The sequence below is a fragment of the Streptomyces sp. CRN 30 genome, assembly GCF_034105845.1.
This window is the reverse complement of sequence record NZ_JAVRHI010000400.1, coordinates 1-115343: the sequence shown is the minus strand read 5'-3', so window position 1 is coordinate 115343 and position 115343 is coordinate 1. Positions and strand designations below refer to the sequence as shown.

97 protein-coding genes and 1 riboswitch (1 of these 98 running past the window's edge) are annotated in these 115343 nt (G+C 72.1%); of the genes, 60 read left to right on the top strand and 37 right to left on the bottom strand.

The genetic code is table 11. The features are described 5' to 3' along the window. From rimO to UW392_RS44135, 6 genes are all read left to right on the top strand, one after another. A protein-coding gene (rimO, locus tag UW392_RS44160; protein ID WP_320780961.1) for a 30S ribosomal protein S12 methylthiotransferase RimO crosses the window boundary here: on the top strand, nt 1–940 show its 3' portion. The gene continues 590 nt to the left of window position 1, outside the view; the window shows 940 of its 1530 coding nt (coding positions 591–1530); its start codon lies off the left edge, out of view; it ends in the stop codon at nt 938–940. 389 nt (nt 941–1329) lie between these two features. Then, on the top strand, nt 1330–2052 hold the full coding sequence (gene pgsA / locus UW392_RS44155) for a CDP-diacylglycerol--glycerol-3-phosphate 3-phosphatidyltransferase (protein WP_320780960.1): 723 nt from the start codon (nt 1330–1332) through the stop codon (nt 2050–2052). After that, a complete protein-coding gene (locus UW392_RS44150) occupies nt 2049–2594 on the top strand; it encodes a CinA family protein (protein ID WP_320780959.1) in 546 nt (181 codons plus the stop codon). The genes pgsA and UW392_RS44150 overlap by 4 nt, the downstream gene beginning before the upstream one ends. 109 nt (nt 2595–2703) lie before the next feature. Then, entirely contained in the window at nt 2704–3084 is a 381-nt protein-coding gene (locus UW392_RS44145; RefSeq protein ID WP_320780958.1) for a helix-turn-helix transcriptional regulator, read from the top strand. A gap of 184 nt (nt 3085–3268) precedes the next feature. Continuing rightward, nucleotides 3269–3739: a DNA starvation/stationary phase protection protein gene (locus tag UW392_RS44140; RefSeq protein WP_320780957.1), complete on the top strand. Its 471-nt coding sequence runs from the start codon at nt 3269–3271 to the stop codon at nt 3737–3739. A 46-nt stretch (nt 3740–3785) separates the two neighbouring features. After that, nucleotides 3786–4127 carry a hypothetical protein gene (locus UW392_RS44135; protein WP_320780956.1) on the top strand — a complete coding sequence of 114 codons (342 nt, stop codon included), beginning with the start codon at nt 3786–3788 and terminating at the stop codon, nt 4125–4127. 3 nt (nt 4128–4130) lie between these two features. Here the strand turns inward: UW392_RS44135 and UW392_RS44130 are convergent, their stop codons facing one another. Both UW392_RS44130 and UW392_RS44125 read right to left on the bottom strand, forming a co-directional pair. Then, nucleotides 4131–4979 carry an Fpg/Nei family DNA glycosylase gene (locus tag UW392_RS44130; protein WP_320780955.1) on the bottom strand — a complete coding sequence of 283 codons (849 nt, stop codon included), beginning with the start codon at nt 4977–4979 and terminating at the stop codon, nt 4131–4133. Nucleotides 4980–5379: 400 nt separating this feature from the next. Then, nucleotides 5380–10434: an ATP-dependent helicase gene (locus tag UW392_RS44125; RefSeq protein WP_320780954.1), complete on the bottom strand. Its 5055-nt coding sequence runs from the start codon at nt 10432–10434 to the stop codon at nt 5380–5382. Between the two features lie 242 nt (nt 10435–10676). Between UW392_RS44125 and UW392_RS44120 the strand changes: the two genes are divergently transcribed. The 3 genes from UW392_RS44120 to UW392_RS44110 all read left to right on the top strand — a co-directional run bounded on the left by UW392_RS44120 (nt 10677) and on the right by UW392_RS44110 (nt 12666). Further along, the gene (locus UW392_RS44120) at nt 10677–11555 is read left to right on the top strand and encodes an AraC family transcriptional regulator (protein ID WP_320780953.1); all 879 of its coding nucleotides are present in this window, start codon (nt 10677–10679) and stop codon (nt 11553–11555) included. Nucleotides 11556–11650: 95 nt separating this feature from the next. After that, the gene (locus UW392_RS44115; protein WP_320780973.1) at nt 11651–12361 is read left to right on the top strand and encodes an AzlC family ABC transporter permease; all 711 of its coding nucleotides are present in this window, start codon (nt 11651–11653) and stop codon (nt 12359–12361) included. Continuing rightward, nucleotides 12358–12666 carry an AzlD domain-containing protein gene (locus tag UW392_RS44110; RefSeq protein ID WP_320780952.1) on the top strand — a complete coding sequence of 103 codons (309 nt, stop codon included), beginning with the start codon at nt 12358–12360 and terminating at the stop codon, nt 12664–12666. The genes UW392_RS44115 and UW392_RS44110 overlap by 4 nt, the downstream gene beginning before the upstream one ends. Before the next feature lie 71 nt (nt 12667–12737). Here UW392_RS44110 and UW392_RS44105 read toward each other — a convergent pair whose 3' ends face one another. Then, nucleotides 12738–13646: a hypothetical protein gene (locus UW392_RS44105; RefSeq protein WP_320780951.1), complete on the bottom strand. Its 909-nt coding sequence runs from the start codon at nt 13644–13646 to the stop codon at nt 12738–12740. Between the two features lie 78 nt (nt 13647–13724). Between UW392_RS44105 and UW392_RS44100 the strand changes: the two genes are divergently transcribed. The 5 genes from UW392_RS44100 to UW392_RS44080 all read left to right on the top strand — a co-directional run bounded on the left by UW392_RS44100 (nt 13725) and on the right by UW392_RS44080 (nt 18712). Next, a complete protein-coding gene (locus UW392_RS44100; RefSeq protein ID WP_320780950.1) occupies nt 13725–13919 on the top strand; it encodes a DUF3046 domain-containing protein in 195 nt (64 codons plus the stop codon). A gap of 165 nt (nt 13920–14084) precedes the next feature. Continuing rightward, nucleotides 14085–15224, top strand: a complete 1140-nt coding sequence (locus UW392_RS44095; RefSeq protein ID WP_414497298.1) for an AI-2E family transporter — start codon at nt 14085–14087, stop codon at nt 15222–15224. Between the two features lie 350 nt (nt 15225–15574). Continuing rightward, nucleotides 15575–16699 (top strand): recombinase RecA, encoded by a 1125-nt coding sequence (recA, locus tag UW392_RS44090; protein WP_320780948.1) that lies wholly within the window; start codon nt 15575–15577, stop codon nt 16697–16699. A gap of 3 nt (nt 16700–16702) precedes the next feature. Continuing rightward, nucleotides 16703–17503 (top strand): recombination regulator RecX, encoded by an 801-nt coding sequence (gene recX / locus UW392_RS44085; protein WP_320780947.1) that lies wholly within the window; start codon nt 16703–16705, stop codon nt 17501–17503. Between the two features lie 243 nt (nt 17504–17746). After that, nucleotides 17747–18712 carry a sugar ABC transporter substrate-binding protein gene (locus UW392_RS44080; protein WP_320780946.1) on the top strand — a complete coding sequence of 322 codons (966 nt, stop codon included), beginning with the start codon at nt 17747–17749 and terminating at the stop codon, nt 18710–18712. Here UW392_RS44080 and UW392_RS44075 read toward each other — a convergent pair. From UW392_RS44075 to UW392_RS44040, 8 genes are all read right to left on the bottom strand, one after another. Beyond that, nucleotides 18691–19167: a rhodanese-like domain-containing protein gene (locus UW392_RS44075; RefSeq protein WP_320780972.1), complete on the bottom strand. Its 477-nt coding sequence runs from the start codon at nt 19165–19167 to the stop codon at nt 18691–18693. The two genes, UW392_RS44080 and UW392_RS44075, sit on opposite strands and share 22 nt — an antisense overlap. Before the next feature lie 29 nt (nt 19168–19196). After that, nucleotides 19197–19787, bottom strand: coding sequence for a cysteine dioxygenase (locus UW392_RS44070; protein WP_320780945.1), 591 nt, complete (start codon nt 19785–19787; stop codon nt 19197–19199). A 92-nt stretch (nt 19788–19879) separates the two neighbouring features. Beyond that, nucleotides 19880–19966, bottom strand: a complete 87-nt coding sequence (locus UW392_RS44065) for a putative leader peptide (protein ID WP_311605579.1) — start codon at nt 19964–19966, stop codon at nt 19880–19882. Nucleotides 19967–20056: 90 nt separating this feature from the next. Beyond that, a complete protein-coding gene (locus UW392_RS44060; protein WP_320780944.1) occupies nt 20057–21709 on the bottom strand; it encodes an FAD-dependent monooxygenase in 1653 nt (550 codons plus the stop codon). Between the two features lie 177 nt (nt 21710–21886). Next, on the bottom strand, nt 21887–22759 hold the full coding sequence (locus UW392_RS44055) for an amino acid ABC transporter permease (RefSeq protein ID WP_320780943.1): 873 nt from the start codon (nt 22757–22759) through the stop codon (nt 21887–21889). Then, on the bottom strand, nt 22756–23424 hold the full coding sequence (locus UW392_RS44050; protein WP_320780942.1) for an amino acid ABC transporter permease: 669 nt from the start codon (nt 23422–23424) through the stop codon (nt 22756–22758). The genes UW392_RS44055 and UW392_RS44050 overlap by 4 nt, the downstream gene beginning before the upstream one ends. A gap of 84 nt (nt 23425–23508) precedes the next feature. Then, complete coding sequence (locus UW392_RS44045) at nt 23509–24345, bottom strand: glutamate ABC transporter substrate-binding protein (protein WP_320780941.1); 837 nt, start codon at nt 24343–24345, stop codon at nt 23509–23511. Nucleotides 24346–24456: 111 nt separating this feature from the next. Further along, nucleotides 24457–25233, bottom strand: coding sequence for an amino acid ABC transporter ATP-binding protein (locus UW392_RS44040; RefSeq protein WP_320780940.1), 777 nt, complete (start codon nt 25231–25233; stop codon nt 24457–24459). A 288-nt stretch (nt 25234–25521) separates the two neighbouring features. Between UW392_RS44040 and UW392_RS44035 the strand changes: the two genes are divergently transcribed. Together UW392_RS44035 and UW392_RS44030 are read left to right on the top strand one after the other, a co-directional pair. Beyond that, nucleotides 25522–26205, top strand: coding sequence for a response regulator transcription factor (locus tag UW392_RS44035; RefSeq protein ID WP_320780939.1), 684 nt, complete (start codon nt 25522–25524; stop codon nt 26203–26205). Nucleotides 26206–26215: 10 nt separating this feature from the next. Beyond that, on the top strand, nt 26216–27613 hold the full coding sequence (locus tag UW392_RS44030; protein WP_320780938.1) for a HAMP domain-containing sensor histidine kinase: 1398 nt from the start codon (nt 26216–26218) through the stop codon (nt 27611–27613). Between the two features lie 30 nt (nt 27614–27643). Here the strand turns inward: UW392_RS44030 and UW392_RS44025 are convergent, their stop codons facing one another. Further along, complete coding sequence (locus tag UW392_RS44025; protein WP_320780937.1) at nt 27644–28639, bottom strand: TAXI family TRAP transporter solute-binding subunit; 996 nt, start codon at nt 28637–28639, stop codon at nt 27644–27646. An 88-nt stretch (nt 28640–28727) separates the two neighbouring features. On the opposite strand from UW392_RS44025, the gene UW392_RS44020 reads away from it, so the two are divergent. Further along, on the top strand, nt 28728–29144 hold the full coding sequence (locus UW392_RS44020) for a MazG nucleotide pyrophosphohydrolase domain-containing protein (RefSeq protein WP_320780936.1): 417 nt from the start codon (nt 28728–28730) through the stop codon (nt 29142–29144). 159 nt (nt 29145–29303) lie between these two features. On the opposite strand, the gene UW392_RS44015 is transcribed toward UW392_RS44020, so the two are convergent. Both UW392_RS44015 and UW392_RS44010 read right to left on the bottom strand, forming a co-directional pair. Next, the gene (locus tag UW392_RS44015; RefSeq protein ID WP_320780935.1) at nt 29304–30539 is read right to left on the bottom strand and encodes a cation:proton antiporter; all 1236 of its coding nucleotides are present in this window, start codon (nt 30537–30539) and stop codon (nt 29304–29306) included. 4 nt (nt 30540–30543) lie between these two features. Beyond that, nucleotides 30544–31029, bottom strand: a complete 486-nt coding sequence (locus UW392_RS44010; RefSeq protein WP_320780934.1) for a cation:proton antiporter regulatory subunit — start codon at nt 31027–31029, stop codon at nt 30544–30546. A gap of 197 nt (nt 31030–31226) precedes the next feature. Between UW392_RS44010 and UW392_RS44005 the strand changes: the two genes are divergently transcribed. The 4 genes from UW392_RS44005 to UW392_RS43990 all read left to right on the top strand — a co-directional run bounded on the left by UW392_RS44005 (nt 31227) and on the right by UW392_RS43990 (nt 35335). After that, nucleotides 31227–32252, top strand: a complete 1026-nt coding sequence (locus tag UW392_RS44005) for a sensor histidine kinase (protein WP_320780933.1) — start codon at nt 31227–31229, stop codon at nt 32250–32252. Continuing rightward, entirely contained in the window at nt 32252–32920 is a 669-nt protein-coding gene (locus UW392_RS44000) for a response regulator transcription factor (RefSeq protein ID WP_320780932.1), read from the top strand. The genes UW392_RS44005 and UW392_RS44000 overlap by 1 nt, the downstream gene beginning before the upstream one ends. Nucleotides 32921–32997: 77 nt before the next feature. Next, entirely contained in the window at nt 32998–34515 is a 1518-nt protein-coding gene (miaB, locus tag UW392_RS43995) for a tRNA (N6-isopentenyl adenosine(37)-C2)-methylthiotransferase MiaB (RefSeq protein ID WP_320780931.1), read from the top strand. 67 nt (nt 34516–34582) lie between these two features. Next, nucleotides 34583–35335, top strand: coding sequence for a class III extradiol dioxygenase subunit B-like domain-containing protein (locus tag UW392_RS43990; protein WP_320780930.1), 753 nt, complete (start codon nt 34583–34585; stop codon nt 35333–35335). Between the two features lie 105 nt (nt 35336–35440). On the opposite strand, the gene UW392_RS43985 is transcribed toward UW392_RS43990, so the two are convergent. Both UW392_RS43985 and UW392_RS43980 read right to left on the bottom strand, forming a co-directional pair. Next, nucleotides 35441–35707 (bottom strand): antitoxin, encoded by a 267-nt coding sequence (locus UW392_RS43985; RefSeq protein WP_320780929.1) that lies wholly within the window; start codon nt 35705–35707, stop codon nt 35441–35443. 43 nt (nt 35708–35750) lie between these two features. Beyond that, the gene (locus tag UW392_RS43980) at nt 35751–36050 is read right to left on the bottom strand and encodes a hypothetical protein (protein WP_320780928.1); all 300 of its coding nucleotides are present in this window, start codon (nt 36048–36050) and stop codon (nt 35751–35753) included. A 181-nt stretch (nt 36051–36231) separates the two neighbouring features. On the opposite strand from UW392_RS43980, the gene miaA reads away from it, so the two are divergent. From miaA to hflX, 6 genes are all read left to right on the top strand, one after another. Then, complete coding sequence (gene miaA, locus UW392_RS43975; RefSeq protein WP_320780927.1) at nt 36232–37170, top strand: tRNA (adenosine(37)-N6)-dimethylallyltransferase MiaA; 939 nt, start codon at nt 36232–36234, stop codon at nt 37168–37170. A 109-nt stretch (nt 37171–37279) separates the two neighbouring features. Continuing rightward, complete coding sequence (locus tag UW392_RS43970) at nt 37280–37786, top strand: hypothetical protein (RefSeq protein WP_320780971.1); 507 nt, start codon at nt 37280–37282, stop codon at nt 37784–37786. A gap of 70 nt (nt 37787–37856) precedes the next feature. Continuing rightward, the gene (dapF, locus tag UW392_RS43965; RefSeq protein WP_320780926.1) at nt 37857–38774 is read left to right on the top strand and encodes a diaminopimelate epimerase; all 918 of its coding nucleotides are present in this window, start codon (nt 37857–37859) and stop codon (nt 38772–38774) included. Nucleotides 38775–38990: 216 nt separating this feature from the next. Then, nucleotides 38991–41213 (top strand): RelA/SpoT family protein, encoded by a 2223-nt coding sequence (locus tag UW392_RS43960; protein WP_320780925.1) that lies wholly within the window; start codon nt 38991–38993, stop codon nt 41211–41213. Between the two features lie 175 nt (nt 41214–41388). After that, nucleotides 41389–42963, top strand: coding sequence for a M1 family metallopeptidase (locus UW392_RS43955; protein WP_320780924.1), 1575 nt, complete (start codon nt 41389–41391; stop codon nt 42961–42963). A 245-nt stretch (nt 42964–43208) separates the two neighbouring features. After that, nucleotides 43209–44702, top strand: coding sequence for a GTPase HflX (gene hflX, locus UW392_RS43950; protein ID WP_320780923.1), 1494 nt, complete (start codon nt 43209–43211; stop codon nt 44700–44702). Nucleotides 44703–44825: 123 nt separating this feature from the next. Here the strand turns inward: hflX and UW392_RS43945 are convergent, their stop codons facing one another. Continuing rightward, entirely contained in the window at nt 44826–46052 is a 1227-nt protein-coding gene (locus UW392_RS43945; RefSeq protein WP_320780922.1) for a hypothetical protein, read from the bottom strand. A gap of 949 nt (nt 46053–47001) precedes the next feature. On the opposite strand from UW392_RS43945, the gene UW392_RS43940 reads away from it, so the two are divergent. From UW392_RS43940 to UW392_RS43930, 3 genes are all read left to right on the top strand, one after another. Next, on the top strand, nt 47002–48873 hold the full coding sequence (locus UW392_RS43940) for an IucA/IucC family protein (protein WP_320780921.1): 1872 nt from the start codon (nt 47002–47004) through the stop codon (nt 48871–48873). A gap of 26 nt (nt 48874–48899) precedes the next feature. Next, the gene (locus UW392_RS43935) at nt 48900–49574 is read left to right on the top strand and encodes a GNAT family N-acetyltransferase (protein WP_414497283.1); all 675 of its coding nucleotides are present in this window, start codon (nt 48900–48902) and stop codon (nt 49572–49574) included. 93 nt (nt 49575–49667) lie between these two features. Beyond that, nucleotides 49668–51644, top strand: a complete 1977-nt coding sequence (locus UW392_RS43930; RefSeq protein WP_320780920.1) for an ATP-dependent DNA helicase — start codon at nt 49668–49670, stop codon at nt 51642–51644. A gap of 215 nt (nt 51645–51859) precedes the next feature. Here UW392_RS43930 and lexA read toward each other — a convergent pair whose 3' ends face one another. Continuing rightward, nucleotides 51860–52639, bottom strand: coding sequence for a transcriptional repressor LexA (gene lexA / locus UW392_RS43925; RefSeq protein WP_320780919.1), 780 nt, complete (start codon nt 52637–52639; stop codon nt 51860–51862). Nucleotides 52640–53295: 656 nt separating this feature from the next. Between lexA and nrdR the strand changes: the two genes are divergently transcribed. Together nrdR and UW392_RS43915 are read left to right on the top strand one after the other, a co-directional pair. Continuing rightward, a complete protein-coding gene (gene nrdR, locus UW392_RS43920; protein ID WP_320780918.1) occupies nt 53296–53847 on the top strand; it encodes a transcriptional regulator NrdR in 552 nt (183 codons plus the stop codon). Nucleotides 53848–54010: 163 nt separating this feature from the next. Continuing rightward, nucleotides 54011–56905, top strand: a complete 2895-nt coding sequence (locus UW392_RS43915) for a vitamin B12-dependent ribonucleotide reductase (protein WP_320780917.1) — start codon at nt 54011–54013, stop codon at nt 56903–56905. Nucleotides 56906–56976: 71 nt separating this feature from the next. Here the strand turns inward: UW392_RS43915 and UW392_RS43910 are convergent, their stop codons facing one another. Beyond that, nucleotides 56977–57507, bottom strand: coding sequence for a TerD family protein (locus tag UW392_RS43910; RefSeq protein ID WP_320780916.1), 531 nt, complete (start codon nt 57505–57507; stop codon nt 56977–56979). A gap of 155 nt (nt 57508–57662) precedes the next feature. Between UW392_RS43910 and UW392_RS43905 the strand changes: the two genes are divergently transcribed. From UW392_RS43905 to UW392_RS43895, 3 genes are all read left to right on the top strand, one after another. Further along, nucleotides 57663–58268, top strand: coding sequence for a YdbC family protein (locus tag UW392_RS43905; protein ID WP_320780915.1), 606 nt, complete (start codon nt 57663–57665; stop codon nt 58266–58268). Between the two features lie 102 nt (nt 58269–58370). Further along, nucleotides 58371–59030 carry a phosphoglycerate mutase family protein gene (locus UW392_RS43900; protein ID WP_320780914.1) on the top strand — a complete coding sequence of 220 codons (660 nt, stop codon included), beginning with the start codon at nt 58371–58373 and terminating at the stop codon, nt 59028–59030. Between the two features lie 12 nt (nt 59031–59042). Then, nucleotides 59043–59987, top strand: coding sequence for an ADP-ribosylglycohydrolase family protein (locus UW392_RS43895; protein ID WP_320780913.1), 945 nt, complete (start codon nt 59043–59045; stop codon nt 59985–59987). A gap of 19 nt (nt 59988–60006) precedes the next feature. On the opposite strand, the gene UW392_RS43890 is transcribed toward UW392_RS43895, so the two are convergent. Continuing rightward, nucleotides 60007–61698: an MFS transporter gene (locus UW392_RS43890; RefSeq protein WP_320780912.1), complete on the bottom strand. Its 1692-nt coding sequence runs from the start codon at nt 61696–61698 to the stop codon at nt 60007–60009. A gap of 183 nt (nt 61699–61881) precedes the next feature. Between UW392_RS43890 and UW392_RS43885 the strand changes: the two genes are divergently transcribed. The 3 genes from UW392_RS43885 to UW392_RS43875 all read left to right on the top strand — a co-directional run bounded on the left by UW392_RS43885 (nt 61882) and on the right by UW392_RS43875 (nt 63991). Then, entirely contained in the window at nt 61882–62502 is a 621-nt protein-coding gene (locus UW392_RS43885; RefSeq protein WP_320780911.1) for a TetR/AcrR family transcriptional regulator, read from the top strand. 71 nt (nt 62503–62573) lie between these two features. After that, nucleotides 62574–63275, top strand: coding sequence for a ribonuclease HII (locus UW392_RS43880; protein ID WP_320780910.1), 702 nt, complete (start codon nt 62574–62576; stop codon nt 63273–63275). Between the two features lie 77 nt (nt 63276–63352). Beyond that, nucleotides 63353–63991 (top strand): hypothetical protein, encoded by a 639-nt coding sequence (locus UW392_RS43875; RefSeq protein ID WP_320780909.1) that lies wholly within the window; start codon nt 63353–63355, stop codon nt 63989–63991. Nucleotides 63992–64565: 574 nt separating this feature from the next. Here the strand turns inward: UW392_RS43875 and UW392_RS43870 are convergent. Continuing rightward, entirely contained in the window at nt 64566–65180 is a 615-nt protein-coding gene (locus UW392_RS43870) for a hypothetical protein (protein WP_320780908.1), read from the bottom strand. Between the two features lie 326 nt (nt 65181–65506). Further along, nucleotides 65507–67672: a RecQ family ATP-dependent DNA helicase gene (locus tag UW392_RS43865; RefSeq protein ID WP_320780907.1), complete on the bottom strand. Its 2166-nt coding sequence runs from the start codon at nt 67670–67672 to the stop codon at nt 65507–65509. A gap of 141 nt (nt 67673–67813) precedes the next feature. Here UW392_RS43865 and UW392_RS43860 point away from each other — a divergent pair, with 141 nt between their 5' ends. The 7 genes from UW392_RS43860 (at nt 67814) to UW392_RS43830 (ending at nt 79085) form a co-directional block, all read left to right on the top strand. Next, nucleotides 67814–69424 (top strand): DUF4192 domain-containing protein, encoded by a 1611-nt coding sequence (locus tag UW392_RS43860; RefSeq protein WP_320780906.1) that lies wholly within the window; start codon nt 67814–67816, stop codon nt 69422–69424. 611 nt (nt 69425–70035) lie between these two features. After that, a complete protein-coding gene (locus UW392_RS43855; RefSeq protein WP_320780969.1) occupies nt 70036–71952 on the top strand; it encodes a glycogen debranching N-terminal domain-containing protein in 1917 nt (638 codons plus the stop codon). A 200-nt stretch (nt 71953–72152) separates the two neighbouring features. Continuing rightward, a complete protein-coding gene (locus tag UW392_RS43850) occupies nt 72153–72911 on the top strand; it encodes an NUDIX hydrolase (protein ID WP_320780905.1) in 759 nt (252 codons plus the stop codon). Between the two features lie 135 nt (nt 72912–73046). Next, the gene (locus UW392_RS43845) at nt 73047–74927 is read left to right on the top strand and encodes an ABC transporter ATP-binding protein (protein WP_320780904.1); all 1881 of its coding nucleotides are present in this window, start codon (nt 73047–73049) and stop codon (nt 74925–74927) included. 218 nt (nt 74928–75145) lie between these two features. Then, on the top strand, nt 75146–76033 hold the full coding sequence (locus UW392_RS43840; RefSeq protein ID WP_320780903.1) for a FadR/GntR family transcriptional regulator: 888 nt from the start codon (nt 75146–75148) through the stop codon (nt 76031–76033). A 421-nt stretch (nt 76034–76454) separates the two neighbouring features. After that, complete coding sequence (locus UW392_RS43835; protein WP_320780902.1) at nt 76455–77993, top strand: RNA polymerase sigma factor; 1539 nt, start codon at nt 76455–76457, stop codon at nt 77991–77993. 213 nt (nt 77994–78206) lie between these two features. Then, nucleotides 78207–79085 carry a serine protease gene (locus UW392_RS43830; RefSeq protein ID WP_320780901.1) on the top strand — a complete coding sequence of 293 codons (879 nt, stop codon included), beginning with the start codon at nt 78207–78209 and terminating at the stop codon, nt 79083–79085. Nucleotides 79086–79352: 267 nt separating this feature from the next. Here the strand turns inward: UW392_RS43830 and UW392_RS43825 are convergent, their stop codons facing one another. Continuing rightward, nucleotides 79353–79583 carry a hypothetical protein gene (locus tag UW392_RS43825; RefSeq protein WP_320780900.1) on the bottom strand — a complete coding sequence of 77 codons (231 nt, stop codon included), beginning with the start codon at nt 79581–79583 and terminating at the stop codon, nt 79353–79355. A gap of 441 nt (nt 79584–80024) precedes the next feature. On the opposite strand from UW392_RS43825, the gene UW392_RS43820 reads away from it, so the two are divergent. The 3 genes from UW392_RS43820 to UW392_RS43810 all read left to right on the top strand — a co-directional run bounded on the left by UW392_RS43820 (nt 80025) and on the right by UW392_RS43810 (nt 84431). Then, nucleotides 80025–82148 carry a DNA topoisomerase IV subunit B gene (locus tag UW392_RS43820; RefSeq protein WP_320780899.1) on the top strand — a complete coding sequence of 708 codons (2124 nt, stop codon included), beginning with the start codon at nt 80025–80027 and terminating at the stop codon, nt 82146–82148. Nucleotides 82149–82266: 118 nt separating this feature from the next. Further along, the gene (locus UW392_RS43815; RefSeq protein WP_320780898.1) at nt 82267–82842 is read left to right on the top strand and encodes a DUF485 domain-containing protein; all 576 of its coding nucleotides are present in this window, start codon (nt 82267–82269) and stop codon (nt 82840–82842) included. Next, nucleotides 82839–84431, top strand: coding sequence for a cation acetate symporter (locus UW392_RS43810; RefSeq protein WP_320780897.1), 1593 nt, complete (start codon nt 82839–82841; stop codon nt 84429–84431). Before UW392_RS43815 ends, UW392_RS43810 begins: the two co-directional genes overlap by 4 nt. Nucleotides 84432–84492: 61 nt before the next feature. Here UW392_RS43810 and UW392_RS43805 read toward each other — a convergent pair whose 3' ends face one another. The 4 genes from UW392_RS43805 to UW392_RS43790 form a co-directional block, all read right to left on the bottom strand. Further along, nucleotides 84493–85173: a response regulator gene (locus UW392_RS43805; protein WP_320780896.1), complete on the bottom strand. Its 681-nt coding sequence runs from the start codon at nt 85171–85173 to the stop codon at nt 84493–84495. Next, entirely contained in the window at nt 85170–86810 is a 1641-nt protein-coding gene (locus tag UW392_RS43800; protein WP_320780895.1) for a sensor histidine kinase, read from the bottom strand. Before UW392_RS43800 ends, UW392_RS43805 begins: the two co-directional genes overlap by 4 nt. A gap of 377 nt (nt 86811–87187) precedes the next feature. Then, nucleotides 87188–88129, bottom strand: a complete 942-nt coding sequence (locus UW392_RS43795) for a sucrase ferredoxin (RefSeq protein ID WP_320780894.1) — start codon at nt 88127–88129, stop codon at nt 87188–87190. 110 nt (nt 88130–88239) lie between these two features. Further along, the gene (locus UW392_RS43790) at nt 88240–89481 is read right to left on the bottom strand and encodes a citrate synthase (protein ID WP_320780893.1); all 1242 of its coding nucleotides are present in this window, start codon (nt 89479–89481) and stop codon (nt 88240–88242) included. Nucleotides 89482–89632: 151 nt separating this feature from the next. On the opposite strand from UW392_RS43790, the gene UW392_RS43785 reads away from it, so the two are divergent. Next, nucleotides 89633–90787 carry a citrate synthase/methylcitrate synthase gene (locus tag UW392_RS43785; RefSeq protein WP_320780892.1) on the top strand — a complete coding sequence of 385 codons (1155 nt, stop codon included), beginning with the start codon at nt 89633–89635 and terminating at the stop codon, nt 90785–90787. Nucleotides 90788–90829: 42 nt separating this feature from the next. Here UW392_RS43785 and UW392_RS43780 read toward each other — a convergent pair whose 3' ends face one another. The 4 genes from UW392_RS43780 to UW392_RS43765 form a co-directional block, all read right to left on the bottom strand. Further along, nucleotides 90830–91528, bottom strand: coding sequence for a DUF6082 family protein (locus tag UW392_RS43780; protein WP_320780891.1), 699 nt, complete (start codon nt 91526–91528; stop codon nt 90830–90832). 94 nt (nt 91529–91622) lie between these two features. Continuing rightward, complete coding sequence (locus tag UW392_RS43775) at nt 91623–91745, bottom strand: hypothetical protein (protein WP_320780890.1); 123 nt, start codon at nt 91743–91745, stop codon at nt 91623–91625. A 505-nt stretch (nt 91746–92250) separates the two neighbouring features. Then, nucleotides 92251–92487, bottom strand: a complete 237-nt coding sequence (locus UW392_RS43770) for a hypothetical protein (protein WP_320780889.1) — start codon at nt 92485–92487, stop codon at nt 92251–92253. 156 nt (nt 92488–92643) lie between these two features. After that, entirely contained in the window at nt 92644–93195 is a 552-nt protein-coding gene (locus UW392_RS43765) for a DUF6082 family protein (RefSeq protein ID WP_320780888.1), read from the bottom strand. Between the two features lie 415 nt (nt 93196–93610). On the opposite strand from UW392_RS43765, the gene UW392_RS43760 reads away from it, so the two are divergent. Next, a complete protein-coding gene (locus tag UW392_RS43760) occupies nt 93611–94699 on the top strand; it encodes a GTP-binding protein (RefSeq protein ID WP_320780968.1) in 1089 nt (362 codons plus the stop codon). Here the strand turns inward: UW392_RS43760 and UW392_RS43755 are convergent. Next, nucleotides 94696–97152 carry a DNA topoisomerase IV subunit A gene (locus UW392_RS43755; protein WP_320780887.1) on the bottom strand — a complete coding sequence of 819 codons (2457 nt, stop codon included), beginning with the start codon at nt 97150–97152 and terminating at the stop codon, nt 94696–94698. The two genes, UW392_RS43760 and UW392_RS43755, sit on opposite strands and share 4 nt — an antisense overlap. A 395-nt stretch (nt 97153–97547) precedes the next feature. On the opposite strand from UW392_RS43755, the gene UW392_RS43750 reads away from it, so the two are divergent. From UW392_RS43750 to UW392_RS43735, 4 genes are all read left to right on the top strand, one after another. After that, the gene (locus tag UW392_RS43750; RefSeq protein WP_320780886.1) at nt 97548–98924 is read left to right on the top strand and encodes a pitrilysin family protein; all 1377 of its coding nucleotides are present in this window, start codon (nt 97548–97550) and stop codon (nt 98922–98924) included. Then, nucleotides 98921–100309 (top strand): pitrilysin family protein, encoded by a 1389-nt coding sequence (locus UW392_RS43745; protein WP_320780885.1) that lies wholly within the window; start codon nt 98921–98923, stop codon nt 100307–100309. The genes UW392_RS43750 and UW392_RS43745 overlap by 4 nt, the downstream gene beginning before the upstream one ends. A 191-nt stretch (nt 100310–100500) precedes the next feature. Beyond that, a riboswitch (cyclic di-AMP (ydaO/yuaA leader) is annotated at nt 100501–100664 on the top strand. A 12-nt stretch (nt 100665–100676) separates the two neighbouring features. After that, nucleotides 100677–101441, top strand: coding sequence for a M23 family metallopeptidase (locus tag UW392_RS43740; RefSeq protein ID WP_320780884.1), 765 nt, complete (start codon nt 100677–100679; stop codon nt 101439–101441). A 201-nt stretch (nt 101442–101642) separates the two neighbouring features. Further along, the gene (locus UW392_RS43735; RefSeq protein ID WP_320780883.1) at nt 101643–102341 is read left to right on the top strand and encodes a GntR family transcriptional regulator; all 699 of its coding nucleotides are present in this window, start codon (nt 101643–101645) and stop codon (nt 102339–102341) included. 173 nt (nt 102342–102514) lie between these two features. Here the strand turns inward: UW392_RS43735 and UW392_RS43730 are convergent, their stop codons facing one another. Then, nucleotides 102515–102805 (bottom strand): HPr family phosphocarrier protein, encoded by a 291-nt coding sequence (locus tag UW392_RS43730; RefSeq protein WP_320780882.1) that lies wholly within the window; start codon nt 102803–102805, stop codon nt 102515–102517. A gap of 173 nt (nt 102806–102978) precedes the next feature. Between UW392_RS43730 and UW392_RS43725 the strand changes: the two genes are divergently transcribed. From UW392_RS43725 to UW392_RS43710, 4 genes are all read left to right on the top strand, one after another. Then, nucleotides 102979–105789: a GNAT family N-acetyltransferase gene (locus tag UW392_RS43725; RefSeq protein ID WP_320780881.1), complete on the top strand. Its 2811-nt coding sequence runs from the start codon at nt 102979–102981 to the stop codon at nt 105787–105789. Nucleotides 105790–105867: 78 nt separating this feature from the next. Further along, nucleotides 105868–106464, top strand: a complete 597-nt coding sequence (locus tag UW392_RS43720) for a DUF5998 family protein (RefSeq protein WP_320780967.1) — start codon at nt 105868–105870, stop codon at nt 106462–106464. Next, nucleotides 106464–107702, top strand: coding sequence for an alkaline phosphatase family protein (locus tag UW392_RS43715; RefSeq protein WP_320780880.1), 1239 nt, complete (start codon nt 106464–106466; stop codon nt 107700–107702). The genes UW392_RS43720 and UW392_RS43715 overlap by 1 nt, the downstream gene beginning before the upstream one ends. 39 nt (nt 107703–107741) lie before the next feature. Next, nucleotides 107742–108392, top strand: coding sequence for a thymidine kinase (locus UW392_RS43710; RefSeq protein ID WP_320780879.1), 651 nt, complete (start codon nt 107742–107744; stop codon nt 108390–108392). 41 nt (nt 108393–108433) lie between these two features. Here UW392_RS43710 and UW392_RS43705 read toward each other — a convergent pair whose 3' ends face one another. After that, on the bottom strand, nt 108434–109243 hold the full coding sequence (locus tag UW392_RS43705; RefSeq protein WP_320780878.1) for a VOC family protein: 810 nt from the start codon (nt 109241–109243) through the stop codon (nt 108434–108436). A gap of 147 nt (nt 109244–109390) precedes the next feature. On the opposite strand from UW392_RS43705, the gene UW392_RS43700 reads away from it, so the two are divergent. Beyond that, complete coding sequence (locus tag UW392_RS43700; protein ID WP_320780877.1) at nt 109391–110233, top strand: sulfurtransferase; 843 nt, start codon at nt 109391–109393, stop codon at nt 110231–110233. A gap of 31 nt (nt 110234–110264) precedes the next feature. Here the strand turns inward: UW392_RS43700 and sepH are convergent, their stop codons facing one another. Beyond that, nucleotides 110265–111311, bottom strand: coding sequence for a septation protein SepH (gene sepH, locus UW392_RS43695; protein ID WP_320780876.1), 1047 nt, complete (start codon nt 111309–111311; stop codon nt 110265–110267). A gap of 471 nt (nt 111312–111782) precedes the next feature. On the opposite strand from sepH, the gene UW392_RS43690 reads away from it, so the two are divergent. Further along, the gene (locus UW392_RS43690) at nt 111783–112637 is read left to right on the top strand and encodes a hypothetical protein (RefSeq protein ID WP_320780875.1); all 855 of its coding nucleotides are present in this window, start codon (nt 111783–111785) and stop codon (nt 112635–112637) included. Here UW392_RS43690 and UW392_RS43685 read toward each other — a convergent pair. Together UW392_RS43685 and UW392_RS43680 are read right to left on the bottom strand one after the other, a co-directional pair. Continuing rightward, nucleotides 112561–113880, bottom strand: a complete 1320-nt coding sequence (locus UW392_RS43685) for a D-arabinono-1,4-lactone oxidase (protein WP_320780874.1) — start codon at nt 113878–113880, stop codon at nt 112561–112563. The two genes, UW392_RS43690 and UW392_RS43685, sit on opposite strands and share 77 nt — an antisense overlap. After that, entirely contained in the window at nt 113840–115078 is a 1239-nt protein-coding gene (locus UW392_RS43680) for an MFS transporter (RefSeq protein WP_320780873.1), read from the bottom strand. The genes UW392_RS43685 and UW392_RS43680 overlap by 41 nt, the downstream gene beginning before the upstream one ends. Nucleotides 115079–115343: the final 265 nt, after the last annotated feature.

Below are 115343 nucleotides of genomic sequence, written 5' to 3'. Positions count from 1 at the left end.
CGCCTCCGGCTGTGACCGCCGCTGCTCCTTCTGCGCCATCCCCTCCTTCCGCGGCTCCTTCATCTCGCGCCGCCCCAGCGACGTGCTGAACGAGACGCGCTGGCTGGCCGAACAGGGCGTGAAGGAGATCATGCTGGTCTCCGAGAACAACACCTCCTACGGCAAGGACCTCGGCGACATCCGCCTGCTGGAGTCCCTGCTGCCCGAGCTGGCCGGCGTCGACGGCATCGAGCGCGTCCGCGTCAGCTACCTCCAGCCGGCCGAGATGCGTCCGGGCCTGATCGACGTGCTCACCGGCACCGACAAGGTCGTCCCGTACTTCGACCTCTCCTTCCAGCACTCCGCGCCGGACGTGCTGCGCGCGATGCGCCGCTTCGGCGACACCGACCGCTTCCTGGAGCTGCTCGACACCATCCGGAGCAAGGCACCCGAAGCGGGTGTCCGCTCCAACTTCATCGTCGGCTTCCCCGGTGAGTCCGAAGCCGACCTGGCCGAGCTGGAGCGGTTCCTGAACCACGCGCGGCTGGACGCCATCGGCGTCTTCGGCTACTCCGACGAGGAGGGCACCGAGGCCGCCGGTTACGACCGCAAGCTGGACGAGGACGTCGTCGCCGAGCGGCTGGCACGGGTCTCCCGGCTCGCCGAGGAACTCGTCTCGCAGCGCGCCGAGGAGCGGCTGGGCGAGACCGTCCGGGTGCTCGTGGAGTCGGTCGACGAAGCGGAGGGCGTGTACGGCCGCGGCGCCCACCAGGCCCCCGAGACGGACGGCCAGGTGCTGCTCACGAGCGGCGAAGGCCTCAGGGTCGGTCGTATGGTCGAGGCGAAGGTGATCGGCACGGAGGGTGTCGACCTGGTGGCCGAGCCGCTGGCCGGATCGATCGATGGCGTCCCCGCCGGTTCCGGCAGTTCTTCCGCGTGTAATGAGGAGGCGGGCAGATGACCGGAGTACCGGCGTCCGCGGCGGGCGGCCCCTCCGGCGCGCGGAGGGTGAGCCAGCGTACGGCACCGGGCGCGGTGGAACGTATGGCACCGGGAGCGGTGGAACGTAGGGTGCCGATCGCGGCGGACCGTACGGCGCCGGAAGCGGCTGAGCGCACGGCACCGGGCGCGGGGGAGCGTGCGGCACTGGGCGCGGGGGAGCGTGCGGACCAAGGGGCGGTGGGGCATGGGCCTCAGGGGCCTCACGGGTCTCATGGGTCTCACGGGCCGGTGGGTGGTGGCGCGGGTCGCTCCGAGGTGGAGCCTGCGGAGCGTGTCGCGGGCCGGGCCGAGGTGGAGCACGACCGGGCGGGTCGGGCCGGCGCGGATCACGGCGTTGGGCGCGAAGGCGTGGAGCGGGGCTCGGGGCGTGAGGAGCGTGGCACGGGCGCCGACGCCGTTCGGGGCGCCCGCCCGGCGCGCGAGGACGGCGGTGCCACGCGGGGCGCCGCTCCGCGGGCCAAGATCGCGGCAGCCGCCGTCGACCAGGCCAGCGTCTGGAACGTCGCCAACCTGCTGACGATGCTCCGACTGGTCCTGGTCCCGGCCTTCGTGGCGCTGATGCTCGGCAACGGCGGGTACGACCCGGCCTGGCGCTCGTTCGCCTGGGCCGCGTTCGCCATCGCCATGATCACGGACCTGTTCGACGGCCACCTCGCCCGCACGTACAACCTCGTCACCGACTTCGGGAAGATCGCCGACCCCATCGCCGACAAGGCGATCATGGGGGCGGCGCTGATCTGTCTCTCCGCCCTGGATGATCTGCCGTGGTGGGTCACGGCCGTGATCCTCGGCCGGGAACTCGGCATTACCCTGCTGCGTTTCCTGGTCATCCGGTACGGCGTCATCCCCGCCAGCCGGGGCGGCAAGCTCAAGACCCTGACCCAGGGCGTCGCCGTCGGCATGTACGTGCTGGCACTGACGGGCCCCCTGGCGACCCTGAGGTTCTGGGTGATGGCCGTGGCGGTCGTCCTGACCGTCGTGACCGGGCTGGACTATGTGAGACAGGCCATTGTGCTGCGCAGGAGAGGAATCGCCGAGCGCCGGGCGGCGTTGAAGGGGACGGAAGCTTGAGTTCCGAGGCCGCCGACGTGGTGCGACTACTGACAGTGAGGGGCGAGACCCTCGCGGTCGCCGAGTCGCTCACGGGTGGTCTGGTGGCCGCGGAGATCACTTCGGTCCCCGGCGCCTCCAAGGTGTTCCGGGGGTCGGTCACCGCCTACGCCACCGACCTGAAGCACCGGCTGCTCGGTGTCGACGCCGACCTGCTGCGGGCGCGAGGCGCGGTGGATCCGCAGGTCGCCGCCCAGATGGCGGCGGGAGTGCGGCAGGCTCTGGGTGCCGACTGGGGCGTCGCGACGACGGGCGTCGCCGGTCCGGACCCGCAGGACGGCCAGGAAGTCGGGACCGTTTTCGTCGCCGTCCACGGACCGGACGGGGCTACCACCGGTTCCGCCTCTGGCGGAAAAGTGGAGGCGCTGCGGTTGAACGGCGACCGCGCGGAAATTCGTATGGAGAGTGTACGGAGCGTACTCGCCCTGCTCCTGAGGCAGCCGGCGGGCGAACAGACCGGGAATGAGCGGGCACAGGATACGGAACAGAACGGGGGGTATTGATGTTTGCAGCCCTGAGTGAACACCACATCGCTCCCCGCACGGCCGCGGCGCGAGGCGGTACGGTGGGGCGAGAAGGATGCGGCTACGCGGTCCGAGGAGGGAGCCACCGATGATTCTGCTCCGTCGCCTGCTGGGTGACGTGCTGCGTCGGCAGCGCCAGCGCCAGGGCCGTACTCTGCGCGAAGTCTCCTCGTCCGCCCGAGTCTCACTCGGCTATCTCTCCGAGGTGGAGCGGGGGCAGAAGGAGGCATCCTCCGAACTGCTCGCCGCCATCTGCGACGCGCTCGACGTACGGTTGTCCGAGCTCATGCGGGAAGTGAGCGACGAGTTCGCCCTCGCCGAGCTGGCCCAGTCCGCTGCGGCCACTCCCAGCGAAACCGTTCCCACGCCGGTGCGCCCCATGCTGGGTTCCGTCTCGGTGACCGGTGTGCCACCGGAACGGGTGACGATCAAGGCCCCCGCCGAAGCGGTGGACGTCGTCGCCGCCTGAGCGGTGCGGTGCGGTGTCCTGCGGGGCGCCGCAGGCAAAGGTGTACGAAGCCCCGGCCGGGGCTTCTCCGGGTTGATCCGGAGGAGTGCGGTCGGGGCTTTCCCGTGTCCGGGTCCGTTTGCCGGTGGGCGGTGCTGCGGTCATCGTTGAGGGACATGTCGGGGGGCAGCCGACGGAGGTGCGGATGTACGTCGTGAAGAGCCCGTTGTCCGACGAGAACCTGAAGACCGTCTCCGAGGCGCTGCAAGGTGCCCTCGTCGACCTGGTCGATCTGTCCCTCGTCGCCAAGCAGATCCACTGGAACGTGGTCGGGCCGCGGTTCCGCTCTGTCCACCTCCAGCTCGACGAGGTCGTCAGCACCGCCCGCACGCACTCCGACACGGTCGCCGAGCGCGCCGCCGCGCTGGGCGTGCCCCCGGACGGACGGGCCGCGACCGTCGCCGTCGGCAGCGGGATCGGCGTGACGCCGGAGGGCTGGGTCGACGACTCGGCGGCGGTCGGAGCGATCGTGGAGGCACTCGGCGCGGTCATCGCACGGATGCGGGAGCGGATCGCCGCCAGCGGAGACCCCGATCCCGTCACCCAGGACATCTTCATCCAGGTCACGGCCGACCTGGAGAAGCAGCACTGGATGTTCCAGGCCGAGAACGGGTGAGGCCGGTCCTCCCACGGCGTACGCGGGGCGCTGGAGGTGATGGGGCATGCCGGGTCGAATAGTGCGCCGGGGGGCAGCGCTGGGGCTGGGCGCGGTGTGGTGGTGGGCCGTGCTGCGGTTGACGCTGTCGTCCGACGCCGGGGTGGTGGAGGGGGCGGTCGCGGCGAGCGGATGGGGGTTGAGCCTGCTGCCGGTGCATTGTGTGCCGAAGGGGCGGAGCGGGGTGCGGGAGCGGGAGCGGGAGCGGGAGCGGGACCGGAGGGTAGCGCGGGTGCGCAGTGGGGCGTGGGTGCGTGATGAAACGCGGGTGAGAAGCGGGGCGCGGGTGCGGGACGGGGCGAGGCCGGGCGCTGAGGAGGACGCGGCTGTGCGGAAGCGAGCGTCCTGAGCGTCAGTCGGGTACGGCGGGACGGGCGCGGTGGCGGTGGGCTGCGGCGGACGCGGGGAGCGGGGCCGGGCCCGGTTGGCAGGTGGGGCACCAGTAGGTCGGGCGTTCGCGGGAACCGTCGCCCTGGTCGGCCACGCGGATCGGCGTACCGCAGCGCAGGCACGGGCGGCGCGCCCGGCCGTACACGAACATGTCGGGGCTCCGGCGGCCGGTGGTGTTGCGGACCGGACGGTCGCGGTTCGCCTCCAGGAGCCGGGCGGAGAGCGCGGGCAGGGCCGCCGCGCGGTCGGCGGGCAGATCGCCAACGGGCAGCCAGGGCGTGACGCCCAGCAGGAAGCACAGCTCGCTCTTGTACACATTGCCGATGCCGGCGAGGTTGCGCTGGTCGAGCAGGGCCTCGCCGAGGGGGCGGGCGGGGTCGGCGAGGAGATTCGCCAGGGCCAGCTCCGGGTCCCAGTCGGGACCGAGCAGGTCGGGGCCGAGGTGTCCGACGGCCCGGTCCTCGTCGGCGGTGCGGAGGAGTTCGACGACCGGCAGCCGGTAGCCGACCGCCGTGCGGTCCTCGGTGCCGAGGACGACGCGGATCTGGTGGGCGGGTCCGCCGTTCCACCGACTGCCGGGCCGGAACACCTTCCAGGCACCGTCCATCCGGAGGTGGGAGTGGAGTGTCACGCCGCCTTCGATGCGGGTGAGCAGGTGCTTTCCGCGCGGCGTGACGTCCAGGACCCGGCGGCCGGTGAGGTCGGCCGTGGCGTACCGGGGCACGCGGAAGTCGGTGAGGGTGAGTACCTTGCCCGCGAGGGCGTCGTGCAGCCGACGGGTGGCCTGCCAGACCGTGTCTCCTTCGGGCATGAACCAAGGGTGGCACGACGAGGCGGTGGACGGGGTGTCCGTCGGCCCCCGTGTGGTCATGGCCGCTGTTGGCGAGGTGCTGTCGGTGAAGCGTGGTCGGCGAGGCGTTGTCGGCCAGGGGGTATCCGGCAGGTGTTGTCGGCGAGGCGCTGTCGGCGAGGCGCTCTCGGCAAGGGGGCATCGGGTTCGTGTCGGCGGTGGGTCTGTCGTGGCTTGTCGCGCAGTTCCCCGCGCCCCTGGGGCGGCTGCCGCTCCCGGCGGTGTCCTGCCGTCCCGCCGGGTGCGGCTCACGCGGTCGGCTCGGCCGCGAAATGCCGGCGATCCGCTGGTCGGCCGTCGGCTCCCGGCGCTGTGCTTCGGGAGGGGGCGGTGGCTCCGGGTGGGCAGGGTCGCCGTCGTCTCATGCTCGGATGCGCAAGCCACGCGGTGTCGCGACGAAGCCCGCTCCTTCCAGTAGAGGGCCGATCGGGGCGGTCAGCGCCGCGGTGCCGTTGATCCGCTCCACGGTGACCGTGCCCACGGAGCCGGCGCGGGCGGCGGCCGCGAGCGCCTCCGTGGCGGCCCGTAGCCGGGCGTCGTCGGTCATCGGCGCCTCGGGGTCGGAGGGCCAGGCCAGCAGGGTCTTGCCGCCGCGCTCCATGTAGAGGGCCAGGTCGCCGTCGACGAGCACCACCAGCGAACCCGCCTTGCGGCCCGGCTTGTGTCCGGCGCCGGTCGGTGGCTCGGGCCAGGGGAGGGCCGCGCCGTAGGCGTTGGCCGGGTCGGCGGCGGCGAGGACGACGGCTCGCGAGGCGGGGGTGGCGGCACGGTCGCGGCGGCCCGGGTGGGTGGAACGGCCGGATGCGCCGGAGCCGTAGGAGCCGGAGCCGTATGGACTGGAGCCGTATGGATCAGAGCCGTAAGGGCCGGAGCCGTAAGGGCCGGAGCTGTATGGGCCGCGGGCGAACGTGTCGCTGTAAGGACCGGCGCCGCGGGGACCGCCGGCGCCCGGTCGGCCTTGGGCTCCCGGGCTCGGTGCCGCGTGGCCTCCGGCGGGGGCGGGCGCGGCGAAGTCGGTGTCGAGGGCAGGGAAGGGTGCGTCGGACCAGTCTGGTTCACCGGCGCCTGCCGGGCTCGCGTACGGGGCGCCGGCCGCCGCGTCCTGACCGCTGTGGCGGCCGTCGTGACGCTCGCCGGTGCCGGTGCCGGTCGTGGGGGGTGGCAGGCCGTCGCCGCGCTCTCTCGCGTTGGCCACCGCGCGGAGCCGGTCCACGGCGCCGTCCATCGCGAACTGGGCGGCGCCGAGCCCCTCCACCACGTAGCCGCGTCTGGCCTGCCCGCTCTCCTCGAAGACCGACAGGACGCGGTACGTCGCGGAGAAACCACCTTCGACGCCCTCCGCCGAGACGGCCCCGCGGGTCACCACCCCGTGCCGGTCGAGCAGTGTCCTGGCCAGGGCATGGGCCCGCACGGTGGTGTCCGTGTCGAGGGCGGGCAGCAGCGACCAACGGCCCGCGACGGTCGGTGGGCCCGTACGGGAAGCGGGGCGGGCGGCGGCCGTCAGGGAGCCGTAGCGTCCGCGCGGCACCCTGCGTTTGGCACGGTGGGCGGTGGAACCGGCCGTGCGGCCCGAGCCCAGGAAGGACCGCAGCGGCGCGAGCGTGTCGTTGGTCAGCAGGCCGGACCAGACCAGCTCCCACAGGGCGTCCGCCAGCTGTGGGTCGGTCACGTCGGGGTGGGTCGTCGCCCGGACCTGGTCGGCGATCTGGCGGAAGAACAGTCCGTAGCCGCCGGAGAGGGTGTCCAGGACGGACTGGTGCAGGGCTGTCGTCTCCAGAGGGTGCGGCGGCGGGGCGAGCAGGGGGGCCGTGTCCGCGAGGTAGAGGGAGAGCCAGCCGTCCTTGCCGGGGAGGGAACCGGCGCCCGCCCACACCACCTCACCGGCGGCGGTGAGCTCGTCGAGCATCGCCGGGGCGTAGTCCGCCACCCGGGAGGGCAGCACCAGCTTCTCCAGAGCGGAGGCGGGGACCGACGCACCCTGCAACTGCTCCACGGCGCGGACCAGGCCGTCGATACCGCGGAGGGTGTGCCCCTTGCCGATGTGCTGCCACTGGGGGAGGAACTGGGCGAGAGCCGCCGGCGGCACGGGCTCCAGCTCCTGCCGCAGCGCCGCCAGGGAACGCCGGCGCAACCGCCGCAGCACCGCGGCGTCGCACCACTCCTGACCGATCCCGGCCGGATGGAACTCTCCCTGGACGACCCGGCCCGCAGCCATCAGCCGTTGCAGCCCGCCCTCGGTGACGGCCACACCGAGACCGAAACGGGCGGCGGCCGTGGCCGACGTGAACGGGCCGTGGGTGCGGGCGTAGCGCGCCAGCAGGTCGCCGAGCGGGTCCTTGACCGGCTCGGTGAAGGCTTCCGGGACACCGACCGGCAGCGCCGTGCCCAGGGCGTCGCGGAGCCGGCCCGCGTCCTCGATCGCCGCCCAGTGGTCGCAGCCCGCGATACGGACCTTGATGGCGCGGCGGGCGGTGGCCAGCTCCTGGGCCCACTGGGGTTCCGCGCCGCGTTCGGCCAGCTCCGCGTCGGTCAGCGGGCCGAGCAGCCGCAGGAGGTCCGCGACGCCCTCGACGTCCTTGATCCGGCGGTCCTCGGTGAGCCACTGCAGCTCGCTCTCCAGTTCCGTCAGCACCTCGGCGTCGAGCAGCTCGCGCAGCTCTGCCTGGCCGAGCAGCTCGGCCAGCAGCCGGGAGTCGAGGGAGAGCGCGGCGGCACGGCGCTCGGCGAGGGGAGAGTCACCCTCGTAGAGGAACTGGGCGACGTAGCCGAAGAGGAGGGAGCGGGCGAAGGGGGAGGGCTCCGGGGTGGTGACCTCCACCAGGCGGACCTTGCGGGCCTCCAGGTCGCCCATCAGCTCGACGAGTCCGGGGACGTCGAAGACGTCCTGGAGGCACTCGCGGACCGCTTCCAGCACGATCGGGAACGAGCCGAACTCGCTCGCCACCTCCAGCAGCTGCGAGGCGCGCTGGCGCTGCTGCCACAGCGGGGTGCGGCGGCCGGGGCTGCGGCGAGGCAGCAGCAGCGCACGGGCCGCGCACTCCCGGAACCGGGACGCGAACAGCGCCGAGCCGCCGACCTGGTCGGTGACGACCTGATCGACCTCGCCCTTGTCGAAGACGACATCTGCCGCGCCGACGGGGGCCTGGTCCGCGTCGTACTCGCCGCCCGCCTTCGACGGCTCCTGGTCGAGCAGGTCCAGGCCCATCAGGTCGGCATCGGGCAGCCGCAGCACGATGCCGTCGTCGGCGTGCATCACCTGCGCGTCCATGCCGTACCGCTCGGAGAGACGGGCGCCGAGGGCCAGCGCCCACGGGGCGTGGACCTGCGCGCCGAACGGGGAGTGCACCACGACCCGCCAGTCGCCCAGCTCGTCGCGGAAGCGCTCCACCACGATGGTGCGGTCGTCCGGGATGTGTCCGCACGCCTCGCGCTGCTCGGTGAGGTACGTCAGGACGTTGGTCGTGGCGCGGTCGTCCAGGCCGGCCGCGACCAGCCGCAGCCGGGCGTCGTCCTCGGCGAGGGAGCCGACCTCGCGCAGGAAGGCGCCCAGGGCCCGGCCCAGCTCCAAGGGGCGGCCTAGCTGGTCGCCCTTCCAGAACGGCAGCCTGCCCGGCACGCCCGGCGCCGGGGAGACCAGTACCCGGTCGCGGGTGATGTCCTCGATCCGCCAGGAGCTGGTGCCCAGCGTGAAGACGTCCCCGACCCGGGACTCGTACACCATCTCCTCGTCCAGCTCACCGACCCGGCCGCCGCCCTTCTTGGGGTCGGCACCGGCGAGGAAGACGCCGAACAGACCGCGGTCGGGAATGGTGCCGCCCGAGGTGACGGCGAGGCGCTGGGCACCGGGACGGCCGGTGACGGTGCCCGCGACGCGGTCCCACACCACGCGGGGGCGGAGTTCGGCGAAGGCGTCCGACGGGTAGCGGCCCGCGAGCATGTCGAGGACCGCGGTGAAGGCGGACTCCGGGAGCGAGGCGAAGGGGGCCGCCCGGCGGACCGTCGTGAGCAGGTCGTCGACCTGCCAGGTGTCCAGGGCCGTCATCGCCACGAGCTGCTGCGCCAGTACGTCCAGTGGGTTGGCGGGGATGCGCAGGGACTCGATCGCGCCGGTGCGCATCCGCTCGGTGACCACGGCGGCCTGGACGAGGTCGCCGCGGTACTTGGGGAAGACCACGCCCGTGGAGACCGCGCCGACCTGGTGGCCCGCGCGGCCGACGCGTTGCAGGCCGGAGGCGACGGACGGCGGCGACTCGACCTGGATGACGAGGTCGACCGCGCCCATGTCGATGCCCAGCTCCAGACTGGAGGTGGCGACCACGGCGGGCAGGCGGCCCGCCTTGAGGTCCTCCTCGACCTGGGCGCGCTGCTCCTTGGAGACCGAACCGTGGTGGGCGCGGGCGATGACCGGCGGGGCGCCCTGGGCGGCACCGGAGCCGCCCATCAGCTCGGCGGGGGAGTGGTGCTCCTCCAGGGACTCGCCGGTCGCGCGCTCGTACGCGATCTCGTTGAGCCGGTTGCAGAGGCGCTCCGCCAGACGGCGGGAGTTGGCGAAGACGATTGTCGAGCGGTGGGACTGGACCAGGTCGGTGATCCGCTCCTCGACGTGCGGCCAGATGGAGGGGCGCTCCGCGCCGTCGTTCGCGTCGGCGACCGGGGAGCCGCCCAGCTCGCCGAGGTCGTCGACGGGGACGACGACGGAGAGGTCGAACTCCTTGCCCGACGGTGGCTGGACCACTTCCGCCTTGCGCTGCGGGGAGAGGAAACGGGCGACCTCGTCGACCGGGCGGACCGTCGCGGAGAGGCCGATGCGGCGGGCGGGGCGGGGCAGTAGCTCGTCGAGGCGCTCCAGGGAGAGCGCGAGGTGGGCGCCGCGCTTGGTGCCGGCGACCGCGTGCACCTCGTCGAGGATCACCGTCTCCACGCCGGTCAGCGCCTCGCGTGTGGCCGACGTCAGCATCAGGAAGAGCGACTCGGGTGTGGTGATGAGGATGTCCGGCGGGCGGGTCGAGAGCGCGCGGCGCTCGGCGGCAGGAGTGTCGCCGGAACGGATGCCGACCTTGACCTCGGGCTCGGGCAGCCCCAGGCGCACGGACTCCTGACGGATGCCGGTCAGCGGACTGCGGAGATTGCGCTCCACGTCCACCGCCAGGGCCTTGAGGGGGGAGATGTAGAGGACGCGGCAGCGCTTCTTGGGGTCGGCGGGCGGGGGCGCCGAGGCCAGCTGGTCCAGGGCGGCGAGGAACGCGGCCAGGGTCTTACCCGAGCCGGTGGGGGCGACGACCAGCACGTCCGAGCCCGCGCCGATGGCCTTCCACGCACCGGCCTGGGCGGCCGTGGGCGCGGAGAAGGCACCCGTGAACCAGCCGCGGGTGGCGGGGGAGAAGCCGTCGAGGGCTCGGTGTGCGGAGCTGACCATGCGTCCATCGTGCACCCGGGCACTGACAATCGGGGCGATCCAGGGCCCCGGGCGGGCGATCTCCGGGTCGGAACCAGGGCCGCGTGCGGGCGGTCTCAGGGTCGACCCGGGGTTCCCTGACAAGGTTCCTTGACGGGGTTCCGCACAGGGGCCTTGACGGGGTTCCGCACGAGGTCCTTGATGGGGTTCCGCAAGGGGGTCCTCGATGGGGTTCCTCGACTCGCCTCCCCGACAATGAGCGCATGCGACACGGTGAGCGGGCGCGGCACTGGCGGTTCGCCGCCCTGCCCGGCGTCGACCTGCTGCGGGCCCGGTACATACGGCAGACGTTCGTCCGGCACACCCACGAGCAGTTCGTGATCGCGGCGATCTACGACGGGGTGGAGGTCTTCCACCACGGTGGGGGTGACGTGTCCGCGGCGGCCGGGGAGCTGGCGCTGGTCAATCCCGACACCCCGCACACCGGGCGGGCGGGCGTGCCGCAGGGATGGCGGTACGGGGCCGTCTATCCCTCGCCGGAGGTGGTGGCCGGGATCGCCGCCGAGACGACGACGCTGCGCGGGACACCGGGGTTCGTCCGGCCCGTGATGGGTGATCCGTACGCGGTCGAACTGGTGCGACGGGTGCTGCGGGCCGCCGACGACGGCGACGCGCTGGCCGCCGACACACTGCTGCGGGTGGCCGTGACCCGGCTGCTGCGGCTGAACGGCGGGACGCTGCCGCGGCGGGAGGTGCGCTCCGCCGGGTCGAAGGTCGCGGCACGCGCGCGTGAGGTGCTGGAGGACCGGATGGCCGACCCGCCGTCCCTCGAAGCGCTGGCGGAGTCTCTGGCGAGCAGCCCGTTCGCCCTGCTGCGGGCCTTCCGGGACGCCTACGGCCTGCCGCCGCACGCCTGGCTGACGGACGCCCGGGTGCGCCGGGCGCGCCTGCTGCTGGATGCCGGGACGGCGCCGGCGGAAGCGGCCGCAGCGGTGGGGTTCACCGACCAGCCGCACCTCAACCGGCACTTCACCCGCATCGTGGGCGTCCCTCCGGGCGCCTACCAGCGCGAGCGCAAGAACGTACAAGACGCGCGGCGGCGACTGCTCCTACCGTCCGGGGCGTGGCAGAACAACCTGTAGGTACGCACTCACTCGCGCCGCCCGAGGGGAAGCCCGACGGCGCGCGTGAGCCTGACGCCGCGCGCAAGCCCGACGGCGCGGTCGTACGGGACGCCCTGGGGGTCGGCGTCGCCGTGGGGCTCTCCGGCTTCGCCTTCGGCGTGACCTCGGCGGGCGGCGGGCTCACGGTGGCCCAGACCTGCGCGCTCAGCCTCCTGGTGTTCACCGGGGCGTCGCAGTTCGCGCTGGTGGGGGCGCTCGCGGCGGGTGGCAGTCCCTTCACGGCCGCCGCCGGGGCCTTCTTCCTGGGGGTGCGCAACGCGTTCTACGGACTGCGGCTGTCGCAGTTGCTGGCCCTCCCGCGCGCGGTGCGGCCGTTCGCGGCGCAGTGGGTCATCGACGAGACGGCCGCGGTGGCGCTGGCCCAGCCGACGCGGCGCGCCGCCCGGCTCGGTTTCACCGTCACCGGCCTCAGCCTCTATCTGCTGTGGAACCTGACCACGCTGCTGGGCGCGCTCGGAGCGGAGGCGATCGGCGACACCGACACCTGGGGCCTCGACGCGGCCGGCCCCGCGGTCTTCCTCGCGCTGCTCGCGCCGATGCTGAAGAGCACCGTCGAACGGGCGGTCGCCGGCGTCGCCGTGGTGCTGGGACTCGGCCTGCTGCCGTTCCTGCCCGCCGGTACACCGGTCCTCGTCGCGGCGCTGGCCGCGCCCACCGTCCTGTGGGCGCACGGACGCGCAGGACGCGTAGGAGGCGCAGAACGCGCAGGACGTACCGAACTCGACGGACGTACCGAACGCACCGGGCAGGAGGAGGACAAGTGAACGTCTGGACAGCCGTCGTCCTGACCGCGCTCGGCTGCTACGCGGTCAAGCTGGCCGGGCTGCTGGTGCCCGCCGGGGTCCTGGAACGCCCCATGGTGCGGCGGTTGGCGGCCCTGCTCCCCGTCGCCCTGCTCGCCGCTCTCACAGCGCAGCAGACCTTCGCCGACGGGCACGCGCTCGTGCTGGACGCCCGCGCCGCGGGGCTCGCGGCGGCAGCCGTGGCACTGCTGCTGCGAGCCCCGTTCCTGCTGGTCGTCGGGGTCGCCGTCGTGGTGACCGCCGGGGTGCGCGCCCTGGCCGGGTGAGCGGTGAGGCCGCCGCCTGCGAGGACGCGGCCCGTCCGCGTCGGCAGAGCCCGCGGGTGCGGCCCGGTGGCTCAGTCGATGGGGCGGCCGTAGGCGCGCAGGGTGCGCAGGGCGCTGATGGCCGTTCCGGGCCGGGCCTCCAGGAGTGCGACCTCCGTCTCCGGCCGCGGCCGCACGGGCCAGCCGCCGTCCTCCTCCTGGGTGCCCGCGAGGAAGTCCAGGGAGCGTGCCATCTCGGTGTCCGTGAACCACGCGCGCGCGAGGGAGCGCGGCGACCGCGCGTAGTCGTGGGGGAGGTAATGCCGCTCGTCCCCGGCGGGCGGGCCGGCGGGGAGGTCGTCTGGGTCCAGTACGGCCAGGTGCCGCTCGCGGAGCAGACGGCCCAGCCGCGCGGCGGCCTCCTCCGCGCGCGGACGGTCGGGAACGGAGTCGAGGAAGGCCACCGCCGCGTGGATCTCCCGCGGGTCGGAGGTGTACAGCGACTCGACCTTCCGCCAGCAGAATTCGGTGGCCCGGAAGAGCCAGGCGTGCCACACCCCGTTGCGGTGCAGCAGACCGACGACGGGTCCCGTGGCGGCCAGCGTGCCGGGACGGGCCTTCGCGGCGGGACGGTCGGTGAGGGGCGCGGGCAGGGCGCCGTCCGCGGCGGAGACGGAGGTCAGGTACCGGCAGGTGTGCTCGATGTGCCGCCCGCCGCAGCGGCCCACGGCGTCCAGGACCCGCAGAGCGTGCGCGGTGTGCGGCTGACGGCTGTGCGGGCCGCGCAGCACCGGCTCCAGCGCGTGGCCGTAGCCGCCGTCCGGATTGCGGTAGGCGTCGAGCGCCGTCATCACCGGGGCCGCGTCGCCGCCCCGGAAGAGGTAGGCGAACAGGCGCTGTTCCAGCACGCGCGCGGTGAGCCACACGAAGTGCTCGGCACGGGCCAGCACGGAGCGCGCCGGGGGCATCGGAGGGAGCGCGGGCGCTCCGGTTTCGGCCATGGGTCAGACCGTAGGGCGGAAAGCGGTCTCCCAGGCGGCCCGTCCCCGGGCCACACCCGGGGGCGGGATACTGGGGACATGCGGTTGACGGTTTTCTGGCAGCGGATGACAGAACACTTCGGTTCCGGTTACGCCGACACCTTCGCGCGCGACCACGTGATGGCGGAACTGGGCGGACGTACGGTGAACGAGGCGCTGGACGCCGGCTGGCACGCCAGGGACGTGTGGCGTGTGGTGTGCACGGTGATGAACGTTCCCCAGGAACAGCGCTGAACCGCCACGGAGATCGCCGGACGGCATCCGGCTGTCGGCGGCGTGGGCGAGACTAAGACCGTGCCATCCTCTGACGAGACCGGGCGGGCGACTCCGCACCCATCACCGTCCGGCCCCGTGCCGCCCGCCGGACCCCCGGCCGCGGGCACCGGGCCGGCCGGACGCATGCCGCGCTGGCTGCCCCGCGCCCTGGTCCTCGCCCTCGCGCTGTACGCCGTCTTCCAGCTGGGCAGCTGGGCCTTCCACCAGCTCACCGGCCTTTTGATCAACGTACTGATCGCGTTCTTCCTGGCCCTGGCCGTCGAGCCGGCCGTGAGCTGGATGGCGGCGCGCGGGATGCGCCGAGGGCTGGCCACCTTCCTGGTCTTCATCGGGGTGCTGATCGCCACCGCCGGGTTCGTCACGCTGCTCGGCTCCATGCTCGCGGGCCAGATAGTGAAGATGGTCGAGGACTTCCCGGAGTACCTCGACTCCGTGATCAACTGGATCAACACCCACTTCCGCACCGAGCTGCGGCGCGTGGACATCCAGGAGGGGCTGCTGCGCTCCGACTGGCTGCGCAACTACGTCCAGAACAGCGCCACCGGGGTTCTGGACGTGTCCGCCCAGGTGCTCGGCGGCCTCTTCCAGCTGCTGACGATCGGGCTGTTCTCGTTCTACTTCGCCGCCGACGGGCCCCGGCTGCGCCGCGCGCTCTGCTCCGTCCTGCCGCCCGCGCGGCAGGCCGAGGTGCTGCGCGCCTGGGAGATCGCCGTGGACAAGACCGGCGGTTATCTGTACTCGCGCGGCCTGATGGCGCTGATCTCCGGCATCGCCCACTACATCCTGCTGGAGATCCTGGAGGTGCCCTACGCGCCCGCGCTCGCCGTGTGGGTGGGCCTGGTGTCGCAGTTCATCCCCACCATCGGCACCTATCTCGCGGGCGCCCTGCCGATGCTGATCGCCTTCACCGTCGACCCCTGGTACGCGCTGTGGGTGCTGGGCTTCGTGGTGATCTACCAGCAGTTCGAGAACTATGTGCTGCAGCCCAAGCTGACGTCGAAGACCGTGGACATCCACCCCGCGGTCGCGTTCGGCTCGGTCATCGCCGGCACCGCGCTCCTCGGCGCGGTCGGCGCCCTGATCGCCATCCCGGCGGTCGCCACGCTCCAGGCGTTCCTCGGCGCGTACGTCAAGCGGTACGACGTGACGGACGACCCCCGGGTCCAGGGACGCCGGGACCGTGGCCCCGGCCCGGGACTGCGCACGCGCGTGCGGCATCTTCGGGACCGGTGGCGCACGGGGTCGGAAGAAGGCTCGTCCTAGGGCGCCCGGACGACTCCCGGAGAGTCCGGACGACTCCTGCGGCATCCGGACGACCGCGGTCCCGCCGTCCAGGTCCACCGTCGTCCGGTGCGGCGGTGCCCCGTCGTCCCGGCCCGCCCCGCGCGCAGCAGCAACTGGGGTCGGAGCGCGTGTGGTGCGCTTGACACTAAAATCGAACATCCATTCTTATGGAGGCTCCAGCGACGCTCGCGACGGGCGATTCGACTGGCTATGGACGGAGATGCACCCGAGTTATCCACAGGTGGGACCTGCGTCGGGGCGCATTGTCAGTGGCAGGCGTTAGCGTCTTTGACGTGAAGCGATCGACTCAAGCAAACCGGGTGGAACCCATGGCAGGCACCGACCGCGAGAAGGCGCTGGACGCCGCTCTCGCACAGATTGAACGGCAATTCGGCAAGGGCGCGGTCATGCGCATGGGCGAGCGGTCGATGGAGCCCATCGAGGTCATCCCGACCGGCTCGACCGCCCTGGACGTCGCCCTCGGCGTCGGCGGTCTCCCGCGCGGCCGGGTCGTGGAGATCTACGGCCCCGAGTCCTCGGGCAAGACGACCCTGACCCTGCACGCCGTGGCGAACGCGCAGAAGGCCGGCGGCCAGGTCGCGTTCGTGGACGCGGAGCACGCCCTCGACCCCGAGTACGCGAAGAAGCTCGGCGTCGACATCGACAACCTGATCCTCTCCCAGCCGGACAACGGCGAGCAGGCCCTGGAGATCGTGGACATGCTGGTCCGCTCCGGCGCCCTCGACCTCATCGTCATCGACTCCGTCGCGGCGCTCGTCCCCCGCGCGGAGATCGAGGGCGAGATGGGTGACAGCCACGTCGGCCTCCAGGCCCGGCTGATGAGCCAGGCCCTGCGGAAGATCACCAGCGCGCTCAACCAGTCGAAGACCACCGCGATCTTCATCAACCAGCTCCGCGAGAAGATCGGCGTGATGTTCGGCTCTCCGGAGACCACGACCGGTGGCCGGGCCCTGAAGTTCTACGCCTCCGTGCGCATCGACATCCGGCGCATCGAGACGCTGAAGGACGGCACGGAGGCGGTCGGCAACCGCACCCGCTGCAAGGTCGTCAAGAACAAGGTCGCGCCGCCCTTCAAGCAGGCCGAGTTCGACATCCTCTACGGCCAGGGCATCAGCCGCGAGGGCGGCCTGATCGACATGGGCGTGGAGCACGGCTTCGTCCGCAAGGCCGGTGCCTGGTACACGTACGAGGGCGACCAGCTCGGCCAGGGCAAGGAGAACGCCCGTAACTTCCTGAAGGACAACCCCGACCTCGCCAACGAGATCGAGAAGAAGATCAAGGTGAAGCTGGGCGTCGGCGTACGTCCCGAGGAGCCCGCCGCCGAGCCGGGCGCGGACGCCGCGGTCTCCGCCGCTCCGGCCGACGCGGCCGCGACGGTTCCGGCTCCCGCGGCCAAGGCAGCCAAGTCCAAGGCCGCGGCCGCCAAGAGCTGACCCGTGACACGACGAACCGACTGGGCCGAGTACGCCACCCCGGTCCCCCCGCCGCACACGCGCGAACGGGGCGGACCGGGCGACGAGGGCTCCGCCGGGACGGACGGTGACGGACACGACGGCTCCTTCGCCGAGGCCGAGGCCGGTACGCCTCACGGGGAGTACGACGGGGGGCCACGCGGCGGTGGCCGGCCCCGGGGCGCCGGCGGACGCCGGGGACGCCGGTCGCGGGACCGCGGGAGCGGACCCGCGGCGGACGGGGGCTCCCCCTCCTCGTCGAGGGCCGAGGAACCGGAGCCTCCGCGGGACCCGGTCGAGCAGGCACGGGCGATCTGCCTGCGCCTGCTCACCGGGACTCCGCGCACGCGCAAGCAGCTCGCCGACGCCCTGCGGAAGCGGGAGATTCCGGAGGACGCCGCGGAGGAGGTGCTGTCCCGCTTCGAGGAGGTCGGGCTGATCAACGACAGCGCCTTCGCGGACGCCTGGGTGGAGTCCCGGCACCACGGCCGGGGGCTGGCGCGGCGCGCGCTCGCCCGGGAGCTGCGGACCAAGGGGGTCGACTCCACCCTCATCGACGCGGCGGTCTCCCAGCTCGACTCCGAGCAGGAAGAGGCGACCGCGCGTGAGCTGGTCGACCGGAAGCTGCGCGCCACCCGCGGGCTCGACCGGGACAAGCGGCTGCGCAGGCTCGCGGGGATGCTCGCCCGCAAGGGTTACCCCGAGGGCATGGCCCTGAGAGTGGTCCGGCAGGCGCTGGAGGAGGAGGGCGAGGACACGGAACACCTGGAGGACGGGTCGTTCTGAACCGGGCGTAGGCAGAACGGTGCGCGCGTCACATACGCCACGCGCGTCACGTACCGCACACCACGCGCACGATTACCTTGCGTTCCCGGAAGGGTCACCTCCTCCGGCGCGGCTGTACCGTCTGCTGCCGTCGCGCGGGTGCCCGAGCCGTGACATCGCGCATGCGCCGCCCCCCTGGAGTTCCGGTCGGTGGGCTGAACCCGCACGGATCTCCCTGCCGTGTGCCAGAAAGGCGGCCCCGCCATGTCCTTCTCCGTCCACTTCCGCACCGTGCCACCGGCCCTGTTGCTCTGCTGCGGGCTGCTGCTCAGTGGCTGCGGCGCCTTCTCCGACGCGGACGCGGGGACCACGGTCGACGGCCGCCTCACGCTCGGCTTCGTCAACGGGGGCGACAGCGAGTTCCACCAGTGCCTGCAAAGGACCGTGGAGGTCACCGCCCGGATCAACTTCGCCACCCTGGTGACGGCCGACTCCCGGCAGGACGCCGGGACCGAACTGGCCAACATCGAGAAGATGATCGCGCGCAAGGTCGACGCGATCATTCTTCAGACCGTCAGCACGGACGCGCTGAAGCGCGGCATCGACAAGGCCCGGAGCGCGGACATCCCCGTCTTCCTGACCTCCGTCAGCACCGACCGGTCCGAGATCCTCGGGGCCGTCGTCGTCGACCTGGAGGCGGTGGGACGGCTCGACGCCCAGTGGATCGACCGTGACGCGGACGGCCTGCCCGCGCGGGCCGGGGTGATCACCGGAGCGCCCGGTGCCGCCTCCGACCTGCTCGTCGGCGGTTTCACCAAGGCGCTGCCCGACAACGTCCAGGTCGTCGCCGAAGAGCCGGGCATGTACGAAGCGGACACGGCACGGGACGTCGCCACGGCCATGATCCGGGAACATCCGGACCTCGACTACGCCTTCGTCGCCAACGAGCAGATGGCCTTCGCCGCCCGCGAGGCGTTCGACGCGGCCGGCGCCGGCCACGTGCGGATCGTGACGGTCAACGGCACGGATCGGGGCCTGGCCGCGCTGAAGGACGGACGGTTCTCCGCGACGGTCTCGAACTCGGCCGGAGAGACGGGCGAACTGGCCGTCCGGAACACCATCGCGCTGCTGCGCGGCAGGGTGGCGGAGAAGATCGCGAAGACACCGATCAGGCTGATCACGAAAGGCACCGCGGACACGGCGCCGTTCTACTGCGAGTCCGACACCTGACCCGTCCCGGCGGGTGCCACGGGTGCTACGGGCGCCACGGGTGCTACGGGCGCTACGGGCAGCCCCGCTCCCCGCCACGCCTGGAAGCCGCCCGTCAGGTCGGTGGCGCGGTGCAGGCCCAGACGGTGCAGGGACTCCACCGCCAGGCTCGACGCGTACCCCTCGTTGCAGATCACGACGATCCGCAGATCATGTCCGGTGGCCTCGGGAAGGCGGTGGCTGCCCCGCGGGTCGAGCCGCCACTCCAGTTCGTTGCGCTCGACCACCACGGCACCGGGTATCAGCCCGTCCCGCTCGCGCAGGGCGGCGTACCGGATGTCCACCAGGAGGGCCGAACCGGCCTCGTGCGCCGCGTACGCCTCCCGCGGCCCGGTCCGCTCGTACCCCTGGCGCACCCGCTCCAGCAGTTCGTCGATCCCGGTGGCCCGGTCGGTGGGACCGGACCCGCCGCGCACCGGGCCGCCGCCGTGCCCCTCGGAGCCGCTCACTGCCAGTCCTCCGGGCGCTCCACCTGCTCCAGGCGGAGAACCGGGCCGCTGCGGCTGTAGCGGCGCATCAGCGGCAGCGGCGGGTAGTAGGCGTGGACGGAGACGGCGTGCCGGTCCGCGGACTCGTTGAGCACCTCGTGCACGTGGTGCCGGCCGAAGGCGCGGCCCTGTCCGGCGGAGAGCCGGCGCTCCCGGTCCACGCCGTCGGCGAGTTCCAGGGTGCGCCAGGCGTGGGTGGGCAGCCGGGCGGCGAGCGAGTTCTCCTTCAGTTCGCCGGCGGCGGTGACGAAGGCGCCCACGGAGTCGGCGTGGTCGTGCCAGCCGGTGCCCGTGCCGGGCGGCCAGCCGATCAGCCACGCCTCGCTGCCGCCCGGCCCCTCCAGCCGTACCCAGGTGCGGCCCTGGGGGTCGAGGGGGAGCGAGGCGACGAGTTCGGCGTCGGCGGCGGTGCGCCGTACGAAGGCGAGCAGCTCCGCCTGGGTGGGCCCGGACGCACGGCCGGAGGTCCTGCCCGAGGACGAGGACGAGGACGAGGGCGAGGGCGAGGACGAGGTCGTGGGCGTGGCTGGAGAGGTCGAGACAGACATGGCTACCGTCCTGATGAAAGAAGTTCGCGGAAGCGCGCGCGGCGGAGCGGAGAAGCCCGGAAAGGCACGCGCGAGGAAGAAGGAAGGCGAATTCAGCAGGACGGTCGACACACGCAGCCCGCATAGCGGACGAGGTCCATATGGACTCTCCGCCACAGGCGCACATCGGTGTCGGTCATGGTCCGGAGTACACCATGGCGGCGGGCACCGGTCAACTGACCGTCACCGTACGGACGGTGCGGTCACGGAGGGTGGCTCGGAGGGTCGTCTCAGTCGGAGGCCGCCGGTGATCCGGAGGGCGCGGAGGCGTCCGACACGGCGTCATCCGTCGCAGCGTCACCGTCCTGACCAGGCGGAACGCTCCTTCCCAGCGCCGCCTCGGCCGCCGCGTACAGGTCGGCCGGCCGTACGCCGCCCAGCGCCGTGACCAAGTGGCCGTCGGGCCGCACCAGGAGCACGGTGTGGGCGCCGGCGCCCGGGTAGCTCTCGGCGACCAGCAGTTCGGCGCGGTGCGGCAGCGCGGTCACCGCGGCGGCCAGCCGGGGCATGATGCCGGCGGTCACCCAGTGCCTGCGCTCCCACACTCCCGTGCCGGGCGCGACCAGGACGACCAGCAGCGTTCCCCGGCCGAGCCGGTCGCGCAGGCGGACGAACGCGCCGTCCTCCGCGGTCACCCGCACATCGCTGACCTGCGCACCGGGCGCCGTGCCGACCTCCGTCTCGCCGTCCAGCGGCAGGGGTGTGAGCGACGAATCGGCGTACGCCCCCGGCGCACCGAGCGTCCCGCGCCCCAGGTGACCGTCCGTGAGCAGAGTGTCGTGGCTCCGGGTCGACCCGGGGACGTAGCCGCGCAGGCCCCCGCCGCCGCGCACCAGCGGCAGCGCCTGGTCGGCGGCGCGCAGCCGGGCGGCGACGGCGCCGCGCCGTTCCTCCTGGTAGCTGTCGAGGAGTGCCTCGTGCCCTCCGTGATGCCAGGCCAGCGCCAGCTTCCAGGCCAGGTTGTCGGCGTCCCGCAGGCCCTCGTCGAGGCCCTGGGTGCCGAGCGCGCCGAGCAGGTGTGCCGCGTCCCCGGCGAGCAGGACGCGGCCGACCCGCCAGCGGCGGGCGAGCCGGTGGTGGACGGTGTGGACGCCGGTGTCGAGGAGTTCGTAGGAGGGCGCGGAGCCCTCGTTCCAGCCGGTGAGGGTCTCGCGGATGCGGTTGACCAGCAGTTCGGGGGTGATCAGGTCCTTGCCGGGCGGCAGCAGCCAGTCCAGGCGCCACACGCCGTCGGGGAGGGGGCGGCCGGTGATCTCCCCGGCCGACGGGCCCGCCGTCCGCCACGGCGGTGAGCGGTGGAGCAACGCTTCTTCACTCCAGGGCAGCTCTGTGCGCAGGGCGGCGACGGCGTGCCGTTCCACCGCCGTACGGCCGGGGAAGCGGATGTCCTGGAGCTTGCGCACGGTCGAGCGGGGGCCGTCGCAGCCGACCAGCCAGCTGCCCCGCCACCAGGTGCCGGCCGGACCCCTGGTGTGGGCGGTGACGCCGGCGCGTTCCTGTTCGATGGCGTCCAGCCGGCTGTCGACGGCGATCTTCACCCGGGGCTCGCGGGCCAGGGCCGCGCGCAGCGCGCCGGTCAGCACGTGCTGGGCGATGTGCAGCGGCGCGGGTCCGGCGGCGTCGAACATGATCTCGCGCGTCACCTGCTTGCGCCGGATAGACCGCCATCCGGCCCAGTGGAGACCGCCCTGGGCGAGCGGGGTGCCCGTGAGCCGTTCGAGCAGGGCGACGGTGTCCTCGGGCAGGACGACGGTGCGCGCGGGGCGGGGCTCTTCCTTGCCCGGTCCCTCGTCGAGGACGACGCAGGGCACTTCCTGACGGGCCAGGGCGAGGGCGAGCGTGAGTCCGACGGGCCCCGCGCCGACGATGATCACCGGGTCCACGGCGTGGCGCCCCCTGCCCGAAGCGGTGTCCTGGGGGACGCAGACGAACAGGACGTCGGAGCGGGGTGCACGATCACAGAATGTATGCAACCCATTGCCGCTGCCCTCGTCAAGCGACGGAGGCAGTGGCGATCACGCCACTGCCTCCGGGCTGGTCCTACCGGGTGACTCGCGGGGTCAGGCCGCCACCGCTTCGGCGTTGTCGTCGGCGCCCAGAACCGCGCCGGTCGACTTCTTGCCCTGCCGCAGCCGGCGCTCCAGCCAGCTGGCGAAGCTCGTGAGGGCGAAGTTGATGGCGATGTAGATGACCGCCACCACCGTGAAGCTGGCGATGGTGTTGGCGCCGTAGTAACCGCTCATCGTGTTGGCGGAGGACAGCAGCTCCGGGAAGGTGAGGACGGCACCGCCGAGAGCGGTGTCCTTCACGATCACGACGAGCTGGCTGACGATGGCCGGGAGCATCGCGGTGACCGCCTGCGGCAGCAGGATCAGCCGCATGACCTGTCCCTTGCGCAGACCGATCGCCTGCGCCGCCTCGGACTGGCCCTTGGGCAGGGTCAGGATGCCCGCCCGGACGATCTCGGCGAGGACCGAGGCGTTGTACAGCACCAGACCCGTGACGACCGCGTACAGCGGACGGTCGTCGGAGCTGACGCTGCTGTACTCGGCGAACACGGCGAGACCGAAGATCATCAGGACCAGGACGGGGATGGCCCGGAAGAACTCGACCACGATGCCGGCCGGGACGCGCACCCAGGCGTGATCCGACAGCCGGGCGATGCCGAACACCGCACCGAGCGGCAGCGCGATGATCACCGAGAGGACGGCCGCCTTCAGGGTGTTCTCCAGGCCCGGCCAGATGTACGTCGACCAGGCCTCGGTGCCCGTGAAGAACATCTCCCACTTCGCCCACTCCAGCTGGCCCTTGTCCTGGAGGGTCGTGTAGACCCACCACAGGACGGCGGCGAGGGCGACCACGAAGACCGCGGTGAGGACGACGTTGCGCCGCTTGGCGCGGGGCCCCTGTGCGTCGTAGAGAACGGAGCTCATCGCTTAACCGCCACCTTCTTGCCCACCCAGCCCAGGATCAGACCGGTCGGCAGCGTCAGGATCACGAAACCGAACGCGATGATCGCGGAGATCAGCAGCAGCTGGGCCTCGTTCTCGATCATCTCCTTCATCAGCAGCGCCGCCTCGGCGACACCGATCGCGGCGGCCACCGTGGTGTTCTTGGTGAGCGCGATCAGCACGTTAGCCAGGGGCGTCACCGAGGAGCGGAACGCCTGGGGCAGTACCACCAGGGACAGCACCTGGCTGAAGCTGAGGCCGATGGCCCGCGCCGCCTCGGCCTGCCCGACGGGCACCGTGTTGATGCCGGAGCGCAGCGCCTCACAGACGAAGGCCGAGGTGTAGAGGATCAGGCCCAAGACGGCGAGCCGGAAGTTCAGCGACTCGAAGTTGCCCTCGGCACCGAGGTAGATACCCAGGGTCTGGCTGAGGCCCAGGGACGAGAACAGAATGATGACGGTGAGCGGGATGTTCCGCACCACGTTCACGTACGCGGTCCCGAAACCGCGCATCAGCGGGACCGGGCTGACGCGCATGGCGGCCAGCAGCGTGCCCCAGATCAAGGAGCCGACGGCCGACAGCAGAGTGAGCTGCACCGTCGTCCAGAAGGCTCCCAGCAAGTCATAGTCTTCCAAGAAGTCGAACACGATCTCCCGCGCTTCCGCGTGTAGGGGTGCCCGCACCGGGTGCGCCGCCCCCACCCGGAGCGGCGCACCCGGTCAGACGCTGCCTCAGCTCTTGATGTCGCCGATCGCCGGCGCGGGCTCGTTCTTGTAGTCCGCCGGGCCGAAGTTGTCGGAGACGGCCTTGTCCCAGGACTTGTCGGAGACCATGGCCTCTAGGGCGTCGTTGATCTTCGCCTTGAGGTCGCTGCCCTTCTTGACGCCGATGCCGTAGTTCTCGTTGGTCATCTTGAAGCCGCCGAGCTTGAACTTGCCCTCGAACTGCGACTGCGAGGCGTAGCCGGCGAGGATCGAGTCATCCGTGGTCAGCGCGTCGATGGCGCCGTTCTGGAGACCGGTCAGGCAGGCGGAGTACGTCGGGTAGTTCTGCAGCTGCGCCTTGGGCGCCAGCTTGTCCTTGACGTTCTGCGCCGAGGTGGAGCCGGTGACCGAACAGAGCTTGGCGTTGTTCAGGTCCTCCGGCGCCTTGATGTCCTTGTCGTCGGCGCGAACCAGCACATCCTGGTGGGCGAGGAGGTACGGGCCGGCGAAGTCGACCTTCTCGGCGCGCTCGTCGGTGATCGAGTAGGTCGCGGCGATGAAGTCGACGTCACCGCGCTGGAGCATGGTCTCGCGGTCGGCGCTCTTCGACTCCTTCCACTCGATCTGGTCCTCGCTGTACCCGAGCTTCTTGGCGACGTACGTGGCGACGTCCACGTCGAAGCCGGCGTAGCCCTGCGGGGTCTTCTGGCCCAGACCCGGCTGGTCGAACTTGATGCCGATGGTGATCTTCTTGCTGCCCCCGGAGGAGCCGCTGTCCTCGTCGTCGCCGGAGCCGCACGCGGTGGCGGAGAGGGCGAGGGCGAGCACGGTGGCCGAGGCGGCGGTGACCTTGCGGAGCTTCATGGTGAACATCCTTTGGCTGTGTTCAGACGAGCAGTGGCCGTCGAGCGCGGGTGACGTGGGCCGGCGCGGTGCGGACCGGCGGTGATGGTGCGGGTTACCGGTACCGGTTGCTCAGTGGTGCAGGATCTTCGACAGGAAGTCCTTGGCACGGTCGCTGCGCGGGTTGCTGAAGAACTGGTCCGGCGTGGCCTCCTCGACGATCCGGCCGTCCGCCATGAAGACGACCCGGTTCGCCGCCGACCTGGCGAAGCCCATCTCGTGCGTGACGACGATCATCGTCATGCCGTCCCGGGCCAGCTGCTGCATGACCTCCAGGACCTCGTTGATCATCTCCGGGTCGAGGGCCGAGGTCGGCTCGTCGAACAGCATGACCTTCGGGTCCATGGCCAGGGCCCGAGCGATCGCGACGCGCTGCTGCTGACCGCCGGAGAGCTGCGCGGGGTACTTCTCCGCCTGCGCGCCCACCCCGACCCGGTCGAGCAGGGCGCGTGCCTTCTCCGCGGCCTTCGCCTTGTCGGCCTTGCGGACCTTGACCTGGCCCAGGATGACGTTGTCGAGCACCGTCTTGTGGGCGAAGAGGTTGAAGGACTGGAAGACCATGCCGACGTCGGCCCGCAGCCGCGCCAGCTCCCTGCCCTCCTGGGGCAGCGGCTTGCCGTCGATGGTGATCGCGCCGGAGTCGATCGTCTCCAGGCGGTTGATGGTGCGGCACAGGGTGGACTTGCCGGACCCGGACGGCCCGATGACCACGACGACCTCGCCACGGCCGATCGTCAGGTCGATGTCCTGAAGCACGTGCAACGCGCCGAAATGCTTGTTGACATTCTTCACTACGACCAGGTCGTCGGTCGCGGCCACGTTGTCCTTGGCCACCGATACATCGGTCATCGCTCTGAGGCTCCGTCCTCCTCGGTTTTGGAGGACAGTAGTGACGCGGCACGACCTGCGTCATTACATCTGAGGGGAATCTGAGCATCACGATCCGATAGCAACCGGACACGTGTCGTAGCAGTTGAGAGCAGGGCGCATATCGGCCGGATAACTTCGGGCGCTCCGCAACCGGAACCCCCTTGACGCCGTCCCTGTCCATCAGCGTGACTGCACGGGTACGCGCGCGTGCTCCAGCGTCGTTGTACCCGTGCCGAGCATACGGCGGATGAACCGAAGGGGGACCGGATGAGACTGCTGCTCGTCGAGGACGACAACCACGTCGCCGCCGCCCTGTCCGCGATCCTGGCGCGCCACGGCTTCGACGTCACCCACGCGCGCAGCGGCGAGGAGGCGCTGCGTGCGCTGGTGCCCGAGAGCGACGGCTTCGGGGTCGTCCTGCTCGACCTCGGCCTGCCCGACCAGGACGGCTACGAGGTCTGCGGCAAGATCCGCAAGCGCACCGCCACTCCGGTGATCATGGTGACGGCACGCTCCGACGTCCGCTCCCGCATCCACGGCCTCAACCTCGGCGCCGACGACTACGTGGTCAAGCCCTACGACACCGGGGAACTGCTCGCCCGTATCCACGCCGTCAGCCGGCGCACCACCCACGAGGACACACCCGGCACGGACGGCGAGGTCTGGCTCGGGTCCGTGCACATCGAGCTGCCCACGCGCCAGGTGCGGGTCGACGGCTCGGTCGTCCAGCTCACCCGCAAGGAGTTCGACCTGCTCGCCCTGCTCGCCCAGCGTCCCGGGGTGGTCTTCCGCCGGGAGCAGATCATCAGCGAGGTCTGGCGCACCAGCTGGGAGGGGACCGGCCGCACCCTGGAGGTGCACGTGGCCTCCCTGCGCTCCAAACTGCGCATGCCCGCGCTGATCGAGACCGTGCGCGGCGTCGGCTACCGCCTCGTCGCCCCCACCGCGTAGCGGGTCACGGGTGCGCGCACGTCTGCTTCCGCTGCTGATCGTCCTGATGGCGGCCGTACTGCTCGCCTTCGGTGTGCCGCTCGCCGTCAGCGTGGCACGAGCCGAGCAGCAGAAGACGGTCGTCGACCGTATCGACGACACCGCGCGGTTCGCGGCGCTCGCCCAGTTCGTCGGCGACGCGCCGTCCGGGTCCCGCACCACCCCGACCGAGCGCCTGGAGACCCTGCAGTCCGAGCTGATCAGCTACTACGAGGTCTACGGCATCCGCGCGGCGGTCTTCTACACCAGCCACATCCCCATGGCCAACGCCCCGACGACCTGGTTCCTCCCTCAGCGGGGCGAGGTGCGCGACGCCTTCGACGAGGCGCTGCTCAGCCGCCGCAGCCACGACCCCGAGCAGGTGTGGCCCTGGGAGGACGGCCGGCTCGTCGTCGCCTCGCCCGTCATCCGGGACGGCGACGTCGTCGCGGTCGTCGTCACCGACTCGCCCACCGGATCGATGCGGTCCCGCACGCTGGACGGCTGGCTCGTCATCGCCGCCGGGGAACTCGCCGCGATGGCGCTGGCCGTCGCCGCCGCGCTGCGGCTCACCGGCTGGGTCCTGCGCCCCGTACGCGTCCTGGACGCCACCACGCACGACATCGCCACCGGACGCCTCAAGTCCCGCGTCGCGCCCTCCGGGGGCCCGCCGGAGCTGCGCCGCCTGGCCCACTCGTTCAACGAGATGGCCGACAACGTCGAGGACGTACTGGAGCAGCAGCGGGCCTTCGTCGCCGACGCCTCCCACCAACTGCGCAACCCGCTGGCCGCGCTGCTCCTGCGGATCGAGCTGCTCGCCTTCGAGCTGCCCGAGGGCAACCAGGAGATCGCCTCCGTGCAGACCGAGGGCAGACGCCTGGCCCACGTCCTGGACGACCTCCTCGACCTGGCGCTGGCCGAGCACACCGCGGCCGACCTGAAGGTCACCGACATCGGCGCGCTGGCCTCCGAGCGGGTCGCGGCCTGGTCACCGACGGCCGAGGCCAAGGGCGTGGTGCTCGCGGGGGACTGCCCGCCGACGACCGCCTGGGCCGACCCGGTGGCGCTCTCCAGCGCCCTGGACGCGGTCATCGACAACGCGCTGAAGTTCACCCCCGAGGGAAAGAACGTGCAGGTCACGGTCGCGTCCGACGGCACTTCCTGCACCGTCGTCGTCGCCGACCGCGGCCCCGGCCTGACCGACGACGAACTGGCCCGCGTCGGCGACCGCTTCTGGCGCAGCGGCCGGCACCAGAACATCAAGGGCTCCGGCCTCGGCCTCTCCATCTGCCGCGCGCTGCTCGCCGCGGGCGGCGGCACCATCGGCTACGACCACCATCCGCCGCAGGGGCTGAAGGTGACGGTCACGGTGCCGAGGACGGGGCCGTGAGACGGCCCGCCTGTTCATCCCCGTACAGGTTTACAGCTTGACCGACGCGTAATAGCGCCGCGCGCCCTCGTGCAGTTGCAGCGGGTCGGTGTAGATCGCGGTACGCAGGTCGACCAACTGCGCCGAGTGGACGTGCGCACCGATGCCGTCCCGGCTCTCCAGAACCGTCCGGGTCAGCCACTCAGTGATCCGCGGATCGGTGTCCTCGCGCGTGATCAGTACGTTGGACACCGCCATCGTCGGGACCGCGTAGCCGTTCTGGACGGTGGGGTACGCGGACTCCGGCATGTTGGTGGCCCGGTAGTAGCGCGTCGGAGCGGCCATCTCGTGCAACTTGGCGACCAGGTCCTCCTCGATCGGCACGAACCGGAACGACGACGTCTTGGCGATCCGCTCCAGTCCGTCCGTCGGCAGCCCACCGGACCAGAAGAACGCGTCGATACCGTGCCCCAGCCGCTTCGGACCGGTGTCGATGCCCGCGTACCGGGGGACGATGTCCTCTTCCGGATCGATGCCCGCGGCCTTCAGCAGCCGGGTGGCGATCAGCCGCACCCCTGAGTCGGGCAGCCCGATGGAGACCCGCTTGCCGCGCAGGTCGGCGACCGACTGCACGGTCGAGTCGACCGGAACGACGAGCTGCACGTAGTCGTCGTACAGCCGCGCCACCCCGCGCAGCCGGTCGGCCCCGGGACGGTCCTCGAACTCGTACGTCTCCACCGCGTCCGCCGCGGCGACCGCGAAGTCCACCTCGCCGCTCGCCACCTTCTGCACGTTCTCCTGGGAACCCGCGCTGGTCCGCAGCGACACCTTCAGCCCCGGCATGTCCTTGCGCAGCTCGGTGCGCAGCAGCTCGCCGTACTTCTGGTAGACCCCCGCGCGCGTGCCGGTGCTGAACGTGATCGTCCCTGTGGGCGGCTTCTCGCCCAGCGGCAGCAGCCACCACAGCAGCAGTCCGAGCGCGACGGCGGCGGCCCCGGCGCCCTGGAGGGCCCGGCGGCGGCCGATACGGGAGAACAGGGTGGACATGGCGCGATCCTGCCAGTCCGCATCCCCGCTGGCCAGGGCCGGTGGACGGGGGACGTGATTGTCACAGGCGGTCGTTACAGTCGGGCGCATGAGTTCTTCGCCCGCCTCACCCGCCGACCTGGTCCGCGCCTTCCACCACGCCTTCGGGCTGGACGCCCGCTCCACCCCGGCCCGGGTACCGCCGAAGCTGGCGGCGCACCGCGGCGAGCTGCTCGCGGAGGAGGCCGCGGAGGTCGCCGAGGTCTCCGTCGAGGGTTCGCTCGACCGGCTCGCGCACGAACTGGCCGACGTGGTCTACGTCGCGTACGGCACCGCCCTGGTCCACGGCATCGACCTGGACGAGGTGATCGCCGAGATCCACCGGTCCAACATGACCAAGCTGGGCCCCGACGGCCGGGTCAGCCGCCGGGCCGACGGCAAGGTCCTCAAGGGCGAGCACTACGCGGCGCCGGACGTGGCGGGGGTGCTGCGGCGGCAGGGGTGGAGCCCCGAGCAGGACGGATGAGGGACGCCCCCGTGCACGGCCGGGGCCGTGCACGGGGGCGTCTTCCCGCAGGGTCACCGCGTTGCCGCCCGGCCGGTGACCGTGACGTGGCCCGGTCGGCGACCGACGTGTGGTTCGGTCGGCGACCGAGTGTGGTTCAGTCGGCGGTGGACGGGTGGTTCAGTCGGCGACCGACGCCTCGGCGTCCGCCGGCCGCGGGACCTCCTCGACGGCCTTCGCAGGACGGTCCGGATCGCCGCGGCGATGGGCGAACCAGGTCGCGATGGACTCCGTGTACCGCGCGGTGAGCGGGCCGAGGATCACCAGGATCAGCACGTACGCGGTCGCCAGCGGGCCGAGGTCCGGCTCGATACCGGCCGACACCGCCAGCCCGGCGATGACGATCGAGAACTCGCCGCGGGCCACCAGCGCGCCACCGGCCCGCCAGCGTCCCTTCACCGAGATACCGGCCCGCCGTGCCGCCCAGTAACCCGTGGCGATCTTCGTCAGGGCGGTGAGGGCGGCCAGCGCGAGCGCGGGCAGCAGCACCGGCGGGATGCTCGCCGGGTCGGTGTGCAGTCCGAAGAAGACGAAGAAAATGGCGGCGAACAGGTCGCGCAGCGGGCTCAGCAGCGTGTGCGCGCCCTCCGCGACCTCTCCCGACAGGGCGATGCCCACCAGGAACGCGCCGACCGCGGCCGACACCTGGACCTCCTGCGCGACGCCCGCGACCAGGATGGTGAGCCCCAGGACGACGAGGAGCAGCTTCTCCGGGTCGTCGCTGGAGACGAACCGGGAGATGAGACGGCCGTAGCGCAGGGCCACGAACAGCACGACGCCGGCCGCCCCGAGCGCGACCGCGAGCGTGATGCTTCCCGTCATCAGACCGGCACCGGCCACCAGCGCCGTGACGATCGGCAGATACACCGCCATCGCCAGGTCCTCCAGGACCAGCACGCTGAGGATGACGGGGGTCTCGCGGTTGCCGACCCGGCCCAGATCCCCGAGCACCTTGGCGATGACACCGGACGACGAGATCCAGGTGACGCCGGCCAGGACGACCGCCGCGACCGGGCCCCAGCCCATCAGCAGGGCCGCGATCGCACCCGGCAGGGCGTTGAACGCACAGTCGACGAGACCCGCCGGATAGTGCGACTTGAGGTTGGTGACCAGGTCACCGGCCGTGTACTCAAGGCCCAGCATGAGCAGCAGCAGGATGACGCCGATCTCGGCGCCCGTGGCGACGAACTCCTCGCTCGCGTCCAGCGGCAGCAGTCCGCCCTGGCCGAACGCCAGACCGGCCAGCAGGTACAGCGGGATGGGGGAGAGGCCGAACCGCCCGGCGAACCGCCCGAGCAGGCCCAGGCCGAGGATGATGGCGCCGAATTCGACCAACAGGATTCCGGAAGAGTGCACCAGATCACTCCCGACCGAGTATCGCCGCGGCGGCGTCGACGCCTTCTCGGGTGCCGATGACGATCACCATGTCGCCGCCCACCAGGCGGAAGTCCGGCGTCGGGGACGGAATGGCCTCGGCGTGCCGCAGCACGGCCACGATCGACGCGCCCGTCTCGGTGCGCATCTTGGTGTCGCCGAGCACCCGCCCGTTCCAGTAGGACGTCGCGGACACCTCGATCCGCTCGGCCACCAGGCCGAGCGCCGAGGTGTGCAGCAGGCTGGCGCTGTTGTGCGACGGCTTCAGCGCGTCGATCAGCGCACCGGCCTCCGAGCCGGTCAGCTTCAGGGACTGGGCGCAGGAATCGGGGTCGTCGGCCCGGTACACGTTGACCGTGCGGGCGCCGTCGCGGTGCGCCACCACCGAAAGCTGGCGGTGTTCCCGGGTCACCAGGTCGTACTGGACCCCGATACCCGGCAGTGGCGTCGCCCTCAGGCGTGGAGCGGACACGTGTCTTCCCCTCGTTCGTCTCTCTTGCTGTGCTTGCGTCCGCGGCATATGGGTGTCCGGTGACGCCGCGCCATGCTTTCATCCGCACGTACCGTGGCGATATGGGTGTCGTGACGGATATACGCAACCGGCCGGGAGTGCGGAGACTGCTCCCGGCGGTGTCGCGCGCGAGATCCGGGAGGAGCGGTAAGAGGACCGTGTCGCTGTTCTGGCGGATCTTCTCGCTCAACGCCACGGGCCTGGTGCTCGCCACCGCGCTGCTGCTCGGACCGGTCACCGTCTCCACCCCCGTCCTGCCGCACGAGGCGCTGATCCTCCTCGGGGGCCTCGCCGCGCTGCTGGTCGGCAACGCGGTCGTGCTCCGGGTCGGACTCACCCCGCTGCAACGGCTCGGCCGCGCCATGTCCACCGCGGACCTGCTGCGGCCCGGCGCCCGCGAGGAGGTCTCCGGCCCCGCCGAGGCCGCCGTGCTGATCGCCACGTACAACACCATGCTCGACCGCCTCCAGGCCGAACGCGCCGCGGGCGCCGCCCGCGCACTGCACGCGCAGGAACGCGAGCGCCACCGCATCGCCCGCGAACTGCACGACGAGGTCGGCCAGACCCTCACCGCCGTCCTGCTGCAACTGAAAAGGGTCGCCGACCGGGTGCCCGCGGAGCTGAGCGACGAGGTGAGCCTCACCCAGGAGGCGACCCGGGCGGGCCTGGACGAGATCCGCCGCATCGCCCGCCGGCTCCGTCCCGGCGTCCTGGAGGAACTGGGCCTGGCCAGCGCCCTGCGCTCGCTCGCGGCCGAGTTCACCCACCACGGCCTCACCGTCCGCCACCAGGTCCCCGGCGACCTGCCCCCACTCACCCCGGAGTCGGAACTCGTGATCTACCGGGTCGCCCAGGAGGGCCTGACCAACACCGCGCGGCACTCCGGTGCCGACCGCGCGGAGATCAGCCTGCGCCGCCTCCCGGACGCCGTGGAACTCCTCGTCCGCGACAACGGCAGCGGCATCGGCGACGCCCCGGAGGGCACCGGCCTCAGCGGCATGCGGGAACGCGCCCTGCTGGTGGGAGCCGCTCTCTCCGTGGTACCCGGGCCGGGCTCGGGAACCGACGTACGTCTGCGCGTGCCCGTCACGCCCGAGGGGACCGACCCCTACGCGCGCGTGACGGACGCGACCCCAGGAACCGACCCCCACGCGCGCGTGCCCGACGCGACCGGAGACCACTGATGACCGCCCAGCCCCCGCCACCCCCGATACGCGTCCTGCTCGCCGACGACCACACCCTCGTACGCCGCGGAGTGCGGCTGATACTCGACGGCGAACCCGACCTGACGGTGGTCGCGGAGGCCGGGGACGGCGCCGAGGCGGTCGCCGCGGCCCGCGCCGGCGACGTCGACCTCGCCGTCCTCGACGTCGCCATGCCCCGTATGACCGGACTCCAGGCCGCCCGCGAGCTCTCCCGCCGCCTGCCGGAACTGCGCATCCTCATCCTGACCATGTACGACAACGAGCAGTACTTCTTCGAGGCCCTGAAGGCGGGCGCCTGCGGCTACGTCCTGAAGTCGGTCGCCGACCGCGACCTCGTGGAGGCGTGCCGGGCCGCCGTACGCGACGAACCCTTCATCTACCCCGGTGCCGAGCGCGCCCTGGTCCGTGCCTATCTCGACCGCCTCCACCGGGGCGACGGCCTGCCCGCCCGGCCGATCACCGAACGCGAGGAGGAGATCCTCAAGCTCGTCGCCGAAGGACACACCTCCAAGGAGATCGGCGAACTGCTCTTCATCAGCGCCAAGACCGTCGAACGGCACCGCGCCAACCTGCTCCAGAAACTCGGCGTCCGGGACCGCCTGGAACTCACCCGCTACGCGATACGGGCGGGCCTCATCGAGCCCTGACCAGCCCTGACCAGCGCGTCCGGGAGTTATCCACAGGCCGACCGGGCCATGGCCGGGAACCGCCTACCCTTACTGTCATGACCAGCATCGACCGGAGCCAGACCGTGGGCGCCCCCCGCACTTACGAGGTACGCACCTACGGGTGCCAGATGAACGTCCACGACTCCGAGCGATTGTCCGGCCTGCTGGAGGACGCGGGATACGTCCGCGCCCCGGAGAGCGCCGACGGCGAGGCCGACGTCGTCGTCTTCAACACCTGCGCCGTCCGCGAGAACGCCGACAACAAGCTGTACGGCAACCTCGGTCACCTCGCCCCGAAGAAGGCGAGCCGCCCCGGCATGCAGATCGCGGTCGGCGGCTGCCTCGCCCAGAAGGACCGCGACACCATCGTGAAGCGGGCCCCCTGGGTCGACGTCGTCTTCGGCACGCACAACATCGGCAAGCTGCCCGTCCTGCTGGAGCGCGCCCGTGTGCAGGAGGAGGCGCAGGTCGAGATCGCCGAGTCCCTGGAGGCGTTCCCGTCCACCCTGCCCACCCGCCGCGAGAGCGCCTACGCGGCCTGGGTCTCCATCTCCGTCGGCTGCAACAACACCTGCACCTTCTGTATCGTCCCGGCCCTGCGCGGCAAGGAGAAGGACCGCCGCCCCGGCGACATCCTCGCCGAGGTCGAGGCCCTGGTCGCCGAGGGCGTCTCCGAGATCACCCTGCTCGGCCAGAACGTCAACGCCTACGGCTCCGACATCGGCGACCGCGAGGCGTTCAGCAAGCTGCTGCGGGCCTGCGGGACCATCGACGGCCTGGAGCGCGTCCGCTTCACCTCCCCGCACCCGCGCGACTTCACCGACGACGTGATCGCCGCCATGGCCGAGACGCCGAACGTGATGCCGCAGCTGCACATGCCGCTCCAGTCCGGCTCCGACCCGGTCCTGAAGGCCATGCGCCGCTCCTACCGCCAGGAGCGCTACCTCGGCATCATCGAGAAGGTCCGCGCCGCCATCCCGCACGCCGCGATCACCACCGACATCATCGTGGGCTTCCCCGGCGAGACCGAGGAGGACTTCCAGCAGACCCTGCGCGTGATCCGCGAGGCCCGCTTCGCGCAGGCGTACACCTTCCAGTACTCCAAGCGCCCCGGCACGCCGGCCGCCGACATGGACGGCCAGATCCCGAAGGCGGTCGTCCAGGAGCGCTACGAGCGGCTCGTCGCCCTCCAGGAGGAGATCTCCTGGGAGGAGAACAAGAAGCAGGTGGGCCGCACCCTGGAGCTGATGGTCGCCGAGGGCGAGGGCCGCAAGGACGGCACCACCCACCGCCTGTCCGGCCGCGCCCCCGACAACCGCCTGGTCCACTTCACCAAGCCGGACCAGGAGGTCCGCCCCGGCGACGTGGTCACGGTCGAGATCACCTACGCCGCCCCGCACCACCTCCTCGCCGAGGGCGCGGTCCTCGACGTGCGCCGCACCCGCGCGGGCGACGCCTGGGAGAAGCGCACCACCGCGGTACAGGCCAAGCCCGCGGGCGTCCTGCTCGGCCTGCCGAAGATCGGCGTCCCGGAGCCCCTGCCGGTCGCGGCGAGCGGCTGCGGCTGCGACTGAGCGGCCTGCGGACCACTGGGCCGGGGGAGGGGCCGTCCGAGCCCGGCCGGGGGATACGCTGCCGATCATGCTTGTCGCCGCCGCAGTCTGTCCCTGTCCGCCCCTGCTGGTCCCCGAGGTCGCCGCGGGCGCCGCGCCGGAACTCGACGCGGCCCGCACGGCGTGCGCGGACGCCCTGGGCGTTCTCGCCGCCGCCCGGCCCGGACTGCTCGTCGTGGTCGGACCCGGGGAGGACGCCGGGCCGCGGACGTATCCGCAGGGGACGCCGGGTTCTTTCCGGGGCTTCGGAGTGGACGCGGACGTGCGCCTGGGAGCCGCCGGGGACGCCCGTACGGACGCTGCCGGCGATGACCCGCTCACCGGTGCGGAGGCGGGTCCGGAACTGCCGTACGGGCTGGCCGTGGGGGCCTGGCTGCTTGAGCGGGCCGCTTGGGCCGACGCTCCCGTCGAAGGGATCGGCGTCGGGCCTGCGCTGGACGCCGGGCGGTGCGCCGCCCTCGGGCGGGATCTCGCCGCGCGCGCCGGGCGGGTGGCGATGCTCGTGCTCGGCGACGCCAGCGCCTGCCGCACGCTCAAGGCGCCCGGATACCTCGACGAGCGGGCGGCACCCTTCGACGCGTCGGTGGCCCGCGCGCTCGGCAGGGCCGACCTGACGGCCCTCGCCGCCCTGGACACGGATCTGGCACGTGAGCTGAGGGTGTCGGGCCGGGCCCCCTGGCAGCTCCTCGCCGCCGCGGCCGAGGACGCCGCCCTCGACGGGACGCTGCTGTACGAGGACGCCCCCTACGGCGTCGGCTACGTGGTGGCGGCCTGGTCGTAGCCCGGCCGTGTGGGCGAAGGCCACGACGGCGGACGGCGGCGGAGCCGATGCGCTCCGCCGCCGTCCGCCGTCGTGCGCACGATCCCGTCGACGCGCGGCCGGTACTCAGCCGGCCGGGGGAGTGGGACCGGCCGGAGGCGTGCCGCCGCCGGAGCCGGGGTCCTCCTTGTCCGCGAGACGGTCCACGGCGTCCTTGGCCTTGCCCGTACCGGACCGGATCTGGTCGCTGTACTTGCCCTTGGTCTTCTCGTCGACGGTCTTCGCCGCCTTGTCGAGCCCTTGCTGGATCTTGTCCCCGTGCTGCTGCGCGAGGCCGGAGACCTTGCCCTTCGCCGGGCCCAGCTTGGCCTTCAAGTTGTCCAGGAGACCCATGGTCCGCCTTCTCTCGCGGTGGTGCGGTCGGATGGTGGTGCGGTCAGGAGCGGGCGCTCTCGCCGGCCTCGTTGTCGACGGCCTCCTCGGCGGACTGCTGCTTGGGGATCTCGACCCCGTCGGCCCCGGCCGCGTCCTTCGCGGCGGGCTCGGGGGTCTCGGCGGCCGGGGAGCCGGCGGCGGCTCCGGCCGTACCCTCGGCCGCGCCCGCCTCCTCGCCCCCGTCCTTCCGGGCCTCGGCCCCGGCCCCGCCCTCGTCGGCGGACGAAGCGGCCCGTGCCTCGGTGACCGCTGCCTCCTCCGTGGTCTTCGACCTCCGAAGAAGTCGTGCAAAAACGCCCATATCAACTCCATACGGTACTCGTGCGGGCGAATTCCCGCGTCGCCCGGTGCGTCCGTTTGCGCGGTCCGGGCCTCCGCCCCCGTGCTCCGGGACGGGAACCTCGCAACGGGCAACGATCCCGGAGGCGTGACGTCACCTAACTCGTTCGAGGCCGCAGCGGGAGGTTTGCGAGACTGGACCGGTGAGCAGCGCATCCTCCGCCCCCCGCGTCATCGCCGTCGTCGGACCGACCGCGGCCGGAAAGTCCGATCTGGGAGTCTTCCTGGCCCAACGGCTCGGCGGTGAGGTCGTCAACGCCGACTCGATGCAGCTGTACCGGGGGATGGACATCGGCACCGCCAAGCTGACGGCCGAGGAACGCGCGGGGGTCCCGCACCACCTCCTCGACATCTGGGACGTGACCGTCACCGCCTCTGTCGCCGAGTACCAGCGGCTCGCCCGGGAGCGCGTCGACGCCCTGCTCGCGGCGGGCCGCGTGCCGATCCTCGTCGGCGGCTCCGGCCTGTACGTCCGCGGGGCCGTCGACAAGATGGACTTCCCCGGCACCGACCCCGACGTCAGGGCGCGGCTGGAGGAGGAACTGACCCTGCGCGGCACCGGCGCGCTCCACGCCCGCCTGGCCGCCGTCGACCCGGAGGCGGCGCGGGCGATCCTGCCCGGCAACGGCCGCCGGATCGTCCGGGCCCTGGAGGTGATCGAGATCACCGGCCGGCCCTTCACCGCCAACCTCCCCGGCCACGAGTCCTTCTACGACACCGTGCAGATCGGCGTCGACGTGGCCCGCCCGGAGCTGGACGCCCGCATCGCCCGCCGGGTCGACCGGATGTGGGAGGCCGGGCTGGTCGAGGAAGTGAGCGCACTGGAGGCGCGGGGGTTGCGCGAAGGGCGTACGGCGTCGCGCGCCCTCGGCTACCAGCAGGTGCTCACCGCGCTCGCCGGTGAGTGCACGATGCAGGAGGCCCGGGACGAGACCGTACGGGCCACCAAACGCTTCGCGCGCCGTCAGGATTCATGGTTCAGGCGCGACCCGCGGGTGCATTGGCTGAGTGGGGCCGCGGCGGACCTCGGGAAACTTCCGCAGCTCGCGTTGTCGTTGGTCGAACGACCGGTTACAGCCTGATCACGTCATGGCATCGGGACGCCCCGGCCGTCATCCCGGCCTCCGGTGGCGTGCCATCATCAAGCTTCGATCGACCAAAGTGGAGTCCTAGTTGGGAGGGCGCGTGGCGATGGAGGCCGGCCCTCGTGACACCGCACCGAGCACCGAGCACGTCACCGTCGACACCGGGGAACCGGAGCCGGACGGAGGCCGTCTGAGCCCGGACGGGCCCGACGAGATCCGGGGCGGTGTGGCGGACGACGGCCCGGAGCCCGGCGAGATGTACGCGGGCGGCGAAGAGGTCGAGGTCGAGCTGCGTCCGCAGCGGCGACTGCGGCTCTGGCAGCTCGCGCCCATCGTGTGCCTGGCCGCGGTCGGGTCCCTGATGTTCGCCTTCCCGCTCGCCTTCGACTTCGGCGACAGCGGCGCGATGATCGCGATGCTGGGGCTGCTGATCTGCTCCTGCGCGGCCGGCTGGGGCATGATGGCCGCCCGCCGGGTGGGCTACACCTGGCCGGGCCTGCCCCCGCGCGGCTCGGGCCGCCGCCCCGACTGGCGCGTGGTCCTCGGCTACGTGGTCGTGGTCGCCGCGGTGGTCGTGCTGGCGGTCTGGCGCGTCGCCCGCCTCAGAGGCTGACCTGGCGGCCCCCGTGCCGTCGGAGGCCGACCCGCGCGGCTCTGCCGTAGTGACCCCGTACGATCGAGGAATGAGCACGCGGATCGCCTTCCTCAAGGGTCACGGGACGGAGAACGACTTCGTGATCGTGCCCGACCCGGAGAACACCGTCGACCTGCCTCCGGCCGCCGTCGCCGCCCTGTGCGACCGCCGCGCGGGCATCGGCGGAGACGGGCTGCTGCACGTGGTGCGGTCCGCCGCGCACCCCGAGGCCCGGCACCTGGCGTCCGAGGCCGAGTGGTTCATGGACTACCGCAACGGCGACGGTTCGGTCGCGGAGATGTGCGGCAACGGCGTGCGGGTCTTCGCGCGCTACCTCCAGCGCGCGGGGCACGTCACCGAGGGGGACCTCGCCGTCGCCACGCGCGGGGGCGTGAAGACCGTGCACCTCGCGAAGGCCGCAGCCGACGGCGGCTCCGCGGGCGACGTGACCGTCGGCATGGGCCGCGCGCTGCTCCCGGAGCCGGACGTCACGGTCAGCGTCGGCACCCGCACCTGGCCCGCCCGGAACGTGAATATGGGCAACCCGCACGCGGTCGCCTTCGTGGACGACCTGGCGCACGCCGGGGACCTGCATACCCCGCCGCCGTTCGAGCCCGCCTCGGCCTACCCGGACGGCGTCAACGTCGAGTTCGTGGTCGACCGGGGCCCCGGGCACGTCGCGATGCGCGTGCACGAGCGCGGCTCCGGCGAGACCCGCTCGTGCGGCACGGGCGCGTGCGCCGTCGCCGTCGCCACCGCCCGCAGGGACGGCGTCGACCCGGCCGTCACCGGCACCCCGGTGACGTACACGGTCGACGTGCCCGGCGGCACGCTCGTGATCACCGAGCGGCCCGACGGCGAGATCGAGATGACCGGCCCCGCCGTGATCGTCGCGGAAGGCGAGATCGACGCCCGGTGGCTGGAGCGGCGGACGGCGGCGGAGCCCGCGGCAGGAGCCGCCGTGTGAGCACCAGAGCGAGCGTCGACGCCCCGGACGGAAACGTAAACCCGATATCGGTCGCTCGAATGGGTGATCCGTTTCACGCTCGGCGAGAGGCGGTCGGCCGTACGTGATGGGCTCGATAGCATCAAGCACCGGCCCGGACGGGGAACCCACGCCGTCCCCTGAGCCCTGGCCGTCCCGGGGCTGCCCGCCCGCCGGTCGACGCAGCCGGAGGTGCCCATGAACGCGGAGGCCGCGAAACCAGCGAGCCCAGGCCCAGTGACGCCCGCGACCGCCGGCGCCACCACGCCGACGGCCGCCCGCCGGAAGGCCCGCCCCCGGCTCGATCTGCGGCGCCTCGGCCGCGCCGCACTGCTGGGGAACACCACCCGCGGCCGGCTCCCCGACGCCATCGGGCACGTCGTCGAGGCCCACCGCGCCCACCACCCCGACGCGGCCATCGACGCGCTGCGCCGCGCCTATCTGCTCGCCGAGTCCTCGCACCGCGGCCAGATGCGCAAGAGCGGCGAGCCGTACATCACCCACCCGCTCGCCGTCACCCTCATCCTCGCCGAGCTCGGCGCCGAGACGACGACGCTGACCGCCTCTCTCCTCCACGACACCGTCGAGGACACCGACGTGACGCTGGACCAGGTGGGCAAGGAGTTCGGCGAAGAGGTCCGCTATCTCGTCGACGGCGTCACCAAGCTGGAGAAGGTCGACTACGGCGCCGCCGCCGAGCCCGAGACCTTCCGCAAGATGCTCGTCGCCACCGGCAACGACGTCCGCGTGATGTCGATCAAGCTCGCCGACCGGCTGCACAACATGCGCACCCTCGGCGTCATGCGCCAGGAGAAGCAGGAACGCATCGCCAAGGTCACCCGCGATGTCCTCATCCCGCTCGCCGAGCGCCTCGGCGTCCAGGCGCTCAAGACCGAGCTGGAGGACCTCGTCTTCGCGGTCCTGCACCCCGAGGAGTACCGGCACACCAAGGAGCGCATCGCCGAGAACGCGGCCCGCGAGGACGACCCCCTCGCCCGTACGGCCGACGAGGTGCGCGCCGTGCTGCGCGAGGCGGACATCCCGGCCGAGGTACTGATCAGGCCGCGCCACTTCGTCTCCCTGCACCGCACGGCCCGTAAACGCGGACGGCTGGGCGGCGCCGACTTCGGCCGTCTGCTGGTCCTCGTCAACGAGGACGCCGACTGCTACGCCGTCCTGGGTGAGCTGCACACCTGTATGACGCCGGTGGTCTCGGAGTTCAAGGACTTCATCGCCGTCCCGAAGTTCAACCTGTACCAGTCGCTGCACACCGCCGTGGCCCGCGAATCCGACGGGCAGGTCGTCGAAGTCCTCATCCGCACCCACCAGATGCACAAGGTCGCCGAGGCCGGGGTCGTCGCCCTCGGCAACCCCTACACGGCACCCCCCGAGGAGCAGGCCGCAGGCGACGGCGAGCGCGTCGACCCCACCCGCCCCGGCTGGCTCTCCCGCCTCCTGGACTGGCAGCGCGCGGCCCCCGACCCCGACACCTTCTGGTCCACCCTGCGCGAGGACCTCGCCCAGGACCGCGAGATCACCGTCTTCCGGCCGGACGGCCGCAGCCTGGGGCTGCCCGAGGGCGCGACCTGCGTGGACGCCGCGTACGCCCAGTACGGGGAGGACGCGCACGCGTGTATCGGCGCCCGCGTCAACGGCCGGCTCGCGACCCTCAGCACCGTCCTGCGCGACGGCGACGCGGTGCAGCTCCTGATGGGGCAGGACCCGGCCTCCGAACCCTCCAGGGAGTGGCTGGAGCACGCCCACACCCCCGCCGCCCGCATCGCGATCCAGCGGTGGCTCACGGCCCACCCGGGGCACGGTGACGACGCCGGCGACGACGAGGCGGGACGGCGGGGCGCGGACCGGCCCACCGAGGAGGACCGCGCCGAGGGCCGGGAACCCGCCGTACGCCGCAGCGCGGACACGTTGCCCGAGCTGACGTCCGACGCGGCGTCCGACGGGCCGGACGCCCCGGCCGTCCTGGTCGACCTGCCGGACGCGACCGTGCGGCTGGCCGGCTGCTGCACCCCCGTACCGCCCGACGAGGTCACCGGCTTCGCCGTGCGCGGAGGAGTGGTGACCGTGCACCGCGCGGAGTGCGCCGTGGTGGCGCGCATGAAGAGCGGAGGGCGCGCGGAGGTCGGCGTGCGCTGGGGCGACACCGCCGGCGGGCGGGTCACGCTGCTCGCCGAATCGTTCGTCCGTCCCCACCTCCTCGCCGACCTGACCGAGGCGATGGCCCAGGAAGGCGCGGAGATCGTCTCGGCGACCGTCGAACCTCCGGACCGGCAGCGCGTCCGCCACACGTACACCGTCCGCCTCCCGGACGCCGCCCACCTGCCCGCCCTCATGCGCGCGATGCGCAACGTGGCCGGTGTGTACGACGTCAGCAGGGCGCAGCCGCAGGCGACGGGCGGCTGAACACGGCAGCCGGCTCCGGAACCGCCGGGCCGTTGCTCGGTCGCGGTCGTCAAGTGGTGGGTACCGCTTGACGCAGCAGGGGGCGCGCGGCCGTTCGCCGGGGCGCGGGGCCCGTTCGGGTGCGCGGGGCGCGCGTCATCGCTGCCATACCCGCGCGCGCTGATAGCCGTACTTCATGCCCCGCACTCCCCGCACTCCCCACATCCCGGACGCCCGTACATCCCGCTTCCCCGCATCCCGCTTCGGCGCGTCCCGTCCCCGTACGAGGAACCGGCGGCGGGTCCGCGCGGCGGCGCTGCTCGCCCCGGCCGTCTGCGTCTGCCTGGTCGCCGCGAGCGCGCCGCCCGCCCCGCTCGGCATCGGCGACCGCCTCTTCCCGCACCTGGGCAACCCCGGCTACGACGTCGTCTCCTACGACCTGTCCTTCGCCTACTCCGGGGACAACACCGCGCCCCTGGCGGCCGTCACCACGATCGACGCCCGGCTGACGGCCGACCTGGACCGGATCAACCTCGACTTCGCCCACGGCACGGTCGACTCCGTGCGGGTGGACGGCGAATTCGCCCGGTTCGCCACCGCCGGCGAGGACCTGGTGATCACGCCCGAGGACCCCCTGGACGAGGGCGACCGGACCCGGATCACCGTGCGGCACACCAGTGACCCGCAGTCGCCCGAGGAGCGCCAGGGCGGCTGGGTGCGCACGTCGGACGGCCTCGCCATGGCCAACCAGGCCGACGCCGCGCACCTGGTCTTCCCCTGCAACGACCACCCCTCCGACAAGGCGTTCTTCACCATCAGGGTCACCGCCCCGGACGGGCACACCGCCGTCGCCAACGGACTCCCGGCCGACCGGCCCCGCGCGGGGGACGGTGCCACCACGTGGACGTACCGCACCCGGCACCCCATGGCCACCGAACTGGCGCAGGTCTCCGTCGGCCGCTCCACGGTGCTGCACCGCACCGGCCCGAACGGCCTCCCCGTACGCGATGTCGTCCCGACCGCGCACCGCGCGGCGCTCGAACCGTGGCTGGAGAAGACGCCCGGCCAGATCGCCTGGATGGAGAGCAAGGTCGGGCGCTACCCGTTCGAGACCTACGGACTGCTCATGGCCGACGCGTCGACCGGGTTCGAACTGGAGACGCAGACGCTCTCCCTCTTCGAGCGTGAGCTGTTCACCGAGGACGCCTACCCCCGGTGGTACATCGAGTCGATCATGGTGCACGAGCTGGCCCACCAGTGGTTCGGCGACAGCGTCAGCCCACGCGCCTGGTCCGACCTGTGGCTCAGTGAGGGGCACGCCACCTGGTACGAGGCGCTCTACGCGGACGAGCGGGAAGGCAGAACGCTCACCGCGCGGATGAAGGCCGCCTACGGCGCCTCCGACAGCTGGCGGGCGGCAGGCGGACCGCCGGCCGAGCCGAAGGCACCCAAGCCCGGCCGCAAGACGAGCATCTTCCGCCCCAGCGTCTACGACGGCTCCGCCCTCGTCCTGTACGCCCTGCGCCAGGAGATCGGCCCCCCGGCCTTCGAGCGGCTCGAACGGAGCTGGGTCGAGCGCCACCGGGACGCCTCGGTGACCACCGCCGACTTCGTACGGCTCGCCGCCGAGGTGTCCGGACGCGACCTGGACGGCTTCTTCCGCGCCTGGCTGTACGGCGAGAAGACGCCCCCGATGCCCGGCCACCCGGACTGGAAGCCGGTGGAGCGACAGGACGCGAAGCCCGGCACCACCCGTCGGGGAGGCCGGTGACGGCTCGCGCCCATGGCGGCGACCGCCCGCGCGTGCGGCGGTGACAGCCCGCGAACAAAGGCGGTGACGGTCCGCGAATAAGGCGGTGACGAGACGCCCCGTGCCGTGCGACCATTTTCGGGACGGCGCGGCACGGGTCGCGGGAATCTCCCCGCCGCCCCGTGCGTTGTGACGAATGACGCCAGTGGCGTGATGTACGACGCCAGAAGCGCCGCAGTATCCGTTCCCGGACACGTAAGGATCCAATGACCTCCTCTTCTTCCCCTTCCCAGGACACCAAGCGCCTCGCGCACACCTATCCCGAGGGTCTTCGGGCCGATGCCCTGATGGAAGAGGACGTCGCCGGGAGCCACGAGATCGACGCCGCCGAGTGGGACGGCGACCAGTTCGACCGCTCCGAGCGCGCGGCTCTGCGCCGTGTGGTGGGTCTCTCCACCGAGCTGGAGGACGTCACCGAGGTCGAGTACCGCCAGCTCCGTCTGGAGCGGGTCGTCCTCGTCGGCGTGTGGACCTCGGGGACGGCGCAGGACGCGGAGAACTCCCTCGCCGAGCTGGCGGCCCTCGCCGAGACCGCGGGCGCGCTCGTGCTCGACGGCGTGATCCAGCGCCGTGACAAGCCCGACGCGGCCACGTACATCGGCTCCGGCAAGGCGCAGGAGCTGCGCGACATCGTGCAGGAGACGGGCGCGGACACCGTCATCTGCGACGGTGAGCTGAGCCCCGGCCAGCTGATCCAGCTGGAGGACGTCGCCAAGGTCAAGGTCATCGACCGGACCGCCCTGATCCTCGACATCTTCGCCCAGCACGCCAAGTCCCGGGAGGGCAAGGCGCAGGTGGCGCTCGCGCAGATGCAGTACATGCTGCCGCGACTGCGCGGCTGGGGTCAGTCGCTGTCCCGGCAGATGGGTGGTGGCCGCGGCGGCCTCGCGACCCGCGGCCCCGGTGAGACCAAGATCGAGACGGACCGGCGCCGGATCCGCGAGAAGATGGCGAAGATGCGCCGTGAGATCGCGGAGATGAAGACCGGCCGTGAGGTCAAGCGCCAGGAACGTCGGCGCAACAAGGTCCCGTCGGTCGCCATCGCCGGTTACACCAACGCCGGCAAGTCCTCCCTGCTCAACCGCCTCACCGGCGCGGGCGTCCTGGTCGAGAACGCGCTGTTCGCGACCCTGGACCCGACCGTGCGCCGGGCCGAGACGCCGAGCGGGCGGCTGTACACGCTGGTGGACACCGTCGGCTTCGTCCGGCACCTTCCGCACCACCTGGTCGAGGCGTTCCGCTCCACCATGGAGGAGGTCGGCGACTCCGACCTGATCCTGCACGTGGTGGACGGCTCGCACCCGGTCCCGGAGGAGCAGCTCGCCGCGGTGCGCGAGGTGATCAGGGACGTCGGCGCCATCGACGTACCCGAGATCGTCGTGATCAACAAGGCCGACCTGGCCGACCCGCTGGTACTCCAGCGGCTGCTCCGGGTCGAGAAGCACTCCATCGCGGTCTCCGCCCGGACGGGCGCGGGCATCGAGGAGCTGCTGGCCCTGGTCGACAGCGAGCTGCCGCACCCGTCGGTGGAGATCGAGGCGCTGGTGCCGTACACCCACGGCAAGCTGGTCGCCCGCGCCCACGACGAGGGCGAGGTGATCTCCGAGGAGCACACCCCGGAGGGCACCCTGCTCAAGGTGCGGGTGCACGAGGAACTGGCGGCGGAACTGACGCCGTACGTCCCGGCGCCGCTCGCCTGAGTCCGTTCCTTCTGTTCCTGAGGGCGCCTTCCTCGCCGTATGCGGCGGGGGAGGCGCCCTCAGGCGTACGGTCACTGACCGGCGAAGGTGGGTGCGCTCACTGATCGGCGAAGGTGCGTGCGGTCACTGACCGGCGAACTTGTCGCTGACCGAGGTGTACACGTCCTCGGCCTCCGGGCCCAGGCGCGGACCCGCCAGCCATCCCGCGGACACCGGGCCGATCGAGGTGTTGGAGACGAGGGCCGGCTCGCCGTCGGCCCCCTGCGCGATCCAGCCGCCGCCGGACGAACCGCCGGTCATGGTGCAGCCGATCCGGTACATGGTCGGGTCCGACGCGTCGATCGACAACCGGCTCGGCCGGTCCGCGCAGCTGTACATCGCCTGCCCGTCGAACGGCTCCGCGGCCGGATAGCCGATCGCCGTGATCTCCTCGACGTCCGACACGGCGGGGGCGTCGAAGTCCACCGGCAGCGCCGAGCCGACCGTCTCCTCCAGCGACTTGCCGTCACCGCCCTCCTCGGGCGTCACATGGATGACGGCGAAGTCGTACGAGGCACCGTTGCCGTTGGTGGGCCCGCCCCGCTCGATCCACTGGTCGGAGGTCTGGGCCCAGTCGCCCCACCACACGCCGTACGGGGCCATCTCGTCCTCGGTGGCGTTCAGCAACTCCCGCGCCGACAGACCCGCGTCGTTGTACGACGGGACGAACGCGATGTTGCGGTACCAGCCGCCCTTCGCGCCGGCGTGCACGCAGTGGCCCGCGGTCCAGACGAGGTTGGACCTGCCGGGGTTGGCCGGGTCCGCCACGACCGTCGCCGAGCAGACCATCTGCCCCTCGGGGGCGTCGAAGAAGACCTTGCCCGCCGTGGCGGCGTTGTCGTGGTACTTCGGGGCCACGGCCGCCGCCGGGACGGGGGCCGGCTCCGGATCGGTGACCCCCTCGTCGACGGAGAGGTCGCCCGCGTCGACCTCCTGGTCCGGCTCCTCCGCGTCCCGCATCCGGTCCGGGTCCCACAGGTCCTCGATGATCGGGTTGACGAAGTCCTGCGCCTCGCGCAGCCAGTCCTCCCGGTCCCAGTCCTTCCAGGCGCCGTCCTTCCACTGGTCGACGTCGATCCCGTGTTCCTTCAGCTTGTCCTTGAGGTCGTCCGGGATCGTGAACCCGCTGCTGCCGTCGTCGGCGGCAGCGGAGGGGGCGTCACCGCCGTCACCGCCGGAGTCGCATGCGGTGACGGTGAGAGCCAGCACCGACGCGAGTGCGACGACGGCCGGCCCCGTGAGGGCACGGCTCCGCCCGCCCCTCGGCCCGCGACCGGTGAACGACGGCCGTTTGGATCGCGTGGATCGCATGCTCTGACTCCCCCTGCCGAGAAAACTGTGTGGCACCGGCGGTGCCGCGGCCTCCCCGGCCGAGTGCCGTGCCGGGCACGGCCGGCCCCGCGGCGCGTTCGGGCGGCACAAAGACACTATGCGCTCGCTGTGGGGGACTTCCGACGGAACGGCAACGGTTGCGTCACGGCAAAGATCTTGCGGCAGGAGAGCCGTAACCCGGAGGCCGGCCGGGTGTTATGCGCGATGAGGGGTGGGCTGCTGAGTCACCTCTGAGCGGTGGGAGGACAGGGAGCCGTGGCCGAATCCTGGTGCGGGGGGAGCTGGCCGGGGTGTCCGGGACCCGTGGGGCGTGAGACGTACGTCCGCACCGCCCTGCCGGTCGTGCCCCTCCAGCCGTTCGGTCAGTCGATCGGTCAGCCGGTCGGTCGGCCGATCAGTCAGCCGGTCGGTCAGCCGCTCGTCCGACTGGGCAGTCAGTCGGCCGGCCTGGTGTCGCGGATCGCGGACGCCTTCGTCGACGAGTTACTGCGGTGTTCGCCGCCGGCTCTCACGCGGCACGCGCGCGTGCGGTTATGCGACTCCCCGGGGGCTGACGCGGTGGACACCGCCGTCGCGCTCGTGCGTGCCGTGACCGGGCGGGGATCGCCACCTCCGCCGACGACCGCGACGCCGATGACCGCGACGCCTACGACCGCGACGCCGACGACCGCGATGCCAACGACCGCGATGCCAACGATCGCGGCGCGGCGATTGCGACGCCGCAGACGCCGACCGCAGGGTCTGTCGTCTGCGGGAACTGGCCGCTGACCGACGCCGTGCGGATGGTGGCCCGGGATCGCCAGGCCCACGAACGTCTCTGGCGTGTCCCTCGTACGACCCCGTACGTCCGCAGTACCTCCCTGCGTACGTCCCTAAGTACGCCCCTAAGTACGCCTCTATGAAAAAACGTTCGCCCCAAGGAACCGCCATGTCTTCCCTCCCCCTACCCGACGTCAGCTCCCTCCCTCAGCAGTCCGACCTCGCGGACATCGTTGACGCTGCTGACATCGCCGACCCCGAGCCCCGCCCCCTTCTCGACCCCGACCCCAACCCCCTCGCCGAAGCCCAAGCCGCCACCGTCGAGAACCTTCTGCGCTGCTGGGCCCGCGAGACCGACGCCCTCGCTCCCGAGGACGGATTCCTCCGCGTCCCCCTGCCCGCCAGCGGCACCGCCCTGCTCGTGCCCGTCCACTACTGGTCGCCGACGGGCCTGCACCGCTTCGGCGCCGCTGAGCTGACCGGTGTGCCCCGGCCGGGCAGTCCCGTGGACGCCGTGACGCTCGCCGTGCTGCTCGCCAGGGAGTCATCCACGGCGGGTACGGACGCCGCCCTCGACCTCGTGTCCCGGGTCGCCGACTCTGTTCGCCGTACCGCCGTCTTCCTCGCCGACCGCCGCGAACGGCCCGCCGGCACCGGCCCGTACGACGGACACGACCGTTTCCTCGCCGCCGAGCAGTCCCTCGTCCACGGCCACCCCCTGCACCCGACCCCGAAGAGCCGCGAGGGGCTGTCGGAGAGCGAGGCGCGGCGCTACTCGCCCGAACTGCGCGGCTCCTTCCCCCTGCACTGGCTGGCGGTCGCCCCGTCCGTGCTCGCCACCGACTCCGCCTGGACCGAGCGGGGCCGCCCCGTCACCGCCGTCCGGCTCACCGCGCGACTGGCACCGGACCTGGATCTGCCGCAGGGGTACACGGCCCTGCCCCTGCACCCCTGGCAGGCCGCGGAGATCCGGCGCAGACCCGAGGCCGAGGCACTGCTGGACGCCGGGCTGCTGCGCGACCTCGGTCCCCAGGGGGCGGCCTGGTACCCGACCTCGTCCGTGCGTACCGTTCACCGCACCGGCGCGCCCGCCATGCTGAAACTCTCCCTGGGCCTGCACATCACCAACTCACGGCGCGAGAACCTCCGTAAGGAACTCCATCGGGGTGTCGAGGTCCACCGTCTCCTGCGCGGCGGGCTCGCCGGCCGGTGGCAGGCCGCGCACCCGCACTTCGACATCGTGCGCGATCCGGCGTGGATCGCCGTGGACGGGCCGGACGGCTCGCCCGTCCCCGGACTCGATGTGATCATCCGGCACAACCCCTTCGCCCCCGCGGACGACGTCTCCTGCGTCGCCGCCCTCACCGCGCTCCGCCCTCACCCCTCCTCCCCGTCCTCTCTCTCCTCCCCTTCCTCCTCCCCGTCCTCCCGGTTGGCCGAGGTCATCGGCCGGCTGGCCGCCCGGACGGGCCGTCCCCGTGGCGCCGTCGCCGCCGAGTGGTTCCTGCGCTACCTCGAACACGTCGCACGCCCCCTCCTCCGGCTGGACGGCGAGGCGGGCATCGCCCTGGAGGCGCACCAGCAGAACACGCTGCTCCTCCTGGACGCCGACGGCTGGCCGGCGGGCGGCCGCTACCGCGACAACCAGGGCTACTACTTCCGTGAGTCGCACCGCGCGGCGCTCGATTCCCTGCTGCCCGGCATCGGCGGACGGAGCGACACCTTCGTCTCCGACGAGGTCGCGGACGAGCGGTTCGCGTACTACCTGGGGATCAACAACGTGTTCGGTCTGATCGGGGCCTTCGGCTCACAGCGGCTCGCCGACGAGGACCTGCTCCTGGGGGCGTTCCGCCGCTTCCTCGGCGAAGCCGCCGCGGGGCCGCACCGGATGCGTGGCTCGCTGCCCGGTCTCCTTCTCGACTCGCCCGTACTGCACTGCAAAGCCAATCTGCTGACGCGTCTGCACGGACTCGACGAACTCGTCGGTCCGGTCGACACCCAGTCCGTCTACGTGCCCGTGACCAATCCCCTGCACCGCTGAACCGAGTCCCGGAGAGGAGCGACACCGTGCTGCCCACCGAGGCGAGACCCCGGACCGCCGATACCCGCGATACCCGCTTTCCCCGTGACACTCGCGCGCGGGAGACCGGTCCCGCGCCCCGCACCGGCCCCCTGCCGCGCGACGACGTCGCCGATTGGGGCCCCACCCCCACGCCCGCCGGACCGTTCCACCTGCTCCCCGTGCGCGTCGGGCGCGACCTTCCGCTCGTCAGCCGCTGGATGAACGACCCTGTTGTGGCCGAGTTCTGGGAACTCACCGGACCGCCGAGCGTGACCGAGGCGCACCTGCGCGCCCAGCTCACCGGAAGCGGCCACAGCGTGCCGTGCCTCGGTGTCCTCGACGGCCGTCCGATGAGCTACTGGGAGATCTACCGTGCCGATCTCGACCCGCTGGCCCGGCACTGTCCGGCCCGCCCCCACGACATCGGCGTGCACCTGCTGATCGGTGACGACGCCGACCGGGGCCGAGGGCTCGGCACCACTCTGATCCGGGCCGTGGCCGACCTCGTCTGGGACCGGCGGCCCGCCTGCACGCGCGTGCTCGCCGAACCGGATCTCCGCAACACGCCTTCCATCGCCGCCTTCCTCGGCGCGGGCTTCCGGTTCGCCGCCGAGATCGACCTGCCGGCCAAGCGCGCGGCCCTCATGGTCAGGGACCGGTCCCTGCGGCATCTGCTGTAGCCGTCGGCAGTGCGTCGGCGCGGTCCCCCGCAGGGCTCGTGCTCCCCTGTTGCCCACCCGTTTGTCAGTCCCGGGCCGTAGGGTGGTCGCGCTATGACGAAGCCCTCACTCCCCGAACTCCTGCATGCCGCCGTCACTGCCGTCGGCGGCACGGAGCGTCCCGGCCAGGTGACCATGGCCGAAGCGGTCGCCGAGGCGATCGACGACGGTTCCCATCTGCTGGTCCAGGCCGGCACCGGCACCGGAAAGTCGCTCGGTTACCTGGTGCCGGCCCTCGCCCACGGAGACCGGGTGATCGTGGCGACCGCGACCCTGGCCCTGCAGCGCCAGCTCGTCGAGCGGGACCTGCCGCGCACGGTGGACGCGCTCCACCCGCTGCTGCGCCGCCGGCCGGAGTTCGCGATGCTCAAGGGCCGGTCGAACTACCTGTGCCTGCACCGGCTGCACGAGGGGATGCCGCAGGACGAGGAGGAGGGCCTCTTCGACCAGTTCGAGGCCGCCGCGCCGACCAGCAAGCTGGGCCAGGACCTGCTGCGGATGCGGGACTGGGCGGACGAGACCGAGACCGGCGACCGCGACGACCTCACGCCGGGCGTCTCGGACCGGGCGTGGGCCCAGGTGTCGGTGTCGTCCCGGGAGTGCCTGGGCGCCACGAAGTGCGCGTACGGCGCCGAGTGCTTCGCCGAGATGGCCCGGGAGCGGGCCAAGCTCTCCGAGGTGATCGTCACCAACCACGCGCTGCTCGCCATCGACGCCATCGAGGGCGCACCGGTCCTCCCGCAGCACGAGGTGCTCATCGTCGACGAGGCGCACGAGCTGGTCTCCCGGGTCACCGGCGTCGCCACCGGCGAGCTCACGCCCGGCCAGGTCAGCCGCGCGGTGCGGCGGGCCGCGAAGCTCGTCAACGAGAAGGCCGCAGACCAGCTCCAGACCGCCTCCGAGGGGTTCGAGCGGCTCATGGAGCTGGCCCTGCCGGGCCGCCTGGAGGAGATCCCGGAAGACCTCGGCTACGCGCTGGCGGCCCTGCGCGACGCCTGCCGCACGGTGATCTCCGCCCTCGGCTCCACCCGTGACAAGTCCGTGCAGGACGAGGACGCGGTCCGCAAACAGGCACTGGCCTCCGTGGAGAACGTGCACGACGTGGCGGAGCGCATCGTCAACGGCTCCGAGTGGGACGTCGTCTGGTACGAGCGCCACGACCGCTTCGGCGCGTCCCTCAGGGTCGCCCCGATGTCCGTCTCCGGTCTGCTGCGGGAGAAGCTCTTCACCGATCGTTCGGTGGTGCTCACCTCGGCGACGCTGAAGCTCGGCGGTGACTTCAACGGCGTCGGCGCCTCCCTCGGCCTCGCCCCCGAAGGCACGCAGGGCGACGACGTCCCGCAGTGGAAGGGCGTCGACGTCGGCTCGCCCTTCGACTACCCCCGGCAGGGAATCCTGTACGTCGCCAAGCACCTGGCACGCCCGGCACGCGACGGCGACCGCGCCGACATGCTGGACGAGCTGACGGAGCTGATCCAGGCCGCCGGCGGCCGCACCCTGGGGCTGTTCTCGTCGATGCGGGCGGCGCAGCTGGCGGCGGAGGAGCTGCGGTCGCGGATCCCCGAGTACCCGATCCTCCTCCAGGGCGAGGAGACCCTCGGCGAGCTGATCAAGAACTTCGCGGCCGACGCGAAGACCTGCCTGTTCGGGACGCTCTCCCTCTGGCAGGGCGTCGACGTCCCCGGCCCCAGCTGCCAGCTGGTCGTCATGGACAAGATCCCGTTCCCGCGTCCGGACGACCCGCTGATGAGCGCCCGCCAGAAGGCGGTGGAGGAGGCGGGCGGCAACGGCTTCATGGCCGTGGCCGCGACCCACGCGGCGCTGCTCATGGCCCAGGGCGCGGGTCGCCTCGTACGGGCCTCCGGTGACCGGGGAGTCGTCGCCGTCCTGGACCAGCGGCTGGCCACGGCCCGGTACGGCAGCTATCTCAAGGCGTCACTGCCTGATTTCTGGTACACCACGGACCGTAATCAGGCACGGAAGTCGCTGGCCGCCATCGACGCGGCGGCGAAGCAGACGGAAGGCGCATGATCGGTGGGTAGCCTGACGCGGCACCGCGTCAGGCTACCCACCGAGCGAAACCGCCCGGTCAGCGGGGCCCGGTGACCGGGAAAACCGGACAGTCGGCCGGGCGGACCGCACAGCCGACCGGGAGAACCGGACAGCGCAGGGCCCCGGAACCGGCGCAGAGGTTCCGGGGCCCGGTCGTGACGGCGGGGCCCGGCCGGGCCCGCGCACCGTGACGCTCAGACGCGGCGCAGTACGGCCACCACCTTGCCGAGGATGGTCGCGTCGTCGCCGGGGATCGGCTCGTAGGCCGAGTTGTGCGGGAGGAGCCAGACGTGGCCGTCCTCGCGCTTGAAGCGCTTGACGGTGGCCTCGCCGTCGAGCATGGCGGCGACGATGTCGCCGTTCTCGGCGACCGGCTGGCGGCGGACCGTGACCCAGTCGCCGTCACAGATGGCGGCCTCGATCATCGAGTCGCCGACGACCTTGAGGACGAACAGCTCGCCGTCGCCGACCAACTGCCGGGGCAGGGGGAAGACGTCCTCGACGGACTCCTCGGCGAGGATCGGCCCACCGGCGGCGATACGGCCGACCAGCGGGACGTAGGAGGCGGCCGGCTTGCCCGCGGTGTCCGTGGGCTGCACGGAGGCGGCCTGGTCGGAGCCGCGCACCTCGTACGCGCGGGGGCGGTGCGGGTCGCGCCGCAGGAAGCCCTTGCGCTCCAGTGCCATCAGCTGGTGGGCGACGGAGGAGGTGCTGGAGAGGCCGACCGCCTGGCCGATCTCCCGCATCGACGGCGGGTAGCCTCGACGCTGGACGGAGTCGCGGATGACCTCGATCACCCGGCGTTGGCGATCGGTGAGTCCCGAGCTGTCCGCCCGGATTCCTGGAGGTCGGCCAGGTAGGGAGCGCTTGGCTCCCTCGGGATTCGTGGCTTCGTTCATCGCATGTACTGGCTCGATCCGGCCCGTGGAGCGGTCCTGGGCAGTGATGGCGGCACTGTCTGCGGTGGTGGTCACGTCGGCCCCTCTCGATGGTCTCCCTGCTGGACAACGGTAGTTGCTTTCGAAAGGTTGCGCCAAACACACGTTCGAGTGAAAAAACGCGTTTTGCCTGACGTGATCATGTGTCCAGGTGTATCGCTGCCGCGGTGATCAGCGGACATAAGGGTTCATTGCTGTACCCTTCACCGCCGGGGTGGTCGCCCGCGGGTTGTGGCCCCAGTCTGCCATTCGGCGTTCCGTGCGAAGGGGAGTGGTCCCCATCTGTGCGGGAGTCCCACTCCGCCTCCCCGCGGCGCCCACGGTATCTCCGTATCCGTCGCGCCCGTCCGACCGCGTCACGCGCGCGTGCCCACGTGGGCCGCGTAATGTGCCCCCGCGCGGGCCGGGACCCGCCCGCCCGGCGGCCGTCCGTGTGCGGTCCGGCGACCGTCCGTGTGCGGTCCGGCGCGCCCGGTGCCGCCGCCCGCCCGCCGGTGCGGGCGCGACACGCGTGACAGCGTGGATGTATGAGCCAATCCCCACATCTAGTGGTTGGATTGGATCAGTGGCCCACAAGTTGTGGTCCCCCCGGTCTTCGAGCCGGTGGCGATCGCCTATGCTGGGGGTCGCTTCGAGGGGCCAGAAGGCCCTCATGAGGCTATTGAGTCTGCTGTGAGGAGGGTTGGAGTCCCATGCACTGCCCCTTCTGCAGGCACCCCGACAGCCGGGTCGTCGACAGCCGTACGACCGACGACGGCACGTCGATCCGCAGGCGCCGCCAGTGCCCCGACTGCTCCCGTCGCTTCACCACCGTGGAGACCTGCTCGCTGATGGTGGTCAAACGGTCCGGGGTCACCGAACCGTTCAGCCGCACCAAGATCATCAACGGCGTGCGGAAGGCGTGTCAGGGGCGGCCCGTCACCGAGGACGCGCTCGCCCAGCTCGGCCAGCGGGTCGAGGAGGCGGTACGGGCCACCGGCAGCGCCGAGCTGACCAGTCATGACGTGGGGCTGGCCATCCTCGGTCCGCTGCAGGAACTGGACCTCGTCGCCTATCTGCGGTTCGCCTCGATCTACCGGGCGTTCGATTCGCTCGAGGACTTCGACGCGGCGATCGCGGAGCTCAGGGTGCAGACGGGGCGGCCCGGCGGGGACGGCGGAGAGACCGGCGCGGGGAGCCAGGAAGACGGCCACGGGCCCGGAGGGACCGCGCAGGTCCCCGAGCCCGCAGGCGCCTCCGACTGACCGGCGGACCGGGCCCGGACGGAGGAACCGGGACCGGCTGTCCGGTGGCGGAGACAGAGACCTGTTGCGGGCGGAGCGAGAAGCCCGCAACACCAGACAGAACACCGTGCCACGGGAACATCGAGGCACTTCAGGGCGTTTTCGCCCGTATCAGGGAGGCGGCATGACAGAGACGGCGAGCGGTCCGGCACGGAGTTCCCGCGCCAAGGGCACCAAGGCGAGCAAGGGACTCCGCGTCGAGCGCATCCACACCACCCCCGGGGTCCACCCCTACGACGAGGTGGCCTGGGAGCGTCGTGACGTCGTCATGACCAACTGGCGCGACGGCTCGGTCAACTTCGAGCAGCGCGGCGTGGAGTTCCCCGACTTCTGGTCGGTGAACGCGGTCAACATCGTCACCAGCAAGTACTTCCGGGGTGCCGTCGGCACCCCGCAGCGCGAGACCAGCCTCAAGCAGCTGATCGACCGCATCGTGAAGACGTACCGGAAGGCCGGCGAGGACTACAAGTACTTCGCCTCGCCCGCCGACGCGGAGATCTTCGAGCACGAGCTGGCCTACGCACTCCTGCACCAGATCTTCAGCTTCAACAGCCCCGTCTGGTTCAACGTGGGCACCCCCCAGCCGCAGCAGGTCTCCGCCTGCTTCATCCTGTCCGTCGACGACTCCATGGAGTCGATCCTCGACTGGTACAAGGAAGAGGGGATGATCTTCAAGGGCGGTTCCGGCGCCGGCCTGAACCTCTCCCGTATCCGCTCCTCCAAGGAGCTGCTCTCCTCCGGCGGCAACGCCTCCGGTCCCGTCTCCTTCATGCGGGGCGCCGACGCCTCCGCCGGAACGATCAAGTCCGGTGGCGCCACCCGCCGTGCGGCGAAGATGGTCATCCTGGACGTCGACCACCCCGACGTCGAGGACTTCATCAAGACCAAGGTCACGGAAGAGGAGAAGATCCGCGCCCTGCGCGACGCGGGCTTCGACATGGACCTGGGCGGCGACGACATCACGTCCGTCCAGTACCAGAACGCCAACAACTCGGTCCGTGTCAACGACGAGTTCATGAAGGCGGTCGAGCAGGGCGGCAAGTTCGGCCTGCGCTCCCGGATGACCGGCGAGGTCATCGAGGAGATCGAGGCCAAGGGCCTGTTCCGCAAGATGGCCGAGGCCGCCTGGGCCTGTGCCGACCCCGGCATCCAGTACGACGACCAGATCAACCACTGGCACACCTGCCCGGAGTCCGGCCGCATCAACGGCTCGAACCCCTGCAGCGAGTACATGCACCTGGACAACACGTCCTGCAACCTCGCCTCGCTGAACCTGATGAAGTTCCTCAAGGACGACGGCCTGGGCCACCAGTCCTTCGAGACCGAGCGCTTCCAGAAGGTCGTCGAGCTGGTCATCACCGCGATGGACATCTCGATCTGCTTCGCGGACTTCCCGACCCAGAAGATCGGCGAGAACACCCGCGCCTTCCGTCAGCTCGGCATCGGCTACGCCAACCTCGGCGCCCTGCTGATGGCCACCGGCCACGCCTACGACTCCGACGGCGGCCGCGCGCTCGCCGGTGCCATCACCTCCCTGATGACCGGCACCGCCTACCGTCGCTCCTCCGAGCTGGCCTCGGTCGTCGGCCCGTACGACGGCTACGCCCGCAACGCCGACGCCCACCAGCGCGTCATGAAGCAGCACTCCGACGCCAACGGCACCGCCGTCCGCATGGACGACCTGGACACCCCGGTGTGGGCCGCTGCGACGGAGGCCTGGCAGGACGTCCTGCGCCTCGGCGAGAAGAACGGTTTCCGTAACTCGCAGGCGTCCGTCCTCGCCCCGACCGGCACCATCGGTCTGGCGATGTCCTGCGACACCACCGGTGTCGAGCCCGACCTGGCGCTGGTCAAGTTCAAGAAGCTCGTCGGCGGCGGCTCGATGCAGATCGTCAACGGCACCGTCCCGCAGGCCCTGCGCCGCCTGGGCTACCAGGAGGAGCAGATCGAGGCGATCGTCGCCCACATCGCCGACAACGGCAACGTGATCGACGCCCCCGGCCTCAAGCCCGAGCACTACGAGGTCTTCGACTGCGCCATGGGCGAGCGGGCCATCTCCCCGATGGGCCACGTCCGCATGATGGCCGCGATCCAGCCCTGGATCTCCGGCGCCATCTCCAAGACGGTCAACATGCCGGAGTCGGCGACCGTCGAAGAGGTCGAGGAGATCTACTTCGAGGCGTGGAAGCTCGGCGTCAAGGCGCTGGCGATCTACCGCGACAACTGCAAGGTCGGCCAGCCGCTCTCCGCCAAGACCAAGGAGAAGGAGAAGGCGGAGGTCACCGAGAAGACCGAGGCGGCCATCCGGGAGACGGTCGAGAAGGTCGTCGAGTACCGCCCGGTCCGCAAGCGCCTCCCGAAGGGACGTCCCGGCATCACCACGTCCTTCACCGTCGGCGGCGCCGAGGGTTACATGACGGCGAACTCCTACCCGGACGACGGTCTGGGCGAGGTCTTCCTGAAGATGTCCAAGCAGGGTTCCACCCTCGCGGGCATGATGGACGCCTTCTCCATCGCGGTCTCCGTGGGGCTCCAGTACGGCGTGCCGCTGGAGACGTACGTCTCGAAGTTCACCAACATGCGCTTCGAGCCGGCCGGTATGACGGACGACCCGGACGTGCGGATGGCGCAGTCGATCGTCGACTACATCTTCCGCCGCCTGGCGCTGGACTTCCTGCCCTTCGAGACGCGCTCCGCGCTCGGCATCCACTCCGCCGAGGAGCGCCAGCGCCACCTGGAGACGGGTTCGTACGAGCCGTCCGAGGACGAGGTCGACGTCGAGGGCCTGGCCCAGTCGGCGCCGCTCGCCCAGGAGCTGAAGGCGGTCGCCACGCCGAAGGCCGAGGTCGAGGCGGCGAAGCCCGCTCCGAAGCAGGCGCACACCAGCGCCGAGCTGGTGGAGATGCAGCTGGGCATCCAGGCCGACGCCCCGCTGTGCTTCTCCTGCGGCACCAAGATGCAGCGGGCCGGTTCCTGCTACATCTGCGAGGGCTGCGGCTCGACCAGCGGCTGCAGCTGATCGGTAGCGTCTGATTGATGAGTAAGGGGCGGTGACCATGGTCACCGCCCCTTACTCATGCGCTGTGCGGCTCAGGAGCGGCGTGCTCCCATGGTCGCGGTGAACTCCGCGGGGTCGCCGTCGTGGCCGTGGACGCCGGCCCGGAACTCCCATGCTCCCGTCTCGTCCCGTACGAACTCCGCGACCGTCGCCGCCGTCGCCCCCGGTACGTCCCCGAAGTCCGAGGTGGCGAGGTCGGTGTGGCCCTCCCGGATCCGCAGGCCCGGGTGGTACACGCCCACGAAGGTCCGGCGTTCGTCACGCTGCTGTATGACCACACCGACCACCACGCGCGCGTACCGCTCGCTGAGCCGTTCGAGTTCCAGCGTCATGACCTCGTCGAAACCGAAGCCCTTGCCGTCCTGGCTGTCCCGGTTGAGATAGATGGTGCCGTCGGGGGAGCGGCTGTCGAAGTGCACCACGTAGGCGGGATCACCGTACGGGGCGTCCGCCAGGTAGGTCGCGGCGACCACGTCCAGATCGGCGGGTGTCTCGCCCGCAGGATTCGGGTCCCACCGCAGCGCGACCTCGACTTTCCGGATGCCCTTGCTGAGGCCGTTCACTCAGTTCCCCTTCCCGGTAGCCCGTCCTGTCCGTCCACCCCAACTGCCGAACAGTGACGGCCGGTTGTCCATCCTGCCACGCATACGGGCGCGGGAACGGAAAGCAGACCACGCAAGGGCGGCCGGGCCGCCTTTCCTGGCCTTACCATGGCGCGGTGCTGGTCAAGTGGATTCGCTGCACCGTGGTCGACCGCCGCGGTTTCGAACGGGGGCAGCGAAAGTGGGCGGGGCTTCCGGGGGAGCCGGGTTTTCGGGGACAGGGCGGTGGCTGGAGCCGGCTGCGGCCCGAAGTGGCGCACGTCTTCGCCTTCTGGGAGAGCCGCACCTTCTACGACTCCTTCATGGCGCGTTCCCACGACCGGCTGGCCGCGGCGCAGTCGGGCACCTTCAAGAATGCCCGCACCAGGCTTTTCGACTACCGCTTCGATGTGAAGACCGGTTTCGAACCGCGATTCACGGACGCCGATCTGGTGCGCGTGGCCCTCTGCCGCGCGCACGAGGAGCGTGCCGAGCATTTCGTCCTCATGCAGGAGAAGGTGTGGAACCCCGCCATGGCCGGTTCGCCGGGCATGGTCCGCGGTCTTTTCGGCGAGGCGCCCGGGAACGAATACCTCATCCTGTCGATGTGGCGGGCCGCTGCCGAGCACGGCAAATACCGCGCGGACCGGGTGGAGCGGCTCGCGCTGCGCGCCCAGACGGAGGCCGACGTCTCCGCCCTCACCGGGGACATCGTGGAGCTGGAACCCTCCTGGACCGTGTGACCTGGGGCCGAGCCCCGTGCCCCGGTCCCGGACCGGGTGACCTACGCCGTATGGAGCCCGCCCGGGTGCTCGGCGGGCCGCGGCGCGATCTAGGGTTTTGGCATGGCACGACCACGGCGCATCGTCCTTGTCCGGCACGGCGAGTCAACGGGCAACCTTGACGACTCCGTGTACGAACGCGAACCCGACCACGCCCTCGGCCTGACGGAGCAGGGCTGGCGGGAGGCCGCCGACACCGGAGAGAGAGTGCGCGAGCTCTTCGGCCGCGACCGGATCAGCGTGTACGTCTCGCCGTACCGGCGCACGCACGAGACCCTGCGCGCCTTCCGCCTCGACCCCGAGCTCATACGGGTGCGGGAGGAACCCCGGCTGCGGGAGCAGGACTGGGGCAACTGGCAGGACCGCGAGGACGTACGCCTGCAGAAGGCGTACCGGGACGCGTACGGACACTTCTTCTACCGCTTCGCGCAGGGCGAGTCCGGCGCGGACGTGTACGACCGGGTGGGCGGATTCCTGGAGAGCCTGTTCCGCAGCTTCGAGGCCCCCGACCACCCGCCGAACGTTCTCCTGGTGACGCACGGACTGGCCATGCGGCTGTTCTGCATGCGGTGGTTCCACTGGACGGTGGCGGAATTCGAGTCGCTGTCCAATCCGGGGAACGGTGAAATGCGGATGCTCGTTCTCGGCGACGACGGAAAATACCGGCTGGACCGTCCGTTCGACCGCTGGCGGGACCCGGAACCGTACTGGATGACCGGATAAGGTGGCAGGGTCATGACCGCACATTCCTCTGGCGGCGAGCGCTTGGGTGAACGCCCGGACGAACGCCTGGACGAGCGCCTGGAACGGGCCCTGGCGAGTCTGCGCGGACTGTCGGTGGGTGACGCGCTGGGCTCCCAGTACTTCGTGCCCGTCAACCACCCGCTGCTGAAGCGGCGCGAAGTACCGGCCGGGCCGTGGCAGTGGACGGACGACACGGAGATGGCCTGCTCCGTGGTGGCCGAACTCCGGGCCCACCGGCGCGTCGACCAGGACAGCCTGGCCCGCTCCTTCGCCGAGCACCACGACTTCGACCGCGGCTACGGGCCCGCGGTCAACCGGCTCCTCCGGCTGGTCCGGGAAGGCGGCGACTGGCGGGAGCTGGCCGCCGACCTCTTCGACGGCCAGGGCTCCTGGGGGAACGGCGCCGCGATGCGCATCGCCCCGCTGGGCGCCTGGTACGCGGACGACCCCGAGCAGGCCACGCACCAGGCGGAGATCTCCGCCTACCCCACTCACCAGCACCGTGAGGCGGTGGTCGGCGCCATGGCCGTAGCCGCCGCGGCAGCGCTCGCCGCCGCGGACGACGGCCCGCCGGACGCCGGGGCGCTCCTCGACGGCGTCATCGCACTGGTGCCGAAGAAGAGCGCGGTCGGTGCGGGGCTGCGCCGGGCCCGGGACATGCTCGACTTCGGCGACGCGGCCACGGTGGCGGCGGTCCTGGGCTGCGGCCGGCGCACCACGGCGCACGACACGGTTCCGTTCGCGCTCTGGTCGGCGGCCCGCGCCCTCGGTGACTATGAGCGGGGTTTCTGGACGACCGCGCAGGTCGGCGGGGATGTCGACACGAACTGCGCCATCGTCGGCGGTGTGCTCGCCGGGGCGGAGGCCGGGGCTCCGCCGCCGGCTTGGGTGGAGCGGACGGAGGGGCTGCCGGGGTGGCTCACGGCAGCGCTGTAGTACGGCGTACGGTGTCGCGTCAGCCGGTGCGGGTGCCGGGGCTGGTGCCCGAGCCCGTGCCCGAGCCCGTGCCCGTATCTGTGCCGGCACCGGTGCCCGGCCCCGAGCCTGTGCCGGCACCGGTGCCCGACCCTGAGCCTGGGCCGGTGTCGGCGCTGGTGCCGGTGCCCCCGCCCCCGCCCGCCGTACCGGAGAGGGCCTCCAGGTCGCTCCTGCGGACCCTGATCACCAGCCAGGCCGTGGCCAGTGCGAGGACGGCCATCGCGGCGGCCGGGACGAACGCCGCGGAGATGCCCTGTGCCAGCACCTCGTGTCCCCAGGGCGCCGGAAGCTGATGCGTCGAGGCGAACACGGCCTTCTGCTCGGGCGACCCGTTCGCGAGGAAGTCCGGCAGCTGTTCCTTCGCCTCGTTCCTGCTCGCCGTGCCGAACACGGTGGTCAGGATGGACAGACCGAGGGCGCCGCCGACCTGCTGCGTCGCGTTGAGCAGTCCGGACGCGGCGCCCGCCTCGTGCCGGGCGACGCCGGAGACCGCGGTGAGCGTCAGGGTGACGAAGTTCAGCCCCATGCCGAAACCGAAGACGAGCATGGGCCCCAGTACTCCGCCCGCGTAGGAGCTGTCGGAGGTGATCAGCGCCTGCCAGGCCAGGCCGATCGCCGCGAGCGCGGAACCGACGAGCATGAACGGCTTGGGACCGAACACCGGAAGGAACCGCTGCGACAGTCCCGCGCCGAGCGCGATCACGACGGTGACCGGCAGGAAGGCGAGCCCGGCCTCGATGGGGCTGTAGCCGAGGACGTTCTGCACGAACAGCACGATGTAGAAGAACATCCCGAACATCGCCGCTGCCAGGCTCAGCATGATCACGTACGTGCCGGAGCGGTTGCGGTCGGCGAACATCCGCAACGGGGTGATCGGCTCCCGGGCCCGGGACTCGACGACGGCGAAGGCGAGCAGCAGCACCACGGCCGCACCGAAGGAGGCGATGGTCAGACTGTCCCGCCACCCCTCGTCCGCGGCCCTGATGAAGCCGTACACGAGCGTGGCCATACCCGCCGTCGAGGTCACCGCGCCCGCGATGTCGAAGCGGCCGGAGTGCCGTTCGGACTCGTTGATGTAGAGCGGGGTGACGGCGGCGATCAGCAGGCCGATCGGCACGTTGACGAAGAGGACCCACCGCCAGTCCAGCCATTCGGTGAGCATGCCGCCCGCCAGCAGGCCGATCGCCCCGCCGCCCGCGGAGACGGCGGCGAAGACACCGAAGGCGCGGTTCCGTTCGGGACCCTCGGGGAAGGTCGTCGTGATCAGCGCCAGGGAGGTGGGCGACGCGATCGCACCTCCCATCCCCTGGAGGACCCGCGCGGCCAGCAACTGCCAGGGCTCCTGGGCAAATCCACCGATCAGCGAGGCGAGAGTGAAGATCAGGATGCCGGTGATGAAGACCCGGCGGCGGCCCAGGATGTCACCGGCCCGGCCCCCGAGCAGCAGCAGGCCGCCGAAGGTGAGCGTGTAGGAGCTGACGACCCAGGTGAGGTCTGTGGTGCTGAAACGCAGAGCGTCCTGAATGTGTGGAAGGGCGATGTTCACAATCGTCGCGTCGAGTACCACCATGAGTTGGCAGGCCGCGATGACGGCGAGTGCGATACCGGGGTGCCCGTTCCTTCGGGCGGTGCCCGGCTTCGGAGATCGGATCGACGGAGAGGTTGTCACTGTGAATCCCCCACGACTGCCATAGTGAACGCTTGCGTTCACTGTCTCGACAACGGTAGTGACCCCCGAACAGTGAACGCAAGCGTTCACTGTCCCCCGCGTCGTGCGCGCCGTCCCCCCACCGCGGCCGCGCGGCCGCGTTCCCCCTGAGCCTCCGCTCCGCTCGTCCCTGGAGATACCTGCATGACTACTTCGTCCTGGGAGGCCGCCTCCGCTCAGACGGCCTCCCGCCGCCGCGGCGCGGTACTGGAACGCGCGATCCTCGACGCGGCCCTGGATCAGCTCGGCACGGTCGGCTGGAACGGGCTCACGATGGAGGGGGTGGCCGCCGGGGCCCAGACCGGCAAGGCCGCGGTCTACCGGCGGTGGTCGTCCAAGGAGGACCTCGTCGCGGACGCGCTACGGGCCGGCCTGCCGCGTTTCGACACCGCGCCGGACCTGGGCAGCGTGCGCGACGATCTGCTCGCCCTGTGCCGTCGCGCTCGGGACGCCATGTTCTCCCGGCCCGGATTCGCCCTGCGCTCGGTCATTCACGAATGCGACACGCTGCAGGCCGAGCGCTTTCACGCCGTGATCGCGGAAGGCGTGATCGAACCGACCATAAGGCTGCTGCGTGAGGTCATCACGCGCGGAATCGAACGGAATGAGGTGCGCGCTGACGCTGCCAACGGTTACGTCTTCGACGCCGTCCCCGCGATGATGATGTACCGCTCCAAGGTGTGCGGATGCGAATGGCCCGATCAAGAGATAGAGCGGATGATTGACCAGCTGATGCTGCCGCTGCTGCGCCCTGTCGGCCCCTGACCGAGGCCGGTGCGCCGCTGAGGCAACCGGGGTGTCGACGACGCTCGGCGGCGGCGTAGGCTATGGGCGCCATGCCGTACGAACCACCCACCCACACCGTCGAGCGCTCTCTCCGCGCCACGACCGGAGCGAAGATCGTTGCCGGTGTCGACGAGGTGGGGCGTGGCGCGTGGGCCGGCCCGGTCACCGTCTGCGCGGCGGTCACGGGTCTGCGTCGGCCTCCGACGGGCCTCACCGACTCCAAGCTCCTCACCGTCAAGCGGCGTGACGAGATGGCCGAGGTGCTGCGGACATGGGTGACGTCGTACGCGCTGGGGCATGCCTCTCCGGAGGAGATCGACGACCTGGGGATGACGGCCGCACTGCGACTCGCGGCGGTCCGTGCCCTGGAGACTCTGCCGGTCCGCCCCGACGCGGTGATCCTCGACGGCAAACACGACTATCTCGGCACGCCCTGGCGGGTCCGCACGGTGATCAAAGGTGATCAGTCGTGCGTGGCGGTCGCGGCGGCCTCGGTGATCGCCAAGGTTCAGCGCGACAAAATGATGGCCGAACTGGGTATCGACCATGCAGACTTCGGTTTTGCGGACAACGCCGGGTATCCGTCGCCCGTCCACAAGGCCGCGCTGGCGGAGCGGGGCCCCACCCCGTACCACCGGTTGTCCTGGGCGTATCTTGATGGGCTGCCGAAGTGGCGGCACCTCAAGAAGGTCCGCAGCTTGACGGAGGGAAGCGTTCCGGTGATCGAGGGTCAGCTCGGCTTCGATTTCTGACACTTCTCCCCGCGCGTTCCGTGCGTATGTGCCACCCGCTGACGCGGGCCGCACCAACGTTTGATAAAAATCAGCTCATGCCTCTCATTCCCGAGGAGCCTCAGATTCACGAGAGTGCCCAGGGTCCCCGCGCCACTCCGGCCAGCGGCCGTACCGCGCAGACCCCTCGCCCCGTACCAGGCCCCCGCCCCGCGGCCCCGCCGCGTCCCGGGCGTCCCGGCCCGCTCCGTCCCACACCTCCGGCGCAACGCGCGTCACATGACGCGGCTCCCGCCAAGCCCGCCCCGTCGGGTCCGGTGGCTCCCGTCGCCGCCGAGGGCTCGCCCGCTCAGCAGATCCAGCTGATCCCGGCCACGGTCGAAGGCGCCCTCGACGCCGCCGAAGAGGCCGTGGACCTGCTGCTGGACGCGGGCCGCGCCCCCGGCGACGTGCTGGTGCTCACCACCGGCGAGCCGCATCCGTGGGCCACCCACGAACTGTCCTTCGGTGAGACCTCCTACTGGGCTCAGCACGACGCGGGCGACGACGTCTTCTACGCGGACGCCGCCGGTGCGACCCGTGCCGCCTCGCGGCCCGTGGTCGTCGTCGCGGTGAACGGCGGTACGGAAGCCACCGCCGCCTCCGCGCTGGCCCTGGCGCACACCCGGGCCGGCGCCCTGCTGATCGTCTGCGGTGACCCGCAGCGCATCAACGCGGTGCTGGGCGCGAGCGCCTGAGCCGGCTCCCTCGCGCCGGGTCCGCACCGGAGTGACGAAGGAGCCGCCGTGCGGCAGAGCACGGCGGCGGCTTTCGTCCGCCCGCCCTGCGGGGTACGGGCCGTCTCGGGGCGTGACGTTGCGCTGCCGCCGGTTCGGTGCGGTGGACCGAGGTACGTGTCGGTACGGAGCGGCGGGTTCGGCCGCGTCGGTACGGTGCGGGGGTTCAACTGCGTCGGTACGGTGCGGTGGGTCGTGAGCTGCGTCGGTACGGCCCGGCAGATCGAGTGCGTGTCGGTGCGGTGCTCGGTGACGCGCTTCCTCTGACGCCTGTCTGCCGGGCGGCGCGGCGTTGACCCGACTCCGAGCCCTTATCGGTACGGCCCGTCGATATGGCCCGCCGGGCCGGGCTGTCACTACGAGGCCCGTCCGGTACGGATTGTCGATACCGGCTGTCGGCGCGAGCCCAGTCCGGTATGGCTTGTCGGTACGGGCTGTCGGCGCGAGCCCAGTCCGGTATGGCTTGTCGGTACTGGCTGTCGGTGTGGGCCCAGTCCGGTATGCGTTGTCGTTACGGGCTGTCGGTGTGGGCCTGTCAGCGTGCGGCCGCGCGGCGCAGTACCTCGGAGGCCGCGCCGCCCGTGCGGGGCTGCGGCAACGGTGTCTCCGACGTCGCGAACGGCTCCGGAGCCGAGACCGAGTTGGGACGGCGTCCGCCCCGGCCCTCGCCCAGCACCTGCCAGCCGTCACGTGTCAGCGTGATGTACGCCCCGCAGCGCAGGCCGTGCAGCGTGCAAGCATCCCTCAGCCCCCACATCCACGCCCCGTCCTCCTCCGTCCAGCGGGCGTCACCCTCACGGCAGCAGAGCAGCACCGCGGTGCGTACCGGGGTGCGGCGGCGCAGGTCGTGCGGGATCACCCGGCGGAGCTGGGCGAGCAGGACGTTACGGAACAGCCAACCGTCGGCCGACGCCGGCCGGTTGGTGAACGAGGCGCTCGCACGCAGCCGTTCGTCCGGGTCCAGAACGGCCACGATCACGGTGGTGGCACCGGGACGGTGGCGCGAGTGCAGCCCGCTGACGATCTCCCGCGGGTTGCGCAGCAGCGGGATGCCCGCGGCGGCCCACTCGGCGGGTTCGAGCAATCGGGTGGCGGAGGTGGTGGACGGCGACAGCGACGCCGTCGAGGACGGAGCGAATCCGAAGGTCACGTTCCTCCCTTCGGCTACGCGCCCACACTGCGGGCAGGGTCAGATCTGGGGGACGCGCACCGCAGTGAAGCCCTGCCGGATCACGGACGAGCCGTGCGGGGAGCGGAGTCCAATTCTTCCTGTCGAACTTGGTTGCGGCAACGAGCAATTGAGACTGCCGACCGTTATCGGGTGATGTGTGTTTTATATCCCTACCCAGGGCTTCCCCTGGTGACGCATGGGACGCCCGGAACGGTCACGGTCGTGCGCGTCGCGGCGGGTCCACGTCACCTGTGAGCCGACTGTTCCCCGGACGGAACCGGCAGCTCGTCCCGCCTGCGCGACGGTCACCCCTGCACGGCCAGGACCAGCGGCAGCACCTCCTCCGCACCGGCCCGCCGGAGCAGACGCGCGGCGACGGCCAGCGTCCAGCCGGTCTCGGTGAAGTCGTCGACGAGAAGCACCGGTCCGGGCTGCCCGGCGAGCGCGGTCGCGAGCCCCGGCGGCACGGTCAGCGCGCCGTCGAGGACCTTGAGCCGCTGGGCGCTGTTGCTGCGCGACGGCCGGGGAGCGTCGGCCGTGTACTCGACGGTGCCGAGCAGCGGCAGCCGTCCGACCTCGGCGATGCGCTCCCCGAGGGAGCCGACCAGCCGAGGCCGGGTGCGTGAGGCGACGGTGACGACACCGACGGGACGCGTCCGGCCGTCCGGCACCCCCGGGGCCCAGCCGCCGGGACCCTTCGCCCAGTCCGCCAGAACTCCGACAACGGCCTTGGCGACATCGTCGGGCACCGCCCCGTCCGAAGCCTGCGCGGCGAACAGGGGCCGCAGCCGGTTGCCCCAGCCGATGTCGGACAGCCGGCCCAGCGCCCGGCCGGTCGCAGCCTGTTCACCGGCCGGAATACGTCCCTTCAACTCGACTCCGATCGCCGGAAGACCGGTCGGCCACATGCGGCGCGGCTCCACCTCGACGCCCGCCCGGCCGAGGTCCGCGCGGGCCGCGTCGAGGGCGTCGGCGGACATCTCGGCGGTGAACCGCGCCCCGGCGCAGTTGTTGCAGCGGCCGCAGGGCTTGGCACCCTCGTCGTCCAACTGCCGCTGCAGGAACTCCATCCGGCAGCCGGTCGTCGACGCGTAGTCGCGCATCGCCTGCTGCTCGGCCTTGCGCTGCCGGGCGACCCACTCGTATCGCGCGGCGTCGTACGTCCACGGCCGGCCGGTCGCGATCCAGCCGCCCTTGACCCGCTTGACCGCGCCGTCCACGTCGAGAACCTTGAGCATGGTCTCCAGCCGCGACCGGCGCAGCTCCACCAGCGGTTCCAGGGCGGGCAGCGACAGGGGCCGCTCCGCGTGTGCCAGCACGTCCAGGGTGCGGCGCACCAACTCCTCCGAGGGGAAGGCCAGCGAGGCGAAGTACTCCCAGATCGCCTCGTCCTCCCGGCCCGGGAGGAGGAGCACCTCGGCGTGCTCGACACCGCGTCCGGCACGGCCCACCTGCTGGTAGTAGGCGATGGGGGAGGAAGGCGAGCCGAGGTGCACCACGAAACCCAGGTCGGGTTTGTCGAAGCCCATACCGAGCGCCGATGTGGCCACGAGCGCCTTGACCCGGTTGGCCAGCAGGTCGTCCTCCGCCTGCTGGCGGTCGGCGTTCTCGGTCTTGCCGGTGTAGGAGGCGACCGTGTGCCCGCGCTGCCGGAGGAACGCCGTGACCTCCTCGGCCGCGGCGACGGTGAGCGTGTAGATGATGCCCGAGCCCGGCAGGTCCGTGAGGTGGTCGGCGAGCCAGGCCATGCGGTCCGGCGCGTCCGGCAGCCGAAGCACCGACAGGCTCAGGCTCTCCCGGTCCAGCGGGCCGCGCAGCACCAGGGCGTCCGACGCGCCTCCCGTGCCGAGCTGCTCGGCGACGTCGGCCGTCACGCGCGCGTTGGCGGTCGCGGTGGTGGCGAGCACCGGGACGCCGGGCGGCAGATCGGCGAGCATTGTGCGCAGACGCCGGTAGTCCGGGCGGAAGTCGTGGCCCCAGTCGGAGATGCAGTGGGCCTCGTCCACCACGAGAAGACCGGTCGCGGCGGCGAGCTTCGGCAGGACCTGGTCACGGAAGTCGGGGTTGTTCAGCCGCTCCGGACTCACCAGCAGCACGTCGACCTCGCCTGCGGCGATCTCGTGCTGGACCGCTTCCCACTCCTCGGTGTTGGAGGAGTTGATGGTCCGCGCGCGGATGCCTGCTCGGGCGGCCGCGTCCACCTGGTTGCGCATCAGCGCGAGCAGCGGGGAGACGATCACGGTCGGGCCGCCGCCCCGGGCACGGAGCAACGCCGTCGCCACGAAATAGACGGCGGACTTGCCCCAGCCGGTGCGCTGCACGACCAGGGCGCGGCGGCCTTCGGCGACCAGCGCCTCGATCGCCCGCCACTGGTCCTCGCGCAGCCGGGCCGTGCCGGAAGGGTCCCCGACGAGCCGGGAGAGGACCGCGTCGGCGTCCGCCCGGAGGTCGGCGTTGCTCGTGTGCTCCATGCGCTCCATACAACAGGAAAGCACCGACAGCCGTCGCACCCTGTGGACAGCGACGGCCTCGCGGAGCTCGGGTGACGTGTCCCTGATCGTAGTTATCCACAGGCTCAAGCGGGGTCTGGCGATCCGCGAGATCGTCGGGCCATGACGAACCAGAGCGGAACGACCGGAGCATCCGGGAACGGCGACATCGGCGGACGTGGACGACCGGACCACACGGCCCGGATCACCCATGACAACCACGAGGAAGAGCACCCGATCACTCTGCGGACCCCGGCCGAACTGGCCGACGCACTGCCCTACCTCCTCGGCTATCGGCCCGAGGACAGCATCGTCCTGGTGGCCCTGCACGAACGGGACGGGCGCGGCCGGTTCGGCGGCCGGGCCCGGCTGGGCATCCCGCCACAGCGGGACGACTGGGACGCCGCCGCCAGGCAACTGGTCCACGGCCTGATCATCGGCAGCGAGCGCAGGGGCACCCGGCCCGAGCAGATGGTCGCCTACCTCTGCCGGGAACCGGCGAAGGGCGAGACCGGCCGGCAGGTCATGACCCGGCTGCGGTCCCTGGCGCAGCGTCTGCGGATCGAGTGCGGCGCCCTCGACGTGCCCGTGGTCGAGGCGCTGTGCATCTCCGACGGCCGCTTCTGGTCGTACTGCTGCGACGACCAGTCCTGCTGTCCGCCCGAGGGGCTCCCGATGGGCCTGCCGGGCACGTCCGTACTGGCGGCGGCCGCCACGTACGCGGGCATCCAGGTACGGGGCACACTGAGCGAGTTGCACGTCAGGCTGCGGCCCTGGGAAGGCGCCGCCGTCACCGAGCAGGAAACCGCCCTCGACACGGTCGGCATGGCCCTGATCTCCCGGATCCTCGACGAAGACCGGCGCGCCGGTGTGGCCGAGGAGACGCTGGAACTGGCGGAGCGGGCCATGGCCCGTCTCGCCGACGCCCCACCCGTGACGGGAACGACCCGGGCGGACCGCCGCGACGACGGACTCCTGTCCCACGACGAGGCGGCGCGGCTGATCCACGGGCTCCAGGACCGGACGACACGCGACCGCGCGGCCGAGTGGATGGAGGGTGACGAGGCTCCCAGCGCCCTGCGGCTGTGGCGCGCTCTGGCCCGCCGCTGCGTCGGGTCCTACGGCGAACACGCGGCGGCGCCCCTCACCCTGGCGGGATGGGTCGCGTGGTCCACCGGCGACGAACTGGAAGCACGCGAGGCCCTGGCCATGGCCCTGGCGGCAGACACCGAGTACCTCTTCGCCCGGCTCCTTCACCAAGCCTGCAACGAGGGCCTCGACCCCGAGACGATCCGCAACTGCCTGCGGACGGAACGGGGGAACCGAGGAGATGCGATGAGCGAGCCGCCGGCCTGCGGTGAGCCGGCGGCCTTCACTCCGATGCCGGTGGTCCAGGCGGCCGCCACTCCGGTACCGGTGGCCCCGGCGGTACCTGCGCCGGACTCACCATCGCTGGCGACGCATCCGACGCCGCCCGTGGTCGAGTCCCCCTTGCACACCCCGCACCCGACGGCACGCCGCCGCCCGCGCACATGCGCCGCGGACCCGGTGAGCAGCGCTCGCCGTCAGACGGCCACACCGTCCAGTCCGCCGGCACCGGAGAGCCGCTCCCCGGAGAGCCGCACGCCCACGGGCCGTAGGCGGCGAACGCGGGGTGCCGCCAGGGGGCCCGCCGCCCGACGGAATGCCTCCGCCGGGGAGCACAGCCCCGGCAGGAGCGCGAGCGAGGAGTGACCGGAGGAGACGGGACGTGAGGCCGAGGGCGTGACTTGCCGAAGGGCGGTCCCGTTCACCTGAGTGGCGCAACGTCCGCGTGGGTCGAACGGCCGCGCCGCGTCTGTTCCGTCGGAGCCCGCACCTGGCACAGCACCTGTCCGAGGCATGTAGAGCGCAGAGGAAGTCCTTCCATGCACCAGCCGCCCACGCCTTCCGCACCAGCCGGTACCGGCCCGGCCATGAGCACCACCGGGTCTCGTCAGGTGACGAATCGAGTCGACTTACTGATGAGTCGACCTGCGACTGCGACTGCGACTGTGACCGCGACCGCGACCGCGACCGAGGCCGCAGCCACGGTCACAGTCGCAACCGGCCCCGGCCCCGGCTCTGACCCCGGCTTCGGTTCCGGCTCTGGCCCAAGACCTGGACCCGTCCCCGGACCCGCAACCGACACAGTTGCCGCAGCCGCCCCGCTCCACCGCCCCCGTCCCACCATCCCCTCGACGACTCACCGCCCATCCTCACCCCCACCCTCACCCCCACCCCCCTCCCTAGCCACATCCCCATCCACATCTCCGCCGTCGATCGGCCGGAGAGCCGACGTTCTGCCGCCGGCCCACGCCGCCCTGATCTGTGTCGCGCTCCCCGGTCTGGCCATCTCGTCCGAGCACGGACAGCTGACGGGCCACGGACTGGAGGGGTTCTACCGTGAGGGCCGACGCCTGCTGTCCCGCTGCCGGCTCCTCGTGGCAGGGCGCGAACCCGTCGCCATGCAGGCACGCCTGACCTCGGCCGACCGCGCACGCTTCGTCGGGACGGTCCGGGTCTCCTCGTCGGCGGGACCGGATCCGGACGTCGTGGTGGAGCGGACCCGGCACGCGGACGGCACGGAGCGGATCACCTTGTGCAACTGGGGCCCCCGCTGCCTGCGCCTGCCCGTCGAACTGGCCCTCGGGACGGATCTCGCCGACCTCGGGGCGATCGCCGCTGGCGCGGCGGGGCCGGAGCTGCCCGCCACCGTGCACGACTCCGGCCTGCGCTGGTCCGGTCCCGCCGGCGCCTCATCGATCACGGCCGACCCCGCACCCGCCGACTCACTGGCTTCCGCGGGGGTGCTGCGCTGGGAGCTGACTCTCTCACCGGGCGGAAGCACGAGTCTGGATCTGCGGGTGCGGTCGGACGGCGCGGGGCCGGTGAGGGCGGTCGGACACACGATGACGAGTCCGTTCTCCACCGCTGGTGCGACGGGGGACGCCGCCGGGGTCGACGCGCTTCTTCGGACGAGCGTCGAGGACCTCCGGGCCCTGCTGCTGCGCGACCGGACGCACCAGGGTGATCTGTACCTGGCGGCAGGGGCACCGTGGCGCTGCGGACTGGCCCCGGCAGAAGCCCTCGCCGCCGCCCGCATGACGCTTCCGCTGGGCACCCGGCTCGCGGCGAGCACCCTGCGCATCCTCGCCCGCGCTCAGATTCCCGCCGCGGCGCCGCGTTCGGGCATGATCCCCGGGCCACGACGCGACGCGGGTCCTCACCTGCCGCCGGGCTGCACGGCCACCGAGGCAACCCTGCTGTTCCCCGTGCTCCTCGCGGAAGCACGTCGCTGGGGACTTCCCGACGCCGAGACGGAAGAGCTGCTGCCCACCGCAGAGCGCTGCCTGACCTGGCTCAGAGACACCGTGGGTAGCGGCCCGTATCTGCGGGACCCCGACCCTGGTGGGCCGGTCCGCTGCGAGACGCAGGCCCACGCGCACCGGGCGGCCCTGCTCGGCGCCGACCTGCTCGACGTCTGTGGCAGACCGGGCGGTGCGGGGCTGCGGCAGTGGGCGGAGGGGCTGCGGAGCGCTTTCCGGCGGGACTTCTGGACCGACGATCCCGGCGGGGGCCGGCCCGCCGCGGCGCGGACCGCCGACGGGCGGTGTGTGCCGCACCTCGGGTCGGCCGCCGCGCACCTTCTGGACACGGGGCTCCTGGGCGGTGGCAGTCACGCTCCGGGCCTGCTCGACGAACGACAGACCGATCAGCTGGCCCGGCTGCTGGGCGCTCCGGCCATGGACTGCGGCTGGGGACTGCGGGGGCTCGGTGCGAAGGAGGCGGGGTACAACCCGTTCGGGCACCGGGCCGGTGCCGTGCGCGTCCACGAGACGGCGGTCGCGGTGGCGGGTCTGGCCGTCGCCGGTCACGAGAGAACGGCGGCCTCGTTGCTGAGAGGCGTACTGGCCGCGGCGGAGACCTTCGGGCACCGGCTGCCCGAGATGTACGCGGGGGAGCAGCGCACCGAAGGCGGTGCGCCCCTGCCGCACCCCGCGGCCTGCCGTCCGGCGGCCACGGCGGCGGCAGCCGCTGTCCTGCTCCTGACCACGCTCGCGGGCATCCGCCCGGACGCGCCCGCCGGGACGGTAGCCCTGCGCCCCCTGCGCGGCGCTCCCCTCGGAGAGATCGGTCTCACGGGGCTCCGGGTCGCGGGCGCGCCCTTCTCCGTACGGGTCAGCAGACTGGGGCTCGCCATGGTGGAGGAGGCGGCCGAAGGGCTGCAACTGGGAGTCTGAAACACGAGTCGCGGGGTGCGCGGTACGGGGCCGCGTACTCGGACCGCGCGATTCGGGACGGGGACGACCGCACACCACCCCGCACCACACGCCACCCCCGCACCACCCCGCACTCCACACCACCCCGACACGCTCCGCGCTCCCTCGTCCCTCGTTCCGAAGGGCGTGTTTATCGTCAGGGAGACGACTATGATCGCGGCATGCCCTACGACCCGTCAGCCTTTCCGCCCTTCGCCGTCACAGTGGACCTGGTCGTGCTGACCGTGCGACGCCATGCGCTGTGCTCGCTGGCGGTGCGCAGGGGTGAGTCACCGTTCCAGGGGCGCTGGGCCCTGCCCGGTGGATTCGTGCGGGAGGACGAGGACCTGGCGCAGGCCGCGGCACGCGAGCTGGCCGAGGAGACGGGGCTGTGCGTCCACGACCCCGCCGCCCCGGCCCAGGACAACGGCGCCCACCTCGAACAGCTGGCGACCTACGGTGATCCCAAGCGCGATCCCCGGATGCGGGTGGTGAGCGTCGCCCACCTCGCCCTCGCGCCCGACCTGCCCGCACCCCGCGCGGGCGGCGACGCAAGCAACGCCCGCTGGGCGCCGGTGGGGGAGTTGCTGGAAGAGGGCAGTTACGCCCGTGAGGGCGAGCAGGCCGCGCCGCTGGCCTTCGATCACGCGCAGATCCTGGCCGACGGGGTGGAGCGGGCCCGTTCGAAGATCGAGTACTCGTCGCTGGCGACGGCGTTCTGTCCGCCGGAGTTCACCGTGGGCGAGCTGCGCCGCGTCTACGAGGCGGTATGGGGGGTGGCGCTGGACCCGCGCAACTTCCACCGGAAGGTGACGGGCACGCCGGGGTTCCTCGTGCCGACCGGCGGCACGACCACCCGGCAGGGAGGCCGCCCGGCCCAGCTCTTCCGTGCCGGTGGCGCGACGCTGCTCAACCCGCCCATGCTGCGCCCGGAGGTGTGACGGCGCGGCCGGGCCGACCGGTGCACGGGCCCGTCGCGGCCGCACGGTGAGCCGGGGGCGTAGCGCTCGGCAACAGCCGCCCGTCAGGCCTCGCGGTGCCCGAAAAACTGGACATATGCCGCTATCTTGCTGCGAGTGATCGAGGCATTCGGACTGACCAGCACCCCGCGTAAAGAGCTTCCGCCCGCCGTCGAGGACGTCTCCTTCGAGGCGCACGCGGGACGCGTCACCGTACTGCTCGGAGCGCCTGGCGCGGGCAGGACGACGGTCCTCAGGCTCATGCTCGAACTGCAACGCGGTCGTGGCGTCACGCACTTCAGGGGCCGCCCGCTGCACCGCGTCGCCCATCCGTCGCGTGAGGTCGGCATGGTGCTGGGAGAGGTGCCGGGACACCCGGCGCGTACAGTCCGGGGGTATCTCCGCATGCTGTGCGCGGCCGCCGGGGTATCCGTCCGGCGTGCCGACGAAGTCCTGGAGTCGGTCGGGCTCGTGAGCCTGCGCGAGGAGCGGCTGGGCACCCTCTCGCGGGGCATGGACCGGCGACTCGGTCTCGCCTGCGCGCTGCTGGGCGACCCGCACACACTCGTCCTCGACGACCCCGCCAGGGGGCTGTCGGCGGGGGAGGGCCGTTGGCTGCACGACGCGCTGCGCGCGTACGCGGCCCAGGGCGGCACGGTGCTGTGCACCACGGCCGACCCCAAGGAGGCGGCGCGGACGGCGGACCGGGTCGTGACGCTGGAGCGGGGCAGGGTTGTCGCCGATCAGGAGGCGGCGGAGTTCTCGCGTACCCGGCTGCGTCCCCGCGTGGCGGTCCGCACCCCGCACGCCGCCCGCCTCGCCGCGCTGCTGACCAAGGAGGCGCGGGCGGCTCACCGTTCGGTCGAGGTGGTCACCGAAGGGGGGAATCGCCTCTCCGTCTACGGAAGTACGTGCGCCGACGTCGGGGAGGCCGCGTTCCGCAACGGCGTCCTCGTGCACCAACTGGCCGACGAGGTCGGAGACATGGGTCCGGTCCCCGACGGGGGCGTCACGGACGTACGACTGCCGCCGGAACGGATCGCCGATGAGGAGCCGGACCGGACGCCTGCCCCGCAGACGGCATCGGCCACCCCCCTCGCCACCACCCCCCTCGCCACCACCTCCCTCGCCATCACCCCTCTCACCCCCGTCCCGGCCGCCCCCGGCGATACGACAGCCCCCCTTCCCCCGCCCCTCGCCGTCCGTTCCGCTCCCGGTCCGCTGTGGCCGTTGCGGTACGAGTGCCGGCGCGTCCTCGGGGTCGGGACCTGGCTCGTCACGGCGGCGGTCGTGCTCGTCGTGTCGGCCGTCGCCGCCGTACTGTTGGCCCGGGTCGGGCACACCCCGCTGCCACGGCTGCTCGCCGCGTGGCCGCGTGAGGTGCCGCTGCCGCCGGCGGCGCTGGGGGCGGGGCTGCTGGGGGCGCTGGCGTTCGGCGAGGAGTTCCGTCACCCGGCGTTGGCGGCCGACCGCGGCACCGTCCCCCGCCGCCTCGGGCTGCTCGGCGCCAAGCTGCTCGTCTCCGCCGCCACGGCGCTGCTGCTGGCGGCGCTCACGGTCGTCTGCGACGCGGAGCTGCTGTATCTGTTCTACGGAAGGGAGTTCGTCCGGGTCCCCGCCGACTGGGCGGTGTCCGTGGCCGGTTGGTCCGGGCTGATGATCGGGTGCGCGTGGGCCGGGGTGCTCGCCGCCGGTCTGTTCCGGTCCGCCACCGCCGGGCTGGCGGCCGTCGTCGCCGTCCCCGTCCTCGTCGTCCCGCTCGTGCGGTGGGCCTGGAACGGCGGGTCCGGGTCCGTCCGTACCGCCGCGGACTTCCCGGTGCGGGTGCGGGAGGTGCTCATGACGCAGTGGCCGTTCGGCGGGGAGCGGTACGTGGCGGCGGTGCTGCGCGTGGTCGTCCAACCTGTCGGCAGCGCGCTGGCGTTGTCGCTGGCCACGCTGGTCTGCGCGTACCTGCTGACGACCGCACGGGGGCGGGCGCGGAGCCGGGTGCGTTGAGGCGCTCGACCGGGGTTCGGGGTTCAGGCGGCCGGTCGTAGGAGCCCGGTCCTGTGCGGCCGGGGCGGCCGGTCCGGTCCGGCCGTGCACGCAACTCCCCGAGGAAAGTCCGTTTCTTTCCGATAAGTCGTCAATTGGGAAGGGGTGAGCGATCACCCTTTCGTGTGCTTTTCACCAAAGACCTCAAGGGAGTTGGGAACGGCGCCGACAAAGGATGCGTGAGTACCCTTGCGCACACCATGATGACCGCCGCCCGCTCCGCAGACTCCGGCCTCGCCGGACCGGGCGAACTCGACCGCTACCCCTACGCCGAGGCGCCCCCCGTCGACCGCGTCGGAGTCCCCGCCTGGGAAGGGGCGGATCAGGAACTGGGCCGTGTGGGCCGGCGCACCGCGGGCAATCGCGGCCGCGGACTGCACGGACAACTGGTTCAGCAGCTCGGTCAGATGATCGTCTCCGGCGACCTGGGGGCCGACCGTCCCCTGGTGCCCGAGGAGATCGGCCAGCGTTTCGAGGTGTCCCGTACCGTCGTCCGGGAGTCGCTGCGCGTCCTGGAGGCCAAGGGGCTGGTGAGTGCCCGTCCGAATGTGGGTACGCGCGTACGCCCTGTGAGCGACTGGAACCTGCTCGACCCGGACATCATCGAATGGCGCGCTTTCGGGCCGCAGCGCGACGACCAGCGCCGTGAGCTGAGCGAGCTGCGCTGGACGATCGAGCCGCTGGCCGCGCGCCTCGCCGCCGGGCACGGCAGGGAGGACGTGCAGCAGCGCCTCTCCGACATGGTCGGCGTCATGGGACATGCCATGAACCAGGGCGACGCTCTCACCTTCTCCAGGGCCGACGCCGAATTCCACTCGCTGCTCATCCAGGTCGCGGGCAACCGCATGATGGAGCACCTGTCCGGCATCGTCTCCGCCGCCCTCCAGGTCTCGGGCGGCCCGGTCACGGGCTGTGACCGGCCGAACGACGTGTCGCTGGCGCAGCACGCGCGCATCGTCGACGCCCTCGCCGCCGGTGACGGCGCGATCGCCGAGGCGACCATGCGCCAACTGCTCACGACCCACTCCGAGGTGGAGCGCGTGGTGCCCGCCCCGCGCGAGCACTGACCGCACCGCCCGCGCGGCCCGACCGGACACGCCACCCCCTCCTGTGGCGGTGCCCGGCCGGTCCGTCGCCGCCGTCGACCCCGCAGCGCCCGGACGGCACTGCGGGGTCGACGGTGTCCGGGCCAGGACCTGATGCATCATGGCTGGACAGGCACCGCCGGTGATCCTTTCTGTCAATGTCTGACCACCTTTGCTCTCTTACGGGGTGTGACTCGGGCCACGCGGATTGGGCGTAACGCTCGTGGGAACAACGCGATGACCTAAGAGGTGACAGCCGCGGAGGGAATACGGATGCCGTTCACGGCGCTGTGTATCTCCCCCGGCCCCCGCCCGCGCCGTCGGCCCATCACCAAGCCGGCGGTCGGCTCCTGTCCTCCCGGACGGGGCCGGAAGCCGTTTTCAACGTTCCGAGAGGTTGTTCGTGTCGGCCAGCACATCCCGTACGCTCCCGCCGGAGATCGCCGAGTCCGTCTCTGTCATGGCTCTCATTGAGCGGGGAAAGGCTGAGGGGCAGATCGCCGGCGACGACGTGCGTCGGGCCTTCGAAGCTGACCAGATTCCGGCCACTCAGTGGAAGAACGTACTGCGCAGCCTCAACCAGATCCTCGAGGAAGAGGGTGTGACGCTGATGGTCAGTGCCGCGGAGCCCAAGCGCACCCGAAAGAGCGTCGCAGCGAAGAGTCCCGCCAAGCGCACCGCCACCAAGACGGTCGCGGCGAAGACGGTGACCAGCAGGAAGACCACCACCGCCGCCAGCCCGGCGCCGCCCGCCGCGGCCGATTCCGCCGCCGAGGACGAGGCGCCCGCCAAGAAGACGGCGGCGAAGAAGACCACCGCCACCGCCAAGAAGGCGGCCGCGAAGAAGACCACCGCCAAGAAGACGGCGGCGAAGAAGACCACGGCGAAGAAGGACGACGGCGAGCTCCTCGAGGACGAGGTGCTGGAGGAGACCAAGGCCGAGGGCGAGCCCGAGGGCACCGAGGCCGCCGGGTTCGTGCTCTCCGACGACGACGAGGACGACGCGCCGGCCCAGCAGGTCGCCGCCGCCGGTGCCACCGCCGACCCGGTCAAGGACTACCTCAAGCAGATCGGTAAGGTCCCCCTGCTCAACGCCGAGCAGGAGGTCGAGCTGGCCAAGCGCATCGAGGCGGGCCTGTTCGCCGAGGACAAGCTGGCCAACAGCGACAAGCTGGCGCCGAAGCTCAAGCGCGAGCTGGAGATCATCGCCGAGGACGGCCGCCGCGCCAAGAACCACCTCCTGGAGGCCAACCTCCGTCTGGTGGTCTCCCTGGCCAAGCGCTACACCGGCCGCGGCATGCTCTTCCTGGACCTGATCCAGGAGGGCAACCTCGGTCTCATCCGCGCGGTCGAGAAGTTCGACTACACCAAGGGCTACAAGTTCTCCACGTACGCCACCTGGTGGATCCGGCAGGCGATCACCCGCGCCATGGCCGACCAGGCCCGCACCATCCGTATCCCGGTGCACATGGTCGAGGTCATCAACAAGCTCGCGCGCGTGCAGCGCCAGATGCTCCAGGACCTGGGCCGCGAGCCCACCCCGGAGGAGCTGGCCAAGGAACTCGACATGACCCCGGAGAAGGTCATCGAGGTCCAGAAGTACGGCCGTGAGCCCATCTCCCTGCACACCCCGCTGGGCGAGGACGGCGACAGCGAGTTCGGTGACCTCATCGAGGACTCCGAGGCCGTCGTCCCGGCCGACGCCGTCAGCTTCACGCTCCTCCAGGAGCAGCTGCACTCGGTGCTCGACACCCTGTCCGAGCGCGAGGCGGGCGTCGTCTCCATGCGCTTCGGTCTCACCGACGGCCAGCCGAAGACCCTCGACGAGATCGGCAAGGTCTACGGCGTGACGCGTGAGCGCATCCGCCAGATCGAGTCCAAGACCATGTCGAAGCTGCGTCACCCGTCGCGTTCGCAGGTGCTGCGCGACTACCTCGACTAGGTCACACGCGTCCGGAGCACACGCGAGCGGGTCGCAGGCGAGCCGGTCGCTCGTGACAGCCGACAAGGGCCCGGTTCCCCCAGGGGGACCGGGCCCTTCGCCGTCGGTACCGCCGTCGGTACCGCCGTCGGCACGGGGTGCGGGGCGCCGCCGGTTGGATCACTCTGGGTATTTCATCACCCGTGGAGCAACCACACAGAGTGAGGAGCCTGTATGCGACGCCCTTACGTCCGGGCCCTGGCCCGGCCGCTGGTCCTGGCGGCCGCCGCGACCGCCATACCACTGCTCTCCGCACCACCCGCGACCGCCGACAGCGTCGTCGTCGGAGGGTTCCCGGTCGAGGCGGCCGACAGCCCCTGGACGGTGGCACTGGCCAGCCGTGACCGGTTCGGGGGGACCAGGGCGGGACAGTTCTGCGGGGGAGTGGCGGTCGGCCGGACCACCGTCCTCACGGCGGCACACTGCCTGGGCCAGGAGGTCCTCGGGACACCGCCGGAGCAGGTGAGCGACCTGAAGGTAATCGCGGGGCGTACGAACCTCCTGGCCGGCGGGGGCAAGGAGATCGCGGTACGCGACGTCTGGGTGAACCCCGGCTACGACGACGCCAGCAACAGCGGAGACTTCGCCGTGATCACACTCGCCCAGACCCTCCCGGCCGGCTCCGCCCTGCCGATGGCGGCCGACGGCGACCCGGCCTACGAGCCCGGCACGGACGCCGTGGTCTACGGCTGGGGCGACACGTCCGGCATCGGCGACTACGCCGACAGCCTCCACGGCGCGCGTGTACGCGTCCTTCCCGAGTCGCTCTGCGAGAAGGCGTATCCGGGGAGTGAGGAGGGGCAGTACCGCGCCGGGACGATGGTCTGCGCCGGCGATGAGGCCGGTGGACGCGACGCCTGCCAGGGGGACAGCGGCGGCCCGCTGGTGGCCCGGGGGAAGCTGATCGGTCTGGTGTCCTGGGGGAGCGGGTGCGGGGAGGCGGGCAGTCCGGGGGTCTACACGCGCGTCTCCGCGGCCCTGCGGAGCCTGGGGTGGGATACCGGGGCGGGATCCGCCTCCCAGGGCGGCAGAGGGGCGCCCAGCGCGCCCTGAGGGCCATGTGGCGTCGCTTCCAGCACCCAGGGGAGCCCGAGGCCGCGCCAAGGACCCGCGAGACGAACCTCGCTCCGGCACGAGCACCGGAAGACGAACCGGATCTCCCGCACGAAGCGGATCTCCCGCACGGGCCGAATCTCCCGCACGAGCACCAGGAGACGGACCGGTCCCCGTACACAAGCCAGGGCGGCCGCCCCCCGTGAGGGAGGCGGCCGCCCTTGACCGGCCGTGCCGGTCTGGCTCGTCGTCGGACGTCGTGAAGTGTCAGCGCTCGTCTTCGTCGGCGCTTGCCGGAACGGAGGTCAGGCGCTCGGTCTCGTCCTGTATCTCAGCGGCGATCTTCTTGAGTTCCGGCTCGAACTTACGCCCGTGGTGGGCGCAGAAGAGCAGTTCTCCGCCGCTCAGCAGGACGACGCGCAGGTATGCCTGAGCGCCGCACCGGTCGCAACGGTCAGCGGCCGTCAGCGGGCTCGCGGAAGTCAGAACAGTAGTCACGTCGCCTCTTCTCTAGCTCGACGAGCTGTCGTACCAGGGTCAACATCCAACCAGCCCCAAAACGTTCCCGCTCGTGGCTTTTCCTCGAAAAAAGTTTCCGAGGAGGCTGGCTGTTGCCGGTTGGCGGCGAATGTGCCGTAGTGCGTGTCTCTGTGTCGTACGGTTTCGCGCTCTCGGTCAGTGTCGGTCCCCGCCGGCTGGCTTGCCGGTTGTTCATGAGGACGTGCCCGGAGCCTAAATGGTTCATGCCTGGAAGGGAACGTGATGTGTGCTTCACTCCATCGAGCGATCGAACAGGCATACGACCGTGGACTAGGCTGACTCCATGACGAGGGTGGCGTTACAACGGCTCTACCAGGGCTCGGTACCCTCTGAGCGGTGAACGACGCCGCGCCCTTACCCAACAGGGCCCCATCTGAAATTCAGCGAGGAGCGAACCGCGTGACCGCCGATACGTCCGTGCCGTCCACTGCGCTGCTGGCAGGAGCAGACCGGGACGGGTCCAACTACACCGCGCGGCACCTGCTCGTCCTCGAGGGGCTCGAGGCCGTACGCAAGCGCCCCGGCATGTACATCGGATCGACCGACAGCCGTGGCCTGATGCACTGCCTGTGGGAGATCATCGACAACTCCGTGGACGAGGCCCTCGGTGGCTACTGCGACCACATCGACGTGACCCTCCACGACGACGGCTCGGTGGAGGTGCGCGACAACGGCCGTGGCATCCCGGTCGACGTCGAGCCCAAGACCGGCCTCTCCGGCGTCGAGGTCGTCATGACCAAGCTGCACGCGGGCGGCAAGTTCGGCGGCGGCTCGTACGCCGCCTCCGGCGGTCTGCACGGCGTCGGCGCCTCCGTGGTGAACGCGCTCTCCGCGCGGCTCGACGTGGAGGTGGACCGGAACGGCCATACCCACGCCATCAGCTTCCGCCGCGGCGTGCCCGGCGCCTTCGCCGGCGCGGGCCCCGAGGCCAAGTTCGACGCCGGCAGCGGACTGCGCAAGGCCAAGAAGATCCCGAAGTCGCGGACCGGCACGCGCGTGCGTTACTGGGCCGACCGGCAGATCTTCCTCAAGGACGCCAAGCTCTCCCTGGACACGCTGCACCAGCGGGCCCGCCAGACCGCCTTCCTGGTCCCCGGCCTGACCATCGTCGTACGGGACGAGCTGGGCCTCGGTGAGGGCGGCAGCAAGGGCGAGGAGTCGTTCCGCTTCGACGGCGGCATCAGCGAGTTCTGCGAGTACCTGGCCGCCGACAAGCCCGTCTGCGACGTCCTGCGCTTCTCCGGGCAGGGCACTTTCAGGGAGACCGTCCCCGTCCTGGACGAGTTCGGCCAGATGACCCCCACCCAGGTCACCCGTGAGCTGGGCGTCGACGTCGCCATGCGCTGGGGCACCGGCTACGACACGACCCTCAAGTCGTTCGTGAACATCATCGCCACCCCCAAGGGCGGCACCCACGTCGCGGGCTTCGAGCAGGCCGTGGCCACCACGATGAACGAGGTGCTGCGCACCAAGAAGCTGCTGCGCGTCGCCGAGGACGACATCGTCAAGGACGACGCCCTGGAGGGCCTGACCGCCGTCGTCACGGTGCGTCTCGCCGAGCCGCAGTTCGAGGGCCAGACCAAGGAGGTGCTCGGCACCTCGGCGGCCCGCCGCATCGTGGCGAACGTCATCGCCAAGGAGCTGAAGGCGTTCCTGACCTCCACCAAGCGCGACGCCGCCGCCCAGGCGCGGGTCGTCATGGAGAAGGCCGTCGCCGCCGCCCGTACGCGCATCGCCGCACGTCAGCACAAGGACGCCCAGCGCCGCAAGACGGCCCTGGAGTCCTCCTCGCTGCCGGCCAAGCTCGCCGACTGCCGCAGTGACGACGTGGACCGCAGCGAGCTGTTCATCGTCGAGGGCGACTCCGCGCTCGGCACAGCGAAGCTCGCCCGCAACTCCGAGTTCCAGGCGCTGCTGCCGATCCGCGGCAAGATCCTCAACGTCCAGAAGTCGTCCGTGACGGACATGCTGAAGAACGCCGAGTGCGGGGCGATCATCCAGGTCATAGGAGCCGGCTCGGGCCGGACCTTCGACATCGACACGGCCCGCTACGGCAAGATCATCATGATGACGGACGCCGACGTCGACGGCTCCCACATCCGCACGCTGCTGCTGACGCTCTTCCACCGCTACATGCGGCCCATGGTCGAGTCCGGCCGGGTCTTCGCCGCCGTGCCGCCGCTGCACCGCATCGAGATCAGCCAGCCGAAGAAGGGCCAGGACAAGTACGTCTACACGTACTCGGACCGCGAGCTGCGCGACAAGCTCATGGAGTTCCAGAGCAAGGGCATCCGCTACAAGGACTCCATCCAGCGGTACAAGGGCCTCGGCGAGATGGACGCCGACCAGCTCGCGGAGACGACCATGGACCCGCGCCGCCGCACCCTGCGCCGGATCAACCTCACCGACCTGGAGGCGGCCGAGCAGGTCTTCGACCTGCTGATGGGCAACGACGTCGCTCCCCGCAAGGAGTTCATCTCCAACTCGGCGGCGACGCTGGACCGCTCCCGGATCGACGCCTAGCCGCACCGGGCTCCGCGCGGGGCCTTATCGGGCTCCGCGCGGTGTGCGTATCACCTGATGGGGTGAAGAGCTCAGGGAAGAAGAGTCGGGGATCTTCCCGGTCTGTCCATCCTTGGGCATGCAGTCAAGCAATGATCGTCTCCGCGCGGCGGAGGCCGGTCCGCGGAGCGACGCGGGGTACGACGACCCCTGGTACGACGCCCTCGCCTCGGGCTGGGGCGAGGCGACAGCGGCGGCGGCCGGTCCCGCGCCGAAGGGACCCGTGCCGCAGACCCGGCGCCATCCCGGCGACACGGGCGCGGGCACCGGCACCGGCACCAGTACGAACGCGGGGGCGGGCACGGGGGCGGGTGCGGGCACGGGTGCGGCCGAGGTGTACCTGGAGGTCCACCGCAGCGCGGCCTTCCAGGAGGTACGCAGCCGCTACCGCCGGTTCGTCGTACCGGCGGTGATCGGCTTCCTCGCCTGGTATCTGGCGTACGTGGTGGCCGCCACGACCGCCCCGGAGCTGATGGCCCGGCCGGTGGCCGGCGCGGTGAACGTGGCGATGCTCGCCGGACTCGGTCAGTTCCTCACCACCTTCCTCCTGACCTGGGCCTACACCCGGCACGCCCGCCTCCGCAGGGACCGGGCGGCCCTGGAGCTGCGCTGGGCCACCCAGGAGCGCGCCAAGGCCCGCGGCGGTGGCGCATGACCGGCGGGCACCAGACGCTGGCGCTCGTGCTGTTCAGCGCGTTCGTCGCGGTCACCCTCGCCATCACGACCTGGGCGGGCCGCAGCCGGCAGGGCTCGGCGGAGGAGTTCTACGCCGGCGGCCGTCTCTTCTCACCGTTGGAGAATGGTTTTGCCATCTCCGGCGACTACATGTCCGCCGCCTCCTTCCTGGGCATCTCCGGACTCATCGCCCTGTACGGCTACGACGGCATGCTCTACTCCGTCGGCTTCCTGGTGGCCTGGCTGGTCGTGCTGTTCCTCGTCGCCGAACTGGTACGCAACTGCGGCCGGTTCACCCTCGCCGACGTGGTCGCCGCGCGGATGCGGGAACGCCCGGTGCGGATCGCCGCGGGGACCTCGTCGGTCACCGTCTCCGTGCTCTACCTGGTCGCGCAGATGGTGGGCGCCGGCAGCCTGGTCGCACTGCTGATCGGCGACAGCGGCGAGGCGGCACGCGCGTGGACCGTCGTGGGCGTCGGCGCGCTGATGATCGTCTACGTGTCGCTGGGCGGCATGCGGGCCACCACCTGGATCCAGATCGTCAAGGCGGTCCTGCTGCTCGGCGGCACCCTGGTGCTGACCGCCCTCGTCCTGCTCCGCTTCCACGGCGACTTCGACGCACTGCTGCAGAGCGCGGCCGAACGCAGCGGGCACGGCGCCGCGTTCCTCGCCCCGGGACTGAACTACGGCGGTGACTGGAGCTCCCGACTGGACTTCATCAGCCTCGGACTCGCCCTCGTCCTCGGCACCGCCGGGCTGCCGCACATCCTGTCCCGCTTCTACACCGTCCCCACGGCCCGCGCGGCCCGCCGGTCGACGGTCTGGGCCATCGGACTCATCGGCGGCTTCTACCTGATGACCATCGTTCTCGGGTTCGGTGCGGCCGCCCTCGTCGGCCCGGACGCCGTACGGCGGTCCAACGCGTCCGGGAACACGGCGGTGCCGCTGCTGGCGCTCGACCTCGGCGGCGGCGCCGACTCCACCGGCGGGACCGTTCTCTTCGCGGTCGTGGCCGCCGTCGCCTTCGCCACGATCCTCGCCGTCGTCGCCGGGATCACCCTCGCCTCCTCGGCGTCCGTGGCGCACGACCTGTACGCCTCGCTGCGCCGCCGCCGCACCGGAGCGCGCGACGAGGTGGCCGTCGCGCGTGTCGCGGCGGTGGCCGTCGGCGCCCTGGCCATCGCCCTCGGCCTGCTGGCCAGGGACCTCAACGTCGCCTTCCTGGTCGGCCTCGCCTTCGCCGTGGCGGCCTCGGCCAACCTCCCCGTCCTGCTGTACTCGCTGTTCTGGCGCCGCTTCACCACGCGCGGCGCCGTGTGGTCCGTCTACGGCGGTCTGGTGCCCGCGGTGCTGCTGGTGCTGCTGTCACCGGTGGTGTCCGGCAGCCCCGGCGCGCTGTTCCCGGGGGCCGACTTCCAGCTCTTCCCGCTGGACAACCCGGGGCTGGTCTCGATCCCGCTCGGCTTCGTCGCCGGCTGGCTCGGCACCGTCCTCTCCGCCGAGCCGCCGGACCCGGCCAAGCACGCGGAGACGGAGGTGCGGGCGCTGACCGGCGCGGGGGCCGTCTGAGCCGGTCCGACGGCGGACCGGCGCCGGTCCGTCAGCCGCGAGTCGTACCGGCGCCGGTCCGTCAGCCGCGGGTCGCCCACTCGTAGCGGTGTTCCGGGCGGCCCGCGTCGCCGTAGCGCAGGGTCAGCCGGGCCCGTCCCGTGCGCTCCAGGAGCTTCAGGTAGCGCTGGGCGGTCTGCCGGCTCACGCCGGTCCGTTCGGCGATCTCCTGGGCCGACAGCGACCCCTCGGCCCGGATCAGGCACTGGCGTACCAGCTCCGCGGTGGTGGGCGAGTGGCCCTTGGGCAGTCCGGGCTCCGACGGCGCGGACAGGGCGCCGAACATCCGGTCCACCTCGGCCTGTTCGGCCTCGCCGCCGCCGTCGAGGGCGCGGCGCAGCTCCGCGTACGCCTCCAGCCGGACCCGTAGACCCGCGAAGGCGAACGGCTTGACCAGGTACTGCAGTGCCCCCTGGCGCATCGCCGCCTGCACCGTCGCCACGTCCCGCGCGGCGGTCACCATGATCACGTCGGTCTGCTGGCCGCGCCGGCGCATCTCCTCGACGACCGCCAGCCCTGTCCCGTCCGGCAGATAGTGGTCCATCAGCACGAGATCGACCCGGGGCAGTGTCTCCAGCAGGCGCAGCGCGTCGGCGGCGATGTGCGCCTCGCCGGTCACGCGGAAGCCCGGGACCTTCGCCACGTAGGCGGCGTTCACCCGGGCCACCCGGGTGTCGTCGTCCACGACCAGTACCTCGATCATCGTGATCCCTCCTCACCGGCGGAGGCGGTGCCCGCCAGCGCCTCGGGCAGGACGACGGTGAACTCGGCGCCGCCGCCGGGGGCGTCGTCCACCGTCACACCGCCGCCCTGCCGCTCCGCGAACGTCCGGACCAGGGAGAGTCCGATACCGCGCCGCCGGTGCGCGGGCGGCTCCTTGGTGGACCAGCCCTCGGTGAAGACCAGCTCGCGCCGCGCGGCGGGCACTCCCGGTCCGCTGTCGCGCACGCGCAGGACCGCCGTACGTCCCTCCGCGCGCAGTTCGACCTCCACGCGCGCGTGCGGTGTGCCCGCGGCGGCGTCCACGGCGTTGTCGACGAGGTTGCCGACGACGGTGACGAGTCCTCGGGGGTCGACCAGCCGGCCGGGCAGACGGGTGCGGTCGGAGACCCACAGGGTGACGCCGCGCTCGGCCGCGACGGTCGTCTTGCCGACCAGCAGCGCGGCCAGGAGCGGGTCGGTGACGCGTTCGGTGATCTGTTCGGCGGTGGCCCGCTGGTCGCCCACCACCTCGCCGACGAACTCCGCGGCGTCGTCGTACATCTCCAGTTCGAGCAGGCCCAGCAGGGTGTGCATGCGGTTGGCGTGTTCGTGGTCCTGGGCGCGCAGGGCCTCGATCAGACCGCGGGTCGAGTCCAGTTCGCGGCTCAGCTGCTCCAGTTCGGTGCGGTCGCGCAGGGTGGCGACGGCGCCGCCGTCGCCGGTGGGCATCCGGTTGGCGACCAGGACGCGCGGGCCGCGGACGGTGAGCAGGTCGGTGCCGGTCACCCGGCCGGTGAGCACGTCGGCCGTACGGCCCGCGCCGAGCGCCTCGCCGGGGGAGCGGCCGACGGCCTCGTCGCCGATGTCCAGCAGACGGCGCGCCTCGTCGTTGAGGAGGCGGACGCGGCCGGTGCGGTCCAGGGCCACGACGCCCTCGCGGATGCCGTGCAGCATCGCCTCGCGCTCCGCGAGCAGCGCCGCGATGTCGGAGAACGCCAGGTCACGGGTTTGCCGCTGGACCCGGCGCGCGATGAGCCAGGCGGCCAGCGCGCCGACCGCGAGCGCGCCGCCCGCGTGGGCCAGCAGCCCCGGCACGGCGTGCAGGAGCCGGGCGCGGACGCTGTCGTAGGCGATGCCGACCGAGACCGCGCCGACGACGTCGCCGCCGTCGTCGCGCAGCGGTACCTTGCCGCGGGCCGAGCGGCCCAGTGTGCCGTTGTCGATCTCCATCACCTCGCGTCCGGCCAGGACGTCACCGGGGTCGGTGGACACGGTTTCGCCGACCCGGTCCGGGTCGGTGTGCGACCAGCGCACGCCGTGGCGGTCCATCACCACGACGTACTCGGCTCCGGTGGCCTTCCGGACCAGCTCCGCCTCCCGCTGCACAGGACCGTCCGCCGCCGCGCGGGTGCTTCGCAGGTCCGCCGCGATCTCCGGCTGCTGTGCGGTGGTCTGCGCGATGGCCAGCGCCCGGCGCATCGCCTGGTCGTCCAGCTGGTCGCCGAGCGGCGCGAGGAACAGCCCGGTCGCGAGCACGGCGACACCGGCGGCGATCGCCAGCTGCATCAGCAGCACCTGCGAGAACACCCGCCGTGGCAGTCCGATGCGCCGGCGGCGCGCGGGGGGAGTGGAGCTCATGGCTATGGACGGTACGTGGCCCCGCGCGGGGGCGTGTCGCCGGTCGGATCGCTTCTGCCGACGACCGGCTCCCGAACGTCCGGTGCACGGTCACTCACGGCAGCCGCACGGTCGGTCGGTGAGCGACCTCGCCGTCAGCCGGTGAGCGCTGCTGGCGTCAGCGGGCGAACCGCGCCGCCGTCAACTGTCGGGCGACGCCACCCTCGATCGGTGAGCGCCGTCGTCGTCATCCGGGGAGCGTCGCCACTGGCAGTCGGCAGCCGGCGAGCGCCGGCACCGTCGATCGGCGAGCGTCGCCAACGGCAGCCGGTGAGCGCTGCCACCGTCAGCCGGTGAAGCGTGTCGTCGTCGACCGTTCGGTGCCGTCGCCGTCGCCGTCAACCGGCGAGTGCCGCCACCGTCAGTTCGCGGATCGCTGTGACCTCCAGGCGGGCGGGTGAGCCCAGTACCGACGCCCCGCAGCTCTCCGGGCGGGCCGGGCCGGGGGCGCCGTGGGACACCTCGACCCGCCAGTGGCGTCCGTCGATGTGGGCCACGGTCACCTCCCAGCGCGGCGCGGAACCGTCGGTGCGTACGACGCCGAACGCCTCGGCCGCGTCCTCGCCCGTGGCCGCGCGGACGGCCAGTTCGGCGGCCTGCCCGGGACGCTCCCAGGCGGAGCTGCCGCGGCAGCCCGTCAGGACGATCCGCCGCTGCCGCACGCCGCGCAGGACGCGCCGTACCGTGCGCGCGTCGACCCGGCCGTACACATAGCCGTACGGCAGGACGAGCAGCGTCGGCGAGAACCGGTGGCCGCCGAGGTGGGTGACCTCCCAGACCCCTTCCGTGCCGGCGCCGGCCAGTTCCGCGGCGAGCGGCCGGCCGAGCAGCGCGCAGCACTGGTCGCGCTTGCCGTTGGTGCAGACGAGGACGAGCGGGTCGCCGGTGTGTGCCCGGCCGCCGAGCAGGTTGTCGAAACCGCGGTGGTCACCCCTGCCGAGCGCGGTGAAGTCCAGGCCGAGCAGGCGCGCGGGGTCGGTGACCGTGGCGGTGCGCAGCCAGGTCCGGCCCGGCACACCGTGGGCCACGAAGACCCGACGTCCGGCGGAGGTGTCGCGGTCCGCCTGGCGGCCGGGGCGGCGGATCAGCGCGACCCGCACGTCCGTGCCGCGGGTGGCCCTGTCCAGGGCGCGGCCGACGGCGGGGTCCAGGAGGCTCGATGTCAGCGCGGTGGCGCCCCACGGGCCGGGCTGCTCCAGCAGCAGCCAGGTCCGGGCGGTCGCCGCGGTCCCCGAAACGGGCTCGGCGAGGTCCTGGGAGACGGTTGAGCACCTACTCACAGAGGTGAGCCTAACCTGAGTTGGAGGTCCCGGCCTCCCGCAGCGCGCGAACGCCCGCCGGGTGAGTGAAGCGGAAGCCCCGCCTACCGCCCCCAGCAGGTGTTTTGCCGTCAGTGCTCCGGCAGGGGCATCGGCGGGCGCGGACCCACGTACAGCCCGCTGGGGCGCATCCGCAGGGGCCGTTCGGCGTACTCCTCCAACGCATGCGCGATCCAGCCCGCCGTCCGGGCCACCGCGAAGACGGTCTCGCCCGCCGAAGAGGGCATGCCCGTGGCGGTGGTCAGTACGGCGAGCGCCAGGTCGACATTGGCGTGCAGTGGTGTGTGGCGGGCCGCGGTGGCGGCGATGTCGCGGGCGGCGGTCAGCGCGGGCGCCGCCGACGGCACCCCCTCCAGCAGCGCGAACAGGGCACGCGCGCGTGGGTCCTCGCCGGGGTACAGGCGGTGGCCGAGCCCGGGGATGCGCCGGCCGGCCCGCAGCTCCTCCGCGACCACGGGGGCGGCGCCGCCCCGTTCGAGTACGTCCCGCAGCATCCGGTGGGCGAGGCCGCTGGCCGCGCCGTGCAGCGGTCCCTCGATCACGCCGAGTCCCGCGGACACGGCGGCGTACGGGTGGGCGCGGGCCGACGCGGCGACGCGCACGGCGAGGGTCGAGGCGGCCAGGTCGTGGTCGGCGAGCAGCGCGAGGGCGGTCCCGAGGACCCGCAGGGACGCCTCGTCGGCCGGGCGGGGGGTGAGCCGCGCCCACAGCCGGGCGGCGACCGAACCCCGTTCGGCCCGGTGCGGCGGGACCGGCGGCAGAGCCTCCACCAGCGTCGGGATGAGGCTCCGCGCGGTGCCGAGCACGGCGTCCTCGGCCAGGTCGAAGCGGAGCGGGTCGGCGGTCGCCGCGGCGATCGCGGCGACCCGCAGCCGGTCGGTGGGGCCGGCGTGTCCTGGCAGGGCGTCGACCGCGCGGCGGGCCACGGCGACGGCCGCCTCGGGCGCGGTGAAGGCGGCCCCGGGGTGGAGCCGCCCGGTCCACAGCCACTCGGCGACCTCCTCGTAGGTGTGGAGCCGGGCCAGTTCGACCGCGTCGACGCCGCGGAAGAAGTACCGGTCGCTGTCGATGAGGGTGAGCCGGGTGCGGACGGCCGGTTCGCCGCCGGGGGAGGGGCCGGAAGCGCCCTCGCGCCGGTTGCGGCGGGCGAGCGCCCGCACCTCCTTGGCGTCGAAGGTGCTGCCGCGGGCGCCCGTGGCCCGCCGGCTGCTGAGCAGACCGCGGCTGACGTAGGCGTACACCGTCTCCGGCTTCACGCCGAGCAGTTCCGCGGCCTCCTTGGTGGTCAGCCGTCGCTGCTCCTGATCACGCATGGAGGTCACCGTATCCGTCCGGCCGGACGCACCTGTTTAGCGCGCCCCTTCTCATAAACATTGATTCAATCAATATTGACAGGCAGCTAATCAATTATGGACAGTCGAGTCAATGCATAGGGTGCAGGAGGCGCGAACCGAGGAGCAGGACATGTCCGTCACCAGGACCGCAGTCACGCCCGTCGCCGTACCCCGGGGGCTGGCCGGAGTCGTCGTCACCGACACCGAGATCGGGGACGTGCGGGGGGCCGAGGGCTTCTACCACTACCGTCAGTACTCCGCCGTGGAGCTCGCCGGGACGCGCGGCTTCGAGGAGGTCTGGCACCTGCTGGTCCACGGCGAGCTGCCGGACGCGGAGCGGGCCGCCGCGTTCGCCGCCGAGACCGCCGCGCCGCGTCGGCTGCCCGACGAGGTACGGGCCGCGCTGCCCGCCCTGGCGGCGGCCGGCGGACGCTCCGGCCCGCTCGCCGGGATGCGCACGGCCCTGTCCCTGCTGGGCGCGGCGCGCGACTTCCGGCCGGTGTACGACATCGACGCCGACCGCCGCCGCGCGGACACCGTCGCCGCGGTCGCCGCCGTCCCCACGCTGCTCACCGCGCTGCACCGGCTGGGGCGGGGACAGGAACCGGTGGAGCCGCGCGAGGACCTGCCGTACGCGGCGAACTACCTCTACATGCTCACCGGCGCCGAGCCGGACGAGCGGCGGGCGCGGGCGATCGAGCAGTACCTGATCTCGACGATCGACCACGGTTTCAACGCGTCCACCTTCACCGCCCGGGTCATCGCGTCGACGGGTGCGGACGTCGCCGCCTGTCTCACGGGAGCGGTGGCGGCCTTCTCCGGCCCGCTGCACGGCGGGGCGCCGAGCCGGGCGCTGGACACCCTCGACGCCATCGGCACGCCCGACCGCATCGACGACTGGATCAGGGCACGTGTCCTCGCGGGCGAGCGCGTCATGGGCTTCGGTCACGCCGTCTACCGCACGGAGGACCCGCGTTCGCGGATGCTGCGCGAGGTCGCCGAAAGCTTCGGCGGTCCCCGGGTGGCGTTCGCCGTGGAGGTGGAACGCCGGGTCGAGGCCATCCTCGCGGAGCTGAAGCCGGGCCGGGAACTCCACACCAACGTCGAGTTCTACGCGGGCGTGGTCATGGAACTCTGCGGTCTGCCCCGGGAGATGTTCACCCCGACCTTCGCGGCGGGCCGGGTGGTCGGCTGGAGCGCCCATATCCTGGAACAGGCGGCCGACTCGAAGATCATCAGGCCGGCGGCGCGGTACGTGGGGCCGGAGGCGTCGCGCATGGCGTGATCCGGTGCGGGCGCCTTGCCGTGTGCTGGCAGAGACCCTCTGTCAGCGCGCCGGCGGGGGCGTGTTTCCGTCCAGTTCCGTCAGAGCCTGCTCGAAGAAGCGGAACACCCGGCCTTCGTCGCTTTCCGGGGGCAGTTGGCTTTTCACGCCCCTGGTGGCGGCCCAGTAGCGCCGGAAGACCGGGCTCCGCAGGAGGACCCGGGCGTTGACGAGCAACTCGGCCTCCGTGGTGTTCCCCCAGCTCTCCGCGAGGATCATGTGCCCGAAGCAGGCGTTGGCGAAGAGCATCTGCCGTCGCCCCTCGTCGGTCTCGCCGGGGTAGTCCCCCCATACTTCGCCCAGTGCGGGGTGCTCGATCGCGAGCTGGGTCAACTGAACGTGCAGGGCCCGCAGGTCGGCGGCGGCGCTGCGGCGCAACTCGTCCCTTGAGGCGGACAGTTCTTGACGCTGGAGTGCCAGCTCCTCACGTTGCTGCCGAATCTCCTTCTGCTGGTAGAACAGTGCGACGATCAGCAAGATGAGGGCCAGACCGGAGAAAACCGCACTCACGCCTCCGAAATACTGTCCGAGCGAGCTGCGTTCGACAGCCGAGTGCTCGTCGGGGTTGAGCCGTTCCACGCCGTCTATGAGCCATCCGCTGACCGCCAGGGAGGCGATGCCGACGACGGCCACCCCCACGGCTGTGGCGCCGGCCCACGCGACAAAGCGCACGGTCTCGCGCACCGCTCGATCGGCAGCCATCCGCGCCTCCCCACCCGGTCCGTCGAATTCTTTCCCGGAGCCGGGCGGGGAAACGGCGGGTACCGGCCCGACCTGAGCGGGGCGGCCCTGTCGCTCAGAGGTTGCGCAGCGCCGTGCGCAGGACCTGGCGGGGGACGCTGACTATGCAGGCGCGACCCGGGAACGGGCCGGCCCCTGCGAGTGATTCACGCAGTCCGTCCGTCACGTCGGTTCCCATGACCGCGATCCTCCCGTCCGGGAGCTCGAAGACAGCGGGACAGGTCATTCCGGTCGAGCATTCGCGGCCGTGCGCGGGCTCGTCGAGGCGTCGCATGGAGAATCCTTTCGGCGGGAGTCTCGTAGTCGTGGCGGGGTTTTCGGGCACGCTCGTCGGACCCGATCGCGTGTTGGCGGTGGCCGGTCCGCGGGGTGCGGAATGCAAGGGGGTGCCGGCGGTGACCGGCGCCGATGGTGCACAGGGCCTGGAACGGCGGCCGTGGAGAGGGCGGCATGCCGCCCGGTACGGGGAAAGAGGTCCTCACCTGCGAGAGGAGGCTCTCGCCTTCGAGGTGCGAGGGGCTGGGGGTTGGGGGCGCAGTCAGGCCCGGGACCGGTCCGGTGCCGGGCCTGACGCGGTGTGCCGCCAAGCAGTGGCCGGGTGTGCTGCTCGGTCGGTTCGGCCCCGGCCCGCAGGTGGCGGGAGCGAGGCGGAAGCGGTGGCCGAACGGTTGTCGCTGTCCGACTCAGGCGTCGGGGATGTCCGCCTTGGCGCGGATGAGGGTCTCCCGGCTGACGACGACGATGCGTTCGTAGTCGGCGCGGGCGGCGTCGGCCGGCAACTCGCGTTCCAGCGTGTCGGTGGCCTCCGTGCCGATGACGGCGAAGTTGCCGTCGCTCAGCTCGAAGATGTCCGGGCAACTGGCTCCAGAGGTACTGCCACGGGCGCTGGGAGGCACACCGATGCGGCGCACGATCTTCAAGGGATACCGGTCCTTCGGGGTTGGTCGTGGTGACATGCCGAACGCTACTGGGATCTGCGGGAGCCACAGGGGCGCACAGGCGAAAGTCACTCGGCCGTACCGTCCGTGGGCGGTGATTGACCTGGTGGACCGCTGAGGGGGCGTGTACCGGGACGGTCAGGACGACGGAGGGGTGCCGACCACCCACCACTCGTCGGTGTCGGCGTCCTCCAGATCGCAGATCAGCCCGTCCACCATGGTGCCGATGCGCGCCTCGTCGGACGACTGCTTGAGCGAGGCGCGCTGCTTTCGCGAGGCTTCCCAGTACTCCCGCATCACCGGGTTCTGGAAGAACTCCCGCAAGCGCCCGAAGAGCTCCTCCATGTCCAGGAGCCCCGCCTCGTAGAGGTGATAGAGGCTGACGTACCAGGCGTTGGCGTAGAAGAACTGCCGTCGCTTCTCGACCGGAATCTCGGTGTCGTACGTGTCGATGACCGCGGCCAAGGAAGGGTCGTCGATCGCCCGCGACAGCAGTTCCCAGTGCATGCGCTGCTGACGGGCCAGTGCCGTGCGGCGGTGCGCCAGTTCCAGCAGTTCCAGCCGCTTCACCTGGAGACGTGTCGTCTCCAGGCGCCGCCGGCGGGCGGCCAGTCCGACCGCGGCGGCCACCAGCACCAGTCCGGCTGCCGCGGAGTCGAACTTCCCTGCCGGGTACTTCTGTGTGGCCATGTCAACCCCCGTATCAGGCGACCGTCCGCCGGTCGTCGGGTGCGGGGCGGGTGACGGGGACCGGCGAGCGATGGGCGGCGCTTGCCACCTCCAGAGTGCCGAGCGGCTCTGATCGGCAGGGAGGCGGAGAGGAGGCGCACGGAGGGAAGCGAGGGTCGCACGATCCGGCGCCTTCCCGGACGTCTGCCCCGTGCACGCTGCTAACAATCGTTCACTTCGCGGCGTTTCCGGCGGCTCGTGTCCGGCTCTTATCCTGGGGCGGCGCGCGCGTCCCGGTCCTGGCCGGACCTGCGCGGACGTACTCGCAGGCGTGGAGAAAGGCACCACCTTGGGGCACCCCTCGTATCCCCCGCACGACACGCTTCCCCCGGACCCCACGGGCACAACGGACCCCTCGCACCCCCCGACCCCCCAGATCCCGGTCGTCATCCTCGCCGGATTTCTCGGGTCCGGTAAGACCACGCTCCTCAACCACCTGCTCCATCGCTCCGGCGGCAGCCGGATCGGCGCGGTCGTCAACGACTTCGGTGCCATCGAGATCGACGCGATGGCCGTGGCCGGAGCGCTCGGGGACTCCACCGTCTCCCTCGGCAACGGCTGCCTGTGCTGCGCCGTGGACCCCGGTGAGCTGGACGTCTACCTGGAGCGGCTCGCCCGGCCCGAGACCGGCGTCGACGTCGTCGTCATCGAGGCCAGCGGCCTCGCCGAACCCCAGGAACTGGTGCGCATGCTGCTCACCAGCGAACTCACCGGCATCGTCTACGGCGGCCTGGTCGAGGTGGTCGACGCCGCCGAGTTCGACGCCACCCGGGCCCGGCACCCCGAGATCGACCGGCACCTCGCCCTCGCCGACCTCGTCGTCGTCAACAAGCTCGACCGCGCCGTCGACGGCGACCGCGTCCTGGACCTCGTCGGCTCGCTCACCGACCGCGCCGCCGTCGTCCCGGCCACCTACGGCCGGATCGACCCGGAGTTCCTGTTCGACTGCCGTCCCTCCGAGGAGCGGATCGGGCAGCTGTCCTTCGACGACCTGCACGACCCGCACGACGGGGAGGGCCGCGAGCACGAGCACGCCACCCACCTGCACGCCGCCTACGACAGCCTGTCCTTCGTCTCCGACGTGCCGCTCGACCCCCGCCGCCTGATGCGGTTCCTCGACAGCCGGTCCGAGGGCCTGTACCGGATCAAGGGGTACGTCGATCTCGGTCCGTACGACCCGCGCAACCGGTACCTCGTCCACGCCGTCGGACGGTTCCTGCGCTTCTACCCCGAGCCCTGGCCGGCTGACGGCGAGCGGCTGACCCAGCTGGTCCTCATCGGCTCCGGCATCGACGCACCCGCCCTCACCAGGGAACTCCAGGACTGCGCGCACCACGCCCCGCACGCCGACGAGCACGGCATGTGGGGCGTCCTGCGCTACGTACAGGGCGCCGAGGACCCCGACGAGCCCGAGGCGGACCCGGAGGACCCGGAGGAACCTGCGGAGCCGGGGTCCGCCGCCTAGGCCGGGCCCGCCACCACCGACACCGTCTTCGACAGGGACACTCCCGACCCGTCGCGGCGCGGGTCGATGTCCGGAAGCCGGACCGGCGAGCCGTTCTTCTGCGCGGCGTGGGCCGGTGCCGGGCCCGCCCAGGCCAGCGCCAGGCAGTCCTCGCCCTTGAGGAACCGCTGGCAGCGCACCCCGCCGGTGGCCCGGCCCTTGCGCGGGTACTGGTCGAACGGCGTCAGCTTCGCCGTCGTCTGCACCGAGTCGTCCAGCGTCCCGCGCGAACCCGCCACCGTGAACACCACCGCGTCCACCGCCGGGTCGACCGCCGTGAACGAGATGACCTTCGCGCCCTCGGTCAGCTTGATGCCGGCCACACCGCCCGCCGGCCGCCCCTGCGGACGCACCTGCGAGGCCTGGTAACGCAGCAGTTGGGCGTCGTCGGCGATGAAGACCAGGTCCTCCTCGCCGGTCCGCAGCTCGATCGCGCCGACGATCCGGTCCCCCTCCTTGAGGGTGATGACCTCCAGCTCGTCCTTGTTGGACGGGTAGTCCGGCACCACGCGCTTGACGATGCCCTGCTCCGTGCCGAGCGCGAGACCCGGCGAGGACTCGTCCAGCGTGGTCAGGCAGACGACCGTCTCGTCGTCCTCCAGGGAGACGAACTCCGCCAGCGGCGCGCCGCCCGCCAGGTTCGGCGTGGGCATCTCCGCGGGCAGCTGCGGCAGATCGACGACGTTGATCCGCAGCAGGCGCCCCGCGGAGGTCACCACGCCCACCTCGCCGCGGGCCGTGGCCGGCACCGCCGAGACGATCACGTCGTGCTTCACGCGCTTGCCGCCGCCGTCCGAGGCGAACGGCTCGCCGTTGACCGTACGGGCCAGCAGCCCGGTCGAGGACAGCAGCACCCGGCACGGGTCGTCCGCCACCTGCAGCGACACCGGCGTCACCGGGGAGGCCGACGACTCCAGCAGCACCGTACGGCGGTCGGTGCCGAACTTCTTGGACACCGCCGCCAGCTCCGCCGAGACCAGCTTGCGCAGCTCCGCGTCGGAGTCGAGGATCGCGGTCAGCTCGTCGATCTCGGCGTTCAGCCGGTCCTTCTCGGTCTCCAGCTCGATGCGGTCGAACCGGGTCAGCCGGCGCAGCGGCGTGTCGAGGATGTACTGCGTCTGCACGTCGCTCAGCGAGAAGCGCTCGATCAGCCGCTCCTTGGCCTGCGCGGAGTTGTCGGACGAGCGGATGAGGCGGATCACCTCGTCGATGTCGACGAGCGCGATGAGCAGGCCCTCGACCAGGTGCAGCCGGTCCCGCTTCTTGGTGCGGCGGAACTCGCTGCGCCGTCGCACGACGTCGAAGCGGTGGTCGAGATAGACCTCCAGGAGCTCCTTCAGCCCCAGGGTGAGGGGCTGGCCGTCCACCAGGGCGACGTTGTTGATGCCGAAGGACTCCTCCATCGGCGTCAGCTTGTAGAGCTGCTCCAGGACCGCCTCCGGCACGAAGCCGTTCTTGATCTCGATGACCAGGCGCAGGCCGTGCTCGCGGTCGGTGAGGTCCTTGACGTCCGCGATGCCCTGGAGCTTCTTCGAGCCGACCAGGTCCTTGATCTTGGCGATCACCTTCTCCGGGCCGACGGCGAAGGGCAGCTCGGTGACGACCAGGCCCTTGCGGCGGGCCGTCACCGGCTCCACCGACACCGTCGCGCGGATCTTGAACGTGCCGCGGCCGGTCGCGTAGGCGTCCCGGATGCCGGGCATGCCGACGATCCGGCCGCCGGTGGGCAGGTCGGGTCCGGGGACGTGCTTCATCAGCGTCTCCAGATCCGCGTTCGGATACCGGATCAGGTGACGGGCGGCGGCGATGACCTCGCGCAGGTTGTGCGGCGGCATGTTGGTGGCCATGCCGACCGCGATGCCGGAGGCCCCGTTGACCAGCAGGTTGGGGAAGGCGGCGGGCAGCGCCTGCGGCTCCTGCTCCTGGCCGTCGTAGTTCGGGGCGAAGTCGACGGTGTCCTCGTCGATCGACTCCGTCATCAGGCTGGTCGCCTCGGCCATCCGGCACTCGGTGTACCGCATGGCGGCCGGCGGGTCGTCGTTGCCCAGGGAGCCGAAGTTGCCGTGGCCGTCCACGAGCGGCACACGCATGGAGAACGGCTGGGCCATGCGCACCAGGGCGTCGTAGATCGACGCGTCGCCGTGCGGGTGGAGCTTGCCCATCACCTCGCCGACGACCCTCGCGCACTTGACGTAGCCGCGCTCGGGCCTGAGGCCCATCTCGTTCATCTGGTAGACGATGCGGCGGTGCACCGGCTTCAGTCCGTCGCGTGCGTCCGGCAGGGCACGGGAGTAGATGACCGAGTAGGCGTACTCCAGGAAGGAACCCTGCATCTCGTCGACGACGTCGATGTCGAGGATCTTCTCCTCGTACGGGTCGTCGGGCGGCGGGGTCTTCGTACTACGGCGGGCCATCGCTGCCGGCTCCTTGCTGAAGCGTGAACGGTGAACTGACGCGTCCATTGTGGACCGCGGCACTGACAGCGACCGACCAGGACCCGTTCGCGGGCTGCCCGGCCCGGTGCTGCCCGCAGGGTACGCCCTCGGTCCCGCCCGCCTCGCGCGCCCGCCCCGTCCACACCCGTCCCGGCCGTGGAAGTCAGCCCTCCGCACGGCGGCGCGCCCGGCGACCGCCCCGCGCGCGTGCTCGCTCTCGGCGTACGCGGACCGGGAACTCCACCGGCGGTCCGCGCGCTTGCATACAGTGGCAGGATCGGTAGGAATTCCGCAGTTCCGACCAGTGATGCGGTGGGGGCCGGTGATTCCGTCCACGGTCTCCGTCCACAGTTTCCGCGATCGAAGGGACGTACATGCCCATGGGTCACACGGCCACAGCCGAGGCAGGCTCCGGCGGCCTGACAGCGACCGAGCACCGCCTGGCCAACGGCCTGCGCGTGGTGCTCTCCGAGGACCACCTGACCCCGGTCGCAGCGGTGTGCCTCTGGTACGACGTCGGCTCCCGCCACGAGGTCGAGGGGCGTACCGGACTGGCCCACCTCTTCGAGCACCTGATGTTCCAGGGCTCCGCCCAGGTCAAGGGCAACGGCCACTTCGAACTGGTGCAGGGCGCCGGTGGCTCCCTCAACGGCACCACCAGTTTCGAGCGCACCAACTACTTCGAGACCATGCCCACCCACCAGCTGGAGCTCGCCCTCTGGCTGGAGGCCGACCGCATGGGCTCGCTGCTCTCCGCCCTCGACGAGGAGTCGATGGAGAACCAGCGGGACGTCGTCAAGAACGAGCGCCGCCAGCGCTACGACAACGTCCCCTACGGCACGGCGTTCGAGCGGCTCACCGCCCTCGCCTACCCGGAGGGCCACCCCTACCACCACACCCCGATCGGCTCCATGGCCGACCTGGACGCCGCCACCCTGGAGGACGCCCGCGCGTTCTTCCGCACCTACTACGCGCCGAACAACGCGGTGCTGTCGGTGGTCGGCGACATCGACCCGGAGCAGACGCTGGCCTGGGTCGAGAAGTACTTCGGCTCGATCGCCTCGCACGACGGCAAGCCCGCCCCCCGGGACGGCTCGCTGCTCGAGGTGATGGGCTCCCAGCTGCGCGAGGTCATCGAGGAAGAGGTCCCCGCGCGGGCGCTGATGGCCGCCTACCGCCTGCCGCACGACGGCACGCGCGAGGCCGACGCGGCCGACCTGGCCCTCACCGTCCTCGGCGGCGGCGAGTCCTCCCGCCTCTACAACCGGCTGGTGCGGCGCGACCGTACGGCCGTCGCGGCCGGGTTCGGTCTGCTGCGGCTCGCCGGCGCCCCGTCGCTGGGCTGGCTGGACGTGAAGACCTCCGGTGACGTCGAGGTGCCGGTCATCGAGGCCGCCATCGACGAGGAGCTGGCCCGGTTCGCCGAGGAGGGCCCCACCGCCGAGGAGATGGAGCGCGCCCAGGCCCAGCTGGAGCGCGAGTGGCTGGACCGGCTCGGCACGGTCGCCGGCCGCGCCGACGAACTCTGCCGGTACGCCGTCCTGTTCGGTGACCCGCAGCTGGCCCTGACGGCGGTCGGCCGCGTGCTGGAGGTGACCGCCGAGGAGGTCCAGGAGGTCGCCAAGGCCCGCCTGCGCCCCGACAACCGCGCGGTGCTCGTCTACGAGCCCACCGCCCCCGGAGCCGTCGAAGCCACCGAAGCCACCGAAGACAGCGAAGCCACCGAAGCCAGTGAGGAGGCGGCCCAGTGACCGAGCTCGCCACCATGGAGTTCCACCCCCGGCCGCAGGCGGGCGACGCCAAGCCCTGGGCCTTCCCCGCCCCCGAGCGCGGCACGCTCGGCAACGGCCTGACGGTGCTGCGCTGCGACCGCCCCGGCCAGCAGGTCGTCGCCGTGGAGGTCTTCCTCCAGGCCCCCCTGGAGGCCGAACCGGCCGGCCTCGACGGCGTCGCCACCATCATGGCGCGGGCCTTCTCCGAGGGCACCGACAAGCACTCCGCGGAGGAGTTCGCCGCCGAACTGGAGCGCTGCGGCGCCACCCTGGACGCCCACGCCGACCACCCCGGCGTACGGGTCAGTCTCGAAGTGCCCGTCTCCCGCCTGGCCAAGGCGCTCGGCCTGGTCGCCGACGCGCTGCGGGCCCCCGCCTTCGCGGACAGCGAGATCGAGCGCCTGGTACGCAACCGCCTCGACGAGATCCCGCACGAGATGGCCAACCCCTCGCGCCGGGCCGCCAAGGAACTCTCCAAGGAGCTGTTCCCGGCGGACTCCCGCATGTCGCGCCCGCGCCAGGGCAGCGAGGAGACCGTCTCCGGCATCGACTCCGCGGCCGTGCGCGCCTTCTACGAGAAGCACGTACGGCCCGCCACGGCCACCGCCGTGGTCGTCGGCGACCTCACCGGCACGGACCTCGACGCGCTCCTCGACGACACGCTCGGCTCCTGGACGGGGTCGGCCGCCGAGCCGCGCCCCGTGCCCCCGGTGACCTCCGACGACACCGGCCGCGTCGTCATCGTGGACCGCCCCGGCTCCGTGCAGACGCAGCTGCTGATCGGCCGCACCGGACCCGACCGGCACGACAGCGCGTGGCCCGCTCAGGTGCTCGGCACGTACTGCCTCGGCGGCACCCTGACCTCCCGTCTGGACCGCGTCCTGCGCGAGGAGAAGGGCTACACCTACGGCGTCCGGGCCTTCGGCCAGGTGCTGCGCTCCGCGCCCGACGGCACCGGTGCCGCGATGCTCGCCATCAGCGGCTCGGTGGACACCCCGAACACCGGTCCCGCCCTGGACGACCTGTGGAAGGTGCTGCGCACGCTCGCCGAGGGCGGTCTCACCGACGCCGAGCGCGACGTCGCCGTGCAGAACCTGGTGGGCGTGGCGCCGCTGAAGTACGAGACCGCGGCGGCCGTCGCGGGCACGCTGGCCGACCAGGTCGAGCAGCACCTGCCCGACGACTACCAGGCGACGCTGTACCGGCGGCTCGCCGACACCGGCACGGTGGAGGCCACCGCCGCGGTCGTCAACGCCTTCCCGGTGGACCGCCTGGTGACCGTGCTCGTCGGTGACGCGGCGCAGATCAAGGAGCCCGTGGAGGCACTCGGCATCGGTGAAGTCACCGTCGTCGCCGCCGAGTAGCGCCACGCGCGCGTGACGGCCCCGGTGACCGATGTGTCACCGGGGCCGCCTTATGCCCGGATTGGGGGAGAGGTTGCCTGTTCGCCCTGTGGGATACGCCTCAAAAACGATGATCCGTTTGGGAACGGGGAGCGCTCCCGCTTAGCTTCGTCCGGGCTGTCCGTCAGGCAGTGCGCCGCACCCGCGGCACCGGACAGTCATCGCCGAGTCCCCGTACGGCGCGAGCCAGGGGAGCCGGGGACCCATCCAAGTCCCTGGGGTGAATCGGACGCCCGCGCGTGAGCGAGGGGGTCCGTAGGAGACCTTCCTGCTCCGAACCCGTCAGCTAACCCGGTAGGCGAGAGGGAAGGAAAGGACCAGCCACTACATGGCGTTCACGCGCGCCACCGGGAAGCACCGTCGTCCCGGCCGGGTTCACCGCACCACCGTCCGCGCGGCGGGTGTCGCGACCCTCACCACCACCGGCGTCATCGGCACCCTCGCCGCTCCGGCGCTGGCCGCCACCCCGTCGCCCGAGGACACCGGCCTCACCCCGGTCGTCACCCTCGGCGACTCCGTGGCCGAGCAGATCGACGCGCAGGCCACCGCCCAGCGGCTGGCCGCCGAGGAGGCCGCCGCCGAGCGCAAGGCCGAGGAAGCCGCCCGCGAGCGGGCCGCCGAGGCCGCCGAGCAGGCCCGCGAGGACAAGGAGCGCGCCGCCCGCGCTGCCGAGCGCAAGCGCCTCAACACGTTCGTGGCGCCCAGCAGCGGCTCCTACGTCTCCACCTCGTACCGGGCCAGCAGCGGCCTGTGGTCCTCCGGCTCGCACACCGGCATCGACTTCCACGCCGCCTCCGGCACCACCGTGCACGCGGTCGGCGCCGGCACCGTCGTCGAGGCCGGCTGGGGTGGCGCGTACGGCAACCAGGTCGTGATCAAGATGCACGACGGTACGTACACGCAGTACGGCCACCTGTCGTCCATCGGCGTCTCCGTGGGCCAGACGGTCACCCCCGGCCAGCGGATCGCCCTCTCCGGCGCGACCGGCAACGTCACCGGGGCGCACCTGCACTTCGAGGCGCGCACCACCGCGGAGTACGGCTCGGACATCGACCCCGTGGCCTACCTCCGCTCCCACGGCGTCTCCGTCTGACGGCGCACGACCTCCCGAAAGCCCCGGCTCGCGAGCCGGGGCTTTCCGCATGTGACCCGCTTGTGGCCCGTAGGTGACCAAAAACAGCCAAGCAATCCGACCCGCCATCGGAAAGTGCGGCACATTGGAATAGCATCACTGAACACGCGTCAATCGTCGACGTTTCACGGGGATTAACAGCGGCTAAGGCGGAGGTCGGTCATGCGTATTCCGGCGCACTCGGTGTGCACGGCGATCCGGGACGACATCGTCGCCGGTGTCTACGAGCGCGGCAGCCGGCTCACCGAGGAACTGCTCGCGCGCCGCTACGGCGTCTCCCGCGTCCCCGTGCGCGAGGCCCTGCGGACCCTGGAGGCCGAGGGCTTCGTGGTGACCCGGCGGCACGCCGGCGCGTGCGTCGCGGAACCGACGGAGCAGGAGGCCGCCGATCTGCTGGAGATGCGGCTGCTGCTGGAGCCCCTCGGCGCCGCCCGCGCCGCGCAGCGCCGCACCGAGGCCCATCTGAAGGTGCTGCGGGGCCTGGTGCGCCTGGGGCAGGAGCGGGCCAGGCGGGGCAACAGCGACGACCTGCGCTCGCTGGGCGGCTGGTTCCACGAGACGCTCGCGCAGGCCGCGGGGAGCCCCGCGCTGACCTCGGCCCTGACCCAGCTGCGGCACCGCATCGCCTGGATGTACACGGTGGAGGCGCCGCCGGCCGGCCCGGTGGAGTCCTGGGCGGAGCACGGCGCGATCGTGGACGCGGTGGCCCGCGGCGACAGCGAGCGCGCCCGGTCGCTCACCGCGCTGCACACCGAGCGGTCGACGGCCTCGCACCGCCTGCGGCTGGCCCCGGGGGCGGAACGCGCGGAGCGTGTGAGGAACTCGCAACGTCCCGTAAACATGCCGAGCCTCCGGCATTAACACGGCCGCCGTATACAAAGAGAAGCAATTCGACGGGGTCATTTTCTGCTGCCCTTTTATTGTTCTCGCGGGCGCCGGAACAATTCCCGCGCACGGTGCGGTGCGGGGAAAAGAAGAAGCCGTACCGCCCCCGGAAAGGGACCGGCACGGCTCCGCCGTCGTACGCCCGTGGCTCAGACGGTCTCCGGAAGCTCCCCCAGCCCCTCGGCGACCAGCTTCGCCAGCCGGTCCAGGGCCGCGTCCGCGCCCTCGGCCTCCGAGGCGAGGATGATCTCCTCGCCGCCCTGGGCGCCCAGGCCCAGCACGGCCAGCATGGAGGCCGCGTTGACGGGAGTGACAGGGTCGCCGCCGGCCTTTGCGATCGTCACCGGGACGCCGGTGGCCGTGGCGGCCCGGACGAAGATGGAGGCGGGGCGGGCGTGGAGGCCCTCGGCCCAGCCGACGTTGACGCGGCGCTCAGCCATGTGTTGCTGCCCTTCAGCTGTTCAGGTTGTCTAGACCAGTTTTCCATACCGTACGGTGTGCCCCCGGGCACCCCGGCGACCCGGTCGCTCGCCGGGCGGCGGCCCGACGGTCCCCGGGGACTGCCCCAGACTGCCCCGCGCCGCACGCGGACGCGAGCCGTACGCTGGGCCCCATGGAGACCGCGTCGGACCGGCACGAGTACCCCGCCCACTGGGAGGCCGACGTGGTGCTGCGCGACGGCGGCACCGCGCGCGTGCGTCCCATCACCGCCGACGACGCCGAGCGCCTGGTCAGCTTCTACGAGCAGGTCTCGGACGAGTCCAAGTACTACCGCTTCTTCGCGCCCTACCCCCGGCTGTCCGCCAAGGACGTCCACCGCTTCACCCACCACGACTTCGTGGACCGGGTCGGCCTCGCGGCCACGGTGGGCGGCGAGTTCATCGCCACCGTGCGCTACGACCGGATCGGCGCCGACGGCACCCCCGCGCACGCCCCGGCCGACGAGGCCGAGGTCGCCTTCCTCGTCCAGGACGCCCACCAGGGCCGCGGCGTCGCCTCCGCGCTCCTCGAACACATCGCCGCGGTCGCCCGGGAGCGCGGCATCCGCCGCTTCGCCGCCGAGGTGCTCCCCGCCAACACCAAGATGATCAAGGTGTTCACGGACGCCGGGTACACCCAGAAGCGCAGCTTCGAGGACGGCGTCGTCCGCCTGGAGTTCGGCCTCGCGCCCACCGGCCGCTCGCTCGCCGTGCAGTACGCGCGCGAACAGCGCGCCGAGGGCCGCTCCGTGCAGCGGCTGCTCACCCCCGGCTCGGTCGCCGTCATCGGCGTCGGCCGCACCCCCGGCGGCGTCGGCCGGGCTGTCCTCGGCAACATCCGGGACGCCGGCTTCACCGGCCGGCTGTACGCCGTGAACCGGGCCTTCGACAAGGAGCGCGAGGAAGTGGACGGCGTACCCGCCCACCGCTCCGTCCAGGAGATCGACGGCCCCGTGGACCTCGCGGTCGTCGCCGTCCCCGCCGGGCAGGTCGACGAGGTCGTCACCGAGTGCGGCCGGCACGGGGTGCGGGGCCTGGTCGTGATCTCCGCCGGGTACGCCGAGAGCGGTCCCGAGGGACGCGAACGCCAGCGCGCCCTCGTGCGGCATGCGCGCGCGTACGGCATGCGGATCATCGGGCCCAACGCCTTCGGGGTCGTCAACACCTCGCCCGCCGTGCGGCTCAACGCCTCCCTCGCCCCCGAGATGCCGCGCCCCGGCCGGATCGGTCTGTTCGCCCAGTCCGGCGCGATCGGCATCGCCCTGCTCTCCCGGCTGCACCGGCGCGGCGGCGGCGTCACCGGCGTGACCGGCGTCTCGACGTTCGTCTCCTCCGGCAACCGGGCCGACGTCTCCGGCAACGACGTCATGCAGTACTGGTACGACGACCCCGGCACCGACGTCGTGCTCATGTACCTGGAGTCCATCGGCAACCCCCGCAAGTTCACCCGCCTCGCGCGCCGTACGGCGGCCGTCAAACCGCTGGTCGTCGTCCAGGGCGCCCGGCACGGCGGCACGGCACCGCAGGGCCACCCCGTACGCGCCACCCGGCTGCCGCACGCCACGGTCTCCGCCCTGCTGCGGCAGGCCGGGGTGATCCGCGTCGACACGATCACCGAACTGGTCGACGCGGGCCTGCTGCTCGCCCGGCAGCCGCTGCCCGCCGGGGGACGCGTGGCGATCCTCGGCAACTCCGAGTCGCTCGGCCTGCTGACCCACGACGCGTGTCTCTCCGAGGGCCTGCGCCCGCTGCCGCCGCGGGACCTGACCACGGCGGCCTCCCCGGCGGACTTCCGCGCGGCGCTCGCCCGCGCCCTGGCCGACGACGACTGCGACGCCGTGGTGGTGACGGCGATACCGGCCGTCGGCGAGGGGGCGGCGGGAGACGCCGCACTCGCCGAGGCCCTCCGGTCGGCCGCCGCGGCGGCTCCCGCCAAGCCCGTCCTCGTCGTTCACGTCGAACTGGGCGGCCTCGCGGAAGCCCTCTCGGCGGCGACCAGCACGGCACCGCCGACCGCCCTCGCCGACGCCCTGCCCGCTCCGGCCGACGCCCCGGCCCCCGTCGGCACCCCGCCCGACGGCACCCACCTCATCCCCGCCTACCCCGCCGCCGAACGCGCCGTCCGCGCGCTCGCGCACGCCGTCGCCTACGCCCGGTGGCGGCACGACACCGCCGAACCGGGCAAGGTGCCGGAGTACGACGACGTCGACGAGAAGGGCGCCGCCGACCTCATCGGCGGCCTCCTCGCGCGCGGGGAGAGCCTCACCCTCGGCCCCCGGGACACCTGCGAGCTGCTCGGCCACTACGGCGTCCGCGTCCACCGCGCGCTGCCCGCCCCCACCCCCGACGAGGCCGTCGCCGCCGCCCGTACCCTCGGCTGGCCCGTCGCCCTGAAGGCCACCGCCCCCCACCTGCGCCACCGCGCGGACCTCGGCGGCGTACGCCTCGACCTGGCGGACGAGGAACAACTGCGCCGGGCGTACGAGGAGTTGACCGAGTTGTTCGGGTCGCCCGTCGAGCTGCGGCCGGTCGTGCAGGCCATGGCACCGCGCGGGGTCGACACGGTCGTCCGCGCCGTCATCGACCCGGCGGCCGGGGCCGTGCTCTCCTTCGGGCTCGCCGGAGCCGCCACCCAGCTGCTCGGCGACACGGCGCACCGACTGGTCCCGGTCACCGACCGGGACGCGGCTTCGCTCATCCGTTCGATACGGACGGCTCCGCTCCTCTTCGGCTGGCGCGGCTCGGACCCCGTGGACACCGCCGCCCTGGAGGAACTGCTCCAGCGCGTCTCCCGCCTCGTCGACGACCACCCCGAGGTCGTCGCCGTCACGCTGGAGCCGGTGGTCGTCGCCCCGCGCGGCCTCAGCGTCCTCGGCGCCTCCGTACGCCTCGCACCGCCGCCCGCCAGGGACGACCTCGGCCCCCGCACCCTCCCCGCGTACTGACCGCCCCGCGGCACACCCCTTCGCGGCGGGCGCCCGCACCGTCACTGCCGTCCCGTGCAGTCAGTGGGTCCCCGTAGGATGGACGACATGGCCAAGACCAGTACGACGACCCAGGGGCTGCGTGCGGCGATCGAGCGCAGCGGCTACTACCCGGCCCTCGTGGCCGAGGCGGTGGAGGCCGCCGTGGGCGGCGAGCCCATCCGGTCGTACCTGGTCCACCAGGAGACCACCTTCGACCAGAACGAAGTACGGCGGCACGTCACCGTGCTGGTCCTCACCGGCAACCGCTTCATCGTCAGCCACACCGACGAGCAGGCCGCCGACGACACCTCCCCCTCGCCCTACGCCACGACGTCCACGGAGTCCGTCCGCATCGGCCGGATCTCGTCCGTCGTCGTCAGCCGGGTCGTCGCCAACCCCGAGCAGTACACGCCGGGCACGCTGCCCCGCGAGATCGTGCTGACCATCGGCTGGGGCGCCGTCTCCCGCATCGACCTGGAGCCCGCCGCCTGCGGCGACCCCAACTGCGAGGCCGACCACGGCTACACGGGCAGCTCGACCGCCGACGACCTCAGCCTGCGCGTCAGCGAGGCCGGCGACGGACCGGAGACCGTGCGGCAGGCCCTCGCCTTCGCCCAGGCCCTCTCCGAGGCGACCGCGGACACCGCGCGCTGATGTCCCACCCGTCTCCCAGAGCCGCCCACGACCGAGGGCACTTCGCGCCCGTCCCCACCGGCTGGGACGCCGACCCCGAACCCCTGCCCCTCGCCTCCGCGCCCGTCCCGGAGTACGGCAGCGGCTCCCTCGCCGACCTGCTGCCCACGCTGGCCGCCGGCATGGAGGTCCCCGGCACGACCGCCTCGATCACCGAACTGACCCCCGCCGACCGCACCTGCGTCTTCCTGATCGACGGCCTCGGCTGGGAGCAGCTCCGCGCCCACCCCGAGTACGCGCCGTTCATGACGTCGCTCCTCGACAGCTCGCGCGGCGGCACCGGCCGCCCGATCACCGCCGGCTTCCCGGCGACCACCGCGACCTCGCTGGCCTCCGTCGGCACCGGACTGCCGCCCGGCGCCCACGGCCTGCCCGGCTACAGCGCCCGCAACCCCGCCACCGGCGAGCTGATGAACCAGCTGCGCTGGCAGCCGTGGACCGACCCGCACGTGTGGCAGCCGCACCCCACCGTCTTCCAGCTCGCCCACGACGCCGGGGTCCGCGCCGTACAGGTCTCCGCGCCGAACTTCCAGAACACCCCGCTGACCAAGGTCGCGCTCAGCGGCGGCACCTTCCTCGGCCGGCTCTCCGGCGAGGAGCGCATGGACCTGGCCGCCGAGCAGCTCGCCGCCGCCGACCGGGCCCTCGTCTACACCTACTACTCGGAGGTCGACGGCGCCGGCCACCGCTTCGGCGTCGACTCCGACGAGTGGCGCGGCCGGCTCAGCCACGTCGACCGGCTCGTCCAGCGCCTGGCCGAGCAACTGCCGCGCCGCAGCGCGCTCTACGTCACCGCCGACCACGGCATGGTCGACGTGCCGTTCGGCGAGGAGCACCGCATCGACTTCGACGAGGACTGGGAGCTGAGCGCCGGCGTCGCCCTCCTCGGCGGCGAGGGCCGCGCCCGCCACGTCTACGCCGTCCCCGGCGCCCGCAACGACGTCCTCACCTGCTGGCGCGAGGTGATCGGCGAGCAGTTCTGGGTGGCCTCGCGCGACGAGGCGATCGAGGCGGGCTGGTTCGGACCGCACGTCGACGACCGGGTCCGTCCCCGCATCGGCGACGTCGTCGCCGCCGCCCGCGACGACGTCCTGCTCATCGCCTCCGAGCGGGAGCCGAAGGAGTCGGCGATGGTCGGCAACCACGGCTCGATGACCCCCGCCGAACAACTGGTCCCGCTCCTCGAAGCACGTTCCTGACCTCCCGTTTCCCCTGCTGTGAAAGGTGCTCGACCGACCATGCCCGAGCTGGTGTTCTTCTCCGGAACGATGGACTGCGGGAAGTCGACCCTGGCTCTCCAGATGGAGCACAACCGCTCGGCACGCGGCCTGGTCGGCATGATCTTCACCCGGGACGACCGCGCCGGCGAGGGCAAGCTCTCCTCCCGGCTCGGCCTGGTCACCGACGCGGTCGAGGTGGAGGACGGCACCGACCTCTACGCGTACCTCGTCGACCACCTCTCGCAGGGCGGCCGCGCGGACTACGTGATCGCCGACGAGGCGCAGTTCCTGGCGCCTGAGCAGATCGACCAGCTCGCCCGCGCGGTCGACGACCTCGACCTCGACGTGTACGCGTTCGGCATCACCACCGACTTCCGCTCCAAACTCTTCCCCGGCTCCCAGCGCCTGGTCGAACTCGCCGACCGGGTCGAGGTCCTCCAGGTCGAGGCCCTGTGCTGGTGCGGCGCCCGCGCCACCCACAACGCCCGTACGGTGGGCGGCGCGATGGTCGTCGAGGGCGCCCAGGTCGTCGTGGGCGACGTCAACCAGTCGCTCGACGAGGTCGGTTACGAGGTCCTGTGCCGGCGCCACCACCGGCGCCGGATGACGAGCGCCTCGGCACACGCGGCGGCCCTCTCCCCGGACGTCCTGCCGGTCACCCAGGGCTGACGCCCGGACCCGCACCCGCCGAACCGCCGACCGCCTACCGCCTACCGCGCCCGGCTCTGCAACAGCGCGAACCGCGCCCCCTCCGGGTCCGCCACCCTCGCCACCCGCCCCCGCGGCGTGTCCCGCACCGGCTCCAGGACATGCCCGCCCAGCTCGGTGAGGAGCCGCACCGAGGCGTCCGCGTCGGCCGTCTCGAAGTACGTCACCCAGTGCGGCCCCCGGTCGCGGGGGAGCGCGTCGCCGACGCCCCGGACCCCGGCGACGGGACGGCCGTCGACGTGCAGCGTCACGTAGTCCCGGTCGGCGGCGGCCACCGCCTTCTGCGCGTGCCCGAACGCCGTCTCGTAGAACTTCGCGACGGACGCCGACTCATAGGTGACCAGTTCGTTCCAGGCGGGGGTGCCCGGCACGCCGGTGACGGCGGTGCCGAGGTGGGCCGCCGCCTGCCAGATGCCGAAGACGGCACCGGCCGGATCGGAGGCGATCGCCATGCGCCCGGCGTCGGCCGCGTCGAGCGGTCCCACCCCGACCGTCCCGCCGCACAGCCGGACCGCGTCGGCCGTGCGGTCCACGTCGTCGGAGGCGAGGTACGGCGTCCACGCCACGGGAAGGTGCCGGTCCGGCGGCAGCTGCCCGATGCCCGCCACCTCGTTCCCGTCCAGCACGGCCCGTACGTACGGTCCGAGCTGCTGAGGGCCGGGCCTGAACTCCCAGCCGAACAGCGCCCCGTAGAACGCCTGGGTCGCTTCCGGTCCGTGCACCATGAGACTCACCCAGCAGGGGGTGCCGGGCGCGCGCCGGGTGTTCTGGTCGCCGTCGCGGTCGGCGGCCGGTCCCCGTGACTCGGTCATCGTCGCTCTTCTCCGCACGCTGGTTGACGGGTGTCGACAGGCTGTACAGAACGTGCCCGTTCCCGTACACCTCGTGATCGGTACTGTCCGGCGGGCAGATTAACCCGACAGCGATCCGTCGGCCAGCCGGTGCGCCAGGATGGGGGCATGAACGTCATCATCTCCGCGTCCGACCTCGGCCACGACCTGTCGGGCGACGACCCGCCGGTGCTGCTCGACATCCGCTGGCGGCTGACCACGCCCGGCGCGCCGCCGTTCGACGGCCGGGCCGAGTACGCCGCGGGCCACCTGCCCGGCGCGGTCCACGTCGAGCTGGACCGGGAGCTGGCCTCCGCGCCCGGTGCCGGCGGCCGTCATCCGCTGCCGGACCTCGACGTGTTCGGCGCCGCGATGCGCCGGGCGGGCGTGTCGGCCGGACGGCCGGTCGTCGTGTACGACGGCGGACAGGGCTGGGCGGCGGCCCGCGCCTGGTGGCTGCTGCGCTGGACGGGCCACCCGGACGTACGGGTCCTCGACGGCGGACTGGCGGCCTGGGAGGGGCCGCTCACGACCGACGAGCCGCGTCCGGCGCGGGGCGACTTCGAGCCGGTACCGGCGGCGACCGGCCTGCTCGACGCGGACGCGGCCGGTGCGCTGGCCGTGTCCGGGCTGCTGCTGGACGCCCGCGCGGGGGAGCGTTACCGGGGCGAGGTCGAGCCGATCGACCCGGTCGGCGGCCACATCCCGGGCGCCGTGTCGGCCCCGACGGCCGAGAACGTGACGGCGGACGGCCTGTTCCTGCCCGCCGCCGAACTGCGGGCCCGTTTCGAGAAGCTGGGCGCCACCGGCGAGAACGCGGTGGGCGTGTACTGCGGCTCGGGCGTGTCGGCGGCCCACGAGGTACTGGCCCTGGCGGTGGCGGGCATCCCCGCCGACCTGTACGTCGGGTCCTGGTCCCAGTGGTCGGCGGATCCGGAGCGACCGGTCGCCACCGGACCTGACCCGAGCTGAGGACCGGGCGGAGTGGACGCCGTACCGGCGTCTACTCCTGCTTCTTGCGCCGCGTGCCGAACACGATCTCGTCCCAGCTCGGGACCGCCGCGCGGCGCCCGGGGCGGACGCCGTCGGCCTCGGCCTGGCGGTCGGTGGTGCCGGTGAGCCGGTCGCGGTGGCTCGTGACCGAGCGCGGCATGAGCACGTCGGCGTAGGCCGAGCCGGCCCCGGCGGACGCCGCGGGGGCCGGGGGCTCCTCGGCCTCCGGCTCCTCCACCGGCTCCTCGACGGGTTCCGGCGCGACGGACGGACGCTCGGGCACGACCAGGTCGCCCCGGAAACTCGGCACCGCCTCCAGCAGGCTGGTCAGCGAGTCCCGGTCACCGGCACTCTCCTCGGCGGCCGGCTCCGGCGGTGCGGGCAGGCTCGGCCGCTCCCGGTCGCCTGGCCGGTCCAGCGGACGGTCGCGGGGCAGCCGGGCGATGCGCGGGACGAAGGGGAAGCTGGGCTCGGGCGCGGCGAGGTCGTCGGACTCGCCGATCAGCGCGCGCGCCTCGTCGTCGACGGCCTGGACCAGCCGCCGGGGCGGGTCGTAGGTCCAGCTCGCCGAGTGCGGTTCGCCCGCGACCAGGTAGACCAGCAGGACCTCCCAGGTGCCGTCGTCGCGGCGCCAGGAGTCCCACTGGACGGTGTCCTTGTCGGCGCCGCGCAGCAGCAGCCGCTCCTGGACGGCCTCGCCGAGCGGCGGGCCGGAGTTCTCGCCGGGGCGGCGGACGGGGGTCTTGCGGGCCCGCTCGGCCATGAAGGCGCGCTCGGCGAGGACGGGTCCCTCGAACCGGCGTACGCGGTCGACCGGGATACCGGCCATCTGGGCGACCTCTTCCGCGGTCGCACCGGCTCGTATCCGCGCCTGGATGTCACGGGGGCGGAGATGGCTCTCCACCTCGATCTCGATCTGGCCGAGGCGGGGACGGTCGCCGCGTACGGCGGCGCGGAGACGCTCGTCGATCGGAAGCGTGTACTCCGTCGAGTCGGCAGCCTTCAGCACCAGCCGTGTGCCGTCATTCGAGACGGCCACGACACGCAGTTCGGGCATGGGGACCTCCCGGGTGGTGCCTGCCGACGTCACGTGCGTCGCTGCTTCCGCTCTGTCGAGTGTGGCCTGCCCGGGTGCAGCCTGCCACAACCTTGCCGAGTTGCCCGGCGTGTCGGGCGCGGGCCCAGGAACGCCGTTATGGCACGGTTACCTGTTCGCAACGCTGAGTGATCATATCGGTCACCCAGTGCAACTAGCCCCCTCCCGGCGGTCCTTGCCGGGTCTGTTCTCCCTGACGGGAGTCCGGACCCAGGGCTCGCAACAGTACTCCATTCGGGCCACGTGCGTGGATCGGCGCGCCGTCCGATTTCCCCCGCAAGAGGGTCGTCCGGCCCCTTGCGGCTCCCTGCCGTGATCGTCCGGGTGGCGTACTTCACGCAATCACCAGAAACGGAACTAAAGGTTTCGTCCGTACGTCCCCTTCTCGTGCAGTTGTTGGCCCATGTTCGAAAAGACAGGTAAGGACCGGTGATGCGGGAAAGGTCCGACGATGCGCGCGGGCGGATCGATCTGAGCGTGCCGCAGGTCGCGGGGAGCGCGCTGGCGGCCGTGATCGCCGCCAAGCTCGCCTCGTCCTTCGGCGTCTACGGCACGATCCTCGGCGCGGGAGTGGTCAGTATCGTCGCCACCTGCGGTGGCACGCTCTTCCAGCACTTCTTCCGGCGCACCGGGGAGCAGTTGAAGGAGCGGCGCACCGCGGAACAGCCGAGGGTCACCGTGGCCGCGGCCGGCGCGGCGACCGCGACCGGCACGCGCGTGGCGCCCGGTCCGGGCGAGTTCGGCGAGGGCACGGTCTACCGCGCGCGCGTCAAGAGCTGGAAGCGGCCGCTGATCGCCGCCGCCGTCGTCTTCGGCGTCACCATGGGCGGCATCACCACCTACGAACTGGTCTCGGGCCACAACCTGAGCGGCGGCGGCAGCACGACCGTGCGCGACGCGCTGTCCGGCCACAGCGGCTCGTCCTCCGGCTCGGACGACTCCGGCACCGACACCGGTGACACCGACGGCGGCGACTCGTCGCCGTCCGCGGACCCGGACGGGTCGGCCGGCTCCGGTTCCGACGCCGGCTCCCCGACGGCCACCCCGTCCGGCTCGGCGGGCACCGGGGAGGACGGCACCTCGTCGGACGACGGCACCGCCGAAGACTCCACCGGGAGCGAGGAGGGCGGTACGTCGGCCACCCCGACGCCCACCCCGAGCACCGGCGACGGGCAGGACACCGGGGCCACCGCGGACCCGGGGGAGTCGGCTACGACCCCAGGATCCTCCGCAGATGGTCGTTCCGGAACCGGCGATCAGGATCAAGACGATCCCGCAGCGCCGTGAACTCGCCGAAGCGCGGGTACACCCGGGAGAGGTACTCCGCGTCCCGGGTGTGCAGCTTCCCCCAGTGCGGCCGGCCCTCGTGCGCGGTGAAGATCTGCTCGGCGGCGGTGAAGTAGGACCGGAACGGCGTGCCGCGGAACATGTGGACGGCGATGTACGCGGTGTCCCGGCCGGAGGCGGTGGAGAGCGTGATGTCGTCGGCCGGGGCGGTGCGCACCTCCACCGGGAAGCTGATCCGCAGCCGCGACCGGTCCACCATCGCCTTCAGCTCGCGCAGCGTCCCGACGACGGCCTCGCGCGCGACGGCGTACTCCATCTCCACGAACCGCACTCTGCGCGGTGACGTGAAGACCTTGTACGGGATGTCCGTGTAGGTGCGCGCGGACAGCGCCCTGCTGGAGACCCGGGCGAGCGCCGGGATCGTGGCGGGCGCGGCGCGGCCGACCCAGTTGGCCGCCTGGAAGACGCCGTTGGAGAGGAACTCGTCCTCGTAGAGACCGCGCAGCCGGCCCACCGGCCGTTCCGGGCCCGCGCTGCGGTTGTTGCGTTTGGTGTTGGTGTTGCCCGTGTGCGGGAACCAGTAGAACTCGAAGTGCTCGTTCTCCGCCCACAGTTCGTCGAAGCGGGCGAGCACCGTGTCCAGCGGCATCGGTTCCTCGCGGGCCGTGAGCAGGAAGAGCGGCTCCACGGCGAAGGTGATCGCGGTGACGACGCCCAGCGCGCCGAGGCCGACGCGGGCCGCCGCGAAGACCTCCGGGTGCTGCTTCTCCGAGCAGGTCAGCACGGAGCCGTCGGCGGTGACCAGCTCAAGTCCACGGATCTGGGCGGCGATGGAGGCGGAGTCGCGGCCCGTGCCGTGGGTGCCGGTGCCGGTCGCCCCGGAGACGGTCTGCTCCATGATGTCGCCCATGTTGGCCAGCGACAGGCCCTCCCGCGCGAGCGCCAGGTTGAGCCGCCTGAGCGGGGTGCCGGCTTCCACCGTGACGGTCATCGCGTCCCGGTCGACCCGGCGGATGCCGGTCAGCAGGTGCGGACGTATCAGCAGGCCGTCGGTGGCCGCTATGGCCGTGAACGAGTGCCCGGCGCCGACGGCCTTGACCGGCAGGCCGTCCTCGGCGGCCCGGCGCACGGCGGCGGCCAGTTCCTCGACGGAGGCGGGGGCGGCCTCCCGCGCGGGGCGCGAGCGGACCGTGCCGCCCCAGTTACGCCATGTGCCGTTCCTGCCGCTCGCTGTGGTGCTCAACGACGCCTCCCCGACCCGCGGCCGGCCGCTTCAGCCGGCGGAACCCGAGGAAACCGACCGCCAGCGCGACGGCCCCGGCCACCGCCGGAACCCCGTACCCAGCGCGCGCCCCCGCCGCGTCGATCACCCAGCCGCCCACGGAGGAGCCGAGCGCGACGCCGACCGCGAGGCCGGTGCTCACCCAGGTCATGCCCTCGGTGAGCCGTGCGCGTGGTACGTGCTCTTCGATGAGGGACATCGTCGTGATCATCGTCGGAGCGATGGACAGACCCGCCACGAACAGCGCCACGGCCAGAGACGGCAGGTTTCCGACCAGTAGGAGTGGGATCATACTCACGGCCATCGCGCAGACACCCAGCAGCCAGCGGCGTTCCGGCGGTCCCGCGAAGCGCATCAGCCCGAAGACCATGCCCGCCACGCACGACCCCGCCGCGTAGACGGCGAGGACCAGGCTCGCGGCGGCCTTGTGGCCCTCCTCCTCGGCGAACGCCACGGTGACCACGTCGATCGACCCGAAGACCGCGCCGGCGGCCACGAACGTGCTCACGAAGACCCGCAGCCCGCGGGAGCGCAGGGCGCTGCCGCCGCCGCGCTGCTCACGCGGGTGCGGCACCGGCTCGGTGGCGCGCTGCGCGGTCAGCCAGAAGACGCCGACGGCCAGGAAGCAGGCGGCCAGCATCGGTCCCGCCTCCGGGAACCAGGCCGTGCTCAGGCCGATGGAGATGATCGGCCCGAAGATGAAGCAGACCTCGTCGACGACCGATTCGAAGCTGTACGCGGTGTGCAGCTGCGGGGTGCCCCGGTACAGGGCCGCCCAGCGGGAGCGGACCATCGCGCCCACGCTCGGCACGCAGCCGATGCCGACGCACGCCACGAACAGCACCCAGTCCGGCCAGCGGTAGTGCGCCGCGAGCAGCAGCAGTGTCGCCGCGCTCAGCGAGACCAGCGTCGCCGGGCGCAGCACCCGCCGCTGCCCGTACTGGTCCACCAGCCGCGAGACCTGCGGCCCGCACACGGCGGCGGCCAGCGCGATGGTGGCCGAGAGCGCGCCGGCCAGCCCGTACCGCCCGGTGAGCTGCGACACCATGGTCACCACGCCGATGCCCATCATCGACAGCGGCATCCGGCCGAGGAAGCCCGCGGCGGAGAAACGCCTGGAGCCGGGGGCGGCGAACAGGGCGCTGTAGGGGCTGGGCAACGGGGTCTCCGAATGCGGCTCGGCTCGGTGCGCCCGGGTGAGGGCACAGCGGAACGCGGTGCGGGTGTGCCACACGCGCGGTAAGGCGCGAACGCAGCCGACATAGCTTACCGGCCGCCGGGCGTTCCCGCACCAGTGCGGATCAGGCCGCGATCAGACCGCGGCGGTACGGACTCCGCCACGCGCGCGTGGCGGATCGGCGGGCACGCGCGGGTGGCGGTCCGGGGCACGCGCGCGTGGCGGACGGGCGGGGCACCCGCGCGTG

Bases quoted from the DNA above. Each gene is read 5' to 3' on its own strand.
- UW392_RS44145 (WP_320780958.1), top strand. From the start codon at position 2,704: ATGATTCTGCTCCGTCGCCTGCTGGGTGACGTGCTGCGTCGGCAGCGC.
- UW392_RS44140 (WP_320780957.1), top strand. From the start codon at position 3,269: ATGTACGTCGTGAAGAGCCCGTTGTCCGACGAGAACCTGAAGACCGTC.
- UW392_RS44135 (WP_320780956.1), top strand. From the start codon at position 3,786: ATGCCGGGTCGAATAGTGCGCCGGGGGGCAGCGCTGGGGCTGGGCGCG.
- UW392_RS44130 (WP_320780955.1), bottom strand. From the start codon at position 4,979: ATGCCCGAAGGAGACACGGTCTGGCAGGCCACCCGTCGGCTGCACGAC.
- UW392_RS44125 (WP_320780954.1), bottom strand. From the start codon at position 10,434: ATGGTCAGCTCCGCACACCGAGCCCTCGACGGCTTCTCCCCCGCCACC.
- UW392_RS44120 (WP_320780953.1), top strand. From the start codon at position 10,677: ATGCGACACGGTGAGCGGGCGCGGCACTGGCGGTTCGCCGCCCTGCCC.
- UW392_RS44105 (WP_320780951.1), bottom strand. From the start codon at position 13,646: ATGGCCGAAACCGGAGCGCCCGCGCTCCCTCCGATGCCCCCGGCGCGC.
- UW392_RS44100 (WP_320780950.1), top strand. From the start codon at position 13,725: ATGCGGTTGACGGTTTTCTGGCAGCGGATGACAGAACACTTCGGTTCC.
- UW392_RS44095 (WP_414497298.1), top strand. From the start codon at position 14,085: ATGCCGCGCTGGCTGCCCCGCGCCCTGGTCCTCGCCCTCGCGCTGTAC.
- recA (WP_320780948.1), top strand. From the start codon at position 15,575: ATGGCAGGCACCGACCGCGAGAAGGCGCTGGACGCCGCTCTCGCACAG.
- UW392_RS44080 (WP_320780946.1), top strand. From the start codon at position 17,747: ATGTCCTTCTCCGTCCACTTCCGCACCGTGCCACCGGCCCTGTTGCTC.
- UW392_RS44070 (WP_320780945.1), bottom strand. From the start codon at position 19,787: ATGTCTGTCTCGACCTCTCCAGCCACGCCCACGACCTCGTCCTCGCCC.
- UW392_RS44065 (WP_311605579.1), bottom strand. From the start codon at position 19,966: ATGACCGACACCGATGTGCGCCTGTGGCGGAGAGTCCATATGGACCTC.
- UW392_RS44055 (WP_320780943.1), bottom strand. From the start codon at position 22,759: ATGAGCTCCGTTCTCTACGACGCACAGGGGCCCCGCGCCAAGCGGCGC.
- UW392_RS44045 (WP_320780941.1), bottom strand. From the start codon at position 24,345: ATGAAGCTCCGCAAGGTCACCGCCGCCTCGGCCACCGTGCTCGCCCTC.
- UW392_RS44040 (WP_320780940.1), bottom strand. From the start codon at position 25,233: ATGACCGATGTATCGGTGGCCAAGGACAACGTGGCCGCGACCGACGAC.
- UW392_RS44035 (WP_320780939.1), top strand. From the start codon at position 25,522: ATGAGACTGCTGCTCGTCGAGGACGACAACCACGTCGCCGCCGCCCTG.
- UW392_RS44025 (WP_320780937.1), bottom strand. From the start codon at position 28,639: ATGTCCACCCTGTTCTCCCGTATCGGCCGCCGCCGGGCCCTCCAGGGC.
- UW392_RS44020 (WP_320780936.1), top strand. From the start codon at position 28,728: ATGAGTTCTTCGCCCGCCTCACCCGCCGACCTGGTCCGCGCCTTCCAC.
- UW392_RS44000 (WP_320780932.1), top strand. From the start codon at position 32,252: ATGACCGCCCAGCCCCCGCCACCCCCGATACGCGTCCTGCTCGCCGAC.
- miaB (WP_320780931.1), top strand. From the start codon at position 32,998: ATGACCAGCATCGACCGGAGCCAGACCGTGGGCGCCCCCCGCACTTAC.
- UW392_RS43990 (WP_320780930.1), top strand. From the start codon at position 34,583: ATGCTTGTCGCCGCCGCAGTCTGTCCCTGTCCGCCCCTGCTGGTCCCC.
- UW392_RS43985 (WP_320780929.1), bottom strand. From the start codon at position 35,707: ATGGGTCTCCTGGACAACTTGAAGGCCAAGCTGGGCCCGGCGAAGGGC.
- UW392_RS43980 (WP_320780928.1), bottom strand. From the start codon at position 36,050: ATGGGCGTTTTTGCACGACTTCTTCGGAGGTCGAAGACCACGGAGGAG.
- UW392_RS43970 (WP_320780971.1), top strand. From the start codon at position 37,280: ATGGAGGCCGGCCCTCGTGACACCGCACCGAGCACCGAGCACGTCACC.
- dapF (WP_320780926.1), top strand. From the start codon at position 37,857: ATGAGCACGCGGATCGCCTTCCTCAAGGGTCACGGGACGGAGAACGAC.
- UW392_RS43960 (WP_320780925.1), top strand. From the start codon at position 38,991: ATGAACGCGGAGGCCGCGAAACCAGCGAGCCCAGGCCCAGTGACGCCC.
- UW392_RS43955 (WP_320780924.1), top strand. From the start codon at position 41,389: ATGCCCCGCACTCCCCGCACTCCCCACATCCCGGACGCCCGTACATCC.
- hflX (WP_320780923.1), top strand. From the start codon at position 43,209: ATGACCTCCTCTTCTTCCCCTTCCCAGGACACCAAGCGCCTCGCGCAC.
- UW392_RS43945 (WP_320780922.1), bottom strand. From the start codon at position 46,052: ATGCGATCCACGCGATCCAAACGGCCGTCGTTCACCGGTCGCGGGCCG.
- UW392_RS43940 (WP_320780921.1), top strand. From the start codon at position 47,002: ATGTCTTCCCTCCCCCTACCCGACGTCAGCTCCCTCCCTCAGCAGTCC.
- UW392_RS43930 (WP_320780920.1), top strand. From the start codon at position 49,668: ATGACGAAGCCCTCACTCCCCGAACTCCTGCATGCCGCCGTCACTGCC.
- nrdR (WP_320780918.1), top strand. From the start codon at position 53,296: ATGCACTGCCCCTTCTGCAGGCACCCCGACAGCCGGGTCGTCGACAGC.
- UW392_RS43915 (WP_320780917.1), top strand. From the start codon at position 54,011: ATGACAGAGACGGCGAGCGGTCCGGCACGGAGTTCCCGCGCCAAGGGC.
- UW392_RS43900 (WP_320780914.1), top strand. From the start codon at position 58,371: ATGGCACGACCACGGCGCATCGTCCTTGTCCGGCACGGCGAGTCAACG.
- UW392_RS43895 (WP_320780913.1), top strand. From the start codon at position 59,043: ATGACCGCACATTCCTCTGGCGGCGAGCGCTTGGGTGAACGCCCGGAC.
- UW392_RS43885 (WP_320780911.1), top strand. From the start codon at position 61,882: ATGACTACTTCGTCCTGGGAGGCCGCCTCCGCTCAGACGGCCTCCCGC.
- UW392_RS43880 (WP_320780910.1), top strand. From the start codon at position 62,574: ATGCCGTACGAACCACCCACCCACACCGTCGAGCGCTCTCTCCGCGCC.
- UW392_RS43875 (WP_320780909.1), top strand. From the start codon at position 63,353: ATGCCTCTCATTCCCGAGGAGCCTCAGATTCACGAGAGTGCCCAGGGT.
- UW392_RS43865 (WP_320780907.1), bottom strand. From the start codon at position 67,672: ATGGAGCACACGAGCAACGCCGACCTCCGGGCGGACGCCGACGCGGTC.
- UW392_RS43860 (WP_320780906.1), top strand. From the start codon at position 67,814: ATGACGAACCAGAGCGGAACGACCGGAGCATCCGGGAACGGCGACATC.
- UW392_RS43850 (WP_320780905.1), top strand. From the start codon at position 72,153: ATGCCCTACGACCCGTCAGCCTTTCCGCCCTTCGCCGTCACAGTGGAC.
- UW392_RS43830 (WP_320780901.1), top strand. From the start codon at position 78,207: ATGCGACGCCCTTACGTCCGGGCCCTGGCCCGGCCGCTGGTCCTGGCG.
- UW392_RS43815 (WP_320780898.1), top strand. From the start codon at position 82,267: ATGCAGTCAAGCAATGATCGTCTCCGCGCGGCGGAGGCCGGTCCGCGG.
- UW392_RS43810 (WP_320780897.1), top strand. From the start codon at position 82,839: ATGACCGGCGGGCACCAGACGCTGGCGCTCGTGCTGTTCAGCGCGTTC.
- UW392_RS43805 (WP_320780896.1), bottom strand. From the start codon at position 85,173: ATGATCGAGGTACTGGTCGTGGACGACGACACCCGGGTGGCCCGGGTG.
- UW392_RS43800 (WP_320780895.1), bottom strand. From the start codon at position 86,810: ATGAGCTCCACTCCCCCCGCGCGCCGCCGGCGCATCGGACTGCCACGG.
- UW392_RS43790 (WP_320780893.1), bottom strand. From the start codon at position 89,481: ATGCGTGATCAGGAGCAGCGACGGCTGACCACCAAGGAGGCCGCGGAA.
- UW392_RS43785 (WP_320780892.1), top strand. From the start codon at position 89,633: ATGTCCGTCACCAGGACCGCAGTCACGCCCGTCGCCGTACCCCGGGGG.
- UW392_RS43780 (WP_320780891.1), bottom strand. From the start codon at position 91,528: ATGGCTGCCGATCGAGCGGTGCGCGAGACCGTGCGCTTTGTCGCGTGG.
- UW392_RS43775 (WP_320780890.1), bottom strand. From the start codon at position 91,745: ATGGGAACCGACGTGACGGACGGACTGCGTGAATCACTCGCAGGGGCC.
- UW392_RS43765 (WP_320780888.1), bottom strand. From the start codon at position 93,195: ATGGCCACACAGAAGTACCCGGCAGGGAAGTTCGACTCCGCGGCAGCC.
- UW392_RS43755 (WP_320780887.1), bottom strand. From the start codon at position 97,152: ATGGCCCGCCGTAGTACGAAGACCCCGCCGCCCGACGACCCGTACGAG.
- UW392_RS43750 (WP_320780886.1), top strand. From the start codon at position 97,548: ATGCCCATGGGTCACACGGCCACAGCCGAGGCAGGCTCCGGCGGCCTG.
- UW392_RS43740 (WP_320780884.1), top strand. From the start codon at position 100,677: ATGGCGTTCACGCGCGCCACCGGGAAGCACCGTCGTCCCGGCCGGGTT.
- UW392_RS43735 (WP_320780883.1), top strand. From the start codon at position 101,643: ATGCGTATTCCGGCGCACTCGGTGTGCACGGCGATCCGGGACGACATC.
- UW392_RS43730 (WP_320780882.1), bottom strand. From the start codon at position 102,805: ATGGCTGAGCGCCGCGTCAACGTCGGCTGGGCCGAGGGCCTCCACGCC.
- UW392_RS43725 (WP_320780881.1), top strand. From the start codon at position 102,979: ATGGAGACCGCGTCGGACCGGCACGAGTACCCCGCCCACTGGGAGGCC.
- UW392_RS43720 (WP_320780967.1), top strand. From the start codon at position 105,868: ATGGACGACATGGCCAAGACCAGTACGACGACCCAGGGGCTGCGTGCG.
- UW392_RS43715 (WP_320780880.1), top strand. From the start codon at position 106,464: ATGTCCCACCCGTCTCCCAGAGCCGCCCACGACCGAGGGCACTTCGCG.
- UW392_RS43710 (WP_320780879.1), top strand. From the start codon at position 107,742: ATGCCCGAGCTGGTGTTCTTCTCCGGAACGATGGACTGCGGGAAGTCG.
- UW392_RS43705 (WP_320780878.1), bottom strand. From the start codon at position 109,243: ATGACCGAGTCACGGGGACCGGCCGCCGACCGCGACGGCGACCAGAAC.
- UW392_RS43700 (WP_320780877.1), top strand. From the start codon at position 109,391: ATGAACGTCATCATCTCCGCGTCCGACCTCGGCCACGACCTGTCGGGC.
- sepH (WP_320780876.1), bottom strand. From the start codon at position 111,311: ATGCCCGAACTGCGTGTCGTGGCCGTCTCGAATGACGGCACACGGCTG.
- UW392_RS43690 (WP_320780875.1), top strand. From the start codon at position 111,783: ATGCGGGAAAGGTCCGACGATGCGCGCGGGCGGATCGATCTGAGCGTG.